Here is a 111,906-nt window from a genome sequence, read left to right as displayed (position 1 = left end):
TCTGCTCGCCGATGCCGCTGATGCCGCCGAGCTCGTCCAGCGTGGTGGGCTGGACGGTGGCGATCTGCCGCAGCGTCGAGTCGTGGAAGATGATGAACGGCGCCTTGCCCTCCTCGCGGGCGGTGGCCAGGCGCCAGGCCCGCAGCCGCTGGAAGACCGGCTCGGCCTCGGCTGGCACCTCCTGCACCTCGGCCTTGGCGGCCTTGGCCTTGGCTGGGGTCGCGACCCGCTTGGGCTCGGTGCGCAGCAGCACCTGGCGGGGGTCCTCGCGGCGGAGCACCTCGCCGCTGGACTCGGTGAGCACCAGCGTGCCGTAGTCGCCCTCGACGGAGAGCAGCCGCTGCGCCAGCAGCTGGCGGATCACCCCGCGCCACTCGTTGTCGCTCAGGTCGGCGCCGACACCGAACACGCTCAGCGAGTCGTGCCGGAACTGCTCGACCTTCGGCGTCTTCTTGCCGCGCAGGATGTCGATGACCTGCCCGGCGCCGAACCGCTGGTTGCGCTCCCGGTCGAGGCGGACCACGGTCGACAGCAGCTTCTGCGCGGCGACCGTGCCGTCCCAGGACTCCGGCGGGCTCAGGCAGGTGTCGCAGTTCTGGCAGGTCACCGGGGTGTCCTGGCCGAAGTAGGCGAGCAGCTGGGTGCGGCGGCAGCTCACCGTCTCGCACAGCGCCAGCATCGAGTCCAGGTGCCGGGACAGCGTGCGGCGGTGCGCCTCGTCGCCGTCGGAGAGGTCGATCAGCTTGCGCTGCTGCACCACGTCCTGCAGGCCGTAGGCCATCCAAGCAGTGGAGGGCAGCCCGTCGCGGCCCGCGCGGCCGGTCTCCTGGTAGTAGCCCTCGACCGACTTGGGCAGGTCCAGGTGCGCCACGAAGCGCACGTCGGGCTTGTCGATGCCCATGCCGAAGGCGATGGTGGCGACCATCACCAGGCCTTCCTCGCGCAGGAACCGGGCCTGGTGACGGGCACGGACCTCCTTGTCCAGCCCGGCGTGGTAGGGGAGCGCGTCGATGCCGTTGGCGACCAGGAACTCCGCGGTGCGCTCCACCTCGGCGCGGGAGAGCCGGTAGACGATCCCGGCGTCGCCGGGGTGCTCGGTGCGCAGGAACTGCAGCAGCTGCTTGCGCAAATCGTTCTTGGGCACGATCCGGTACTGGATGTTCGGCCGGTCGAAGTCGGACACGAAGTGCCGGGCCTCGGTCAGCTCCAGCCGGGTGGCGATCTCGCGGCGGGTGGCCGGGGTGGCGGTGGCGGTCAGCGCGATGCGCGGCACCTCGGGCCAGCGCTGGTGCAGCACCGACAGGTTCAGGTAGTCGGGCCGGAAGTCGTGGCCCCACTGCGCCACGCAGTGCGCCTCGTCGATGGCGAACAGCGAGATCTCGCCGCGGTCGAGCAGTTCCAGCGTGGAGTCCAGGTTCAACCGCTCGGGCGCCAGGTAGAGCAGGTCGAGCTCGCCGGTGACGAAGGCCTTCTCGGTGCTGCGGCGCTGCTCGTAGGTCTGGGTGGAGTTGAGGAACCCGGCGCGCACGCCGAGCTCGTTGAGCGCGTCGACCTGGTCCTGCATCAGCGCGATCAGCGGCGAGACCACGATCCCGACGCCGGGGCGCACCAGCGCGGGGATCTGGTAGCACAGCGACTTGCCCCCGCCGGTGGGCATCAGCACCAGCGCGTCGCCCCCGGCGATGACCTGCTCGACGATGTCCTGCTGCGAGCCGCGGAAGGAGTCGTAGCCGAAGACCCGCTGGAGGACTTGCTGCGCATCGCTCAGGACATCGGGGGAAGCCACGGCGCGCATCTTACGCAGCCCCCACGACCGCGCCCCGCGCCGCCGCTGCCGACGTGCCGGGGCGTGTCGGGTGGTGGCTGTGACGTGCGTCCTGCCGGGGTGGGCTGGCCCCGGGAATAGCTCTTGGGGAAGAATCGTTCCCGCAAGTAGTTGAATCTCGTACTAAATGGGCGGGATCTGGCCAGCGAGGGAGCTGACATGCAGTTCGGGATCTTCACGGTCGGCGACGTCACCGCGGACCCGACCACCGGCCGAACCCCGACCGAGGCCGAGCGGATCAAGGCGATGGTGCGGATCGCGCTGAAGGCCGAGGAGGTGGGGCTGGACGTCTTCGCCACCGGCGAGCACCACAACCCGCCCTTCGTGCCGTCCTCGCCGACCACCATGCTCGGCTACGTGGCGGCCCGCACCGAGCGGCTGGTGCTGTCCACCTCGACGACGCTGATCACCACCAACGACCCGGTCAAGATCGCCGAGGACTTCGCGATGCTGCAGCACCTCGCCGACGGCCGGGTGGACCTGATGATGGGCCGCGGCAACACCGGCCCGGTGTACCCGTGGTTCGGCCAGGACATCCGCCAGGGCATCCCGCTGGCCATCGAGAACTACCACCTGCTGCGCCGGCTGTGGCGCGAGGACGTGGTGGACTGGGAGGGCAAGTTCCGCACCCCGCTGCAGGGCTTCACCGCCACGCCGCGCCCGCTGGACGGCGTCCCGCCGTTCGTCTGGCACGGCTCCATCCGCAGCCCGGAGATCGCCGAGCAGGCCGCCTACTACGGCGACGGCTTCTTCCACAACAACATCTTCTGGCCCCAGGAGCACACCCGGCGGATGGTCGACCTGTACCGGCGCCGGTTCGAGCACTACGGGCACGGCTCGGCGGACCAGGCGATCGTCGGCCTGGGCGGCCAGGTGTTCATGCGCAAGAACTCCCAGGACGCGGTGCGCGAGTTCCGCCCGTACTTCGACCACGCCCCGGTCTACGGCGGAGGGCCGTCGCTGGAGGAGTTCAGCGCGCAGACCCCGCTGACCGTGGGCAGCCCGCAGCAGGTCATCGACCGGACGCTGGGCTTCCGCGACCACGTCGGCGACTACCAGCGCCAGCTGTTCCTGATGGACCACGCCGGTCTGCCGCTCAAGACCGTGCTGGAGCAGCTGGACATGCTCGGCGAGGAGGTCGTCCCGGTGCTGCGCGAGGAGTTCGAGTCGCGGCGGCCCAGCCACGTCCCGGAGGCGCCCACCCACGCCTCCCTGCTGGCTGCGAAGAACGCGGAGGACGCGAAGGACGAGGAGAAGGCGGAGGCGGCGCGATGAGAGAGCGGAAGCTGGTCGTGGTCTCGGCGGGGCTGAGCCAGCCGTCGTCGACCCGGCTGCTGGCCGACCGGCTGGCGGCGGCCACCGAGCGGGAGCTGGAGGTGCGCACCCGGGTGGTCGAGCTGCGCGACCACGCCAAGGACGTGGCCAACAACCTGGTCACCGGGTTCCCCGGCGCCGAGTTGCGCGAGGTGCTGGACGAGGTGGCCGTGGCGGACGGGCTGATCGCGGTGACGCCGATCTTCCAGGCCTCCTACAGCGGCTTGTTCAAGTCGTTCTTCGACGTGGTGGACAACGAGTCGCTGGTGGGCAAGCCGGTGCTGATCGGCGCCACCGGCGGGTCGCCGCGCCACTCGCTGGCGCTGGAGCACGCGATGCGCCCGATGTTCAGCTACCTGCGCGCGGTGGTCGTCCCGACCGCCGTCTACGCGGCCTCGGAGGACTGGGGCAACGGTGGCGACGGCACGGCGCTGGCCGACCGGATCGACCGCGCGGCGGCCGAGTTCGCAGCCCTGGTCGCCGCCCGCCCGGCGGCCTCCCGGCCCGACCCCTTCGACGATGTCGTGCCCTTCGAGCAGCTGATGCCCCAGCACTGACCGCTTCACCCGGATGACGCGCAGATCCGCGCGAAATCGCGTGGTGTCGGCGCTACGGTGGCTGGATGGGTGATCGGATCCCGGCGTCCGAGCCGGTCGGGTTGGCCGATGCTGTCGCGGGGTGGCGCGCCGACGGTGTGGAACTGGTCGAGTTGTCCTTTGTGGACAACGCGGGGAACGTGCGGGTCAAGGCGGTGCCGCTGGAGCGGCTGCCGGTGGCCGCGCGGTTCGGGGTGGGGGCTTCACCCTGCTTCGAGACGTTCACCTTCGACGACGTGATGGTGCCCGGGCGCCACCTGGGCGGCCCGGACGGCGACCTGCGGCTGGTGCCCGACCTGGACCGGCTGGTGCGGTTGGCGGCGATGCCGGGGTGGGCTTGGGCACCCGCCGACAAGTTCACCCAGGACGGGGAGCGGTTCGTCGGCTGCCAGCGGGCGTTCGCCGCGCGGCAGGCTCGGGCCGCCGCCGACGCCGGGCTGGCGGTCTTCGCGGCGTTCGAGCACGAGTGGGCGCTGGGGCGCGACGACACCGAGGAGTTCGTCCCGGCCTTCGACGGCCCCGGCTACGGCCAGGTGCGGCTGGAGGCCGTCGCCGACTACGCGCGCGAGCTCGTCGCCGCCCTGCGTGCCCAGGGGCTGGAGGTCCAGCAGTTCCACCCGGAGTACGCGCTCGGGCAGCTGGAGGTCTCGGTGGCGGCGGCTGACCCGGTGGCTGCTGCCGACGACGCGGTGCTCGTGCGGCACACCGTGCGGGCGGTGTCGCGGTGGCATGGTTGGCGGGCCAGCTTCGCACCCTGCCTGGTGCCGGGAGGGGCCGGGTCCGGCGGGCACCTGCACCTGTCGGTGCACGACGCCGACGGCAACCTGCTCGCCGACGGACCCGGCCCGCACGGGATGCGCGCGGCGGGTGAGTCGTTCCTGGCCGGTGTGCTGCGGGAGCTTCCCGCGTTGGTGGCCATCGGCGCGGGCAACCCGGCGAGTTTCCTGCGGTTGGAGCCGTCCCGCTGGGCAGGGGTGTGGCAGGTGTGGGGCCGTGAGGCGCGCGAGGCGGCGTTGCGCCTGGTCACCGGGACGACCGGTACCGAGCAGTGGGCGGCGAACGTCGAGGTGAAGTGCTTCGACGGCACCGCGAACCCCTACCTCGCGGTCGGCGCGGTGCTCGCGGCCGGGCTAGCCGGTGCCCGCGAGCAACTCCGGTTGCCCGCCGAGGTCACCGGCGACCCGGCCGCGCTGGGCGAGCACGACCGGTTGGCGGCCGGGATCCACCGTCTGCCCACCAGCGCCGCGGCGGCCGCCGACGCGCTGGCGGCGTCGGAGGTGCTGTCCGAGGCGATGGGGCCGGAGCTGCACGACGCGATGCTCACCGTCCGCCGCGCCGAGGCCGAGCGCTACGCCGACGCCGACCCGGCGGAGATCGCCGCCGCCACCCGCTGGCGCTGGTGAGGGTCAGCCCGCGGTGAGCTCGAACGCCCGGGCCAGCCGCAGCAGGGTCGATTCGGTGTGGTCGGCGCCGACGAGCTGCACGCCGACCGGGAGGCCGTCGCTCGTGGTCCCCGCTGGGACGGAGATCGCCGGGAGGCCGATCACGCTGACACCGAAGGTGTAGCGGACGAACGTCGGGAACGGGTCGACCTCGCGCCCGTTGTGCTCCATCAGCCGGCTCTGCGCCAACGGGATCGCCGGGGACGGCGTCGTGGGCGTGAGCAAGGCGTCCACATCGGACAGCGCGGTGAGGTGGCCGCGGCGGATCTTGGGCACCGTCTCGTGGACTGCGGCCAGGTACTCGTGCGCGGGGATGGGCGTGGCGTCGGCCCCGAGCTGGCTGAGCAGCAGGGCGGCGACGTCCGGGCCGATGCCCGCCAGCTGCTGCTCGATCGACCCGAGCCCGCGCTCGCGGAACAGCTCCGCGACCAGCACCACCGCTTCCGGGTTGGCGATCAGGAACCCGGTCTCGCTGCCGATCTCGGCGTGCTCGACGGTGACTTCGCGCAGTTCCGCGCCCGCGTCGGCGAAGCGCTGCGCGGCCTCCCGGTGCAGCCGCTCGACCTCCGGGTGGTCATCCGCCCAGTAGTCGCCGACGGGGATGCCGATGCGCACACCACGCAGCTCCGCCGGGTCGGTGGGCAGCGCGTCGGGAGCCACCGTCTCGCCGCCGGTGAGGACGTGCATCAGCAGCGCGGCGTCGGTGACGTCCCGGGTGATCGGCCCGGCGACGTCGAAGCCGGAGGACACCCGGAGCACACCCGCCAGCGGCAACCGGTCGCGGGTCGGCTTCAGCCCGACCACGCCGCAGACCGATGCCGGGATGCGCACCGAGCCGCCGGTGTCGGTGCCCATGGCGGCGGGCACGATGCGGGCGGCGACCGCCGCGCCGGAACCGCCGCTGGAGCCGCCCGCGCTGCGCGTCGGGTCGTGCGGGTTGCGCACCGGGCCGAAGTGCGGGTTGTCCGAGGTGATCCCGAAGCTGTACTCGTGCATGTTGGTCTTGCCGAGCACCACCGCGCCAGCCCTGGTCAGGCGCTGCACCACCGCGGCGTCGGTGTCCGGGGTCCAGTCCCGCAGCACGCCCATCCCGCCGGTGGTCCGCAGCCCGGCGGTCGTGAAGTTGTCCTTGACGCTGATGGGCACGCCGTGCAGCGGGCCGACGGGCCCGCGTTCGGTGAGCTCCCGGTCCAGTTCTTCGGCGCGCTCCACGGCGTCTTCGGCGAGGGTGATGTGGGTGTTCAGCTCGTCCTGCGCCGCGGCCGCCAGGCAGGCCGAAACCAGTTCGCGGCTGGCCAGCCCGCCGTCGCGGACCTGTGCCGCGAGCCCGGCCACCCCGCTGCCGACCGGGGCATGCTCTGGAACTGGCATGCGTCGTCCCCCTGATGTTCGTCCGTCCGGTGTGGATGGTGTCGCCGTCCACCGGCGTTGCCGGAGTATCGCCCGCGACCGGGCTCGGTCGGAAGGTCCACCGGCTAAGGGTTCTGCGTATTGAGCGGTGGGGCGGCGGCTGCTAGCGGGTGGTGTTGGCCATGCAGCTCTGGTCCTGGGCGCGAGCCGTGCGGAAGTATGCTCTGGATGGCTGGGAAGGGGTGGACGCGATGCCTGAGGTGACCAACCCGCCTGCGCGCAACACGCGTCCGCGCAACCGGCGCGCGCTGATCACCGCGGCGGCGGCGGACCTGTTCTACCGCCAGGGCTACGCGCGGGTGGGCATGAGCGACATCGCCGAGGCCGTCGGCGTCGGCTCCTCGGCGCTGTACCGGCACTTCGCGGGCAAGCAGCAGCTGCTGACCAGGGTGGTGCTCGACGAGCTGCGCCCGTTCAGCGAGATCACCGCCGAGGTCACCGACCTGGACCAGGTGGTGGAGCGGCTGGCCGCGGTGGCGCTGGAGCACCGGCAGCTGGGCGTGCTCTGGCAGCGCGAGGCCCGCCAGCTGCCCGAGGAGCAGCGCGACGCGCTGCGCCAGGAGCTGCGCGGGGTGGCCAGCGGGCTGGCCGAGGTCGCCCGCGCCTTCCGACCGGAGCTGACCAGCCAGGACGCCCGGTTCCGGGCCTGGTGCGTGTTCAGCGTGCTGACCAGCCCGTCCTACCACCAGGTCGACCTGCCGCGGCGGGAGTTCGAGCAGCTGCTGCGGGCCATGGTGGTGGTCATCGGCACCCAGTCCCCGCACCGCTTCGCCGAGCGCCGCGCCGACGACGAGCAGCGGTCGGCGCTGTTCGCCGGGCGCGCTTCCCGGCGGCGGCTGCTGCTGGCCGCGGCGATGCGGCTGTTCTCCGACGCGGGCTACACCAAGGTGACCACCGAGGACGTCGGCGCGGCGGCCGGGATCGCCGGGCCCAGCCTGTACAACTACTTCGCCAGCAAGCAGGAGCTGCTCGGCACCGTGATCACCCGCGGCAACGCGTGGCTGGAGGTCGAGCTCGAACGCACCCTGGCCAGCACCCCGGCCGCCGACGACGCGCTGCGCGAGCTGCTGCGCTCCTACATCAGCTTCGCCTTCGACCACGGGCGGTTCATCGACATCCTGGTCAGCGAGGTCAACCACCTGCCGGACGCGGAGCGGCACCGGGCGCGGCAGACCCAGCACGCCTACGTGGCCGAGTGGGTGGGGCTGCTCTGCGAGGCGCGGCCGGAGCTGGACCAGGTGCGTGCCCGGGTCCTGGTGCAGGCGGCGCTGACGGTGGCCAACGACATGGCGCGCACCGGGGCGGTCCGCGACGTGGACGCGCTGCTGCGGGTCGGGGCCGCGTTGATGCTGGACACCCCGGTCGACTGAGCGCAACCTGGGAGATGCCCGACTACCGGTCATTCACTTAACCGGCGAATTCGCAGCTAGTTGCGTCACAGGTTCGGCTACCGGCAGGTCACTTCCGCATTGACGGGGGAGAGGTCGTCGAACTACCCTCCGCGAGGGCCAGTGCTGCGTCCACCGAGAGGTGCGCGCGGGCGCGGATACTGGGGTCGAGCAGGTTACGAGGACGGGTTGGTTGCATGAGCAGCGCGACGGAGCCGGTCGGTCAGCCACCGGCGGACGTGCCGGACATCCACACGACCGCGGGCAAGCTGGCGGATCTGTACCGGCGGAACGACGAAGCGGTGCACGCCGGTTCGGAGCGCGCGGTCGCCAAGCAGCACGCCAAGGGCAAGTACACCGCTCGGGAGCGGATCGACCTGCTGCTGGACCCGGGGTCGTTCGTGGAGCTCGACGAGCACGCCCGGCACCGCTCGACGAACTTCGGGCTGGACGCCAACCGCCCCTACGGTGACGGCGTGGTGACCGGCTACGGCACCGTCGACGGCCGCAAGGTGTGCGTGTTCTCCCAGGACTTCACCGTCTTCGGCGGTTCGCTGGGCGAGGTCTTCGGCGAGAAGATCGTCAAGGTGATGGATCTGGCGCTCAAGACCGGCTGCCCGCTGATCGGCATCAACGACTCCGGCGGCGCCCGCATCCAGGAGGGCGTGGCGGCGCTGGGGCTCTACGCCGAGATCTTCAAGCGCAACACCCACGCCTCCGGCGTGATCCCGCAGATCTCGCTGATCATGGGGCCGTGCGCGGGCGGTGCGGTGTACTCGCCGGCGATCACCGACTTCACGGTGATGGTCGACCAGACCTCGCACATGTTCATCACCGGCCCGGACGTGATCAAGACGGTCACCGGTGAGGACGTCACCTTCGAGGATCTCGGCGGCGCCCGCACCCACAACTCCCGCTCGGGCAACGCGCACTACCTGGCCAGCGACGAGGACGACGCGATCAGCTACGTCAAGGAGCTGCTGTCGTTCCTGCCGAGCAACAACCTGGCGGAGGCGCCGGTCTTCGACGCCGAGGTCACCGAGGGGGCGATCGCGGACTCCATCGGCGACTTCGACCGCGAGCTGGACACCCTGGTCCCGGACTCGCCGAACCAGCCCTACGACATGCTCCAGGTCATCGCGCACGTCGTGGACGACGAGGACTTCCTGGAGGTCGGGGCGCTGTTCGCGCCGAACATCGTCACCGGCTTCGGGCGGGTCGAGGGCCGCCCGGTGGGCGTGGTGGCCAACCAGCCCACCCAGCTGGCCGGAACCCTGGACATCGACGCCAGCGAGAAGGCGGCGCGGTTCGTGCGGACCTGCGACGCGTTCAACATCCCGGTGCTGACCTTCGTGGACGTGCCGGGCTTCCTGCCGGGCACCGACCAGGAGTGGAACGGCATCATCCGCCGCGGCGCGAAGCTGCTCTACGCCTACGCCGAGGCGACCGTCCCACTGGTCACCGTGATCACCCGCAAGGCCTACGGCGGTGCCTACGACGTGATGGGCTCCAAGCACCTGGGCGCGGACGTCAACCTGGCCTGGCCGACCGCGCAGATCGCGGTGATGGGCGCGCAGGGCGCGGTCAACATCCTCTACCGGCGCCAGCTGGCTGAAGCGGCGGACAACGGCGAGGACGTCGAAGCGGTGCGCGCGCAGCTGCAGCAGGAGTACGAGGACACGCTGTGCAACCCCTACGTCGCCGCCGAGCGCGGCTACGTGGACTCGGTGATCCCGCCGTCGTTCACCCGCGGGTACGTGGCGCGGTCGCTGCGCATGCTGCGCGACAAGCGGGAGAGCCTGCCCGCCAAGAAGCACGGCAACATCCCGCTGTGACGGCTGCCGGAGGAGGTGCGCGATGAGCCACGACGCGGATGCGGTGCCGGAGCGGCCGGTGCTGCGCATCGTGCGCGGCGATCCCGACGAGGTCGAGTTGGCCGCGCTGACCGCCGCGCTGACCGGGCTGGCCGCGGCCCAGGCGACTGCGGCTGAACCGCAGCGCGAGTCGATGTCGCTGTGGGGCGACCCGGCCGCGGCGGTCCGCCACCCCGCGGGGCGGCGGCCGTTGCGCCCCGGCCCGCACTCCTGGCGCGCTTCGGCGCTGCCGGGCTGAGGTGTTGAAACGAGTTTTCCCAGTCGTCCGGCGTCGCGCCGGGAGTTGAGGAGTTGACCGCTGTGGACGTGACGCCGATCAGCAAGGTCCTGATCGCCAACCGCGGGGAGATCGCGGTGCGGGTGATCCGCGCCTGCAAGGACGAGGACATCGCCTCGGTCGCGGTGTACGCCGAGCCGGACGCGGACGCGCAGTTCGTGCGGATGGCCGACGAGGCCTTCGCGCTGGGCGGCTCGACGCCCGGCGAGTCGTACCTGAACATCGACAAGATCATCGACGTGGCCAAGCGCTCGGAAGCCGACGCGGTGCACCCCGGCTACGGGTTTCTGTCCGAGAACGCCGACTTCGCCCAGGCGGTGCTGGACGCGGGGCTGGTCTGGATCGGCCCGTCGCCGCAGGCGATCCGCGACCTCGGTGACAAGGTCACCGCCCGGCACATCGCCACCCGCGCGGGGGCGCCGCTGGTGCCTGGCACCAAGGACCCGGTGTCGGGGGCCGACGAGGTGGTGGCCTTCGCCGAGGAGCACGGCCTGCCGGTGGCCATCAAGGCCGCCTTCGGCGGCGGTGGGCGCGGGCTGAAGGTCGCCCGGACCATCGAGGAGATCCCCGAGCTCTACGCCTCGGCGGTGCGCGAGGCAGAGACCGCGTTCGGCCGCGGCGAGTGCTTCGTGGAGCGCTACCTGGACCGGCCGCGGCACGTGGAGGCCCAGGTGCTGGCCGACCAGCACGGCAACGTGGTCGTGGTGGGCACCCGCGACTGCTCGCTGCAGCGCCGCCACCAGAAGCTGGTCGAGGAGGCCCCGGCGCCGTTCCTCAGCGACGAGCAGCGCCGCACCATCCACGAGGCGGCCCGCGCGATCTGCGCCGAGGCCGGTTACCACGGTGCGGGCACCGTGGAGTTCCTGGTCGGGTTGGACGGGACGATCTCGTTCCTGGAGGTCAACACCCGGTTGCAGGTCGAGCACCCGGTGTCGGAGGAGACCACCGGCATCGACCTGGTCCGCGGCCAGTTCCGCATCGCGGCGGGGGAGGCGCTGGAGCTCACCGAGGACCCGCAGCCGCGCGGCCACTCGATCGAGTTCCGCATCAACGGTGAGGACGCCGGTCGCGGCTTCCTCCCGGCGCCTGGCACGGTGACCCGCTTCGTCGTGCCGCAGGGCCCGGGCGTGCGGGTGGACGCGGGCGTGGAGTCCGGCAGCGTGATCGGCGGCCAGTTCGACTCGCTGCTGGCGAAGGTGATCGTGACCGGCGCGGACCGCCAGCAGGCGCTGGAGCGGTCGCGGCGCGTCCTGGACGAGATGGTCGTCGAGGGCATGGCCACAGTCCTGCCGTTCCACCGCGTGATCGTGCGCGACCCGGCGTTCACCGGCACCGACGGCTTCACCGTGCACACCCGGTGGATCGAGACCGAGTTCGACAACACCATCGAGCCGTTCACCGGTGCTGCGGAACCGGAGGAGCCGCAGGCCCGCCAGACCATCACCGTGGAGGTCGGCGGCCGCCGCCTGGAGGTGACGCTGCCCGCGGAGTTGGCGGTGTCCGGTGCCGCCCCGGCGGCGAAGGCCAAGCCGCGCAAGCGGTCCGCGGGCAAGGCGGGCGCGGCGGTTTCCGGTGATGCGGTGACGGCCCCGATGCAGGGCACCATCGTCAAGGTCGCGGTGACCGACGGCCAGCAGGTCGAGGCGGGCGAGCAGATCGCGGTCCTGGAGGCGATGAAGATGGAGAACCCGGTGACGGCCCACAAGGCGGGCACGGTCACGGGCCTGTCGGCTCAACCGGGCGACTCGGTCTCCCAGGGAACCACTCTCTGCGAGATCAAGGACTGAGCAGCTGGAACCAGGTCGGCCCCGCCTGAACCGGGCGGGGCCGACCTGGTTCCAGCCGGTTCACTAGCTGTCGGGTAGCTGGTGGCGGTGTTCCCAGGCTGTCGTGGAGAGTCTGGCGAGGAGCCCGGCCGCGGGATCGTGGCAGTCGCCGCCGTTGGCCAGCGGGCCGGTGTAGCAGATGGCGAGCACGTAGGCCGGTGCATCCCCGGGCCGGACCAGTCCGACGCTGTGCCGCAGGCCCGGGAACCAGCCGTTCTTGAACCCGATCCAGGTCCCTGCCGGGAGCCCGGCGGCGAGGTCGACCCGGTAGGCGTTGCGGGCCAGGACCTCGAGTTCCGGGGGCTGCAGGGTGCGCAGCACGGCGGCCAGGTCGGCCGCCGTGACGGTGTTGTCGATGCCCGCCCGCTTCGCTTCGTAGTCCTCGATGAGCCGTTGCATCCCAGGGCTGCTCGGCGCCGCCGCCCGCCAGGCATCGGCGACCGCGGCCAGGCCCACGTGGTGCGCGCACAGGTTGGTGGCCAGGTTCGACGAATGGGTGATCATGCGCTCGGCGAGCCAACCCAGTGGTGCCCGCTCGCCGTGGTGGCGCCACGGCAGCGGATCGGAATCCATGGCCGGGTCGACCGCGAAGACGCGCCCGGGAACCAGCGACGGGAAGGTGTCGGTGACCACGACCGGGGTGCTCGGGTCGGTGCCGCGCAGGGCAGCGAGGACCGTGATCTTGATGGTGCTGGCGGCGTCGTGCGGAACGTGTGCGTGTGCTGAGAAGGCGGGCTCGGCACCGTCCCACCGCGCCAGGTGGACCGACAGCGTGCTCACAGCGCCTCGAGCGCGGTGGTGTTGAGCAGGTTGATGCGCACGTGGTCCGGATACCCGGTGAGTTCGAAGAAGTCCTGCCCCATGGTGAGCAGCCGCTCCCGCGGAATGCGGGGCCGACCGAACACGAAGTAGCCGGTCCGCGCCTCGAAGGTGTCCGTCAACGCGCCCTTGTCCAGCAGGTGCTGGTAGTTGTCCTGCACGTAGCGCAGCAGCTTGCCGTTGCCGCCGCCCTCGATCATCACCTCGCACGCCCGGTGGGCGAACACCCGGTCCGCGAGTGAGATCTCGCCGTGCAGGTTGAGGTGCAGGTGGGACAACTGCGTGCGCAGCTCCCGCGGCACCAGCAACCAGGCGCACCGGTACCCGTGCAGGGACAGGAACTTGGTGGGGCAGATCATCCGGATGGTGCGGTCGCGATCGAGCCGAGCGGCCGCCTCGGGGAGGGTGCCGTCCCACTGCATGTACGCGAAGGTGTTGTCCACGAACACCAGCGAACCGGTGGCCGCCTGCCAGGCGCGGATCTCGTCGAGCACCTGGATCGGAACCGTCCTGCCCGTGTACCAGATCGGATCGGTCAGCACGAGCACCGTCTTCTCGTCCGGCAGGTGGAGCCTGAAGTCCGGCTGGAACGCGTGCACGTCCGCGACGGGCTGCGGCCGGATGCCGAACTGCCGGAACAGGTAGGCGAACTTGTAGTAGACCGGCGGCACGTAGTGCACCGCCTTCACCCCGGACAACGCCAGCCAGGTGCAGAACGAGCTGATCAGCATGCTGGACCCGCCACCGGCGAGGACTTCGTCGGCATCGCGCTGCACGCCGTCGTAGTGGCCGTGGAAGTCCGCGATCCGGCTGCGCAGGGCCAGGTCCTCGTCCACTGCGGCGTATCGGGTGATGTCGCCCAGGTCGGGCAGCGCGGTCACCGCGAGATCACCCAGGTACTCGTCGACGAAGGGATGACCGCCGTGGTAGTCGGACACGAAGAGTCGATCCCCCGGGTTCCGCCGCGCCGCATCGAGCGCCTCGTACCCGGGAATGATGCTGAACAACCGGTCCTGCACTGCCCCTCCACGCCCAACGGAGAACGTCCGCGATCGTTGTAGCCCGACGGGCGTTGGCCCGCCTACCGCTCATCGGATGAGCATCGGCGTGACAGAGGGCACGCCCGCCGGGAAGCCCGTCTCCGTCCCCCTGCGCACGCTCCCGGGCACCCTCCTGTCCGAAGTGGACCTCCCGTTGCGGTCGACCGCCGTGCTGCCGTGGTCAGGTTCGCGCGGCGGCAGGTGCGTCGAGTTCGCCTACGGTCCGTGCGGGCACGCAGGCAAGGCTGAAGGACAGCGCCATCAGGATCGCGGCGGCCACCGGGAGGTAGGGGATCCCCGCCGTGTTGATCACCACTCCGCCGACCGCCCCGGCAACGCCGGTACCAAGGTAGAGCCCGGAGATGTTCAGGGCCAGGGCGGTCATCCCGGCGCCCGGACCCGCTGCCAGCAGGATGCTTCCCTGCACCGGCGGGGTCAGGCCCCAGGCGAAGAGGGCCCAGCAGCCGATCACCACCGAGAGCAGGAAGGTGCTGCCCGCGCCGCTGAAGACCAGGGCGGCGGCGAGCACCAGGGAGGCGGCGTGCCCGCCGAGCACGATGCGCAGGCTTCGGCGAGGCCCCCACGCATCGGTGATCCGGCCTGCCAGCAGCGCGCCGACGAGCCCCGCGATCCCGACCAGGAAGAGCAGGAGCGTCAGCACAGCGCTGGAGCCGTCGGCGACCTCGCGGGCGTAAGCCGCCAGGTAGGTGTAGAACATCAGTCCACCGCTGGCGGCCAGGAAGGTGACCAGGACCAGGCGCAGCACACCGAGGTCGCCCAGTGGCGCCAGCCGTTCACGCAGCGGGGCGGCTCGCCCGCCCGGGATCCTCGGCGCGGTCGTCAGCAGACCCGCCATCGCGACCAAGCCGACCCCGGCGATCAGCCAGAACGTGGCACGCCAACCCACCGCCCCGCCCAGCCAGGTTCCGAGTGGCACGCCCGTGAACAGCGCGGCGGTCATCCCGGCCGTGACCACGGCCAGGTACCGACCTTGTTCCTGTGGCGGCGCCCCGGCCCCGGCGGTGGCGAAGGCCGCAGACGCGATCACTGCCGCGGCGAGGGCGGCCGCGACGCGGGCGGCCATCAGCCACCAGTAGCCGGGCGCCACCGCGGCTGCCGCGTTCGCCAGGGCGAAGACCCCGAGCGCGCTCACCATGACCGGTCGACGTGGGAACCGCTCGCAGATCACCGCGAGTGACGGTGCCCCCACCGCGTACACGACGGCGAACACGGTGACCAGCTGCCCGGCTGCGGAGACTTCCACCCCGAGGTCGTCGGCGATGCCCGGCAGCACCCCGGCGATGATGAACTCATCGGTGGCCGTGGCGAGCAGGGCGAGGAAGAGGACGTACAACCAGCTCGGGAGAGCAGGCTTCCTTGCGGTGACAGCACTCATGGAGCCGCACGCTAAGTGCTGACACCAGTGTCAAGGTCAAGCCGCGGAGCCCGCTTCTGCTTCGCGCAGGACGTCGCCGAGGTCCTCGCCTTGTCGGCCTGCTCGCAGACCCGCGATGCGTTCGACGAGTTCGGCGCGGTACCGGGCCAGTTCGGCGGCTTTGGCCTCCACGGCCGCGAGCCGCCCCTCGTACATCGCCAGCACCTCGTCCGGGATGTCCCGGCAGGCGAGGAAGTCCGCCGTCTTCATGTCCAGGCAGGGCACCACGGTGCGGATGTCGTCCATCGTCAGCCCGGCGCCGAGCAGCTCCCGAACGTTGAGCACGCGGTGCACGGCGCGGTCGTCGTAGACTCGCCACCCCTTGCTGGTGCGGTTCGACTCCAGCAGACCGTGCTGCTCGTAGTAGCGGATCGATCGCCGACTCGCACCGGTGCGTTCGGCGAGTTCCCCGATCTGCATGACTCCTCCCTCGTGCACTCGCGGTCCCGGACGGTCCTCCGACACCGCTGACATGCACCATAGTGCGGAACTGACCCGCCCGTCCTGCTACTGCGCGCTGCTCGATCGGCAGTTCCAACCGCAACTGCGGTTCACGGATGCTTGGCCACGACCACGTCATGGGTCAGTTGCAGCACGTATCCCGTTCGCCGCGGAGGTCGGGGCCCTGGCCTGCGGTGGGGGAGTCGGCCTTGACCACGTAGACCTCCCAGGGCTCGCGGCCGGGGCCGTGCACCCAAACCTTGTCCTGGCGGGCGTAGCAACAGGTGGTGTCGTTTTCGACCTGGGTGAACAGGCCCAGTGCGGCCAGCCGCTCGGTAGCGGATGCGACCGCTGTGGTGTCGTCCACCTCGATGCCCAGGTGGTCCATGACCGTGTCCTGGTCGGGCTCGCCCTCCAGGAGGACGAGCTTGAGCGGCGGGTCGGCGATCGCGAAGTTGGCGTAGCCGGGGCGGCGCTTGGCTGGTTCTGCGCCGAGCAGCCTGCGGTAGAAGGAGATCGAACCTTCCAGGTCGCCGACCCGGAGGGCGAGTTGCACGCGGGACATCACGGCTCCTTGTCTAGATGGGTGTCGAAACAAGCTTGCGTTCTGGTTAGATGAATGTCAAATTAGAGGCATGTCGAAACAGGGAGATGAGCTGTGCTGCTCGCCGGTCATGCGGGAGCCGCTGACGGCGGAGCAGTCGGCGGACCTGGCGCGGGTGTTCAAGGCGATCGGCGAGCCGGTGCGCCTGCGGTTGCTGTCGCTGATCGCCTCGCACGCGGGCGGTGAGGCCTGCGTGTGCGATCTGACTGGGGCCTTCGACCTGTCCGGCCCGACGATCTCGCACCACCTCAAGGTGCTACGGGAGGCCGGGGTGATCGAGGGCGAGCGGCGCGGTACCTGGATCTACTACCGGGTACGTCTGGAGACGTTGCGCGCCGTGTCGAGCGTGCTCGTCCCCGCTGGCAGCGCGGAAGTGGTGTCCGCATGACCGGGGACACCGCGATGGCCCGCTTGTCGACGCTGGACCGGCTGCTGCCGGTGTGGATCGGCGCCGCGATGGCGCTGGGGTTGCTCGCCGGACGCTGGATCCCGGGTCTCGGTCCGGCACTCGATGCCGTGCAGGTCGACGGGATTTCGCTGCCGATCGCCTTGGGGTTGCTGGTGATGATGTACCCGGTGCTGGCGAAGGTCCGCTACGACCGGTTGGGCACCGTCACCGGCGACCGGCGGTTGCTGATCTCCTCGCTGCTGATCAACTGGGTCCTCGGTCCGGCGGTGATGTTCGCGCTGGCCTGGGTGTTCCTGCCCGACCTGCCGGAGTACCGCACCGGGCTGATCATCGTGGGCCTGGCGCGCTGCATCGCCATGGTGGTCATCTGGAACGACCTGGCGTGCGGCGACCGCGAGGCCGCCGCCGTGCTGGTGGCGCTGAACTCGATCTTCCAGGTGATCGCGTTCGCCGGCCTCGGCTGGTTCTATCTCTCGGTGCTTCCGGGCTGGCTCGGCCTGCCGCAGATCGGGTTGGACGTCTCGGCGTGGCAGATCGCCAAGTCAGTGCTGATCTTCCTCGGTATCCCGCTGGTGGCCGGTTACCTGACCCGCAAGCTCGGAGAGCGCGCCAGGGGGCGGGAGTGGTACGAATCCCGGTTCCTGCCCAAGGTCGGCCCGATCGCCCTCTACGGGCTGCTGTTCACCATCGTTGTCCTCTTCGCGCTGCAGGGCGACCAGATCACCAGCCGTCCAGTGGACGTCGCGCGCATCGCAGTGCCGCTGCTGGCCTACTTCGCGATCACGTGGGCGGGCTCCTTCGCGCTGGGCAAGGCCATCGGGCTGAACTACGAGCGCTCGGTGACGCTGTCGTTCACCGCGGCGGGCAACAACTTCGAGCTCGCCATCGCGGTGGCGATCGCGACCTTCGGCGTCACCAGCGGTCAAGCCCTCGCCGGTGTGGTCGGCCCGCTCATCGAAGTTCCGGTGCTGGTTGCCCTGGTCTACGTCTCCCTGGCGGCTCGCCGCTGGTTCACCGCCCCCGACGCCGAACCCGCGAAAACCGCGAGCTGACCGCGCCTTCGAAGTTTTGTCCACCATGTCGATCCCGGGCGCCATCGCCCCGGTCGCGGTTTTGATTGGACTTGTGTCCACCGGATTCTCGCCGCGCCCGGGGTCAGGTCCCCGTGGGGATGGTTGGGAGGGTGAGGTTTGAGGGGTGTTCGGGAGTGGTGTGGATGGTCAGGGGGGAGAGGGCCGCGGGGAGGTCGCGGACCGTGGGGAGCAGGTGGGGGACGTCGTAGGCCTGGATGGAGATCCGCAGCTTGTGGCCGGGTGGGATCACCGCGCCGGTGGGGAAGACCTCGACGTCGACCGGGGTGGTCTCGCCGGGTTCCAGCAGGTTCTGGGATTCCTTCGTGAACGGGTGGTGCGGCTGGATGAGCTGGCCGTCGAGGTAGCGGGAGCGGGATTGGTCCAGCGCGCGGTGGGAGAGGACCTGCCAGCCGCCGGTGAGGCGGTTGACCTCGCCGGTCGGGGACACCGAGGACACCGCGACGGAGAGCATCCCGTTTCCGGTCGGGGTGGAGACGTTCAGGTGCGCGTTGATCGGGCCCCGCATCCGCAGCGGCTCGGTCATCGGCTCGGTCTCGAAGACCGCACCGGAGAGGTCGTTCCAGCGGTTGTCCTCGCACAGCTTCCCGAGCCCGATGGCGCCGGGCAGGCCCGCCGTCCACTGGTTGGCCGAGCGGGTGCACAGCCCGGCGACCGGGACTGGTGCGACGTTGCTCTGGCCGGGCTCGACGTCGTCCGCGACGAGCCCACCCGCCGATCCGGGGAGCGAGGTGCCGGAGAGCTGGAAGGTCGTGGCCCGCTGCTCGTCGATCCAGTCCTGTGCCTGGTGCCACTGGCCGGAGCCGATCTCGTGCCAGGTCAGCGGCGGGATGTCGGCGTCCAGCGCGGGGTCGGGCAGGCCGCGCACGTGGTGGTCGAACCAGCGCAGCTGGAGTTCCTGCAGCGTGCCGTGCCCGGCGTCCTCGATCCCGGCGCCCCTGCTGGCCTGCAGGTGGTCCCACGGGCCGAAGATCATCTTGGTGGGTACGCCGCGGTCGCGGAGCCGGTCGAACAGCATCGGGGTGCCGCGCTGGAACAGGTCGTACTCGCCGCCGACGAGGAAGGTCGGCACGTCGATGCGGTCGACCACGTTGATCGGGGAGCGCTCGGCGTAGAACGGTCCGTCGAAGGCCGAGTCCAGCCCCAACGTCGCGGAGAGCAGCAGCGGCGCGGTGAACCCGGTGGCACCCTGGATGCGCGAGAGGTACATCTGCAGCGCGTTGTCGGGTTCGGTCGGGCCGTAGGCGGGAGGGATGAGCCCGGTCCCGGTGACCAGCCCCAACCACAGCGGGATGAACCCGACGTCGAGCGCGCCACCGGATGCGACCACGTCGCGGTAGGTGTCGGCGGCCGGGACCTGCGGGAAGATGGCCTTCAGCCCGGCGGGCCGGTGGGCGGCGGCGAACAGCTGGCTGATCCCCATGTAGGAGGGCCCGTGCATCCCGACCGAACCGCTGCTCCACGGCCGTTCGAGGGAGGCCGCCCACTCGACGACCTCCCCGGCGTCGGTGTTCTCGCGCTCACTGAACGCCGCCCACGACCCACCGGAGCTGCCGGTACCGCGCGCATCCACGGTGACCTGCACGTACCCGCGCTCGACGAAGTAGCTGGGATCTCCCATCACACCGGCCGCAGGCCCGTTGATCACGGACTTGTTGTAGGCGGTGATGGTCACCAGCACGGGGAACCGCCCCGCGACCGGGTTCCCGTCGGCATCGGCGGGCCGCTGCACGTCCCCGCGCAGCACGATCCCGTCCGACATGGGGATCGCCACGTCGGTCTCGGTGGCGACCCCGGGGTACTCCGCCGCGCGGGCGGTCCACCCACCCGCGGCGGAAGCCGTGGTCAACCCGGTGAGAACCATGGAAAGAGCGAGTAGCAGTGCCAACCAGCTGCGCCGCATGATGACCTCCCAGCACGTCCGGGAGATCAACGACCGGGCCGCCGCGAGGTTACGCGAACCCGCCCACGACTCCGGGCCGCAGGCGGGTCCACGGGTGATCAGCGGTCGAACCGACCTTCCTTGACGGCCTGCACGAACCGGGACACATCAGCCCGCGACGTTGGGCCGAACGGGTCCTTGGAGATGCGGATCTCGTCGAGGTCGGTGGTCAGCTCGACGCAAGTCGCCGTGCTCTGGCTGCGGGACGACTTGATCCAGGTCTTCGAGGCAGTCATTCCTCGCGCTCCATCCGGCCAACTAAGTCTGCGATGAGTCTTGCGGTGTCTTCCGGGCTCAGCGTGGCTGTTCGTACCATCTCGATCGCCTGCCTGTACATGCGAATGTCTGCTTCTTCGTGGAGGAGGCCTGATTTGCGGTTCTCGAGGTGGACCGCTACTCCAGAAGGACCTTCGATCAGGCCCATCCAGTGCGGGGTTCCAGCCGGAGTCGGACCGGATGATCCGCAGTGCGATGTTCGGGCGCCTTGCGACCTCGAGGAGGTACTTGAGCTGCCCGGTGAGGACCGCAGGAGAACCGATGACCTGTGTCAGCGCTGACTCGCCGATCATGGCATCGAACTTCGCAGGGTTGTGTCCGGTGAGCACCTCTCGACGGCCGATGCGGATCGAGACGCGGGTGGCGAGCTCTCCGACGGGCAACCCCGTTTCCCATGATGCCCCGGATGTAGTCGGTCGTCTGCACCAAGCCTGGGATGAGCAAGGGTGACAGCTCGGTGACCTTGGTGGCGCTCTGCTCCAAATCCAGCAGCGCGGAGAGCTGTTGACGGTTCTCGGGGAGGGTGGTCGCCACCCAGCTCGAATCGGTCGCGCCGTAGGCCAGGTCGATGACTTTCTCGAAGCGCTGACCGTTGACCCCCAGCGCGGTCAAGATCTGAGCGACCTGCTCAGGCTTGGGTATCCGGTCACCGGTCTCCCACCTCGACAAGACGCCAGGGTCGCGTCCTAGCTGGGTGGCAAAACCGCGCATGGTCAGGCCGCGCTCTTGGCGGGCTGCTCGAAGTGCGGTTCCCAATGTTCTTCCGCGTGGGGGACTGGCCGTGATCCGGCTCCTGTTTCGAAAGCTGATCGGCTGATGCGCGCATGGTCACGCCGTTGTTGATGGTTGCACGGTGCAACAAGATTCAGTAACTACCGCAACGGGTGGTGGACTTGAGGACGACTACGTCGGGGGTCGCGATCGTGGAACCAGAACTCAATTCAGCTATTCACCCCAGCGATCGACTTCGGTACTTCCAGTACCGTGCGGGGCGCGTTCCGGACTTGGTGCAGGTTCGCCCACATCCGTTGTGGGACAGGCGATTCGCTGGTCAGGTCCTGGTGTCGACGGTTGTTCCAGGCCGACGAAGTAGAAGCGTGCTCGCGGCCTGGTCAGGTAACACGAGGTCTCGCGCCGGGTGTGCTGGAATGCGCGGATTGCCTTGTGGCTGCAATGTTCCCGGTCCTGGCAGACCGAACCCAGCAGAACGAGATGATCCCGGCGCGGATGGACACGCCAGGCGAGATGGCATTTGCGATGCTGGTCCTGCACCAGGACCTCGCGAACGAGGAGTCCCGGATCCGAGCAGGAGATGTGGACCCCGGGACCCTAGGGCGTCTGGCTGGCGAAACCGAACGCTTCGCAGCAGCCCTGCGCCGATTCAACTGGCTGGCCGCGAGGAGGTAGCCGTGGTGAGCGAGTACGTGAAGGCTTGGATTGGCGGCGTCTCAGGCGGGAGGTCTGGCCCCGAGTTGGCCAGCACAGCAACCATACGATCCATTGTGGATTCGGGGAGGTCGGCGAGCACAACATGGAGCGTCTTGTGCGTGGCCCGGCCCCGAGTATCAGCCTGGGCAGGTCGCTCACCAAGGAGTCCGCCTCGATCCTGTCCCGCTTCGCCCACTGCCCGAAGTTGCGGAGCAGGACTCCGCCACCCCATACCGAAGTGCTCGCAATCAGCCATACCAACTCGCTGGCGAACAGAACCTCCTCGATGCTGGGCACCTGCACACTCCCAGCGCGGATGTAGCGGTGTGGGTTGGTGCGAACCAGGTTGACGGCTGACCCGACGCCGACGTTGGTGGTGGAATCGTCGATGAACTGCGCCTGGAGGTCGTCGGGCAACCCCACGTGGACCCCCACCTGTGCGCCTAGTGCCCGGGTGAAGTCCGGATCCTCCTGGACCGTGACGAGCGGCCCGTAGTAGTAGAAGTCGCCCTGGTCCTGGGCGGGCTCGTCCAGGACGTTGAGCGACGCGATGACGTTGTCCCGGTCGTTGATCGGACGCATGGAGGGGACAGGTAGCTCGAAGCCTTCCAGCAGCGCCCGCAGTTCGTCACGTTCACCACGCGTGACCGGGATTTGGTCGTGCACCAGGGCCCAGGTGAAGCTGTCCAGGGACAGCGCTTCTTCCTGGTGGTATTCGTGGATCAGCGCACCCAGGCTCCGCGGCAACCGCTTCTCGACCACCGTGATCAGAGCGCTCAGTCGATCTATGAACTCGTTCGTGTTCATAGACAGCCCTAGCAGTTTCAGGTGACTTGTGTTCTGGATGGTGGGAGGCTTTGGCGCCACGGGATCACGCAGTTGGGTATCGGAACACCGGGACGGGGGGAAGCGGTTCGGAGACACCACCCACCTGTGTTTCGAGCAGGATCGCGACCACCTGGGCTGCGGTGGGTGCTGACAAGTCAGCGAGGGCGATGTGGAAGTTGTCGTCGCCGGTCTGCTCCGCCGCGAGGATCATGGGAACCTGCTGGATGAACCGCTCAGCGTCGGTGCGGTGCTTGGTCCACCACTGCTCGAACCCACGCAGCAGGATCCCGCCACCCCAAATGGAGCCCTCGCTGATCGCCATGATCATCATGGGCACGAAGTTCGTCTCGACTTCGGTGGGCTGGTGGACCTTGCCCTGCCGCAGGTACTGGTCGGGGTTGGTGCGCGCGAGGTTGATCTCGACCCCGACCCCGACTGAGGTCGTGAAGTGGTCCAGGAACGGCTCGAACAGTTGCGGTGGCAGATCGATGTGCAGTCCGACCTGTGTGCGCAAGGTGCGGCCGAAGTCAGGGTTGTCGTAGACGGCGACCGGTGGCCCGGACCCGACCGGAGGCGCCTGCTCGGCACGCTCCGGCGCGTCATCAACGATGGTTAGCGCTGCGACGATGTTCTCCCAGTCGTTGATGAAGGCGTAAGCCGTGACGGGGAGCTGGTAGAAGCTCATCACCGCACGGAGTTCGTCGCTCTCCCGGCGTGAAACGGGGGCCCCGGTCTTCTGCAGGAAGGCCAGGATGTTGTCGAGCACCTCGTTCTGCTCGCCAGCACGCGCTGCGCTCACCAACGAGTTGTACTCGCGCGCAGGAAGCCGATCTCGAAATCCTTCAAGGATCGCATCGGTCCTGTTCATGAAATCGGCCACGTCCATGGTCACAATCCTCGCGGGTTTTCGTTGACTCCGGGTCCGCTGGCTGGGTAGGCGGTCACCACGTAGCCGTCGTCTCTGACCGCTACCTCGATGAGAACTCCGTCTCGCACACCGGAGACCCGCCATGCCCCGTTGCTCTGCTTAATGGGTGGGCTGTCCGGATGCTTGACCACGTCTAGGACGTGCCCCGAGATGTACTTCTCGTCCCACCCCTTGGGGAATTCGGTCTTTCCTGCCCGTCCGGTTCCGTACATGTGTCCGCCCCCCCGTGCTGGGTGGTGGATCACCCTCGAGGATGTGCCCCATGCGCTCTGGGGTGATGTGCACGGACTCGGGAGTAGTGGGGTTCATCCACCGCAGACCAAGCATCATATGGTGCGGAGCTGAGATGTTGTTCGAGTCCATGAGGTTGCGCCACGGGGCCAGCACCGGGTCGGCTCCGGCCATGCCGGTGGCGTTGGCGTGCAGGTTTCGGCTGATCCAGGCCATGTTGTCGGCCAACTGCTGCTGGAGCCCGTAGAACGACCTGGCCGTGCGGCGCAGTTCTTCGATCGAGACGTCGACCTCGCCAGCCGTACCGCCAGCCGACATCGCCACGGTCGCGGTCGGGTCAGCTGAGCCGGTGGCCGCGTCCGAGATGGCCAGGTTCTGGTGGTGCGCGCTCTGGTAGTTCTCGTCGATCAGGGCGAGCAGGTCCGCCATGTCGGCGAGGAACTCGGTCATCTCCGCTGCTTCTCGGGCCCACGTCGCGCGGGCGGCTTCGAAGCTCTCCGCGGCTTCGCCGGTCCAGGTAGCGCGCAGGGGGCCGAGCGAGGTGTCGAGGTCGACCAGTTTGGTGCGGATCTGGCTGGTGGCGTCGCGGACGCTTTCCCACGCTTCGCCGATCGCGGCGTAGCGGACGGTGAACCGGTCCATCCCATCCCCCTCGAACTCGTGCTCCCCGCGCAGTTCTAGGCCGGTGGCGGTTGTTGATCAAGCGGTTTGGGGGGATTGTGATGGGGACGTGCGGGGTGGGGTCGGTTCCCGGTTTTCGCTTGACGGGCGGCCGTTGGTGGCGGGAGAGTTACCCGCTGGCTTGATCACGGGGGTGTGAGCCGGATGGTTGGTGGTTTGGCGGGGCGCTCCGGTGTTGTCGAGGACCTGGTTGGTTCGTGCGTGCGGCGGGGGTCGGGGGCGGCCGAACGGGCGAACCTGCCCGTCGTCGTGCTGGTCGGGCCGCGGGGGAGCGGGAAGACCGCGGCGCTGGACGATGTCCAGGAGCGGTGCGCGGACCGCGTTCCGTGCGCGCATGCCGACCTGGAGCGGGTCGTCAAGCCGCCGCGGGCGATCGTCACCGAGCTGGCGTTCAACCTCAGCCGCAAGTTCGACGGGCAGCCTCGCATCCGGTTCCGGCAGCTGTGGTTGTGCCTGCTGGTCAAGGGCGCGCAGCTGAACCCGGAGAACCGGGAGAAGGCGCTGGCGCAGGTGCGCGAGTCGCTGGCGGCCGACGCGGAGTTCTCCGATCGCACGCACAACACCGTCAACGGGGTCGTGGAGACCATCGCGCAGGCCGGGGTGGTCCCGGCGTGGTCGCCGCTGGTCGCCAGCACGTTGCTGCGCGGCGGCGAGGCGGTGCGCTGGCGGCACCGGCTGCGCCGGGCCTCCGGGCTCCGGGACGCGACGCCGCAGCGGTCGCCGAACCTGCAGGACGTGCTGGTCGACATCGGGGTCGCCGACAGCGGGCTGATGGACGAGGTGTTCTGCGCGGCGTTCCTCGCCGACCTGCGGGAGGCCTACCGCGGCCGGGGCGGCAGCAGGCGCAAGGCGAACTGCGTCGCGTTGCTGGACAACGTCGACTCGGCCAGCGGGACGCAGCTGCTCGACCTGTTGCTGGACATCCGGCAGCGGCACCGGCAGGAGCCGGACCCGCTCGTGGTGGTGGCCACCAGCCGGCAGTGGCAGGCGCGGTGGGGGCGGCAGGACAGCGCGCGGACCCCGGAGCAGGCCCGGTTCGACGACTGGGTGGCGCACCGCGAGGCGGACCGCGGCGCGGACTCCTGGTGGTACCCGGTCGAACTGCGCGACCTGACCCCCGCCGAGGTGGTCGAAGCCGGCCGGTTCGGCGGCAGCACCGCGCCGTACGTGCACGCGCTGACCCGCGGCCACCCGTGGGGGATGCGGCAGGTCGGCGCCGCGCTCGGCGAGCAGGCGTCGGGCCTGGCGATGCGGACGTTCCTGGAGCACCGCACCACCGACGAGCCGTCCTTCGCCGAGCGGGCTCGCGAGTACCTGCTGCAGGACTTCGACCTCGTGCAGCGCGACGTCCTGGTCAGCTTGTCGGCGGCGCCGAACCTGGAACTGGCGACCCGCGCGGAGGTCCGCCTCGGCCAGGCCGACGACGCTGGGGTGCTGCACGAGATCCGCAAGCGGATGTGGGCGGGGCTGGACGGTGCGGGTCGGCTCGCGCTGCACCCCTGGCTGCGGCGCCTGCTGCTGCACGAGCTCGCCGCTCGACCCGACGACCACGAGGAGCGCTGGGTCGTCGTGCACGACCGGCACCGCCAGCACCACCGGCAGCACGGCAACACCCCGCTGGCGCTCTACCACGCGCTGGCGCTGGGCGACCTGGGCGCGGTGGTGGCGCACCTGCAGCGGCAGTTCGACCAGATCGGGACCGAGGCCGACGTGGCGCCGTGGTTGGCCAGGCTGGAGCTGATCACGGAAGCGCCCAACAGGTTGCGCACCGACCGGGAGCCCCGCGAGCAGGTCGAGGAGCTGGCGCGGGTGGTGGTGCCCGCGGAAGCGGACCTGGCGCGGCTGGTGGCGGCGAAGTGGCTGATGTCCGACCCGCTCGGCGACCCGGGGCGCACCTTGCGCGGCGTGGTGCGCAGCGAGTTCGAGCAGTTGGCGCGGCAGGCCCGCGCCGGTTTCGTGGTGTTTTTCGGCGAGAGCGAGAAGTACGCCTGACCTGGAGGCAAGCGGTGGGCATCTACCTGGACCAGACGTGGTGGCGGCGGAACCGCCGGCGGATGCTGGTGCTGTCCGCGGTCGTGCTGCTGGTGGTCGCCGGGGTGGTGACCTGGGTGTGGCGGACGAGCCGGTGCGCCGCGGGCATCGAGCGGGCGGAGACCGGGGAGTGCATCGGGCTGTCCGACGGCTCCTTCGAGTTCGTCCCCGAGCTGGCCGGGGTGCTGCGCAAGATCAAGGAGGAGAACGACCGGGTGCTGGCCGAGTCCGGGGGCAACTACGTCAGCATCGCCTACCTGGCTCCCATGACGCTGACCGGGCTGGACACCATCACCCCGGTGTCCACCCGGAACGCCCTGCGGGGCGCCTACACCGCGCAGCTGCGCGCGAACCGGGACAACGGATGGGAGGGCGACTTCCCGATGATCCGGCTGCTGCCCGCCAACCCGGGCACCCGGTTCGAGCAGTGGCAGCCGGTGGTGGAGCAGATCGCGCAGGCGCGGACCGGCCCGGACCGGGTGGTCGCGGTGGCCGGGCTGGGGCAGAGCCACGAGGGCACCAAGCTGGCCATCGACCGGCTGGCGGAGCTCGGCATCCCGATGGTCGGCGCCACCATCACCGCCGACTCCTTCACCGAGCAGGAGAAGGCCGGTCAGTTCAGCGGCCTGGTGCGGGTCGCGCCGTCCAACACCGAGCAGGTGCAGGCCGTGGTGCGGCGGTTGACGGGCAGCCAGCGGGCGATGCTGGTGCAGGACGAGAACCAGTCCGACCTGCTGGCCAGCAACCTCGCCGCGGCCTTCAACGAGGTCTACCCGGCGGCCACCGGGGGTGAGCTGCTGCGGGCCGAGACCTACGACTCCAGGCTGGGCAGCAACGCCAACGCGTTCGCGCCGATGGTCCGCAACATCTGCGTGGCCCAGCCGGACGTGCTGTTCTTCTCCGGTCGCTATCTGGACCTGAAGGGCCTGCTGGAGGCGTTGGGGCAGCGGCGGTGCCCGCAGCTGGGGATCCGGGTGCTCACCCTGGACAGCGTGGTGGACATCGCGGGTGTCGAGGAGGTCCGCGATGCCCTCTCCCCGGGCACCACCCTGGAGTACACCCACCTGTCCAGCTCGGCGGCGTGGCGGGCGAACCCGAAGGCGTTCGAGCCCACCGTCGTCGAGTACTTCCAGCAGACCTACGCCCGCGAGTTCCCGGACAACTCGGCGGGCGACGGCATGGCCGCCACCTCCTTCGACGCGGTCGGCACGGCGATCACCGCGACCCGGCGCGCGGCGGGCACCAGCCACGACGTCGCGCTGGTCACCCCGGAATCGGTCACCTCGCAGTTCCACCGGATGCACGGCGTGGAAGCGGTTCCGGGGGTCAGCGGCTGGCTGTCGTTCGACTGCGTCGGGCACCCGGAGGACAAGGCGGTCTCGGTGTTCACCCTCACCGCGGAGGACACCCGGCCGATCGCGGAGGTCCTGCCCGAGGTCGTCTCCGCCAGCGGCGAGATCCGCACCCCGGAGTCGGGTTCGGAGGCCTTCCGCCCCACCCAGCGGTGCCGGTGACCATCACCGGGTCGCGCTGGTCAGCCAGACCGTTCCGCGCACCTGCACGCCCTGCGGTGTCTCGTGCGGCCGGAAGCCGTCGGCCACCCGGTCGCGCAAAATGTCCACAGTGGACTTGTCGACGTCGCGCAGGTTGAACTGGACGGGCGCCAACGAGCAGATGAAGTCCGCGGCGTCGGCCGCGTCCACCCCCAGGTTCTCGGTGGCCTGCACCGCCTCCACCGCGATGTCCCGGAATCCGGCGCGGTCGAGCACTTCGCGGATGTGCTCGGCCGTGGGCATGGACATCATGCCGCTGGCCGCCGGTGACGGCCGGGTCAGGAACTCGGCGAGGGCGGCGGTCGCGCGGGCGTATTCGCCGCCCGGATCTGGGGTGGTCGGGCTGATGAAGGCCAGTCGGCCACCGGGGCGCAGGGCTCGGCGGATGTTGGTGAAACCGGCGACGAGGTCGTCGAAGAACATCACGCCGCCCCGGCTGATGGCCACGTCGAAACCGGCTTTCGGGAACGCGTGGACTTGGGCGTCGCCCCGCACGAACTCGATGTTGTCGATGCCGGAGGCATCGGCGCGGGCTCGGTTGACCATCGGGGTGGAGATGTCGATGCCCACCACGTACGCGGCCCGCCGGGCTGCCTCGCGGGTGGTGCTGCCCGGGCCGCAGCCGACGTCGAGGACCCGGTGCACCTCGCTGATCCCGGCAGCCGCGAACAGCGGCGCGTTGAAGTCGTCGAGCATTCCGTCGTAGCGCTCCGGGCTCGACGCCCAGAGCTGGCCTTCCCAGCCGTTCCAGGCGGCGGCCTGCTTGGCGTTGGTCACGGGAACCTCCCCGGAATCTTCACTAGAGTTGGTATCTAGTGTTCGACTCCAGTTATAGACTCCGGTCATGAGTCCGGTCAACAAGCGCGCCGAGAAGGCCAGGCAGACCCGTGCGCGGATGCTTCGCGCGGCAGCGGAGCTGTTCGTGGAGCGCGGCTACGGCGCGACGCCGCTGCAGGAGATCGCCGACCGGGCCGGGGTGGCGGTGCAGACCATCTACTTCACCTTCCGCAACAAGCGGAACCTGCTGAAGGAGGTCGTGGACACCGCGATCGCGGGTGACGACGAGCCGGTCGCGACGGTGGACCGGCAGTGGTTCCGCGACGCGCTGGCGGCGGAGACCGCGGCGGACCACCTCCGCGCCCACGTCGCGGGCACCCGCCAAGTCCTGGAGCGAGTGGCGGAGATCGTCGAGGTGCTGCGCGTGGCAGCGGCGGTGGACGCGGAGGTGGTGGAGCTGTGGCCGAAGGGCGAGGACCCGCGCTACGTGGTGCACGCGGAGGCGGCGAAGTCGTTGGTCACCAAACCAGGAGCGCGACCCGGCCTGGACGCGGACGAAGCAGCGGACATCCTGTTCGCCCTGCTGAGCCCCGAGCTCTACCTGCTGCTGGTGCGGGACCGGGGGTGGGCTCCCGAGCGCTGGGAGCGCTGGGTCTGCGGAACCCTGCGCCCCCAGCTGCTCGGGTGAACCTGGGCGGGGAACAGGTCAGCGGCGGATGAGGCGTTCGAGGGTGTCGAGGGCGATCGAGATGCTGCGCTCGTCGATGTCGAACAGCGGATTGTGGTGCGGCGCGGTGTTGCCGCCGCCGACCGTCATGTAGGTGGCGATCCCGCCGTTGCGCTGGACTTCGCGGGCGAACAGGCTCGCGTCGTCGGAGCCGCCCATCTGCTTGGCGCCGTCGGTGGTGGTGGCCCCCGGGAGCTCGGCGGCGATGGCGTCGATCGCCTCGACCAGTTCCGCGTCGCAGTCCATCGTGGCCGAACCGCCGGTCTCGACCACGTCCACCGCGACGCCGTGCACCTCGCCGGAGCCGCGCAGCGCGGTCTTGATGCGCTCGGTCAGGGAGGCGCTGACGTCGGAGTCGGTGGAGCGGGCTTCCAGGGTCATCTGCGCCCAGGACGGCACAATGTTGACGTTGTCACCTCCGTGCAGGGTGCCCACGTTGATGCGGGTGTCCGCCGTGGAGTAGCGCGGCAGCGCCATCACGTTGAGCAGTGCGCTCGCGGCCGTGACCAGCGCGTTCGCGCCCTGCTCCGGAGCTCCCGCGGCGTGCGCGGCGGTGCCGGTGAAGGTGGCGCGCATCTTGGTGGTGGCCAGCAGGCCCTCGATGCCGCCGCTGACCTTGCCCGCCGGTTCGTCCAGGCCGAGGTGCACGGCGACGAACCGGTCCACTCCGTCGACCGCGCCTGCGGCGAGCATCGACGCCGCCCCGCGACCACCCTCCTCGGCGGGCTGGAACAGGAACCGCACGGTGCCAGCGAAGTCGTCGTCCGCGACCAGTCGACTGGCCAGGCCCAGCCCGATCGCGGTGTGCCCGTCGTGCGCGCAGGCGTGCATCGCGCCGTAGTCGCAGCGGAAACCGCCCGTCGCCGGGGCGTGCTCGGGGCTGTCCGACTCGGTCAGCGGCAGGGCGTCCATGTCGAAGCGCAGACCCCAGGTGGGGCCGGGGCGGTTCCCGCGGACCTCGGCGATCACGGCGGTGCCGCACTCCGCCGCGTGCTCGACGTTCCCGGCGTCCGCGCCGGTGCGCACCGCCCGCTCGGCGAACAGCTCGCGCTGCTCGGCGGTCGGGTAGTCGACCACGGTGTCCGCACGCATGGCCGCCTGGCCGGTCAGCGGTTCCAGGCCCAGCTCCCGCAGCCGGGACACGACAATGCTGGACGTGCGGATCTCCAGGAACGCCGGTTCGGCGTACCGGTGGAAGTCGCGCCGCAGCGCTGCGAGCTCGTCGAAGTGCATCATCTCTCCTCAGTGGGTGGTTACAGCCGGATGCCCGAACCCGGCCCGACGGGCAGGTCGAAGAAGTAGAACACCGCGAGGATCAACAGCCACACCGCGAAGAACGGCAGCACGAACACGCTCAACCGTGCCAGCAGCGTGCCCAGCTGCGTCTCCGGCTGGTACTTCCGGTTCACGCTGAGCAGGATGTAGACGTAGGCGTTGAGCGGGCTGACCGCCTGCGTGGTCGAGTCGCCGATCCGGTACGCGGCCTGGATGAACGCCGGGTCGTAGCCGAGGATGCTGAACGCCGGGACCATCACCGGGGCCAGCAGCGACCACAGCGCCGAGCCGGAGGTGACGAACAGGTTCGCCACCGTCGCCAGCAGCACCATTACGATGATCGCCGGGAACCCGGTCAGGTGCGCGGCGCGCAGCCCGTCGGCCGCGCCGATGGCGATCAACGTGCCGAGGTTGGTCCAGGTGAACAGGGCGATGAACTGGGCGGCGACGAAGATGAACACGATGTAGCCCGCCATGTCCTTGACGGTCTCGGTCATCATCCGCGGCACGTCCCCGCGCTGGGTGACCGTTGCGGCCGTCAGGCCGTACGCGAGCCCGGCCAGCAGGAACGCGATGATGATCAGCGGCACGATGCTGCTCAGGAACGGCGAGGGCACCAGGGAACCGTCCTCGCCGCGCAGGAAGCTGCCCGGCACCAGCCAGGCGCCGAAGGCGATCACGGCGTAGCCGACCAGCACCGCGAACGCCCGCCACACGCCCTTGCGCTGCTGGGCGGTCAGCTCCGCGGCCTGCTCGCCCTCCGGGTCGCTCCACGGGCCCAGCCGCGGCTCCAGCACCCGGTCGATCAGGAACCCGCCGACCAGCGGCAGCAGCAGCCCGGCGGTGGCCGCGAAGAAGTAGTTCATTGCGATGTGGACGTGCACCTCGACGCCCAGCGGCGCGATCTGGACCGCCTTCTCGGTGATGCCCACCAGCAGCCCGTCCAGCGAGCCGACCAGGATGCCACCGCCGTAACCCGTCGCGCCGCAGGCGAAGGCCCCGACCAACCCGGCCACCGGGTGGCGGCCCGCGGCCTTGAACACCAGCGCGGCCAGCGGCGGGATCACGATCAGCGACGGGTCGGACATGACGTGCGCCTGGCAGGCGACGAAGGCCACCGCGTAGGGCAACAGCCAGCGCGGGGCGCGGCCGAAGACCAGGGTGACCGCGGCGGACAGGAACCCGGTCCGCTCGGCGAAGCCGACCACCAGCATCATCGCCAGCACGGTGCCCAGCGGTGGGAAGCCGATGAAGTTGTCCACGAAGTTGGTCAGGAACCAGACCAGGCCCTCGGAGCTGAGCACGGCGCGCACCGGGACCGGTTCGTCCTTGCCGGGGACGTCGACGGTGACGCCGAAGGCGGCGATCGCGGTGGAGACCACCGCCAGTGCGGCGAGCAGGTAGACGAACAGGAAGAACGGCTCGGGAAGCTTGCTGCCGACCCGCTCGATGCCGCTGAACACCCGGTCCAACCGGGTCGGCCGGGTACGCGCTGTGTCCATGTGTGCTCCGGGCGTGTTGGTCCCCGCGGGCCGGTACCCGCGGTTGGCGGAAAGGATGGACAACGCACCAGAGCCGCTGCTTGGATTGCCGGAAATCACCACGTGAAGGTTCGTGCATGCAAGATTCGTCCAGCCTCGACGAGCTCGACCTGTCGCTCGTCAACGCGGTCCAGATCGCCCCGCGCGGCTCCTGGCAGGTCATCGGCTCGGTGCTGGGCGTGGACCCGAGCACGGTCGCGCGCAGGTGGCAGCGCCTCACCGAGCAGGGGCTGGTGTGGATCACGGCCTACGCGCGGCTCACCGCACCATCGGGTTTCGTGCTCGGGTGCGTGGAGATCGACTGCCGACCCAGCGAGCGCGACCACCTGGCGGTCCTGCTGGCCCGGCTGCCGCAGGTCGTCTCGGTGCACCACGTGGGCAGCGGGCGGGACCTGCTGGTGCTGGTCAACGCCCGCAGCCTGCCCGCGCTGTCCCGGTTCGTGCTCGACGAGCTCAGCCACCAGCCGGGGGTCCGCAGGACGAGCGTGCACGCCGCGACCACGATCTTCGGGGAAGGCGTCCAGTGGCGGCTCAACGCGCTCTCGCCCGCGCAGCGCGCGCAGCTGGCCGCGCACGCGCCTCCGCGCGGGAAGCAGGGCGTGCTGACCGAGGGCGACCGGGACTTGATGGTGGCGTTGAGCACCGACGGACGCCGGACGGTGGCACACCTGGCCGAGCTGACCGGCACGAGCGTGTCCACCGCGCGCCGCCGCCTGGCCAGGCTGGTCGACCAAGGCCTGGTGTCGATCCGCTGCGAAGTCGCCCAGAGCCTCACCGGTTGGCCGGTTTCAGCGATCTTCTGGGCCAACGCCCCGGCCAGCGAGCTGTCGGAGGTGGGCCGGGCCCTGGCGAAGCTCCCGGAAATCCGGTTCTGCGCGGCCGTGACCGGGGAGCACAACCTTGTCATGATCGTGTGGCTGCGCTCCCCGGAGGACTGCCACCGTCTGGAGGAGCGCCTGGCGAGCCGCCTGCCGACGCTGTCCCTGGCCGAGCGCGCGATCACCCTCCGCCAGCTGAAGCGCCAGACCAGGATCCTCGACGACCTGGGCCGCAGCACGGAAGCGGTGCCCACCGACCCCTGGGCGGACCTGCACCTCAGCCGGTGCGGGTGATTCCACAGTGGACTGACGTCGGAACCCGCTGACCGCCTGGGTCAGGGGGCGTGCTCGGCGTGTCGACCACGGAGGGACGCCGGACTCGTTGGCGCACCGAGTGGCCTCCTGAGTGGTGTTATCGCTGGTCGAGGCGGTAGACGCGGCGGGCGTTGTCGCGGCCGACCATCCGCGCCACCCGGATCGCGTCCGAAGTGGACCAGTCGTCGGCGGCCACCCGCTCGCCCAGCGCGGTGCGCATGGCGCGCCGCCACAGCAGCGCACCGAGGTGGTGCAGCTCCGGCGGTCCGCACGCGTCGGAGGAGAACAGGACCTTCGCGAACGGCGCGAGCTCCAAGGACTCGGCCACCACCGCGGCCGAGCGCGCGCCGGTGTGGTTCACCGCCAGCCCGACGTCGAAGTGCACGTGCGGGAACGCCTGCGCCAGGTAACCGGCGTTGCGGTGGTACGGGTAGCAGTGCAGCAGTAGGAGGTCCACGCCGTGCGGTTCGACGAGCTTGATGAACCGAGTCAGCAGCAGCGGATCGCAGCGGTGCAGCTCGACGTCGGGATCGCCGTACCCGGCGTGCAACTGCAGCGGCAACCCCCGGTCGACGCCGGTCCACAGCGAGAACCGCAGCAGCACCGGGTCGTCGACCCGGCCGCCGGAGCGCAGCCACCGGTCCGCGGCGGCGACGACCTCGGTCCGGGACGGACGCCCGGGGTCGAAGTCGAAACCGAAGCGGTAGGCCACGATGCTCTTGAGACCCACCGCGTCGACCGTGCGCTGCGCCAGCACCTCCGGGAACCGCCCGGGCAGCTCGGCCGCACCCACGCCGTCGCGCGCGAGGTCCTCCAGCACGGCTTCCAGGCGCACGACCTCGTCCACCCGCGCACCGGAAGCCGGAGCCATCTCGGCGGGGGAGAGGAGCGAACCGCTCGCGTAGCCGGTCTCCACCAGGAAGTGCTCGACGCCGCTGGCCGCCAGCAGGCGCCGGGTGACCTCGTCCACGCCGAGTTCCTCGCGCCGCGCGACGTAGTCGGCGGCCCCGGCGTGCGGCGGCAGGCCGAGCACGGGAGCGCACCAGCGGCGAACGGCGAACCCCAGCGGCGAGTCGAACTGCGTCATCCACCCCGGCACCGGCCGGTCCGACTCGGTCAGGTGCTGCTCCAACCCCGCCCGGTCGACCCCGTCCCGGAGCGCGCCGTGCACGTGGTGGTCCACCAGCGGCAACTCGTCCACGGCCATCGCCAGCTCATCGATCGACATCGCGCCTCCGTCCACCCAGCCCCCCCACACCCCGCGCAGCCCCCGGTCGCAGTCTCCCCGAAACCCCAACCCCAGGCGCGCCATGCCCACCTCGAAGGCGCTCCGCCGAACTGCCCAACGACCTCGCGCGATTCCAACGGGAAGCGCATATCTGCTTTCCAGTGAGGTGCTCTCGCCGGACCCGCACAGGCGAGTCGCCGGATGATTCACAGTTTCAACTGAAACTGTAACCACCGGTGTGTCGGGCATCCGACACGCCGGTGATGCGTCGGGCTCTTGCGGAGATCACCTCAGTGGGTTCGCGTGAAGTCAGGCGCTGGGGTCCAGTGGTCGGTGGGTTGGTCGCGGGTGGTCAGGCTGGGGCGTAGTGCTTGATGCCGTCGATGGTTTCCGCGCGGAGCTTGGACTGGAGGGCAAGGACGTCCAGGTGGGCCGCTGTTTCCAGGACCGCCAGCATCTGGTTGTACGGGTCCATGTCGTCCAGCGGGTGCTCGCGGCGGGTCCAGGTCAGGCCGCGGGCCACTTCGTAGGCCGTGCTGGCACCTCGGTCCACCACCGCCGCGGTGTCCGCCAGGCGGCGGTCGTGGTGGTCCAGCAGTTCGTCGATCCGCTGGTGCGCGCTGTCGGTGACCGGGCCGTGCGCGGGCAGCAGGCGCATGTCCGGCAGTGCGCGGACCAGCCGCAACGAGGCCATGTAGTCGTGCAGCGGCAGTGCGCTGGGCGCCTGCTCGAAGCCGATCGACGGGGTGATGTGCGGCAGCACGTGGTCCCCGGCGAACAGCAGCTCGCTGGCGTCGTCGATGAACACCACGTGCCCGCGGGTGTGGCCGGGGGTGGGCAACGCGCGCAGTGGTCGGTCGGCCAGGCTGACGTCGGTGGACGCGGTGATCCACTCGTCGGGTTCCTCCCAGCCGGTCGTTGGCCGCTTCGAGCCGCGGGCGGCGATCACCGCGTCGCGCACCGGTTTCGCGCCGCACGCGGCAAGCATCTCGACCTGCTTCTCCAGCGCCACGTGGTCGGGCCGCATCAGCGTCTGGAGCGTGGGCTGCTCGCCCTCGCCCAGCAGCACCCGGGAACCGTACTCCCGGCGCAGGGCCACTGCCTGCGTGTAGTGGTCGCGGTGCGCGTGGGTGACCAGGAACCGCCGGATGTCGCCGAGCCCAGCACCGATCTGGCGCAGTCCGGCGGTGAGCTGCTCCCGTGCCTCCTCCAGCGCCCAGCCGCCGTCAACCAGGGTGAGCGCGTCACCGTCGGCGATCGCGTAGACGTTGACCGCGCGCAAGCCGTCGTTGGGAAGGGGGAGTGGGATCCGGTGCACGCCGGGCGCGACCTCGTGCGCACCGGGCCGCATCCACTCGTGCCGGGAGTCGCCCATGACCACACCTCCGAGCCCGCCCCCGTTCGGAGGCGTCCCAGTAGGCGTACCACAGACATACCGACCGGTCAGTGTGTACTGCGCCACGTCCGCGCTCACCGCACCGGGTGCACCTCGGGGTGGGCGGTCCACCAGCGGTGGAAGGTCGGGTTGTCCGCCACGTGCGCCAGGTAGGCCTGCGCGAAGTCCTGGTAGAGCAGGTCCGCCTGCGCCCTGGTCAGGCGGTCGTGCCGCCAGGCCACCACCAGCCGGGCCACCAGCGGATCGCCTGCCAGCGGCAGCACGACCGTCCCCTCCGGCGCCGCGAAGGTGGGCTCCACCAGCCGGATCCCGTAACCGCGCGCGACGAGCTCCCGCGCGCCGCCGCTGGGGGCCTCGAACCGGATGCGCGGTTCGAACCCGGCGTCCAGGCAGGCGGCGCGGAACGCCGCCAGCGAACCGTCGTCGGCGCCCGGCGGGCCGATCCACGACTCCCCACCCAGCTCGGCCAGCCGGACCTCGTCGCGGTCGGCCGCCCAGTGGTCGGCGGCCAGCGCGACGAACCACGGGTAGCGCGGGACGAGGACGCGGCTGGCCACCGACCGGGCCAGCGAGACCTCGAAACCCTCGGCGTTGGCGACCAACCCGGCGTCGTAGCGGCCGCGCGACAGCGAATCCGCCAACACGGCGGCGGACGACTCGACGTGCAGCATGACCTGGCCCAACCGGCCGTCCTGCACCCGGTCCACGACGCTCGGCACGCACGCCAGGTGCGAGCAGCCGAGGTGCAGCGGCTCGGTCGACGGCGACGGACGCCCCGCCGCGCCGAAGAGGGAATCGACCTCCGACAGCACGATCCGGGCCCGGTCCACGGTCCGGCGGCCGAAATCCGTCGGCACCACACCGGTTCTGCTGCGCACGAACAGCGAATCGCCCAACATCCGCTCGATCGCCTGCAGCTGGTTGCTCAACGCGGGTTGGGTGAGCTCCAGTCGGGCCGCGGCGCGCGTGATGCTGCCGGTTTCCGCGATCGCGCAGATCATCCGCAGCTGCCGGATCTCGATCGTCATAGCGGAACTGTATATCGCAGATTATGACGCCAGATCACTTCCAGCTGCCAGAATTCCCCACACGTGCGCACGTTCCACACCACCGCTCACCGGCGCCACGCGCCGGAATCCCCCATCAGGAGGTAGAACGTGCCGTTCAGACCACCGGGTTCGGCTGGTTGGCGGAGCGCCCTGCGCCGCGCCACCTTCCTCGGCCTGGCGCTGGCCCTGATCTCGTCCGCGTCCCCCGCACTGGCCGAAAAGCCAGCCGAGGCAAGGAAGTTCTTCCAGCAGCAGAGCACCGAACACGCCCCGCTGCCCGCCCACAACCCCAGCAAGCACTTCGGTGCGCCGCAATTCCCCCGGCCCTCCATGCAGGCGGCACCGGCCGAGGAGTGCGATCCGGCGCGCTTCACCGGGAACACCGGCGCGGCCCTGGTCGATGAGATCAAGTCCGCCGGGACCGACTGCATCAACACCCTGTTCAGCCTCTCCGGTGCGGACGCGCGCGGCGCGTTCCGGGAGGAGCAGATGATCACCGTCGCCAACGCCTACCGGGACAACGCGGTCGACTACCCCGGCGACAACAGCACGAGCACCGCGCAGCTGGTGCTCTTCCTGCGCGCCGGATACTACGTCCAGTACGGGGACCCGGGCAGCGTCGGCGAGTACGGGCCGGAGCTGGAAGCGGCGGTCCAGGGTGCGCTGGACACCTTCTTCGGCAACGCGGAGTCCGGAACGGTCAGCGACGAGAACGGTGAGGTGCTGGCCGAATCGGTCACGCTGATCGACAGCTCCGCCGAGAACGGGCGGTACCTGGACGTCGTGGAGCGGCTGCTCACCGCCTACGACTCGTCCTACGACCAGTACTGGTGGATGGTCAACGCGGTCAACAACACCTACACCGTGCTGTTTCGCGGGCACCAGTTCCCGGACTTCGTCGACGCCGTGCACGCCGACCCCGGCGTGCTGGACACCCTGCACGCCTTCGCCTCGCAGCACCTGGACCTGCTCGGCACCGACAACAGCTTCCTGACCGCCAACGCGGGGCGCGAACTCGCTCGCTTCACCCAGGACGAAGCGCTGCGCGCGAAGACGCGCCCGATGCTCACCGACCTGCTCGGCAAGAGCGACCTGACCGGGCCAACGGCGCCGCTGTGGGTCGGCATCGCCGAGGTGGCCAACACCCACGACGGCGAGAACTGCGCCGAGTACGGGACCTGCGACCTGCCGCAGCGGCTGGTCGACGCGGTACTGACCGTCGAGCACAGCTGCGGACCGAGCATCAGCATCCTCGCCCAGCAGCTCAGCGCTGACGAACTCTCGGCCACCTGCACCAGCCTCACCGGCCAGGACGCGTTCTTCCACGAGCAGGTCCAGACCGGCGGGCAGCCGGTCGCCGACGACCACAACGACACCATCGAGGTGGTGGTCTTCGACTCCAGCGACGACTACCGGACCTACGCGGGCGCGATCTACGGCATCGACACCAACAACGGTGGCATGTACCTCGAGGGCGACCCGGCCCAGCCGGACAACCAGGCGCGGTTCATCGCCCACGAGGCCGAGTGGCAGCCCAGCTTCGAGATCTGGAACCTCAACCACGAGTACACGCACTACCTCGACGGCCGCTTCACGATGCACGGTGACTTCGCGGCGGCGACCAGCACGCCGACGGTGTGGTGGATCGAGGGGATCGGCGAGCACATCTCCTACGCCTACCGGGGGCAGCCCTACCCGGAGGCGGTGGAGGAGGCGGGCAAGCAGACCTACCGGCTCAGCGAGCTGTGGGACACCACCTACGACAACGCCGACACCACCCGCACCTACCGGTGGGGCTACCTCGCCGTCCGGTACATGTTCGAACGCCACCCGGCCGAGCTCGGCACCGTGCTCGGGTACTACCGCACGGGCGACTGGGCGGGTGCCCGCGAGTTCCTCACCGGCACCATCGGCACGAGCTACGACGAGGACTGGTCGAACTGGCTCGCAGAGTGCGCCGCGGGTGCCTGCTCGACCCCGTGAGCGCCAGCCCGGCGAGCTCCGCGCTCGCCGGGCCAGGACGAGGACCGGGGCGATGACGTGCAGTAGTCAAAAGTGATCGCACTGCGTGATCAAAAATCACCCGGTCGTCGCGTGGGGCAGCGAACCCGCCCGTGCCAATCTGTATGGGCCCTTCCGGGGGCTTCAGCCGGATGGGGGGCGGGTACCTCTTTGGGGTCGAAGGGAACGTTGCTAGGAGCTCGTCATGTTGAGCAGGCACGAGCGGGACAGGCTCGCCGAGATCGAATCGGCGCTGGTGTCCGGCGATCCTCGGCTGGCGGAGAAGTTCGAGCGGTTCGACGGGCGCCGGGACTGGACCGGCATGCGCCGGTTCCTGGTGTTCCTGGTGTTCGCGCTGCTCGCCCTGCTGGCGGTGTTGTGCGTGCTGAGCGGGCTGGTGCTGAGCGCGACAACGCTGTTCATCGCCGCCGTCGCGGGTGCGGGCGCGGCCTGGTGGCGGGGCAGGCGGAAGCACCGGCCCTGACCCGCCGCTGATCACGGGTGCGGAAGGGCCTGCAGGACCGTGTCGGACTCGACGTAGGTGCCCTCGGGCAGCGTTCGCAGGCGGGCCAGGTGCGCGGCTGGGGCGCCCAGGGCCGCGCACTGCTGGCAGACCTCCTGCTTGGTCGCCGGGAACCGGACGTGGCAGAGGTACCTGAGCAGTTCGGCGTGATCGGGTGAGGACGACATCACTGGCCTCCGGGCGGCAGCGTCGACTTTCCGGCTACCCGCCCGCAGGCCAGTGGAACCCCGCTATCAGGCCTTGAGCAGCTCCCGGGCTTCGGCCGCGATGGAGGCGGCGTCGATGCCCGCCTGGCCGAGCAGCTCCGCGGGGGTCCCAGAACCAGGCATGATGCGCACGGCCAGGACGCGCACCGGTGCCCCGACACCGGCCAGCGCACTGAGCACGGACTCGCCGAGCCCACCCTCCGGCCAGTGGTCCTCGGCGGTGACCAGCCCGCGGGTCTCGGCCGCCGCCCGGCGCAGCGTCGCGGCGTCCACCGGTTTGATCGAGTACAGGTCGATCACCCGAGCCTGGATGCCCTCCGGGGCGAGGATGTCCGCCGCGTGCAGGGCCTCGTGCAAGGTGACCCCGGCGCCGACCAGCGTGACGTCGTCGCCGTCGCGGACCACCCGGGAGCCACCGACCGGGAATGCCTCCTCCGGCGAGTAGATCACCCGGCTCGCCCCGCGGCTGGTGCGCATGTAGTTGATCCCCGGCCGGTCGGCCATCGCCTCGGTCAACCGCACCGCCTGGTTCGCGTCGCACGGGTAGAGCACCGTGCTGCCGTGCACCGCGCGCAGCGAGGCCAGGTCCTCCAGCGCCATCTGCGACGGCCCGTCCTCACCGATGGCCACCCCGGCGTGCGAACCGACCAGGCACAGGTCGGCCCGGCTGACCGCGGCCATCCGGATGAAGTCGTAGGCGCGGGTCAGGAAGGCGGCGAAGGTCGAGGCGAACGGGCGCCACCCCCGCACCTGCATGCCCACCGCCGCGGCGACCATCTGCTGCTCGGCGATGAACATCTCGAAGTAGCGGTCCGGGTGGGCGTCGCGGAACATCTCGGAGAACGTCGAGTTCGACACCTCGCCGTCGAGCGCCACCACGTCGCCGCGGCGGTCGCCGAGCGCGCGCAGCGCCTCGCCGTAGGCCTTGCGGGTGGCGACCTCGGTGCCCAGCTCGAAGGCGGGCAGCCCACCGCTGCGCACCTCGAAGACGTGCGGCTCGCCCTGCGCGTCCGGCTTGGCGGGGGTGACCCGCAGGTCGCGGAGGCCGCCCAGCTCCTGGATGGCCTCGTCCTCGTGCACCAGCGGCTTGCCGTGGAACCCCAGCTGGTCCTCGACCTCGGCGATGCCCCGGCCCTTCTTGGTCGCCGCCAGCACCGCGACCGGCCGCCCGTCGCCGTCCTCGGCGTCCTTGAGCGCGGTCTCGACCTGCTCCGGGTCGTGCCCGTCGATCTCCAGCACCCGCCAGCCGGCGGCCCGCGCGCGGGCGGCGTAGGCGTCGAGGTCCCAGCCGTGCATCGTCTGCCCGGTCTGGCCCAGCCGGTTGACGTCGACCAGCGCGATCAGGTTGTCCAGCTGCTCGTGCCCGGCGTGCTCCAAGGCCTCCCAGACCGAGCCCTCGGCCATCTCGCTGTCCCCGCACAGCACCCACACGCGGTAGGGCAGCCGGTCCAGGCGCTTGCCGGCCAACGCCAGGCCGACCCCGATCGGCAGCCCCTGGCCGAGCGACCCGGTGGCCACGTCCACCCAGGGCAGCACCGGGGTGGGATGCCCCTCGACCCGGCTGCCGAACTCGCGGAAGGTCATCAGCTCGGCGTCGTCGATGGCCCCGACCGCCTTTAGGCAGGAGTACAGCAGCGGTGAGGCGTGCCCCTTGGAGAAGATGAGGTGGTCGTTGCGCGGATCGTCCGGGTGGTCGAAGTCCAGCCGCAGGTGCCCGTCCAGCAGCCCGGCCATCAGGTCGGCGGCGGACATGGAGGACGTGGGATGCCCGGACCCGGCAGCGCTGCTGCACCGCACGGAGTCCACCCGCAGCTGCTGTGCCAGTTCGTTGCGGAAGGTCAGGTGGTCCATGCCCCACCAGATGCCCACCACCGCAGCTGTCGAAACGCGGCGAGCTGGGTGGTCAGGCCCGGCGGCGCGGACCGGCGGCCGTCAGCGGAGGTCGCTGTTGCTCAGGCCGGAGAGCAGCCGCTTGACGACCTCGGGGTCGATCTCCGCGGTCTCCTCGGCCGGGTGCTCGGCCATCGGGTTGCGCCGGGTCTTGGAGCGGCGGGGGAGCGGCACCGCGTCGGCCGAGACCCCACCCGGGAGCGGCACCTCGCACCACACGACGCTGCCGCCGCCGCGCAGGGCGGTCGAGCCGCAGCGGCCACCGGCGAACCCGGAGGCCAGCGCGGGCGGGAGGGTGGCCTGCTCGTCCTCGACCTCGGCGACCAGGCTGTCGCCGCTGAGCCGCAGGCGGACGGTGATGAAGCCCGCCGAGTCCGGGCTGGCGTTGTCCACGGCCGCGGTGACCAGGGCGGTGGTGAGCTGCGTGGTCTCGTCGACCAGGTCGCGCAGGGACCACTCGGCGAGGGTGAACCGGACGAACATCTCGGCGCAGTTGACCGCGCTGGGCAGTGCGATGAGTCGCAGGTCGTCGACTTGTGCGGTTTGGGTGTTCACCTGGCTGTCGTCCTCCATCCGCGTCCGCTGCGCGTTGTCACCCGGAAGCCGTATTTTGCCAACTCGTTCGGGCGGCTCGTGCACAGGGGCGGTGGTTTTCAGTCACTGCTCGCCGGGCCGGTTCCGGGGAATGTCGTTTTCTCCGAGGCGTGCACCACGCGCTCCCCGGCCCCCGGCCGGGTGCCGCGGTCCGGGCCTCACGTAACTCGGTGCATGGCGACATCCCTCGATGGTCTGCTGTGGACGGTTGTGCGACGAATCCGTTGCTGCGGCGCGCGTTTCGGTGCCGATCCCGGTTCGTCCGGGGCGGCTGGTCGGCGGCTGCGGCAACGGTCCTGAACAGCAACGTACGTGACGGAACCGGTTTGGTACAGACCGGAACGTATCGTTTCCACAACGGGAATATTCCAGCCGGATGAGCGGGCGTCGTCCGGCCGCTGAACAGGGCGGGGTCGAAAAACCCAGGTCGGGGTGAATGCGACGATTCGCAGTCACCCCGACGAGGTCATCCGATGGTGTCAAGCCCTTCCTTGAGCGCCTTGCCGAGTAGCTCGACCTCGGACTCGGCGATGGTCAGCGGCGGCGAGACCGCCAGCGCCCTGCCCAGCGGCCGCACGATGACGCCGAGGTCCCGGACCGCCTTCTGCGCGCGGCCGACGGCACCCGGATCGGCGGCCAGCACCTCCGGTGCCAGCTCGACCGCGCCCAGCAGCCCGACGCCGCCGCGCACCTCGCCCACCGCGGGGTGGTCGGCGAGCTCGAGCAGGGTCTCGTGCAGCGGGCGCTCCAGCTCGTCGGCCCGCCGCAGCAGCTTCTCCCGCTCCAGGATGTCGAGGTTGGCCAGCGCGGCGGCGGCGACCGTGGGGTGCCCGGAGTAGGTCGCGCCGTGCCGGAACACGCGACCGGGGTGCTCCCAGAACGGCTCGGCCACCCGCTCGGCGACCACCACGCCGCCCAGCGGCAGGTACCCACTGGTCACGCCCTTGGCGAAGGTGATCATGTCCGGGCGCAGGCCCCACCGCTCGACGCCGAACCAGCTACCGACCCGGCCGAACCCGCAGATCACCGAGTCCGCCACGAACAGGACCTCGTGCTCGGCGCAGAGCTTGGCCGCGGCCTCCAGGTAGCCCGGCTGCGGCGGGTGGAGGCCGCCCGCGCCCATCACCGGTTCGGCGAAGAACGCCGCGACCCGGTCCGGGCCGACCTGCTCGATGGCCTCGCGCAGGGCCTCGACGTCGTCGTGCGCCACCTGGGTGGTGGCCGGGACCAGGTCGCCGAAGCCGCTCCGGTTGACCTCGATGCCGCCGATGCTGGTGCCCATGCCGTTGGTGCCGTGGTAGGCGTTGCCGCGGCTGATGATGTGCGTGCGCTGCGGCTGGCCGCGCTGGGTCCAGTACTGGCGGGCCAGCTTGGCGGCGGTGTCGATCGCCTCGCCGCCGCCGGTGGTGAGGAAGACCTTCGCGCCGTCCACCGGCGCGAGCTCGGCCAGCCGGTCGGCCAGCGCCTCGGCCGGCGGGTTGGTGAAGTCGTTGAACACGAAGTAGGACTCCAGCGTGCGCATCTGCGCGGCGGCGGCCTCGACGATCTCGGTGCGCCCGTGGCCGACGTTGGCGTACCACAGGCTCGCGGTGCCGTCGAGGTAGCGGCGCCCGTCCTGGTCGTAGACCCAGACCCCCTCGGCCCGGCTGACGCAGAACTGGCTGGACCGGACCTCGAACATGTCCGCGAACGGGTGCCACAGCGCGGTGCTGCGCGGTGCTGTCGACATGCATTCCTCCTTCGGTGTGGCGCCCCCAGCTTCACCGCCGGGTCCGCCGGTGCGCCAGTGCCAAAACGCCGAAGTTCGGCCCGCGGATTGGCCAGATCGCCACCCCCGGGGTCACGCTCCGTGATCAGTCCACTGTGGTCGGTCCCGGCTGCTGGGAGGCGTTGACACGTGCTCGGTGCGCCGCTGACGATGGACCCGTGGTGTTCCCAGTGCTCACCAGGAGGAGGCACGTCGACTTCCGGCGGGTCTGCACCCAGGCGTGTCGGTCCGGTACCGCGCGCACCCGCCGAGCGGACAGCGCGGATCAGTCCGCAGTGGAGGAATTCGAACCCAGGGAGCACACGTGTCCAGCGTTCTCGTGATTTCCGGCAGCCCCTCGCGCACCTCGAAGACCGAGCTGATCGGCGAGCACATCGCCCAGCGGCTGACCGCGGCCGGTCACCGCGTCGACCACCTCCGCGTCCGGTCCCTCCCGGCGGACGCCCTGCTCGGCGCCGACACCCGGGTGCCGGCCATCGCCGAGGCCATCGCGGCGGTCGCGGCGGCCGACGGCATCGTGCTGGCCAGCCCGACCTACAAGGCGAGCTACTCCGGCCTGCTCAAGGCGTTCCTGGACCTGCTGCCGCAGTTCGGGTTCGCGGGCAAGGCGGTGCTGCCGCTGGCCACCGGCGGCACCATCGCCCACGTGCTGGCCATCGACTACGCGCTGCGGCCGGTGGTGCACTCGCTCGGTGCCCGGCACGCGGTCCAGGGCTTCTTCCTGCTGGACAAGCACGTCACGGTCGTCGACGACGAGGTCAGCGTGCACCCGGACAGCGGCGGCCCGCTGGCCGACGTCATCGAGCAGTTCGACAAGGCCCTCGACGGGGTCCCGCACCGCACGGTCCTGGGCCGCTCGGCCTAGCCCGGACGACGGCGCGGGGTGCCAGTCCCGCACTGGCACCCCGCGCCGTCGCGCTGCTCAGCGCTGCTCCGGTGGGCTGATCTCGGAGCGCTCGATGGCCGAGGGCTCGATGCCCCACTTCCGCAGGATGCGCTGGTAGGTGCCGTCCTCGATCAGCTTGTTCACCGCCGCCTGCAGCGCCGGGGCCAGCGGTGACCCCTTCGCCAGCGCGAAGCCGACGTCCAGGCGGCGGAAGTCGTTGAGGAAGCGGAGGTCCGGCTGCTGCGCGGTGGCGTGGCGCAGGCCGTTGATGGTGCTCATGAGCACGTCGACCCTGCCCTGCCGCAGCGCCGAGTAGGAGGCGCTCTGCTCGGAGAACACCTGGACCTGGTACGGCGGGAGCCCGGCCTCCGCGCAGCGGTGTTGCTGGGCGTTCAGGGTCGACTCGAAGGTGGTGCCCGCGCCGGTGCCGATGATCCGCCCGCACAGCTGCACGATGTCGGTGACCGGTGCGAGGTCGCTGTCCTGGCGGACCGCGAAGCCCTGCCCGTCGTCGATGTAGGTGACGAAGTCGATGGTCCTCCGGCGCTCCTCGGTGACGCCGAAGTTGCCGGTCCCGACCTGGAACCTGCCGCTGCCCAGCGCGGGCAGGATGGCCTCGAACGCGGCCTCCTGCCGCTCGACGCGCACGCCGAGCACGCGGGCCACCGCCTCGGCGATGTCGATGTCCAGCCCGACGGCGGTGCGGTTGTCCGGCAGGTAGAACGCCGCGGGCGGACCGCCGATCGAGCTGCCGAACCTCAGCACCCCGGACTCCCGCACCTCCGGCGGTAGCAGGGCGGCGATCGCCGCGTCCTCGGCGACCGGGGACACGACGTCGGTGGTGACGTCCAGGCCCGGTGCTGCTTCGGGTGCGGGCGCGCACCCGGCGAGCAGCGCGGCGGCGGCCAGTGCGGTGGCAGTTGTTCTCACGCGCGTGAGCATCCGGTGAAAACCCTTCAGGGGAAAGGCGAACGGGTGTGGGGTGGTGGTGGCACCCGTGCGGGGGAGGACCGGCTGAGCGACCGGTGGCGCGAGGTCGGCAGCGTCAGCCGCGACACGCGGCCGACCACACCAGGGCGAGGTCGATGTGGTTGCGCTTCACCAAACGCAGTTGCCTGGGCACGATCCGAAAATCGCCCGGTGCCAACCGGGTGTCAACGACGATCAACCTGTGGGACGGCCTTGACGGTCCGGGCGCGGCGGCTAGCGTTGTGCAGCGGTGGTGGCTGGTCCTCCTGCGGCTCTTCTTCCCAATCCCCAGCGCGACTCCGGCTGGTCGTGAGTGCGTAACAGTGTTCCAACCCCGTTTCGCACTCACGACTCCTGGTGGCCGGTCGGCGCTGGCGGTTCCCGATCGCAGCTCGACAGGAAGTCCTGATGACCAGATCCTCGCACCTCCAGGCGGTTCCGCAGGCCCGGACCGCCGACCGCGCCGAGCCGCCGAGAGCGGTACCGGCCCGGCACCCCGGCCGGTGGATCGCCGCCGTCGCGGTGCTGGTGGTCCTGGCCGCGGTGCTGCAGTCCATCGCGACCAACCCGAACTTCGAGTGGCCCGTGGTCGCCGCCTACTTCACGCTGCCCGCGGTGCTCAACGGCCTCTGGCTGACGCTGTGGTTGACCGCCGTGACCATGGTGCTCGGTTTCGCGCTGGGCACCGTGCTCGCGGTGATGCGGCTGTCCGGCAATCCCGTGCTCAGCGGCGTGAGTTGGCTCTACACCTGGCTCTTCCGCTCCATCCCGCTGCTGGTCCAGCTGCTGTTCTGGTTCAACATCGGCGCGCTGTACCCGACGCTGGGCCTGGGCCCCTGGTTCGAGGTCGACACCGTCAACCTGATCGGCGGCACCGCCACCGCGGTGATCGGCTTGGTACTGCACGAGGCCGCCTACGCCGGTGAGGTGGTGCGCGCCGGGATCCTGTCCGTCGACGCCGGGCAGACCGAGGCCGCGCAGTCCCTGGGCATGTCCCGGCTGCGGGTGCTGCGGCGCATCGTGCTCCCGCAGGCGATGCGCGCGGTCATCCCGCCAGCGGGGAACATGCTGATCGGCACGCTCAAGAGCACCTCCATCGTCAGCGTCATCGCGGTGCACGACCTGCTGTACTCGGTGCAGCTGGTCTACAACCGCAACTACCAGGTGATTCCGCTGCTGTTGGTGGCCACCACCTGGTACCTCGTGGTGACTTCGGTGCTCACCGCGGGCCAGTACTACGTGGAGCGCCACTACGCGCGGGGTGCCGAGCGAGAACTGCCACCAACTCCGGTCCAACGGCTGCGCGCCGCGTTGAGGGGGAGCCGCTGATGCTGGAGATCACTGGACTGCGCAAGAGCTTCGGGTCGGCGCAGGTGCTGCGCGGGGTGGACCTCTCGGTGCGGCGGGGCGGGGTGACCTGCGTGATCGGCCCGTCCGGTTCCGGCAAGAGCACCCTGCTGCGCTGCATCAACCACCTGGAGGAGGTCGACGCCGGGCGGATCGAGGTGGACGGGGAGCTGATCGGTTACCGGGAGTCCGGCGGGCGGCTGCACGAGCTCGGTGATCGGGCGATCGCCCGGCAGCGCGCCCAGATCGGCATGGTTTTCCAGGGCTTCAACCTGTTCGGCCACCTGACGGTGCTGCAGAACCTGGTCGAGGCGCCGATCGGCGTGCTGGGCCTGTCCAGGGCCGAGGCGGTGGAGCGGGCGCGGGAGAAGCTGCGCCGGGTGGGCCTGGCGGACCGCGAGGACGCCTACCCCCGGCAGCTCTCCGGCGGCCAGCAGCAGCGGATCGCCATCGCCCGCGCGCTGGCGATGGAACCGAAGCTGCTGCTGTTCGACGAGCCCACCAGCGCCCTGGACCCGGAGCTGGTGGGGGAGGTGCTGGCGGTGCTGCGCGACCTGGCCGGGGCCGGGCACACGATGGTCGTGGTCACCCACGAGATCGGCTTCGCCCGCGAAGCCGCCGACGACGTGGTGTTCCTCGACCACGGCGAGGTCGTGGAGTCGGGCCCGCCGAGCCGCCTGCTGGACCGCCCGCGCGAGGCCCGGACAAGGGAGTTCCTCCAGCACGTGTGGTGAATCCACTGAGGATGGTCGCGCGCCACCCCGGGTGCGGCGGGGGGTTCGCGGGCTGCTGGTGTGATCTCGGTCGTACTCCTGGGGGTCGCATCGTGCGAAGGTCGGGTGATCCGAGCGGGAGGAGTGTCGATCATGACTGGCCGCAGCCCGAAGTTGCAGCGCGCGTACGACCTCAGGAGCAAGGAGGAGGCGGAAGCGGTCTACGACGACTGGGCCGCCGAGTACGACGCGGACATGGTCGGCGGCATGGCCTACGTGGCACCGACCAACGCGGCGAACCGCCTGGTCGACCTGGCCGGGAACCCGGGGCCGGTGCTGGACGCCGGGTGCGGGACCGGGCTGGTCGGCGCGGCGCTGGCGGCCCGGTCGGTCGCGGTGGTCGACGGCGTCGACCTGTCCCAGGGCATGCTCGACCAGGCCAGGGCGCGCGGCGTCTACCGCCACCTGGCCAGGGCGGACCTGGCGCAGCGCCTGGACATCCCGGACGACGCCTACGCGGCGGCGATCTGCGTCGGTACGATCACCGACGGCCACGTCGGCCCGGAGGTCTTCGACGAGCTGGTCCGGGTGGTGCGGCCCGGTGGCCTGGTGGTGGCCACGGTGGCGCACGTCTGGGAGTCCCGGAAGGTCGGCGAGCACCTCGACGGCCTGGTCGCGGCGGGCCGCGTCCACCTGCGCGAAGCCGACGAGTGGGACTCGGTCAACGGCGAGGGCGTCCGCTGCCGGATCCCCGTCCTCGAAGTCCGCTGACCCCCGGTTCCGTTCCGCGATCCCAATGGAGGTCCCCGTGGGAATCGCGGACGGACGTCACCCCGGCGGGGAAGGTGTCAGGTCGGGACCGGCGGCGTGCGAGCATGATCGGCATGACGGCGTTCGACGCGGTGCTCTGCGATCTCGACGGGGTCCTGCGCCGGTGGGACCCGGCGATCATGCGGGACGCCGAGCGCGCGGGTGGCCTTCCGTCGGGGGCGTTGGCCGAGGTGGCGTTCGCCCCGGATCGCTTGGTGCCCGCGATCACCGGGGCGCAGACCGACGAGCAGTGGCGGGAGGCCATCGCCGCGGATCTCGCCGAGGTGTGCGGGGCGGACGCCGCGCGTGCGGTCGTCGCGCGGTGGTCGCAGCCGCCCGGTGAGGTCGTCGTGGAGGTGGCCGAACTGCTGGGTGGTGTGCGGGTTCCGGTCGTCCTGGTCTCCAACGCGACCTCCAGGCTCGAAACCGACCTGGCGGAGCTGGGGGTGCTCGACCTTTTCGACGCCGTGGTGAACAGCTCCAGGGTCGGCGTCGCCAAGCCCGATCCCCGCATCTACCGGATCGCGGCCGATCGCGCGGGGACCGAGCTCGACCGCTGCCTGTTCGTCGACGACACCGAGGCCAACGTCGAAGCCGCCCGCGCGCTGGGGATGACCGGTGTGCTCTACCGGGATCCCGCCGAGCTCCAGGCCGTCCTCGGGTAGGTCAGAGGGGGTCGTCGAGCCAGCGCTGGATGAGCGGGGCAGTGATCGCGATCAGGTTCTCCTTGGGTTCCGCGCTGATCGCCTTCGTGCGCAGCACCAATCGGGAAGCGCCCAAGCCCATCAGGTGGCTGCACACCAGTTCCGCGCGCAGGCGCGCGTCGGGCCCGGTGAGCCGTTCGGCCAGCCGAGAGACCAGCTGGTGCTCGAAGTTCGCGCGGAACTGGGCGCCCGCCGGGCGCGATGAGGTGAACACCGCGCGCACCAGCGGGTCGCCCTGGGTGCGGTCGTGGTAGTCCAGCAGGGTGCGGACCAGGTGCTCGCCGAGCTGTGGGAGCTCGCAGTCCAGCAGCCGCTCGGCGTCCTGCTCGAAGCCGGAGGCCGCGGCGAACAGCTTCTCCTTGCTGCCGAAGTACTTCACCACCAGCGCGGCGCTGACCTCGGCGTCGGCCGCGATGTCGCGCAGCGTCACGTCGGCGTAGCCGCAGGACGAGAAGCGGCGCCGGGCCATCTTCAGGATGGCCTCGCGGGTCGCGCAGGCATCGCGCCGCTGGTCCTCGCCGGCTGCCGTGGCGGGTGCCGTGCTGGGCATGCCGTTCAGGCTAGCGCGGCTGGCCACCCGTGGTCGCCACCTGCGCGGTGGGAGCTCCTCACACCCGCGCGGGCACCGGCGCGCTCCGGCGCGCGGCGGGGGTGGTGGCGGCGATCAGCGCGGCCAGCAGCGCCGCCGAACCGGCGACCGCGAAGACCCAGGAGTAGGCCGTCACCGACGGGTACTCGACCCCGGCGACCTGCACCACCGAACCCGTGGTCAGCGCGACCACGATGGCGCTGCAGCTGGACGTGCCGATCGAGCGGGCGAGGGTGTTCAGGCTGTTCGCGGCGGCGGTCTCGGCCGGGGGCACGGCCCGCATGATCAGCGTCGGAAGCGCCCCGTAGGCCAGCGCGCCGCCGATCGCCACGACGGTCAGGTTGAACACCACCAGCGGCAGCGGGTCGTGCAGGAACGACCCGGCGAGGTTGCCCGCGGTCAGGACCAAGCCGCCGAGGATCAGCGTGGTGCGGGGGCCGTGCCGCCGGGAGATGCGCGCCGACAGCGGGGAGAACACGCCCATGGCGCCACCGATCGGCAGCAGCACCAGCCCGGTGAGCACCAGCGGCATCCCGAACCCGTAGCCGGTGCCGACCGGGGCCTGCATGATCTGCGCGCCGACCATGAACCCGGCGAACATGGCCAGCCCGACCAGCACCGAGGCGATGTTGGTCAGCAGCACCGCGGGCCTGGCCGAGACCCGCAGGTCGACCAGCGGCGAGGGGGTGCGCAGCTCGTAGCCGCCCCACACCGCGAACAGCGCGGCGGCCGCCACCAGCAGGCCGAGCACCACCGGGCTGGTCCAGCCCCAGTCGTTGCCCTTGGAGATGGCCAGCAGCAGGCAGGTCAGCGCCGCCGACAGCCCGAGCGCACCGACCAGGTCGAACCGCCCGCCGCTGCGCAGCGGCGACTCCGGCACCACCAGCCGCACCAGGGTGAACTCGACGACGCTGAACAGCGCCGCACCGGCGAACAGCCAGTGCCAGTCGAGGTGCTCGGCGACCAGCCCGGTCACCGGCAGCCCGACCGCGCCGCCGATGCCCAGCGTCGCGCTCATCAGCGCCACCCCGGAGGTGATCCGCTCCTCCGGCAGCTCGTCGCGCATGATGCTGATGCCCAGCGGGACCACGCCGATGGCCGCGCCCTGCAGCACCCGGCCGACCAGCACCGCCCCGAAGTCGTCGCTGACCGCGCCGATGGCGCTGCCCACCGCCATCGCCGCCAGCGAGACCAGCAGCATCCGCCGCTTGCCGTACATGTCGCCGAGGCGGCCGAGCACCGGAGCGCACACCGCGCCCGCCACCAGGGTCGCGGTGATCAGCCAGGCCGCGTTGGCCGGGGTGGTGTCCAGCAGCCGGGGGAACTCCGGCAGCAGCGGCACGACCAGGGTCTGCATCAGCGATACCGCGATCCCGCAGGAGGCGAGCACGCCGATGACGACCCCGCCGCCCCGGGAGCCGCGGTCGCGCTCGGAGGTGGTCTCCCGTTCTGAGGGCTGGGTCGCGGCACGTTCCCCCGAGGTGCGGTCGAGCGGGTCTGGCGTTGGCACAGGGTTGCCCCTCGCTGTGTGAGGTGAACTTGCGTTCACCCAGCGAGTAAACCTGTGTTCACCCCAGCTGGCAAGGGCCCCGGGGTGTGATCTCGCCTAGCGCGGGGTGTTTCGTCCACTTGTCTGTCCAATGTGTACTGACGAGTGGTGTGTGCTCGGTCGGGGAGACCGGTCCGGGCTCAGGTGAGCATGCGCTCCAGGACCATCCGGCGGCTGGAGAGCACGTGCTGCTTGGCCACCTCCGCCGCCCGGTCCGCATCCCCGGCGGTGATGGCGGCCTGGATCGCGGCGTGCTCGCGGCAGACCCGCTCGGGTTCGAGGTTCATCCGGAACAGCCAGGCCAGCCTGCCGTGCAGCGGCTCCAGCATCGAGGCCAGCAGCTCGTTGCCGGACAACTCCACGAGCTTGCCGTGGAACGCCTCGTTGGCGCTGGACATCTCCTCGACCGCACCGGCCGCGTGGGCCTTGGCCGACTGCTCGACCAGCTCGGCCAGCACCGCGACGTCACCGGGCTCGGCGCGCTCGGCCGCCAGGCGCGCGGCGTGGACCTCCAGCGCCTCGCGCACCTCGAACAGCTCCTTGGCCTGCTGGCGGTCGAGCCCGCGGACGAACACCCCGCGGCGACCGGGCGGCACGTCGACGAAGCCCTCGCTCTGCAGCATCCGGATCGCCTCCCGCACCGGCACGCGGGAGATCCCCAGCTCGACCGCGAGATCCTGCTCGAAGATCCGGTCCCCGGGCAGCAACCGGCCGTCGGCGATGCGCGCCTGCAGCTCCTGGCGCACCCGCTCGCGCAGGGGAACGCGGGGCTCCGCGGCTTGCTCTCCGGTGACCGACACGGTTCCTCCTCGTCGCTGGCTGCCGCACCACCCTAGGCCAGCGGCCGGGCGGTGCGGCAGCGTTCGCGCCTCAGACGCCGCGCTTCATTGCCCGCGTGCCCAGCAGCAGGCCGACCGCGGCGATCGCCACCGTGGCCAGGCCGCCGGCCAGCACCGACGGCTCCAGCAGCTGGCCGGAGAACAGCGCCCGCTCGGCGTCGGCGATGTGCGAGACCGGGTTGATCCGCGCCGCCACCTGCAGCCAGGCCGGGCCGGAGTCCATCGGCAGCAGCACCCCGGACAGCAGCATCAGCGGGAACAGGACCAGCTGGGTGACCGCGTAGAACAGCTCGCCGCCGGGGTGCGCGGCGATGGCCAGCACGTAGGACAGCGAGCCCAGCCCGACGCCGAACACCAACAGCAGCGCCAGCCCGGCCAGCACGCCGACCGGGTGCAGCTGGAAGCCCAGCGGCACCGACAGCCCGATGAGCAGCACGGCCTGCACCAGCAGCAGGGCGAACTCCTTGAGGGTGCGGCCGATGAGCATCGCCGAGCGGTCCAGCGGGGTGACCAGCACCCGCTCCAGCGATCCCGTGCCGAGCTCGACCAGCAGGTTGTACCCGGCCATCATCGGTCCGAACAGGCACATCATCACCAGGATGCCGGGCACGAACCACTGCCACGGCGAGGTGGTGAAGCCGGTGGTGCCGCTCAGCAGCGGGCCGAACAGGAACAGGAACAGCAGCGGTTGCGCCATGCTGAACAGGATCGTCGTGGGTTGCCGCAGGGTCGGGGTGATCTCCCGCTGGAAGACGGTCGCGGTGTCGCGGAAGAAGTGCATCGGTGGGGCCTCTCCAGGTGGGGTGGTCAGGACTCGGTCTCGCGCAGGCTCCGGCCGGTCAGCGCCAGGAACACGTCGTCCAAGGTGGGGCGCGCGGTTTCCGCCGCGACCGCCTTGACGCCGTGGTCCTCCAGCGCGCGCAGGAACTCCGGCAGCGCCGTGTCGGCGCGTGGCACGCGGACGCGGATGGTGTGGTCCTCGATGTCCACCGCGTCGGTTCCGGCCAGGCGCGCGGCTGTCCCGGCCGCCGTTGCCGCGTCCGGCGGGGCGACGGTGATCGTGATGCGGTCCCCGGCGAGGTCGGCCTTGAGCTGGCTGGGGGTGCCGTCGGCGATGACCCGGCCGTGGTCGACGACCACCACCCGTTCGGCCATGGCGTCGGCCTCGTCGAGGTAGTGGGTGGTGAACAGCAGCGTGGCGCGGTGCTCGGCGCGCAACCGCAGCACGTGCTCCCAGATGTTGGCCCGGCTGTGCGGGTCCAGCCCGGTGGACGGCTCGTCCAGGAACAGCAGCTCGGGCCGGTTGACCAGGCCCATGGCGATGTCCAGGCGGCGGCGCTGGCCGCCGGAGAGGGTGCCGGGCTTGCGGTCGGCCAGCGCGGTCAGGTCGAGCAGCTCCAGCACCTCGTCGGCCCGGCGGCGGGCGTCGCGGTGGGGCAGCCCGTAGCTGCGGCCCTGGGTGATCAGCTCGTCGCGGGCGCGGTAGTTCTCCCCGGCGCTGTTCTTCTGGCCCACGTACCCGATGCGGGCGCGGACGGCCGCGGGGTCAGTGCGGATGTCGTGCCCGGCCACGGTCGCGGTGCCGGAGGTGGGCGGCAGCAGCGTGGTGAGCATCCGCAGGCTGGTCGACTTCCCGGCTCCGTTCGGGCCGAGCAGGGCGACCAGCTGGCCGGGCTCGACGTCGAGGTCCAGGCCGCGGACGGCGTCGACGGGTTTGCGCTTGACGGTGAACCTGCGGGTCAAGCCGCGGGCGCGGATCATCGCCATCTCCTTGTCGGTAGAGCACCCGCCGGATGCGGGCATGACGAAGAAACCCCAGTTCAGGGGTGGTTTCGGGATGACCCGATCCTGCCCCGGGCGCGGGCCGCCGGTCAAACGTGAACAGTACTTTCATGTTCACTCTGACCTGCGGAAACGACAGCCTCGGGGATCGCCTTCGGGGTAGGTGGAACGGGCGATTGCACAGTTCAGTGGCGATCGGGCCGAATTCGACGCGAATTTTGTTGTGAACCTGAGGTTTACACGTGGTACTGTAAACCTCAGGTTCACAAGGAGGGTGGCAGATGGACGAGATCGGACAGTTGGTGCGGCAGGTGGCCGAGGCGTCGCCGGTCGAGGTGGCCGACCCGGGGCCCAAGGGCAGCGATGTCGGCGACGAGCAGGAGCGGCGGTCGCAGGCGCTGAGCAGGTTCCGGGCCGCGCTGGAGGCGGAGGAGCAGGTGGCGGAGGCCGCGCAGCGGCAGACCGCGCAGGCCGCGGAGGAATCGGTGTGGCTGGGAGCCAGCCTGGCCGACCTGAGCGCGGTCACCGGCCGCACCCGCCAGGCGGCGCGCAAGCGCTGGCCGGAGCTGGGCGACGTCTACCGGCGCCGCAAGTGGCTGGGCAACCACGTGGACGACATCACCTACATGGCCGGGCTCCTCGCCGCCCGCGCCGACGACCTGGTGCCCAGCTGGGGTCACGGCACGTTCATGCGGTTGATCCGCGAGCTGCGCGAGGGGATCCAGCGCTGTGAAGCGGACTTCGCCGCCGACGCCCGGGGCGGTGAGCACCCGGCGGCCCGCTGGCGGGCGCTGGACGACCTGGTCAACGTGACCCTGCGCGGGGCCATCGAAGCGGCGGGCGAACCGCAGACGCCGGAAGCGGGCTTCGCCCTCCACGGGGCCAAGGGCGTGCTCGGCTACTACGACCACGCGACCGCGTCCGAGGAGTCCTGAGCCCGACCAGGAGGCGCGTGCTCCCAGGAGGACGAGCAAGTGCGCGACCTCCCCGCTCGCGAACGCGGTGATCGCGAGCGGGGAGGTCGCGTCGAGTGGGAGCACGCACCCCGGAACCCGGGGCGCGCGGCGGGTCAGAGGTCGGCGAGGGTGGTGATCGGGTCCTCGACGCAGTCGGCGACATAGCGGAGGAAGCCGCCCGCGGTGCCGCCGTCGCAGACCCGGTGGTCGAAGGTCAGCGACAGCTGGGTGACCTTGCGCAGGGCCAGTTCTCCCTGGTGGGCCCAGGGCTTGTCGATGATGCGGCCGACGCCGAGGATCGCCGCCTCCGGGTGGTTGATGATCGGCGTCGAACCGTCCACGCCGAACACGCCGTAGTTGTTGAGGGTGAAGGTGCCTCCGGTGAGGTGCTTGGGGTCGAGCTCGCCCGCGCGGGCGAGCTCGGTGCGGTGGGAGATCGCTTCGGCCAGCTGCGCGGTGGTCATCGTGTGCGCGTCGTGGACCACCGGCACCACCAGCCCGCGCGGGGTCTGGGCGGCGAAGCCGAGGCCGATGTGGGAGTGCTGGACGATCTCGTTGCGGTCGGTGTCCACCGACGCGTTGAGCTCCGGGAAGCGGCGCAGCCCGGCCACGCAGAACCGCGCGAGCAGCGCCAGCAGGCCGATGCCCCGCGCCTTGAGCACGTCGCGGGCTTCCAGCAGGCGGGTCGCGTCGACGTCCACCCACGTGCTGGCGTCCGGGATCTCGCGGCGGCTGCGGGTGAGCTTGTCGGCCACCGCGCCGCGCAGGCCGCGCAGCGGGGTGCGGACCTCGTGCGAGGGTTCGGGCTGGCGGGCGGATTCCACGTCGCGGCGCAGGATCACCCCGCCCGGCCCTGATCCGTCCACTGCGGACAGGTCGATCCCGTGTTGCTTCGCGAGTCGGCGCACGATCGGCGAGAGCACGCGTGGAGCCCCGGAACCGTTGGTCCGCGGCACGGCGTGCACCGGCCGGACCCGGCCGCGGCGTCGACGCGTGGCGGTCCCGGTCCCGTAGCCGACGAGCACGTTGCCCGATCCCGCCCGCTCCTCGGTCCGGTGCTGCTCGTGCGGCGAATCCTCACCGGTGATCGTGGTGAGCGGGGCGCCCACGGCGATCACGTCACCGGGCTCGCCGTGCAGCGCCTCGACGGTCCCGGCGTGCGGGCAGGGCACGTCCACGACCGCCTTGGCGGTCTCCACCTCGACCACCACCTGGTCGGCCTCGACGCGGTCGCCGACCGCCACGTGCCAGCGGACGATCTCCGCCTCGGTCAGCCCCTCGCCCAGGTCCGGCAGGGTGAAGGCGGTGCCGCGGTTCGATGCGGTGCTGGTCACGCCGCTCCCTCCTGGCCGATCCACTTCGTGTCGGGCTGGTCGTCCCACTGCAACCGCGCGAGGATGTCGAGCACCCGGTCGACGTTGGGCAGGTGGGTGTGCTCCAACTTCGGCGGCGGGTACGGGATGTCGAACCCGGAGACCCGCAGCACCGGCGCGGCCAGCGAGTGGAAGCAGCGCTCCTGCACCCGCGCCGCGATCTCCGCGCCCACGCCCGCGAAACCCTGCGCTTCCTGTACGACCACGCACCGCCCGGTCTCCCGCACGGCGGCGGCCACCGCCTCGTCGTCGAAGGGAACCAGGCTGCGCACGTCGAGCACCTGGACGTCCCAGCCCTCCTCGGCGGCGGCCGCCGCGGACTCCAGCGCCAGCGGGACGCCGGGGCCGTAGGCGATCAGCGTGGCGTCACGGCCCGGGCGGCGCTCCACCGCGCGGCCGATCGGTTCGGTGCGCACCGGCAGCTCGATGTCCTCTTTGGACCAGTAGAGCTTCTTGGGCTCCAGGAACACCACCGGGTCCGGGTCCGCGATCGCCTCGCGCAGCAGCGAGTACGCGTCCGAGGGGGTGGCGGGGGAGACCACCTTCAGGCCGGGGGTGTGCGCGTAGTAGGCCTCGCTGGAGTCGCAGTGGTGCTCGACGCCGCCGATACCGCCCGCGAACGGCACCCGGATCACGATCGGCAGCGACACCGCCCCGCGGGTGCGGTTGCGCATCTTGGCCACGTGCGAGACGACCTGCTCGAAGGCGGGGAAGGCGAAGGCGTCGAACTGCATCTCCACCACCGGGCGGAACCCGGCCATGGCCATCCCGACGGCGAACCCGGCGATGCCGGACTCGGCCAGCGGGGTGTCGAAGCAGCGGTCCTCGCCGAAGGTGTCCTGCAGCCCGTCGGTGATCCGGAAGACCCCGCCGAGCTTGCCGACGTCCTCGCCGAACACCAGGACGCCGTCGTCCTCGGCGATGGCGTCGCGCAGCGCCGCGTTGAGCGCCTGCGCCATGCTGGTCGGTGCCATCACAACGCCTCCTGTTCGGCCTGGAGCTGGGCGAGCTGCTCGCGCAGCTGCGGGGTCGGTTCGGCGTAGACGTGGCGGAACAGCTCCGCCGGGTCCGCGGTCGGCTCGGCCTGCATGCGGCTGCGGACCTGCGCGGCGAACTCCTCGGCCTCCGCCGCGATCCGCTCGACGGCGGCGTCGTCGAGGTGCCCGGCCGCGCGCAGGTGGCGCTCCAGCCGGTCGACCGGGTCCCGCTGCCGCCACTGCTCGACCTCGTCGGCGGGGCGGTAGCGCCCGGCGTCGTCGGCGTTGGTGTGCGCCTCCATCCGGTAGGTGTGCGCCTCGACCAGGAACGGCCCGGCGCCGGAGCGGGCGTGTGCCACGGCGGTGTCCAGCACCGACAGCACGGCCGCCGCGTCGTTGCCGTCCACCTGCTCGCTGCGCACGCCGTAGCCGATGCCCTTGTGCGCCAGCGACGGCGCCACCGACTGCTTGGCCAGCGGCACGCTGATCGCGTAGCCGTTGTTCTGCACCAAAAAGACCACCGGGGCGCGGAAGACTGCGGCGAAGTTCAGCGCCTCGTGGAAGTCGCCCTCGCTGGTGGCGCCGTCCCCGATCAGCGCCAGCGCGACCACGCCGCTGCCCTTGCGGGCCTCGCCGTGCGCCAGGCCGACCGCGTGCAGGGTCTGGGTGGCCAGCGGGGTGCACTGCGGGGCGGTGCGGGTGCTGGGCACGTCGTAGCCGCAGTGCCAGTCACCGCGCAGCAGCGTCAGCACCTCCACCGGGTCGATGCCGCGGGTCACCAACGCCACCGAGTCCCGGTAGGTCGGGAACAGCCAGTCCTGCGCTCCGATGCTCAGCGCCGCGCCCACCTGGCAGGCCTCCTGGCCGCGCGAGGACGGGTACACCGCCAGCCGCCCCTGCTTGGTGAGGGTGGTGGCCTGCGCGTCGAACCGGCGGCCCACGACCATCGCCCGGTACGCGGTCAGCAGCCGGGCCGGTTCCGGTTCCGGGTAGTTCGCACCAGGCTGCTCCAGCAGCCCCACCGGACTGCTCGACGGAAGCTGCTCCACGGTCGGCACCTCCATTTGGACGACTGGCTTGAGATCGTCAGCCAGGGGTGCCATGTGATACAAGTCATCGGCGGGCAATCGGGACGAACGGCTTCGGGAGAGTGCGATGAACGACCAGACGTCCGGTCAGCACGGTCCACGGCGCGGGCGGGCTGGACGAACGGCCCCTGCGCTGGACGACATCGACGCGCGCATCGTCGACGAGCTGGTCCGCGACGGCCGGATGTCCATCCGCACGTTGGCCGAACGGGTCAACATCTCCCGGAGCAACGCGCACAGCCGGGTGGACCGGTTGCTCGACAGCGGGGTGATCACCGGGTTCCACGCCCGCGTCGAGCCGACCAGGGCCGGGCTCGGCACCGCGGCGCTGATCGGGTTGTCCATCGAGCAGGACAGCTGGCGCGAGGTGACCCGCCGCCTGGCCGAGGTCGACTCCGTCGAGCACGTGGCGCTGGTGGCGGGGGAGTTCGACATCGTGGTGCGGGTGCGCGCCGAGGACAACATGTCCCTGCGCAACCTGGTCTTCGACCACATCCAGTCGTTACCGGGCGTGCGCACCTGCCACACCTGGCTCATCTTCCACGAATTCGAGCCCGAGCACCGCTGACCGCGCTGGTCAGGGCAGGTCGACGTCGACGACGACCGGGGCGTGGTCGGAGGTCCCCTTGCCCTTGCGCGCGTTGCGGTCGACGTAGGCGTCGGTGACCGCGCCGCTGAACCGGTCGTCGCCGAAGACCAGGTCGATGCGCATGCCCTGGTTGTTGGGGAAGCGCAGCGCGCGGTAGTCCCAGTAGGTGTAGGCCACGTCGTACTTCAGCGGGCGCGGGTGGACCTCGGTCAGGCCGACCTCGGTGAGCGCGGTCAGCGCCTTGCGCTCCTCCTCGGTGACGTGCGTGCAACCCGCGAACTCGGCGATGTCCCACACGTCGGCGTCGGTGGGCGCGATGTTGAAGTCGCCGAGCACGGCGAACGGGAGCTCCGCCCGCTCCTCGGCGGCGGTGGTGCGCAGCGCGTCGAGCCAGCGCAGCTTGTAGGCGTAGTGCGGGTGGTCGACCGCGCGGCCGTTGGGCACGTACACCGACCACACGCGGACGCCGCCGCAGGTGGCGCCGATCGCGCGCGGCTCCTGCGCCTCGAACATCGCGCCTTCAGCCAGGAAACCGGGCTCGTCGAGCAGACCGCGCCGCACGTCGGCGAGGCCGACCCTGGACAGCACCGCGACCCCGTTCCAGCGGCCGGTGCCGTGCGCGGCGACCTCGTAGCCCAGCTCGCCGACCTCGTCGTGGGGGAAGGCGTCCTCGGCGCACTTGAGCTCCTGGAGGCACAGCACGTCCGGTTCGGCGGTGCCCAGCCAGTCGAGCAGCTTCGGCAACCGGGCCCCGACGGAGTTGACGTTCCAACTAGCGATCCGCACGTCAGAACCCTCCCACACGCCCCCGACACCCCACTCCGGCACCCGAGGAATTCGATTTCAATGGAGGAAATCAGAGGGCCATGCCACAGATCAGACGACCTCCACGCACTCCGGTGCGTCCGGAACCGACGCGCTGAGGGATCGCAGTTTCAATTGAAACTGCGGAAACCACGGGGCCCGGATGTGGTCGGTGGGGAGCCACTCGGGTGGGAGGGGTCGCGTTGTGCGCGTGGTCGCGGTCGACGATGCCCCTGGCCTAGGAGCGCTGCGGCCCCTCCGGCCTCGCCGGTGACCGCGGCGGTCACGGGATGGCCAGTTCTCCCGCGTACTGGTAGCGCCACACGCCGTCGGCGCGGCGGTCGTGCCGGTCGTAGCGCGCGCACGGGGACTCGCCATCGCGCGGGGACGGGAAGGTGAACTGACCGAGGGGTAAGTCCGCCTCCGGCGCGGGGATGATGAACGACCGGCCGTCCTCCGGGCCGCCGATCAGTTCGGCGTGCACGTGCTGCTGCATGGATGATCTCCCTGGCTGCGACATCGCCCTTCTCGCCCCATAGGAACAAATGCGCCGCCAGTTGGTTCCAGGTTTCACCCGATCGTCTCAACTTGATGTGTCAGCAGGCGGTTTTCGAATGCGGCTTGATCGCTCCCGGTTAGCCGACGACCACTCCGGGTAGGCCCGGGGCATGGCTGAGAACGAGCTCTCGACCTACCGGCGCAAGCGCGACCTGGAGCGCTCCGGGGAACCCCGCGGCGGTGCCCCCGGGGACCGGCCGAGGTTCGTGGTGCAGCGGCACGACGCCTCCAGCCTGCACCACGACTTCCGGCTCGAAGTCGACGGCGTGCTCAAGTCGTGGGCGGTGCCGAAGGGGCCGTCGCTGGACCCGCGGGAGAAGCGGCTGGCCACCCCGACCGAGGACCACCCGCTGGACTACGCCGACTTCGAAGGCGAGATCCCGGAGGGCTACGGCGCGGGCACGGTGGTGGTCTGGGACACCGGCACCTACCGCAACGACACCGAGCGCGACGGCGAACCGGTCACGATGTCCGACGGGCTCGCGGCCGGGCACGTGAAGGTGCGGCTGCACGGCGAGAAGCTGCGCGGCGACTTCGCTCTGACCCGGACCAAGATCCGCGGGCGCGAGCAGTGGCTGCTGGTCAAGGTCGACGACGAGGGGGCCGACCGGCGGCGCAACCCGGTGAGCACGCAACCGGAATCGGTGCTCTCCGGCCGGACCAACGACGAGCTGCGGTGATCGGCGTGGGCGCGCAGCTGGAGGTCCGGGGGCACCGCTTCGAGGTGTCCAACCCGGACAAGGTGCTCTACCCGGACGACGGGTACCGCAAGCAGGACGTGCTCGACTACTACCGCGCGGTCGCCGAGGTGATGGTCCCGCACACCCGGGGCAGACCGCTGACGCTGCGGCGCTTCCCGGACGGCATCGGGGCGGGCGGCTTCTTCCAGAAGGAGGCGTCGGACCACTTCCCGGACTGGGTCCGGGTGGAGTCGGTACCGCAGCGCGGGGAGCGCGGGGTGGTGCACCACGCGGTCGTCGACGACGCCGCGACGCTGCTCTACCTGGCCGGTCAGGCCTGCCTGGAGTTCCACCTCGGACTGTCCACGGTGGACGACCTGGAACGGCCGGTGCTGGTGGTGCTCGACCTGGACCCGCCGGACGGCACCGGGTTGGCCGAGCTGCGCGAGGTGACCCGCCGGATGTGCGAGCAGTTCCGCGACGCCGGGTGGGACCCGCACGTGCAGGCCACCGGCGGCCGGGGCTTCCACGTCGCCGCCCCGCTGCCCGGGGACCGCGGGTTCGACGAGGTCCGGGCCGACCTGCGCGAGCTCGTCGACCGGGCGGCGCGCGACGACCCGGAGCGGCTGACGGTCGAGCAGCGCAAGGACAAGCGCGGCGACCGGATCTTCCTGGACACCAACCGCAACGCCTACGGCCAGACCATGATCGCGCCGTACTCGCTGCGGGCCCGCCCGGGCGCCCCGGCCGCGACGCCGCTGGACCTCGGCGAGCTCGGCCGCGCGCGCCCGCAGTCCTACGGCCTGGCGAACATGGCCCGCCGGTTGGCGCAGAAGAGCGACCCGTGGGCCGACCTGACCACCGCGGAACGGAGGTGAGCGCGTTGTCCGAACAACCGGAGGAACCCGAGACCCTGCAGGGCATGGAGCGCCTGGACGAGGAGGAGCTCGGGGGCGAACCGATCGAGCGCGGGGTGCAACCGCCGGACAGCTGGACGGTGGAGACAGAGCGGCGCCCGACACCGCGCGACGAGCGCGAAGGCGAGTCCCTCGACGAGCGGCTGGCCGAGGAGCGCCCCGACGAGAACCCGTGAGTGCCGCTCCCGCGACGCGGGTACACCCGGTGGACAGGACTTGAGGGGAGGGGCATTGGACACCGAGATCACCCTCGTCGTGGACGGCGTCGAACACCGGCTCACCGTCGACACCCGCACCACGCTGCTCGACGCGCTGCGGGAACGGCTCGGCATCACCAGCCCGAAGAAGGGCTGCGACCACGGCCAGTGCGGCGCGTGCACGCTGCTGCTCGACGACCGCCGGGTCAACAGCTGCCTGATGCTGGCGGTGGCCTTCGACGGAGCGGACCTGCGCACCGCCGATGGCCTGGCCGACGGTGACCTGCACCCGGTGCAGCGCGCGTTCATCGAGCACGACGCGTTCCAGTGCGGTTACTGCACACCGGGTCAGGTGGTGTCGGCGGTGGGCGTGGTGCGCGAGTTGCACGACGGAGAGCCCAGCGTGGTCACCTCCGACGGGGCGGACCTGGCCGAGGAGGTGCGCGAGCGGATGAGCGGGAACCTGTGCCGCTGCGGCGCCTACGCCAACATGGTCCCGGCCATCGTGGAGGTCGTGCAGCGATGAGACCGTTCCGCTACCAGCACGTCCCGGACGTCAGCAGCGCGGTGAGCACGCTGACCGCCGATCCCGAGGCGGCCTACCTGGCGGGTGGCACCAACCTGGTCGACCTGATGAAGCTGGAGGTCGCGGTGCCGGACCTGCTGGTCGACGTGCGGGGGCTGACCTCCGACCAGGTCGAGCTGCACCCGGACCGCGTCCGGATCGGGGCGGCGGTCACCAACAGCGCGCTGGCCGCCGACGAGGTGGTCCGCCAGCGGTTCCCGGTGCTGTCGCAGGCCGTCCTGGCCGGTGCCTCCGGGCAGCTGCGCAACCTGGCCACGACCGGCGGGAACCTGTTGCAGCGCACCAGGTGTTCGTACTTCCAGGACGTCAGCACGCCGTGCAACAAGCGTGAACCGGGCACTGGTTGCTCGGCGCGCGAGGGCTTCCAACGAGAGCACGCCATCCTCGGTGCTTCCGAGGCGTGCATCGCCACGCACCCGTCCGACATGGCAGTGGCGCTGGCGGCGCTCGATGCCGTGGTGAACACCGAGGGCCCGAGCGGGCCGCGGTCCATCCCGCTGGTGGACCTGCACCGGTTGCCCGGCGACGACCCGCAGCGGGACACCGTCCTGGAGCACGGCGAGCTGATCACCTCGGTCGACGTCCCGCTGCTGGACTTCGCGACCCGCTCCCGGTACCGCAAGGCGCGCGACCGCGCGTCCTTCGCCTTCGCTCTGGTGTCGGTGGCCGCTGCCGTCGACGTCGCCGACGGTGTGGTGCGCGACGTGCGCCTGGCGCTGGGCGGCGTCGCGCACAAGCCGTGGCGGGCCAGCGCCGCCGAAGCCGCGCTGCGCGGCAGCGACGCGTCGGTGGAGGCGTTCCGCAGCGCCGCCGACGCTGAACTGGCCGGGGCGCGTCCGCTGCCCGGCAACGAGTTCAAGGTCGCGCTGGCGCGCAACATGGTCGTCAGCGTGCTCTCCGAGTTGGCGGGGGTGCCGCGATGACCACGACGACCAGCATCATCGGTGCCCCGGTGGATCGCATCGAAGGCGTGGAGAAGGTCCGCGGCGCGGCGCTGTACGCGGCCGAGCACCCGGTCGACCGGCCGGTGCACGCGTTCCCGCTGCAAGCCGAGATCGCCCGGGGCCGCATCACCCGCATCGACACCACCGAGGCGATGGCCGAACCCGGGGTGGTCGGGGTGCTCACCCACGACAACGCCCCCGAGCTGGCCGCCAACCAGGACGCCGAGCTGGCCGTCCTGCAGTCCCCGGAGGTCGCCTTCCGCGGCCAGCTCATCGGGGCGGTGCTGGCCGAGAGCGCCGAGGCAGCGCGGCGGGCGGCGCGGGTGGTGCACGTCGACTACGAGCAGCAGCCGCACGACGTCGACCTGCACCCGGCCCGGCCGGACCTGGTCAAACCGGAGCTGGTCAACGGCGGGGCCCGCACCGACACCGCAGAAGGCGACGTGGACGCCGCGCTGGCCAGCGCCGCGGTGGTGCTCGACGAGACCTACACCACGCCGCAGGAGCACAACAACCCGATGGAACCGCACGCGACCATCGCGAGCTGGTCCGGCGGCGACCTCACCCTCTACGACTCCACGCAGGGCGTGCACTGGGTGCGGGATGCCATCGCCGCGGTCTTCGGCCTGGACCAGCAGCGCATCCACGTGGTGTCCCCGCACGTGGGCGGCGGTTTCGGGTCGAAGGGGCTGCCGCACGCGCACGTGGTGCTGGCCGCGATGGCCGCCCAGCACGTCGAGCCGCGCCCGGTGAAGCTCGTGCTGACCAGGCAGCAGATGTTCACCGTCGTCGGCTACCGCACCGGCACCCTCCAGCGCATCCGGCTGGGCAGCGACGCCAACGGGCAGCTGACCGCGATCAGCCACGACGCGGTGTCGCAGACCTCGCGGATCAAGGAGTTCGTGGAGCAGACCGCGGTGCCCTCCCGCACCATGTACGCCGCGCCGAACCGCCGCACCACGCACCGGGTCGCCGAGCTGGACGTGCCGGTGCCGTCGTGGATGCGGGCCCCCGGCGAGTGCCCCGGCATGTTCGGCCTGGAGGTGGCGGTGGACGAGATGGCCATCGCCTGCGGGCTGGACCCGGTGGAGTTCCGCATCCGCAACGAACCGGACACCGACCCGGACACCGGCCGCGCGTTCTCCAGCCGCAACCTGGTCGCCTGCCTGCGCGAGGGCGCGCAGCGCTTCGGCTGGGCGCAGCGCGACCCGGCCCCGCGCTCCGGTCGGGACGGCCGCTGGCTGGTGGGCACCGGCGTGGCCGCCTCGACGTACCCGGTGCTGTCCATGCCCGGGTCGCGCGCCACCATCCAGGCCCGGCCGGACGGCCGCTACCGGGTGCTGATCGGCGCGGCCGACATCGGTACCGGCACGTGGACGGCGTTGACCCAGATCGCGGCGGACGCGCTGGAGGTGGACCTCTCCCGCGTCCAGCTCAGCATTGGTGACACCGACCTGCCCTACGCCTCCGGTGCCGGTGGCTCCACCGGGATCGGCTGCTGGGGCTCGGCGATCGTGGACGCGGCCCGCCGCCTGCGCGCGCAGCTGCCGCGCGGGGAACCGGTCCCCGACGAGGGCGTCGAGGTCACCGGGGCCATCCCGGACAACCCGTACGCCGGGCAGCTGGCGATGCACAGCTTCGGCGCGCAGTTCGCCGAGGTCCGGGTGCACGCCGACACCGGCGAGGTGCGGGTGCCGCGGATGCTGGGCATCTTCGCGGCGGGCCGGATCGTCAACGCCAAGACGGCGCGGTCCCAGCTGCTCGGCGGGATGACCATGGGCCTGTCCATGGCGCTGCACGAGCACAGCGCGGTCGACCCCCGCTACGGCCACGTGGTCAACCACGACCTCGCGGAGTACCACATCGCGACCAACGCCGACGTCGGCGAGATCGAGGTGGACTGGATCGACGAGCACGACCCGTACGTGAACCCGATGGGCACCAAGGGGATCGGCGAGCTGGGCATCGTGGGCACGGCGGCGGCGATCGCCAACGCCGCGCACCACGCCACCGGAGTCCGGGTCCGCGACCTGCCGATCACGCTGGACAAGTTCCTGGGCTAGGCCGATCGCGTCAGCTCGGCGTGGCGCCCTTGCCGGGCCAGAAGGGCCACTCCTCGAAGGCCCGGCACCTGCCGTCCGGGGCGAAGCCGATGACCCACAGGTCGCGGTACTCCTGCCCTCCCGGGCCGCCGTAGTGGACCTCCACCCGGACGACCGCGGTGTCACCTTCGAGCGCGACCGGGCTGCTGGACATCTGGAACTGCTCGTCGGGGCCGGTGCGCTCGGCCTGCCACATCCGCTCGATGGCCGGCAGGCCGACGACCGGTGCCAGGTAGGGGGCCTGCTGGTAGGTGGCGTCCGGGGTGAACAGCTCCGCGAGGACCTCGACACCCGGCGTCCGCCACGCCCGCTCGTACCCGGCGACCCACGCGAGCGCTCGTTCCCAGTCCATGGTCCGGGGAGTGTGGCACAGGCGCGCGGTTCACGCCTGCTGCTCTCCTGCGGCCAGGGCGCGAGCGGCGACGGTCCTGAGCGACAGGCCGAGGGCGTCCGCGGCCGCCGCGACGTCGTCGTGCTCCGGTTTGGTGTGCCAGGGTCCGTGCTTCAGCCGGATCCGGTGGCCGTCCACGGTGACCGCCGTGGTGCGGCGGGGGAGGGCCCGGCGGTAGACCGGGTGGCTGCGGACGCCGAGGCTGCCGGTCTCGGCCAGGACCAGCTCGGTCAGCTCGGGTTCCCGGTCCGGGTGGCACAGGACGTGCAGCACGTGGGCGGGGCGGGACTTCTTCGTCGTCGACGGGGTGGTCCACGCGTCGGCCGCACCAGCCCGCAGCGCGCGACCGATGACGTGGCCCAGCAGTTCGCCGGTGACATCGTCCACATTGCACGCCACGATGACCATCGGTTCGACGGGCTCGGCGGTCAGCGGCGTGCCGAGCGTCGCCGGGAGCACGTTGGGGCGCTGGGCGAAGCGCTTGGTCCCGGCCCCGTAGGCGGTTTCCCGCACGGTCATCGCGGGAGGCGGGACGAACCTGGTCCCGGCGGCCTGGAGCAGCGCGGCGCCGGTCGGGGTCACCGTCTCGCCGGGCAGGTCGGTGCCGACGACCGCTGCGCCGCGGAGCAGCTGCATGGTCGCCGGCGCGGGGGCGGGGAGGATGCCGTGGGCGCACCGGACCGTGCCGCTGCCCAGCGCCAAGGGAGCGGAATTCACTGCTGTGACGCCCAGAGCGTGCAGTGCGGCGGCCACGCCCACGGTGTCGACGACGGTGTCCAGACCGCCGATCTCGTGCAGGTGCACCTCGTCGGGGTGCCGTCCGTGCAACGCGCCTTCCACCTCGGCGATCGCGCGCACCGCCGCCGCGGCCAGCTCGGCGACGGGCTCGGGGCGGGCCTGTCGCACCCGCGCGAGCAGTTCCGAGGCGTGCCGCTCGGTGCTGGTGTCCTCGACCTCCACCACCGCCCGGGTCGCCGCGATGCCGTCGACCTGCACCTGCTCGGCGCGCAACCGCCAGCCCGCCAGCCCGGTCGACTCGACGGCCGCCCGCACCGCCTCCAGCGGCGCCCCGAGCCCGAGCAGCGCGCCCAGCAGCATGTCCCCGGAAGCACCCGTGACCGGGTTGAGCCAGAGGATCACCGGCGCCCCACCGCGGTGTGGGCCAGCCGGTGCGCGGCCATCGCCGCCCCGAACCCGGAGTCGATGTTGACCACGGTCAACCCGGCCGCGCACGAGGTCAGCATGGCCAGCAGTGCGGTCACCCCGTCCAGCGCCGCGCCGTAGCCGGTGGACGTGGGCACCGCGACGACCGGGCACGCCACCAGACCACCGACGGCGCTGGCCAGCGCCCCCTCCATCCCGGCCACCACGATCACCGCGTCGGCCCGCGCCAGCTCCTCGCGGACCGCCAGCAGCCGGTGCAGACCGGCCACCCCGACATCGCGCACGACGTGGGTGGTCAACCCGATCGCGCCGCACACCGCCTCGGCTTCGGCGGCGACCGGCCAGTCCGCGGTGCCCGCGGTCGCGACGCACACCCGGAACGGGCGCGGCGGAGCCGGTCGCCACACCATCAGCCGGGCGGTCTCGTGGTAGCTGCCACCGGGAACCTCGACCTGCCCGGCGGTGCCGGGGTCCAGCCGGGTGACCAGCACCGGACCGGTGCCGCTGGCGAGCAGCTCGGTGACGATGCCGGTGATCTCGGCGGGCTGCTTGCCGGGTGCGTAGACCACCTCCGGCAGCCCCTGCCGGGCTTCCCGGTCGACGTCCACCCGCGCGTAGCCGAGATCGGCGAACCCGGTCACGACGCGCTCCGCACTGGCAGCAGCGGCAGCAGGGCGTTCATCCGCCCGCTGCGGAACCCGCCCAGGTCGACGGCGCAGAACTGGAACCCCGCCTCGCGCACGACCCGGTCCAGCTCGGTGCGCTGCTCGGTCGCGCGAGCGATGTCGTCCTCCGGGACCTCCAGCCGCGCAACGGTGCCCTGCCCGTGCGCGCGCACCCGGCACACCTCGAAGCCCAGTGCGTGCACGGCGGATTCAGCGCGCTCGATGCGCCCGAGCACCTCCGGGGTCACCGGATCGCCGTAGGCTACGCGCGAGGCCAGGCACGCGGCGGCGGGCTTGTCCGCGGTGACGAGCCCGAGCTCCCGGCTCACCCGGCGCACAGCCTGCTTGGTCAGCCCGGCGTCCACCATCGGAGCGATGGCGCCGCGCTGCGCGGCAGCCAGCTGACCCGGGCGGTGGTCGCCCAGGTCGTCGAGGTTGGTGCCCAGCGCGATGCGGCCGCCCAACGCGGTGGCCAGTGGCTCGATCGCGTCGAACAGCGCTGATTTGCAGTGGTAGCAGCGGTTCCCGTCGTTGGCCGCGTACTCGGGCCGCTCCGCTTCGTCGGTGCAGACCTCGACGTGCGGGATGCCGCGGGTGTGGGCGAACTCCTTGGCCTGCCGCCGTTCCACGGCGGCCAGGCTGGGCGACACGGCGGTGGCGGCCAGCGCCCGCGGCCCCAGCACCTGGTGCGCCACTGCCGCCAGCAGGGCCGAGTCCACGCCCCCGGAGAACGCCACCACCAGGGCGTCCTCCGCGCTGATCCGCTGCCGCAGCCGGTCGAGTTCGGACTCGCTCACGGGCTTGCTCCTTCCACGGTCCCGGCGAGCTGAGGACCCGGCCGCCGGGCGAGCCGAGTTCTCAGATGGCGGTCATGCCCCCGTCCAGGACGAAGGCGCTGCCGTTGGCGAAGCGCGCCTCGGCCAGGAAGACGATGCCCGCGGCGACCTCCTCGGGGGTGCCCATCCGGCCGTCCAGCTGCCGCTGCTCCATGGCCTCGCGGGCGGCGTCGGGGTCCGGGGCGTCGGCCAGGATCTTGCCGATCCACTCGCTGGCCACCGTGCCGGGGCAGATCGCGTTCGCCCGGATGCCGCGGTCGGCGTAGTCGACGGCGATGGAGCGGGTGAGCCCGAGGACCCCGGCCTTGGACGCGCAGTAGGCGGCCCGGTTGCGCACGCCGACCACCCCGGCCACCGAGGAGACGTTGACGATGCTGCCGCCCCCGGCCGCCACCATCCGGGGCAGCACGATCCGGCAGGTCTCGAACAGCGCGGTCAGGTTCACCCCGAGCACGGCGTCCCAGTCCTCCCGGCTGGTCCCGGTCACGGTTGCGGCGACCCCGATACCGGCGATGTTGGCCAGCAGCCGCGGGGTGCCACCGAAGTGCTGCTCGGCGCGGTCCACGGCCGCTTCGAACGCCTCGGCGTCGCGCACGTCCAGCACGACTGGCAGCGCTTCCGAACCCGCCGCGGCGACGGCTTCCGCGGTCCGCTCGGTCCCGGCGAGGTCGACGGCCACGACCCGGTACCCCTCGGTGGCCAGCGCGACGGCGGTGGCGTGGCCGATGCCGGACCCCGCGCCCGTGACGATGGCCGTGCGAACGTCGTCCAACGGACTCCTCCTGGTGCTCCACAGTGGACCGAAGGGGGCGAGGTCTGATCATCCGACCACTGCACTCTAGGCGTGGAACAGCCCGCGCTGTCAAGGGAGGATCCCGGCTCGCGGCGCCGGTTGACGGCCGCTGTGCGGAGCGGTAGGCGGCCTCCGGACTCGCCGGCGCATCGCTCGTCCGGGTGGCTCACCGGGGCCGCGGCCAGGCGCGGACCTATGTTCGAAACCGGACGGACCGGCGGGCGGGAGGACGTGATGGCGGACAACGCGGCGCGGCAGATCGCTTCGGGCTACGCGACCGGAGGCGCTGCCGTCGAGCTCGGGGCGGTGGTGGTGGACGGCGCGGTCGACGCCGGGGCGGCCGTGCGCGTCCCGCTGGCCACCCTCAACCGGCACGGCCTGGTGGCCGGGGCGACCGGCACCGGCAAGACCAAGACGCTGCAGCTGCTGGCCGAGCAGCTCTCCGACGCCGGGGTGCCGGTGCTGCTCGCCGACGTCAAGGGGGACCTGTCCGGGCTGGCGCAGGCCGGGGAGGGCGGGGCCAAGGTGACCGAGCGCTCGGCCGAGGTCGGCGACGACTGGCGGGCCACCGACTACCCGGTGCAGTTCTGGTCGCTGGGCACCCGCGGCCGCGGGGTGCCGATCCGCGCGACCGTGACCGGCTTCGGCCCGCTGCTGCTGGCCAAGGTGCTGGGGCTGAACGCCACGCAGGAGTCGACGCTGGGCCTGATCTTCCACTGGGCCGACGAGCGCGGCCTGGCGCTGCTGGACCTCAAGGACCTGCGCGCGGTCATCCAGTACCTGACCAGCGACGAGGGCAAGGCGGAGCTGAAGGGCATCGGTGGGGTCTCGGTGGCCACCGCGGGCGTCATCCTGCGCGCGCTGTCCAACCTGGAGGCCCGCGGTGGCGCGGAGTTCTTCGGCGAACCCGAGCTTGCGGTCGCCGACCTGCTCCGGCAGGTCGACGGCAAGGGCGTGGTGAACCTGCTGGAGCTGGACGACGTGCAGTCCGACCCGGTGCTGTTCTCCACCTTCCTGATGTGGCTGCTCGCCGAGCTGTTCGAGGAGCTGCCCGAGGCCGGTGACCTCGACCGCCCGAAGCTGGTGTTCTTCTTCGACGAGGCACACCTGCTGTTCGCCGAGGCGTCCAAGGCGTTCCTGGAGCGCATCGAGCAGACGGTGAAGCTGATCCGCTCCAAGGCCGTCGGCGTCTTCTTCTGCACGCAGCTGCCCACCGACCTGCCCAACGCGGTGCTCTCGCAGCTGGGCGCCCGCGTCCAGCACGCGATCCGCGCGTTCACCCCGGAGGACCAGAAGGCGCTGAGCCGCACCGTCAAGACCTACCCGACCACCGAGCACTACCAGCTGGACCAGGCGCTGACCTCGCTGGGCATCGGCGAGGCGGTGGTGACGGTGCTCTCCGAGACCGGCGCGCCGACCCCGGTGGCCTGGACCCGGTTGCGGGCCCCGCGGTCGTTGATGGGGACGATCGAGGAGGAGGCGGTGCGCTCCCACGCGGCCGGATCACCGCTGTGGGAGCGGTACCAGGAGACCATCGACCGCGAATCGGCCTACGAACGCCTGGCGAACAAGGTCGCGCCCGCACCGGAGGAACCAGCCCAGGCCGCGCCGAGCGGGCGGGACGAGCCCGCGGCGGACAAGCCGGGCGTCTTCCAGCAGGCGATGGACAGCCCGGCGGTCCGGTCGTTCTTCCGCTCCGCGGCCAGCGCCCTCGGCCGCGAGATCACCCGGGGCCTGTTCGGCAACCGCCGTCGGTGACCGCCACCCGGGGCGGCGGTCACCGACCGGTCAGTGGTCGCGGTGGGTCATCAGGTGGGCCAGTGCGGTGAGCTGCTCGGCCGGGCGGGTCTCCAGGTCGGCGCGGCGGAGGTCGGCCAGCGCCGAGCTCAGCAGCTCGTCGCTCTGGTGCTGGCTCCAGCTCCGCCCACCGGCCAGCGCGATCAGCTCGGCGGACTGGGCCAGGTCGCTGCCGGACAACGGCTGGTCGTGGAGGTAGACGGCGGCCAACCGCTGCCCGGCGGGCGTGCCGGAGGTCAACGCGAAGACCACCGGCAGGGTCTTCTTGCGGGTGCGCAGGTCGGAGAACACCGGCTTGCCGGTGATGGCCGGATCACCCCAGATCCCCAGCAGGTCGTCGACGTGCTGGAACGCCAGCCCGAGCCGTTCACCGAAGCTGCGCAGCCGGGCGACCTGCTCGGTCCCGCCGCCGCCGAACATCGCCCCGAGCGTGCACGCGCAGCCCAGCAGCGCACCGGTCTTGTCGCGGGCCATCCGCTGGCACTCGGTCAGGTCCACGCTGCGGCGGTCCTCGAAGGCCAGGTCGGCGACCTGCCCGTTGATCAGGTTCAGCACGGTGGTGCTCAACGTCCGCACGGCGTTGGCCGACTCGGGGTGGGGGCACGCCGCGAGCACGTCGGAGGCCAGCGACAGCAGCGCGTCCCCGGCCAGGATCGCCGGGCCGCTGCCGAACACCGTCCACGCCGTGGGCCGGTGCCGCCGGGTGACGTCGCCGTCCATCACGTCATCGTGCAGCAGCGAGAAGTTGTGCACCAGCTCCACGGCGACCGCGGCCGGGACCGCCACCGCCGGGTCGCCGCCGACCGCGCTGGCGGTGAGCAGCACCAGCGCCGGGCGCAGGGCCTTGCCGCGGTCGGCGCGCACCGGGTTGCCGTGCTCGTCCCACCACCCGAAGTGGTACCCGGCGACCTGCTGCATCCGGGTGGGCAACCGGTCGACCGCGGCCCGCAGCGCGGGCTCGACCATGGTGCGGCTGCGGGTCAGGGCCTCGTAAGCAGCGCCCGCCCGGCGGGCCTCCTGCTGCATGGTGGTCATCGGACTTCCCTTTCGACGCGGTGGCGGGAACCCTGCGGCGGGTGCGGAGCGCGCAGCGGTGCTCGCGCCGCTGCGCGCCCCGCGCGGAACCGCTGGATCAGCGGTTGGTCTCGACGTGCTCGAGGACGCCGAGCGCGTCCGGGACCAGCACCGCCGCCGAGAAGTAGGTGCTGACCAGGTAGGAGATCACCGCTCGGTCGTCGATCCCCATGAACCGCGCGGAGACCCCGGGCTGCTGCTCGTCGGGGATGCCGGTCTGCTGCAGGCCGACCACCCCGCTGTCCTCCTCACCGGTGCGCAGGCACAGGATCGAGCTGGTGCCGCGCTCGCTGATCGGGATCTTGTCGCTGGGCAGGATCGGCACGCCCCGCCAAGCCTGCACCTGGCGGCCCTGCACCTCGGTGGTCTGCGGGTAGATCCCGCGCCGGGTGCACTCCCGGCCGAACGCGGCGATGGTGCGCGGGTGGGCCAGGAAGAACCGCGACCCGCGCCGCCGGGAGAGCAGCTCGTCCAGGTCGTCGGGGGTGGGTGGGCCGGTGCGGGTGTGGATGCGCTGCCGGAGGTCGGCGTTGTGCAGCAGCCCGAAGTCGCGGTTGTTGACCAGCTCGTGCTCCTGGCGCTCCCGCAGCGCTTCGATGGTGAGGCGGAGTTGTTGCTCGGTCTGGTTCATCGGCTGGTTGTAGAGGTCGGCGACCCGGCTGTGCACCCGCAGCACGGTCTGGGCCACGCTGAGCTCGTACTCGCGGGGTTCGAGCTCGTAGTCCACGTAGGTCGCGGGCAGCGTCGGCTCACCGGAGTGCCCGGAGGCCAGCGCGATCTCGGCTTCGCCGTGCTTGTTCTGCTTCGGGACCGGTCGCCCGCGGGTGGCCGCGATGTGCGCCCGCAGCTGGTCGAACCGGAGGTTGACCGCCTGCAGCGCCCGCCGGGTCAGGACGAGCGCGGTGCACGGCGTGACTGCCTTGTAGGTGTGCTGCCAGGTTCCCTCCTCGGCGAGCACGTCGGCGCCGAAGAACTCGCCGTCGGCCAGCACGGTCAGCGCGGCCTCCTCGCCGTACTCGGCGGTGCCGAGCTTGGTGACCTTGCCGTGGGCGATCAGCACGACCTGCTCGGCGGGTTGCCCGGCCCGGGCGAGGACCTGGCCGGGCTCGAACTCCTGCTGGATGAACCGGTCGGCCAGCGCGCCCAGCGCGGTGTCGTCGTCGAACCCGCGCAGCAGCGGGAGCTCGCGCAGTTCCTGGGGGATCACGCGCACGTCCGCGCCGGTGTTGGTGAAGGTGATCCGGCCGTCGCCGACCGCGTAGGTCAGCCGCCGGTTGACCCGGTAGGTGCCGGCCCCGACGTCGACCCACGGCAGCATCCGCACCAGCCACCGCGAGGTGGTGCCCTGCATCTGCGGGACGGTCTTGGTCGTCGTCGACAGCTTGCGCGCTGCCGCGGTGCTCAGGCTCAGCGGCGACGCCTCGCCCGGTTCGGTCCTGGTCACGGTGTCCACTGCTCCTAGAGGTGGTTCGACGTCGCTCACGCGCGGCCGAGCTCGACGTGCTCGAGCACACCGATCGCGTCGGGCACCAGCACGGCCGCCGAGTAGTAGGCGCTGACGAGGTAGGAGATGACGGCCTGGTCGTTGATCCCCATGAACCGCACGGACAGCCCGGGCCGGTATTCGTCGGGGATGCCGGTCTGGTGCAGCCCGACCACGCCCTGGTTCTCCTCACCGGCGCGCACCAGCAGCACCGAGCTGGTGCGGGTGTCGCTGACGCGCAGCTTGTTGCACGGCAGGATCGGCACCCCGCGCCAGGACGGCACCTGGTGGCCGTGCAGGTCGGTGCTGTGCGGGTAGATTCCGCGCTTGCTGCACTCCTGCCCGAACGCGGCGATGGTGCGCGGGTGGGCCAGGAAGAAGCTGGGTTCCTTCCACACCAGCGTCAGCAGGTCGTCGAAGTCGTCGGGGGTGGGTGGGCCGGTGCGGGTGTGGATGCGCTGGCGGAGGTCGGCGTTGTGCAGCAGCCCGAAGTCGCGGTTGTTGACCAGCTCGTGCTCCTGGCGCTCGCGCAGCGCTTCGATGGTGAGGCGGAGTTGTTGCTCGGTCTGGTTCATCGGCTGGTTGTAGAGGTCGGCGACCCGGCTGTGCACGCGCAGCACGGTCTGGGCCACGCTGAGCTCGTACTCGCGGGGTTCGAGCTCGTAGTCCACGTAGGTCCCGGACAGCTGCGGTTCGCCCGCGTGACCGGAGGCGATCTCGATGTCGGCCTCGCCGTGCGGGTTGTGGCGGCGCCTCGGCTGGGACAGGGCTCGCTGGACGTGCTCGCGCAGCACCTCGGAGTGGCCGTTCATCTCCTGGAAGGCCTGGCTCCGCAGGGTGAGCACGGTGCAGGGGGTGACCGCCTGGTAGGTGGAGCTCCAGGTGGCCGAGTCCCCGCCGAGCACCTGCGTGCCGAAGAACTCGCCGTCGGCCAGCACGCCGAGCACGGTCTGGTCGCCGTACTCGCCGGTGCCGATCTGGTTGACCTTGCCGTGGGCGATGAGCACGACCTGCTCGGCGGGCTGGCCAGCGGTGGCGATCACCTGGCCGGGCTCGAACTCCTGCTGCACGAACCGGTCGGCCAGCGCCCCGAGCACGGCGTCGTCGTCGAGCCCGCGCAGCAGCGGGATCTCGCGCAGCTCCTGCGGGATCACCCGCACCTCCGCGCCGGTGTTGGTGAAGGTGACGCGCCCGTCGCCGAGGGTGTAGCTCAGGCGCCGGTTGACCCGGTACACCCCGCCCGCGGCCTGCACCCAGGGCAGCATCTTCAGCAGCCAGCGCGAGGTGATGCCCTGCATCTGCGGGACGGACTTGGTCGTGGTCGCCAGGTTTCGGGCCGCCGCCGTGCTCAGGCTCAACTGCGAGGCTCCGGTCTCGCCGTGGTTGAGCGGTTCGGTCCCAGTCACGCCAATACCACCAATCATCTCGATCGCTGAGTTCGGGCAGCTGAATTGCGCTGAGGATTGTTTTCGCTGGAATGCGGAATGGTTCGAATGAAATGGCTCGCCCGTTGCCGGGTTGCCGTCTTCCTCGCTGCCGACGGCGACGTTAGCACTGTCGATCTCGGCCGTACAGTCACCCGAAAGTGCTGCTCATATCGGTAAAGTTCGTGGTAGTCGACGTGTTCTGGCTCACCTGGACCACGGCTCGCGCTGAACCCTGAGTAATCGTCCCGGGCAATGGTGTCCGACAATTCGGCGGCGGTGCACCTGCTTGCGCTAGGCCGTTCCAGTGATCTTGGAATATTCCCCGAGGATATTGCTCCAAGTGGGCGAACTGCTCCGCGCCCGCAGATTCCACGAATCGGACTATCTGTGCTCCGTCCAATTCGGAGTACTGTTCGGCCGCGGAGGAACCGCGTTCTTCGCGGTGTTTCCCTCGAAAATTCTGAAATCGTGTCGAGCGGGCCGCAGCGCCCGTTCTCGTGCATCAGGAGGCGGGCGAGCGTGTGCGCAAGCGCCATCCGGTCCGGGCGGATCGAGTGGGAGGCGATGTCGTCGTGAAGTGGAACCTGCGGTTGGTCGCGGCCCAGCGCGGAATCTGGAAGGCCGCCGAGCTGCAACGGCTGCTCGGCGAGCACGGCCTGGTGGTCTCGGCCGGGAAGATGTCCGGGCTGTGGTCCAAGACCCCGGCCAGCCTGAAGCTGTCCGACCTGGACATCATCTGCAGCGCGCTGGGCTGCCAGGTCGGCGAGCTGCTGGTGCCCGAGCCGGTGGTGGTGCGCGGTGAAGCGCTCCGGAGCGCGGAATGAGCACCTACCTGCAGGGCCTGGTCTGGGTCCTGAGCGCGTCGGTGGCCGCGGCCCTGGTCGGCTACCTGGTGCGCAGGCTCGGGCAGGACGAGGGGAGGCCGAGCAACAACGACGCGGCGGGTCAGGTGTTCACCATCGTCAGCGGCCTCCAGGCGGTGGTGCTCGCCTTCGTCCTGGTCACCCTGTTCGACACCGTGACCGACGCCCGGGAAGGGGCTTACCGGGAAGCGCAGAGCCTGGTCTCGGTGGCCTGGGCGGTGGACGCGCTGCCCGAGCAGTCCGGTGCCCAGGTCCGCGACCTCGGTGCCAGCTACCTGCGCACGGTCGTGGAGCAGGAGTGGCCGGTCATGCAGCGCGGCGGCGAGGTGCCCGGGCCGGGGTGGGCCCAGCTGGACCAGATCCGCGAGGTGGTGCTGAACGCCCCGGCCGACGGCGAGTTCGAGGAGGACCGCAAGACCGAGGCGACCACCCAGCTCGGCCAGGTCTACGAGGAGCGGCACGAACGCCTGACCCGGGCGTTCGACCGCGGCGTGGTCGCGGTGGTGTGGTTCGTGCTGATCGTGGGCAGCGTCGTCTGCGTGCTGCTGCCGAACCTCTTCGGTGGCACCAGGTTGTTCCCGCACATCGTGCTGGTGTCCACATTGGCCGGTGCGCTGGCGCTGCTGCTGTTCGCGATCTTCCAGCTGCAGAACCCGTTCAGCGGCGGCTCGCGGATCGGTCCGGAGGCCTTCAGCTGGGCGCTCGAACGGCTCGGCCGAAGTTGAGGCGGGGTGCAGCGGCAGCGGCGGCGGCCCTGGTGCTGCTGGCGTCGGTCACCTGGGTGGCCAGTGCGGCGGAGGCCCCGGGGTGCTCGGTGCTCCAGGTCCGCAACCGCGGTGGTCTGTCCACTCTGCACCGGGTGGACTTCCCCGCCGCGGACAGCACCAGGTTGGGCGCCCCGGGTTACCGGCTGAACGCGCTTGGGTACTCGGCGGCTCAGCACTTGGTGTACGGGATGGCCTCGCGCGGTCCCTCGGGACCGTTCCCGGACGGCGGGCACGCGGTGGTGGTGACGCCTGACGGGAGCATCCGCGACCTGGGGCCCGTCCGGGCCGGTGCGCTGCGCGCGCCGTCGGCCGGGGCGGTGTCCGGGAACCGCTGGTACCTCGCGGAGGACGGCTACCTGCACGTGGTGGACGTCGAGCCCGGGAGCCGGACGTACCTGGCGGTGCTCTCGACGGTGCGCATCGAGGGGCTGGGCTGGCCGGTGTCGCTCGACGACTTCGACGTGGACCCGGTCGACGGCCAGCTCTACGGCATCTCCGCCACCAGGTCCGGGGGAGCGGCCCTGGTCCGGCTGGGCCACGACGGCCGGGTGGCGGAGGTGACCGGCGTGCCGGGGCTGCCGCCGCTCAGCTACGGGTCGGTGGTGATCGCTCCCGACCGCGCGCTCCACGTCACGGCCAACGAGTCGGGCGTGGTGCACCGGATCGGTCGGGGCGGGTCGGTGAGGTGGCTGGCCACGGTGCTCCCGATGTCGAGCTCGGACGCGGCGGGCTGCCTGGTGGCGGCCCCACCGCCGCCCTCGGTGACGGCACCGCCCCCGTTTACTTCGCCGCCGAGCAGGCAGCCGGTCCCGCCGCCGAGCACCTCGGTCCCGGTGCCCACCCCGACTCCGGAACCCAGCCCCACCCCGGAACCCGCTCCGCCACCGGAGCCCAGCCCGACGGCGGAACCCCCACCTCTCGGCCCGCCGCCTCCGGGCAACTACGCCGTGCCCACGGCGGAACCCGAGGTGGAGGTCTCCGGGCACACCACCGAGGAGAAGCGGCGCTGGGCACTGGCCGCGCTGGTGCTGCTGATCGGCGGCAGTGCCGCGGTGCGCCGGTTGGCGCGCTGAGCGGGCCGGAGCTGGCGGCACAAGTTACCGATGAGTAGCATCGGTGCCCATGACGACCGAGACCGCTGCTGCGGACCCCCACGACGTCGGCGCCATGCTGTCCCAGGCGGTGCCGATGGTGCGCACGCTGAACCTGGAGTACGTCGAGACCACACCGGAGCGGGCCGTGCTCCGGCTGCCCGACCAGGCGGAGTTCCACAACCACGTGGGCGGCCCGCACGCCGGTGCGATGTTCACCCTCGCCGAGTCGGCCAGCGGTGCCATCGTGATCGCGGCGTTCGGCGACCAGCTGCACCGCGCGGTGCCGCTGGCCGTCCGCTCCGAGATCGACTTCCGGAAGCTGGCCATGGGCGAGGTGACCGCCACCGCGGTGCTCGGTCGCCCGATCGCCGACGTGGTGGCTGAGCTGGATGCCGGCGAGCGCCCCGAGTTCCCGGTCCGGGTCAGCATCCAGCGCGCCGACGGCGCGGTCACCGGCGAGATGTCGATCACCTGGACGCTGCGCCCCCACGACTGATCCGGTCCCCGTGGCGGTTCCTCTGTGGACCGCCGCGGGCCCCGAGGCTGCGACTTCCCCGTACTCGTGGCGTCCGCTTCGCCCAGGAGCCGGTCGAGATGGGCGAAGGGACCACTGCGGTCTTCGACGACACCTGCGAGAACCTGATCCAGCCGGAGGGGCGCCCCTCCGCTCATCCGAGGACCAATGGCCCTTCTCTGGGCCCAGGTGCGGAGGCATCCTCGGGGCTGTTGTGCAGTGGCACGGCGGAGCTCCGCGACCACGCGGCAGCTCGGTCGGTTGAGCGCGGCTTGCTGGCGAGCGCGGCCGGGCCGCGTCACCGTCGACGGCACCGCCCCGGTCGCAGGGAGGCCCGATGCCCCGCTTCATCCGAGATCGCGCGGTAGCGCCGCGAAGCATCGGACTGGTCGGCAGCGCCCTGGTCGTGGCAGCCGCGTGCGTGCCCGGCGGTGAGGAACCAGCCGGCCGCGGAGTCGGCACACCCCCGCCGCCGGACACCGCGCCCCCGGTCACCGGAGGGGCGGTCGTGGTCCGCACCGAGCAGGTACCCGGCCTGGGCCCGGTGCTCACCGGCCCGGACGGCCGCGCGGTGTACCTGTTCGACGAGGACGGGGAGTCCAAGCCCACCTGCCTCGACGGCTGCGCCCGGGACTGGCCCCCGCTGACCGCCACGGCCCCACCGCAGGCTGGCCCGGACGTCAAGCCCGAGCTGCTCACCACGACCCGGCGCCCGGACGGCGCGACCCAGGTCGTCTACAACGGACACCCGCTGTACTACTACATCGGCGACGACGTCCCGGGCCAGGCCAACGGCCACGGGGTGCTCTCCGCCGGAGGCTACTGGTACGCCCTCTCGCCCGAGGGCAACAGGATCTGAGCGGTCCCCGCGGCCACGCCAGCGGCGCCGATGCTTCGTCCCCTGGGACGGGAACCGGAGCTCCACCGCGGTTCCGGGGCCTCCCCGGAGCCGCGGTGGGTGCCGGTCAGATCCGCTCGAAGACGGCGGCGAGGCCCTGGCCACCGCCGATGCACATCGTCTCCAGACCGTAGCGGGCTTCGCGGCGGTGCATCTCGCGGGAGAGCGTGGCCAGGATGCGGGCGCCGGTCGCGCCGATCGGGTGGCCGAGGGAGATGCCGGAGCCGTTGACGTTGAGCCGCTCGAAGTCGGCGGGCTTGAACTCCCACTCCCGCGTGCAGGCCAGAACCTGCGCCGCGAACGCCTCGTTGAGCTCGATCAGGTCCACGTCGGCGAGGGTGATCCCGGCGCGCTGCAACGCCTTCGCCGTCGCGGGGACCGGGCCGATGCCCATCGTGCGCGGCGGCACGCCCGCCCGCGCCCACGACACCAGGCGGACCAGCGGTCGCAGGCCCAGCTCGGCGGCGCGCTCCGGGGTGGTCACCACGCAGATCGCCGCCGCGTCGTTCTGCCCGCTGGCGTTGCCCGCGGTGACCGTCGCATCCGGGTCCGACTTGCCCAGCACGGGTTTCAACGCCGCCAGGGTGTCCATCGTGGTCTCCGGGCGGGGGTGCTCGTCGACCTCGACCACGGTGTCGCCCTTGCGGGAGCGCACCGTCACCGGAACGATCTCGTCGGCGAACAGCCCGGCGCCCTGCGCGGCTCCGGCGCGCTGCTGCGAGCGCACCGCCAGCTCGTCCTGCTCGGTGCGGGAGATCTCGTACTCGCGGCGCAGGTTCTCCGCAGTCTCCAGCATGCCGCCGGGGACCGGGTAGTTCGCGCCGCCCGCGGTGACCCGGCCGCGGGCCAGCGAGTCGTGCAGCTGCAGCCCGCTGCCGCGGATGCCCCACCGGGCCTCGGTGGTGTAGAAGGACGCGTTGCTCATACTCTCCGCGCCACCGGCCAGCACCACGTCGCTGACCCCGGTCTGGACCTGCATCGCGGCGTCGAGGACTGCCTGCAACCCGGACCCGCAGCGGCGGTCCACCTGGCTGCCGCCGACCTCGATGGGCAGGCCCGCGTCCAGCGCCGCCACCCGGCCGATCGCCGGGGCGTCGGAGGTGGGGTAGCCGTGGCCGAGGATCACCTCGTCGACCGCTGCGCCGTCCAGCCCGGTGCGCGCCAGCAGCGCCCTGATCACCGTCGAGGCCAGGTCGACCGCCGGAACGGTCTTGAACACCCCGCCGAACCGGCCGATCGGGGTCCGCAGCGGTTCGCAGATCACCGCTTCGCGCATCGCTTGCTCCTTCGGTTCCACCGCGGTGGCCGTTCCGCCGCCGCCATCCGTTCGTAGCACAGCGCCGTTGCGCTCCGGAACACGCGACGATTATGTTCGCGGGCGTATCACTGATAGGCCAATTCAGTATTGGACGCTCTTGGCGTGCCGTGCGAAGGTGCGTCGAAGGCAACCGGGGCGGGAGGTCGACCATGCAGTGGGCGGAGCAGGTCAACGCGGTGCGGGTGATCGGCACCGGGGTGATGGGGCGCGGGATCGCGCAGATCGCCGCGGCGGCGGGCCTGGCCGTGGAGCTCGCCGATGCGCGCACTGAGGCCGTGACCAGCGCGGTCGACCAGATCGGGCAGATGTTCGACAAGCTGGCCAGCAAGGGCCGGATGACCGCCGAGCAGGCGGCGGCCGCGCGGGGAAGGCTGCGCCCGGTGGACAGCCCGCTGGCCCCGACCGAGTGCGACCTGGTGGTCGAGGCGGTCCGCGAGGACCTGGCCACCAAGCGCGAGCTGTTCGCCGAGCTGGAGAAGATCTGCCCGGCGACGACCGTCTTCGCCACCAACACCAGCTCGCTGCAGGTCACCTCCATCGCCACCGCGCTGGCGGACCCGAGCCGACTCGCCGGGCTGCACTTCTTCAACCCGGTGCCGCTGATGCGCCTGGTCGAGGTGATCCCCGGCGCCCGGACCGCGGCGTGGCTCCCCGACGCGCTGGTGGACCTGGTGCGGCGGCTCGGCCACACCCCGGTGCGCGCCACCGACACCCCCGGCTTCCTGGTCAACCACGCCGGGCGCGGGCTGGTCACCGAGGCGCTGCAGGTCCTCGCCGAGGGGGTGGCCAGCACCTCGGACGTCGACCGGATCTGCCGCGACGTGCTGGGCCTGCGGATGGGCCCGTTCGAGCTGATGGACCTGACCGGGCTGGACGTCACCCACCCGGCGATGGAGAGCATCTGGACCGGCTACTACGGCGACCCGCGCCTGCGCCCGTCGCCGATCACCCGCACCCGCCTGGAAGCCGGGCTGCTCGGCCGGAAGACGGGGGAGGGCTTCTACACCTACGTCGACGGGGTCAAGCAGGAGGACCCCGAGCCGCAGCCGCCGGAGGCGGTGGCGCGCCCGGTCTGGTCCGACAGCGCGGACCTGCTCGACGCGCTGGCGGGCGCGGGTGTTGAGGTGGAGCGCGGGCCGGAACCCTCCGCTGGAGCAGTCGTGCTGGTCACCCCGCACGGCCACAGCGCGGCGACCGCGGCGCGCTCCGCCGACCTGCCCGTCACGCGGGTGTGCGGCGTCGACCCGCTGAGCACCGAAGCCCGCTGCGTGCTGTCCGTGCACCCGGCCTGCGACCCGGAGTTCGCCCGGTCGGCCTGGGCGGCGCTGGCCGCGACCGGCCGCGCGGTGACGGTGGTGCGCGACAACCCGGGCATGGTGGCGCAGCGGATCCTCGCTGCGATCGTCAACACCAGCTGCTTCATCGCCGAGCAGCGGCTGGCGAGCCCGGCCGACATCGACACCGCGGTGCGGATCGCGCTGGGCTACCCGCGCGGTCCCCTGGAGTGGGGCCAGCAGGTCGGCCCGCGGCGGGTGCTGTCCATCCTGCGCGCCCTGCACTCGGCGACCGGTGACCCGCGCTACCGCCCGAGCCGCTGGCTGGTCGAGCGCGCCGAACTCGGCTTGGACCTCACCGAAACCGGCACCACCCCGCACGACCTGCTCACCTGACGGAGGGCGAGTACCCCCGCGACGCCCTGCCCTGACCGGAGCTGTGCGATTCCACTGAGGTGATCCCAGTGAAACTGCACCGACTCACCCCCGCGTGTCGGGCGCCCGACACGCGGGAGGCCCGCAGTTTCAATTGAAACTGCGGGCCTCCCTCACTCATGTTCGAGGTTTCAATTGAAACTGCGAGCTCGTCACCCGTGGCTACAGTTTCAGTTGAAACTGTAGGTCTCGCGTGGCCAGGGGCGGGGTAGGTGGTGGGTTGGGGTGTGGTTGTTCCTCGGAGGGGGATGCGGAGTTGTGTGATTTCCAGGGAAATCGGACGTCTGGCCTCCGGTGAGGTCGTGCGCGGACGGGGGTGGTTTGCGATGTGCTGCGTGCCGCCGGACTCCGTTCTGGCAGGGCGGTGAGGGGTGCAAGTCCCTGTTCGGGGGCGTTGACGGTTTTTCGCGGTGATCGCTATGGTGACCAGCAAACGGGAACTGGGTTTCCTGTTCTTCCGCCGCCAGAATCGCCCTCGACCGAGGAGACGCCGATGAGGTGGCAGAACTGTGTCCGCGCGGCGGCCGTCGCCGCGACCCTGCTCATGACCGGCACCGCGGCCCAAGCCGCCGCGCCGGTGGAGCCGGATCCGAATCCCGTTGCGGAGAACGGGGTCCTGTCCGTGTGCGGCAGGACGCTGTGCAACGCCAGCGGCGCACCCGTGCAGCTGCGCGGGATGAGCACGCACGGCCTGCAGTGGTACAGCCAGTGCGTCAACGACGAGTCGCTGGACGCCCTCGCCCAGGACTGGCAGGCCGACGTGCTGCGGATCTCCATGTACATCCAGGAAGGCGGCTACGAGGAGGACCCGGCGAAGTTCACCGCGATGGTGAACGACTACGTCGAGGAGGCCACCGAGCGCGGCATGTACGCGATCATCGACTGGCACATGCTCGACCCGGGCGACCCGGACTACAACCTGGAGCGGGCCAAGACCTTCTTCGCCGAGGTGGCCCAGCGGCACGCGGACAAGCCGAACGTGCTCTACGAGATCGCCAACGAGCCCAGCGGGGTGGAGTGGGACCAGATCAAGAGCTACGCCGAGGAGCTGATCCCGGTGATCCGGGAGCAGGACCCGGACTCGGTGGTGCTGGTGGGCACCCGGGCCTGGTCGTCGCTGGGCGTGTCGGAGGGCGCCGACGAGTCGGAGGTCGTCGACAACCCGGTCAACGCCGACAACATCATGTACACCTTCCACTTCTACGCGGCCTCGCACGGCGAGGAGTACCTGGATGTGCTCTCGCGCGCGGCGGACCAGCTGCCCCTGTTCGTCACCGAGTTCGGCACCCAGGAGGCCAGCGGGGACGGCGGCAACGACTTCGACATGGCGCAGCGCTACCTGGACCTGATGGCGGAGAAGGGCATCAGCTGGACCAACTGGAACTACTCCGACGACTCCCGCTCCGGCGCGGTGTTCGAGGAGGGCACCTGCGACTCCGGTCCGTACCCCGGCACCGAGCAGCTCAAGCCGGCTGGCGTGTGGGTGCGCGAACGGGTCAGGTGATCGCCGCGGCGACCACGTCGCGCCTCAGCCAGGCTCGCCCAGCGGGAGGGTGGTGAACGTGGCTCCCAGGTAGTCCTGCTCGGGGCCGGGCCGGTTCGGCACCACCTCCGCGGCGTGGTCCGCCGCATCGTCCTGGGGGTGGTAGCCGAGCTGCTCGGCCCCGGCCGGGGACAGCAGCCGCCGGGTGTTGCGGGAGGCTCCCCACACCACCCGGAAGCCGGGGGCGGGGGTGGTCAGGCAGGCTTCGAACAGCCGACCGGCGTCGTCCGGGGACAGCCAGATCGACAGGTCCCGCTCGTCGTTCGGGCGGGGCGCGCAGGCCCCGATGCGCAGGCAGATCACGTCGATGCCGAACCGCGAGTGGTAGAGGCTGCCCAACGCCTCCACCGCCGCCTTGCTGAAGCCGTAGTAGGTGTCGGGCCGGGGCGGGGCCTCGTCGGGGAAGCCCTCGGGGCCAGCGTCGGCGACCGGGAGGAAGCCGACGGCGTGGTTGCTGGAGGCGAGGACCACCCGTGGCACACCGGATTTCCGCGCCGCCTCCAGCAGGTTGTGGGTGCCGTCCACATTGGTGGACAGGATCTCCTCCCAGCTGTTCTCCCTGCTGTGCCCGGCCAGGTGGATGATGGCGTCGACGTCCTGGCAGGCCTGCTGCACCGCCTCGGGATCGGTGATCGCCGCGGTGCGCAGCTCGACCTGCTCGCCGGGTTCGGCGGCGGCGGGCGGCTGGATGTCGAGCAGGCGCAGGACGCGGTCCGGCCTGGCCAGCCGGGTGCGCAGCATCCTGCCGATCTGCCCGGCGGCTCCGGTGACCAGGATTCGTTGCGGCGGCATCGGTTCCTCCGTGGGGGTGGGTCCTCCCACCGTAGACCGCGGCGGGGCCGGGTGGGGGCCCGCTCCCGCCGCCAGACCTGAGCGAACCCCCGGTCGGTGGACGCGGGTGCCGCGTCGCGCTCCCGGACTTCCCGTCCGAAGCTAGGGCAGGCCGGAAACACTGTCAAGCGCGTGATCGGCGGCCGTGAACGTGAATTGTGGGAAAAACACCGGCAGTTCGGGTGCCAACTACGTCCACATAGGACTGGATGCGCGGCGCTGGCCGGGCTTCCCGAGGTCGTCCGCCAGGCCGCCAGCGGTCCCGGCGTCGCCCTTCGGGCAGGTGTGGGGGTTAGCTGGTGGGGCGGTGGTGACGAGCCGGGGGTCAGCTGTTGGCTTCGCGGAGGGTTCGCATGGCTTCGGCGAGCGCGGCCGCGTCCGCCTCGCCGAGGTGGCCCAGAACGTGCTTGCGCAGGATCTCGGCGGCGACTGCCCGGGAGCGCTGGGCGATGTCCAGGCCATGGTCGGTGAGCACCGCGTAGGTGACCCGGCGGTCGGTCTCGCACGGTTCGCGGCGGATCAGCCCGGCCCTGGCCATGCGGTCGGCGACCTTGGTGAAGCCGCCGCTGCTGAGCGCGGCCTCGTGCGCGAGCTTGGTCATCGGCATCCGGTGCTCGGGCGAGCGCACCAGGCGGAGCAGGATGTCGAAGGAGGCGGGAGCGAGGCCGAACCGCTCGGCGATGGCGGCGGTCAGCTTGCCCTGGGTGACGTGGTAGCCCTCGATGACCAGGCCCCACCAGGTGATGATCTCGTCGTCGTCGGTGCGCGGGTCGGGGCGGGTGCTGCTCACTGCTGCTCCTCGGGGACGGGTGTTGCTGCGAACAGTCTACCCCGGAACTGTTCGACAGGAAGCCTCTTGCTCAAAAGAATGAAAGTATCTAAAATCTTCCGAGAAAGAGAATATTCAGAGGGCGATAGCGGTGATGATCAAGCCATCGTCGACCAGCCACCGCCCGGTGAACCCCGTCAGGGGAGCGCCGGTGCGGTCCGCGCCCGTCTTGCGGAGCTGGGCGGTGAAGGTGCCCTCCGGGTGGAGGTGCAGCTGGGCGTCCTCGAAGCCCAGCCACTCGTGGGTGAGCGGGAACCAGGTCTTGTAGACGGACTCCTTTCCGCAGAACAGGATCCGGTCCCAGTGTGTGCCCGGGTGCGAAGTGGACAGCTCGGCCAGGTGGGTGCGCTCGGCGGGAAGCGACACCACGTCGAGCACACCGTCGGGCAGCGGTTCGTGCGGTTCGGCGTCGATGCCGAGCGACTGCACCTTCTCCTGGTGGGCGACGACCGCCGCCCGGTACCCGGCGCAGTGCGTGATGCTGCCGACGATCCCCGACGGCCACAGCGGCGCCCCGCGCTCCCCGGTCAGCAGTGGCGCTGGTTCGACACCGATGCGGCTCAGCGCCTGGCGCGCGCACCAGCGGGCCGTGGTGAACTCCTGGCGGCGCTTGCCCACCGCGCGCGCGATGATCGCCTCCTCCTCCGGGAAGAGGCCCACCCGGGGTGGGTCGGTGACCGTCTCGACGCAGCTGACCTCGGCCGGTAGCAGTTGCTCGATCACCCGCGGTCACCTGCCGCGATCGCGCGACCGCCGAGGTCGGCGGCTCCGGAGCGCCCGTGCCACATCGCTGGTCCCCATCCGTGCTGCCGGTTCGCCCGCCTGCGATCCGGACTCGACGACACGAGATTACGTGGGTTGCCCGCGCGCGTCCTCGACCCGCTGGCGGAACCCGCGTTGCTCAGGGCGAACCCGGGTCCCGCCGCCCGCGGGCGGGCAAGATCACCTCCAGTGGGGTTGTGCGCGCCGCGGGTGGTGGGGTTACCTCGGGGTCCGGCCTCGGTCGGGTGCGCGAGGGAGGACGCAGATGACCCAGCACGACGCTTTCCATCCGGACCTGTCCACGGCGGTGCCCGATGCGCAGCGCGCCTCGCTGCGCACCCGGCTGCACCACGTCCGGGCCGCTGACCTGGACAGGAACACCGCGCAGACCGAGGGCATGCGGCGGCTGGCCGCGATCAGCGGGGAACTGGTCGGCTCGGAGCGGATCTGGATGGGCGAGACCCACGTTGCCCCGTCGACGGCCTCGGACAACCACCACCACGGCGAGTCGGAGACGGCGATCCACGTGGTCAGCGGCAACCCGGAGTTCGTCTTCCACGACGGCACCGAGGAGGTCCGCCTCAAGGCCGAGCCGGGTGACTACATCTTCGTCCCGCCCTACGTCCCGCACCGGGAGGAGAACCCGGACCCGGACCACCCGGCGGTGGTGGTGATCGCCCGCAGCACCCAGGAGGCGATCGTGGTCAACCTCCCCGAGCTCTACCACCTCGACGGCTGAGGCCGCACCTTCAGTACGCGAGTTCCCCGATGCCGCCGTCGACGCGCAGCACGGTGCCGACGGTGTAGGCGGACTCGTCCGAGGCCAGGTAGACGGCTGCCTTCGCCATCTCGGTGGCGCTGCCCATGCGGTGCAGGGGAACGGTCCGCCGGAACTCCTCGTGGAGCTCGGCTTCGCGCTGGGCACCAAGCGGCTTGAGCGCGCCGGTCACGGTCGGCCCCGGGCTCAGTCCGTTGACCCGGATGCCGCGGCCCTTCAGCTCGTAGGTCAGCCCGCGGGCGTAGGACAGCAGGCCCGCCTTGGCAGCGCCGTAGACAGTCGCGCCCTCGTGCCCGACGAAGGCGGAGACCGATCCGACGAGGATCACCGAGGACTGCTGCGAGAACAGCGGCAGCAGGGATTTGACCAGGAAGAACGGCGCCTTGAGGTTGGTGGCGACGAGCCTGTCGAAGGCCTCCTCGGTCCACGCCTCGATCGGCAGGTGGGTGACGTCGGCGGCGTTGCTCATCACGATGTCGAGCTTCGGCCACTCCTGCTGTAGCCGTGCGGCGAGCGCGGCTTGGCCGGGCACGTCACCGGCGTCGCTGACGATGGGCAGCACTGGCCCGCCCAGTTTGCGCGCGGCCTCCGTCAGTCGCTCCTGCGAGCGACCGGTGATCGCGACGGTCGCTCCCTCGGCGAGGAACTCCCGTGCCGTTTCGAGGCCGATGCCGCTCGTGCCGCCGGTGATCAGCGCGTGCTTTCCCGCTAGGCGATCCATGGTTCTGCTTCTCCTCACTGGGCGCCGAGGCGCGTGGTGCGACGGCGTGGGGCTTGGGCTGCACGGGTCGACTGCGGACGACTTCTGTGCAGGCGTTCAAGAAGTGACGCGGCCGAAGCTACCGACTTCTTGAACGCGCTGTCAAGAAGTCGGTAGTGTCGGGCTCGTGGTACGGACCGGACGCCCCCGCGAATTCGACAAGGATCAGGCGCTGGCGCGCGCCCTCGAGCTGTTCTGGTCCCGGGGCTACGGGGCGACGTCGATCCAGGAGCTGGTCGACGCGCTGGGCGTCGAACGCGGCAGCCTCTACGGGACGTTCGGCGACAAGCGCCGCTTCTACCTCGACGCCGTCCGGCTCTACTGGGACGTCTACGAGCGGCACCTGGTCGCCGCGCTGGACACCACCCCGCTGCTGCCCGCGCTCCGCGAGGTCCTCACCCACCCCGCACGCCTGGACGAGCTGGTCTCCGACGTGGGCGTGCCGCAGGGCTGCCTGGTCGGCAACACCACCGCCGAGCTCGTCCCGCACGACAGCGAGGCCACCGAAGTCGTCTCCCGCTCCTACCGCCGGTTCACCGAGGTCCTCACCGACGCGCTGCGCCGTGGGCAGGCCGCTGGGGAGGTCACCGGCAACGCCCGTCCGGAGGACCAAGCCCAGCTGCTGCTCTACGTCGTCCAAGGGCTCTCGCTCGTGTCGAGGGCCGGGCTCGACCGCACCGCGGCGCTGGCCGCGATCGACACCGCGATCGAGGCGTTGCGGGCCTGACCCGCTCCCCGGAGGCCCTCCGGGGAGCGGTCGCCGACTACTCCGCGCTGATCACGGCGATGAGGTCGCCTTCGGAGACCGCGTCGCCCTCGGCCACCGCGAGCCGGGTGACCACGCCGCCGGTCCCGCTCACGACCGGGATCTCCATCTTCATCGACTCCAGGACCGCCAGCTCGTCGTCGGCTTCCACCGCGGCGCCCTCGGCGACCAGGACCTTCCAGACGTTGGCCACCATCTCGGCTCTGATCTCCATCAGTTCTCCTTCCGTCGTGCGATGATCCGGTCCACCACGCCGGTGTCGTAGGCCCCGCTGGTGAACTCCGGGGAGTCCAGCAGCTCGGCGAGGAACGGCAGGTTGCACTGCGGGCCGCGCACGACGAACTGCCTGACCGCCCGGCGCGCGCGGGCAAGCGCGTCCGCGCGGTCGGCGCCGTGCGCCACGACCTTGGCCAGCAGCGGGTCGAAGTGCGGGCTCACCTGCGTGCCCGCCGCGTACCCGGCGTCCACCCGGACCCCACCCGGCTCGACCCAGTCGGTGATCCGGCCCGGCCGGGGCAGGAAGCGGACCGGGTCCTCGGCGTAGACCCGCAGCTCGACCGCGTGCCCCCGCGGTGCCGGGAAGGTCGCGGGCACGTCGTCGCCCGCGGCGATGCGCAGCTGGAGCTCCACCAGGTCGATGCCGTGCACCTGCTCGGTGACCGGGTGCTCGACCTGCAACCGGGTGTTGACCTCCAGGAAGTGGAACTCCCCGCTGGCCGGGTCGAGCAGGAACTCCACCGTCCCGGCGTTGCGGTACCCGACGCTCTCGGCGGCCCGCACCGCCGCCGCGCACAGCCGGTCGCGCAGCCCCGGGTCCACGGCGGGGGAGGGGCACTCCTCGACGACCTTCTGGTGGCGGCGCTGCACCGAGCAGTCCCGCTCGCCGAAGGCCCGCACCGAACCATCAGGCATCCCCACGATCTGCACCTCAACGTGCCGGGCGCGTGGCACGTAGCGCTCCAGCAAGATGCGCGCGTCGCCGAAGGCGCCGCCACCGCGGGAAAGAGCCGTCCGCGCGGCGCGCCGCAACGACTCGGGGTCGTGGGCGGTGCCCATCCCGATGCCGCCACCGCCGGAAACCGCCTTGACCATCAGCGGGAACCCCAAGACCGCTCCGGCGGCCACCGCCTCCTCCGCGGACGCCAACCCGGACGTGCCGGGCAGCACCGGGACCCCGGCCGCGGCCATGTGCTCCCGCGCCGCCGCCTTGTCGGCGAGCAGTTCCATCGCCTCCGGCGACGGCCCCACCCACACCAGGCCCTCCTCCGCGCAGCGCCGCGCGAAGTCGGCGTTCTCGGAGAGGAAGCCGTAACCGGGGTGCACCGCGGTGGCACCGGTACCGCGCGCGGCGGCGAGGACGGCGTCGATCGAGAGGAAGTCGCGCGGCGAGCTCAACGCGACCGCCACGTCCGCCTCCGCGACGTGCGGCAGGTCGGTGTCCACTTCGGAGTGCAGCGCGGTGGTGCGCACCCCGAGCCGCCGCGCGGTCCGGATGATGCGGCGGGCGATCTCACCCCGGTTGGCGACCAGCAGGCTGGGGATCACGATGCGCCTCCGGTGGCGCGGCGCAACGCCTCGATCCGCTCCGACGAGTAGCCGAGCTGCCGCAGCACCTCGTCGGTGTGCTCGCCGAGCTGCGGCGGTTGCTGCGGCTCCCGCGCCGGGGTGCCGGTCAGCCGGAGCGCCGGGCCGGGCACCGTCGCCTGCTTGCCGTCGCGCAGCGGCAGGCGCACCGCGATGCCCCGCTCCCGGACCTGCGGGTCCGACACCAGGTCCGCCACCGACTGCACCGGCCCGCACACCACGCCGTCGGCCTGCAGCACCGCCACCACCTCGGCCTTGCCGCGCGCCTTGGTCCACGCGACGACCTCGGCGTCGACCTGCTCGCGCTCGCGCACCCGCCAGCCCGCTTCGGCCCGCTCCCGCTCGGCCCACTCCGGGTGGCCGAGCCGGGCGCTGAAGGACTCCCACATCTTCAGCGTGATCGGCGCGAGGTAGACCCAGCCGTCCGCGGCCGGGTACAGGCCGGAGTAGTTCGTCGGCAGCGCCGAACCCCACCGCCGAGGCTGGTCGACCCCGGCCGCCGCGACCGAGAGGTGGTGCGCCAGCAGCGGGACCAGCGAGTCCAGCATGGCCACGTCGACCAGCTGGCCTCGGCCGGTGCGCTCCCGCGCCAGCAGGCCCAGCAGCGCCGCCATCGCCGCCTGCATACCGGTGACGTTGTCGGCGACGAACGGTCCGGCGATGGTCGGTGCGCCGTCCGGCTCGCCGGTCATGTCGGCCAGCCCGCTCATCGCCTGGATGATCCCGTCGTAGGCCACCCACGACGAGTACGGCCCGGTGCGGCCGAACCCGGTCACGTGCACCACCACGGTCCGCGGGTTGATCCGGTGCACCTCGTCGAAACCGAACCCGAGCTTGTCCGGCACGCCGTTGGCGTAGTTGGTGACCAGGACGTCGGCCCAGCCGACCAGGTCGTGCAGCACCGCCCTCCCGGCCTCGCCGCGCAGGTCGAGCGCGATGCTGCGCTTGCTGCGGTTGTTGGCCGCGAAGTAGAGGCTCTCGCCGTCGTGGACCGGCTGGGCCCGGCGGCCCATCTCGCCGTCCGGCGGCTCGACCTTGATCACCTCGGCGCCGTGGTCGGCCAGGATCTGGCAGCACTGCGGTCCGGCGATGTAGTGCGCGATCTCCAGCACGCGCACCCCGCTCAGGGCGCTGGTCATCGGCGCTCACCCCCGGAAGTGCCAGCTCGTCGGGCCCGCGGTGCGCAGCGGCGCGGCGAGCTCGGCGAACTCGCACAGCAGCGGTCGGGTGTCGCGGGGGTCGATGATCTCCTCGATGCCGAACGCCTCGGCGGTGCGGAACGGGGAGCGGATCGCGTTCATCTTCCCGGTGATCTCGGCCAGCAACGCGTCCCGGTCCTCGGCGGCGTCCAGGTCGGCCCGGTAGGCGGCCTCGACGCCCCCCTCGATGGGCAGCGACCCCCAGTCCGCCGACGGCCAGGCGTAGCGGTAGCGCACCCGCGCGGCGTTGGTGTGCGCGGCACCCGCGACGCCGAAGACCTTGCGCAGGATCACCGACGCCCACGGCACCTTCGCCTGGTAGACCGCGTTGAGCGCCCGCACGCCGAAGCGCATCGTGGCGGCCTTCTCGGCCTCCACGCCGATGACGAACCCGGGTTGGTCCACCAGGTGCACCACCGGCAGGTGGAAGGTCTCGGCGAGGTCCACCAGCCATTCGACCTTGCGGCTGGAGTCGGCGGTCATGCCGCCGCCGTAGACCATCGGATCGCTGGCCAGCACCGCCACCGGCCAGCCGCCCAACCGCGCCAGACCGGTCACCGCCGAGCGCCCGAACCCCCGGCCCAGTTCCAGGAACGACCCCTGGTCCACCACGGCCTGGATGATCGGCCGGATCCGGTACGGGCGGCGCCGGTCGCGGGGGATCGCGCCGATCAACCAGTCCTCGCGGCGCTCGGCGTCATCGGAGGTCTCGACGTGCGGTGGCACCTGGTGCACCGAGGGAGGCAGGTAGGACAGGAACCGGCGGGTGCGGTCGAAGGCCGCCGCCTCCGAGTCGACCACGTCGTGCACCACGCCGTTGCGGCCGTGGATGCCGCTGCCGCCCAGCTCCTCCTTGGTGACCTCCTGACCCAGCCGCGCGACCAGCGGCGGCCCGGCGGCGAAGACCTGCGAGATGCCGCGCACCATCACCGAGTAGTGCGCGGCGGCAACCCGCGCGGCACCGAGCCCGGCCACCGAGCCGAGCGCGAGCGCCACCACCGGGATGGTGCCCAGGTTCGCCGCCACCCACTCCCAGCCGGGGTTGGCCGGGACGTAGGTGCGCCCGATGGCCTCCAGCGAGCGGATCGACCCGCCGCCCCCGGTGCCGTCGACCAGTCGGACCAGCGGGATCCGCAGCTCGTGGGCCAGCTGCTCGGCCATGATCTGCTTCTCCCGGATCGAGGCGTCCGACGCGCCGCCGCGCACCGTGAAGTCGTCGCCGCCGACGACCACCGGCCGGTCGTCCAGCCGACCGCGGCCGAGCACGAAGTTGGCCGGCTGGAAGGCGCCGTCGGGCTGAAACTTCCCGGCGATCGCGCCGATCTCGTGGAAGCTGCCGGGGTCCAGCAACTGGTCGATGCGTTCCCGGACGGTCAGCTTGCCGTGGTCGTGCTGCCGCTTGACCTTCTCCGGCCCGCCCATGCGCCGCGCGAGCTCCTCGCGCCGCCGGAGTTCGTCGACTTCCGGTTTCCAGGACAATGTCCCTCCCATGTGGTCGCAGGACTGGTGCGGTGGGCTCCTAGGGGTGGCGGCGGGGGTCGAGCGCCCGCTGGGCGACGTCGCCCAGCACGTTGAAGGCCAGCGCGGTCGCGGCGATCGCCAGACCGGGCACCAGCACCTGCAGCGGTGCTTGGTGCAGGAAGGTGTAGGCGCGGGCCAGCATCGCGCCCCAGCTCGGATCCGGTGGCTGCACGCCCAGCCCGAGGAAGCTCAGGCTGGCCTCGGCGATCAGCGCGTGCGCCAGCAGCAGGCCGGACTGCACCAGCACCGGTTGCACGGAGTTGGGCACCAGGTGCCGCAGCACGAGGTGGCGACCACGGCTGCCGAAGCTGCGCGCCGCCTCGACGTAGGTCTCCTCCCGCACCGCGAGCACCTGCGCGCGCATCAGGCGGGCGACCGAGGGCGCGAACACGATGCCCACCGAGATCATCGAGTTGACCAGGCTTGGTCGCAGGGCCGCGGTGATCGCGATGGCCAGGATGATCGCCGGGAACGACAGCAGCGTGTCCACCACCCGCATCACGGCGCTGTCCACGATCCGGCCGAGGCATCCGGCGGCCAACCCGAGGGGCACCCCGACCAGCAGCGCGACGCCCACGGCGAGGAAGCTGGCCAGCATCGACGCCCGGGCGCCGTGGACCAGCCTGCTGAGGACGTCGCGCCCGAGGTCGTCGGCGCCCAGCAGGTAGCCGGGTGTGCCCGCCGGGGCGAGGACGGCGTCGAAGTTCTGCGCGTTGGGTTCGTGCGCGGTCACCAGCGGTGCCAGCAGCGCGAGCCCCGCCACCAGCACGAGGTAGCCGAGCGCGGCCACGCCGCGCCAGTCCCGCACGACCAGCCGCAGCCGGTTCTCCCGGCGAGGTGGGGAAAGCGCCGTCATGACTCCACTCCCTCGTTCACCGGGTGATCCGCGGGTCGATGAATCGGTAGGCCAGGTCGACCACCAGGTTCGTGAGCAGCACCAGCAGCGCGGTCACCAGCACCACGCCCTGGATCACCGGGTAGTCGCGCTGGGTGGTGGCCTCGACGACGAGCGTGCCGAGCCCGGGCAGGGCGAACAGCGTCTCCACCACGACGCTGGCCCCGAGCACCCGGCTGACCAGCAACCCGATGATGGTCGCCAGCGGCAGCCCGGCGTTCTTCAGCGCGTGCTGCCAGACGATCGTCCGGTGCGCCAAGCCCTTCGCCCGGTGGGTGCGCATGAAGTCCGACCGCAGCACCTCGATCAGCGCGGAGCGCAGCTGCCGGCACACCTCGGCGGCGCCGACCACGCCGAGCGCGATGGCGGGCAGGACCAGGTGCTGCACCGCCTGCGCGGGGTCCTCGGTGAGCCCGACGAAACCCGTGGCGGGCAACCACTGCAGCTGGACGGCGAACACGAGCACCAGCACCATGCCGATCCAGAAGTTGGGCACCGCGATGCCCAGCGTGGCCGCGGTGGTGATGGCGGTGTCGGCCGGTCGCCCCTGCCGCAGTGCCGCCGCGACACCCAGCGGGACGCCGATGCCCACGGCGACCAGCAGCGCGGCGGCCCCGAGCGCCAGGGTGGTGGGAAGTCGTTGCCCGAGCAGGGTTGCCACGCTCTCCCCGGTGCTCAGCGAGGCGCCGAGGTCGCCGGTGGCCGCGTGCCGCAGCCAGTCCAGGTACTGGACCGGCAGCGGTTCGTCGAGCCCGAGCTGGGCGCGGATCTCGGCTAACCGCTCCGGGGTGGCGTGCTCACCGGCGATGGCCTGCGCGGGGTCGCCGGGGATCAGGTGCAGCAGGCCGAACACCACGAACGTCGCGAGCACCAGCGTCGGCACCGCGACCAGCACCCGCCAACCGGCGGTGCGCAGCAGGCCCGCGCCCCGGCTCTGCCCCGCGGCCGTCACCGCTGCACCTGCACGGCGGTGAACTTGGGCTTGCCCAGCAGGTTCGGTTCGAAGCCGCGCACGTGCTCGCGGTAGGCGGCCACCGCGGGCGGGAAGATCAGCGGCACGAACAGCGACCGGTCGGCCACGACCTCGGCCGCCTCGCCGAGCGCGGCCGCTCGCTGCGGCAGGTCGGAGGTGCTGTTGGCGGCGTTGAGCGCCTCGTCGATGCCGGGGGTCGCGACGTGCCCGGCGTTGTAGTAGCCGCGTTCGGTGAACATCAGCTTGTAGGTGAGGCTCGGGTCGGGGCGCCCGGTCCAGGCCGACAGCATCGCCGGGTACTTGCGCTCGTTGAAGAACTCGCTGCTGGCCTGGGTGAGCTCGGTCGGGACCAGGTCGATCTGCACGCCGACCTGGCCGAGCTGGTGCTTGAGCACCTCGGCCAGCCGCACGGTGACCGGGTCCGGGTAGGTCAGCAGCGGGAAGCGCAGCCCCGCGCCGTGACCGGCCTCGGCCAGTAGCTGGCGGGCCCGCTGCGGGTCGTGCGGGTAGGTGGGCGCCACGGCCGCCGGGAACGCCCAGTGCTCCGAGGGCAGCGGTGTCCAGCCGACCTCGCCCTGCCCGAACTGCGTGACCCGCCGGATCTGCTCGCGGTCGAGCGCCAGGTTCAGCGCCCGCCGCACTCGTTCGTCGTGGAACACCGGGGCGCTCAGATCCAGGTAGATGATCAGCTGGTACAGCTGCGGGCTGGAGGAGACCTCGGTGCCCTTGGCGGCGGCGAGCAGTCCGACGTCCTGCGGGGGCGGGTTGAACACCATGTCCTGCTGACCCGAGCGCAGCGCGTTCACCGCAGTCGAGCCGTCCTTCATGATGGTGAAGGTGATGCTGTCCAGGTGCGGCAGGCCGCGCTGCCAGTAGTCGGCGAAGCGCTGCACTCGCACCGACTGCCCGTAGCGCCACTCGACGAACTGCCACGGCCCGGCGCCGACGGGGTGGCGCTCGAAGGATTCACCGGCGAGTTCGGCCGCGGTGGGGGAGACGAGCATCCCGGCGCGGTCGGCCAGGGTCAGCAGCAGCGAGCTGTCCGGGCGGGACAGGTTGAGCCGCGCGGTCCGCGGGTCGAGCACGTCGACGCTGGTCACGCTGGCCACATCGGACTTGATGTTGGATTCCGGGCCCTTGGCCCGCTCGATGTTGTACTTGACGGCCTGGGCGTCGACCGGTGTGCCGTCGTGGAACCGCGCGTCCGGTCGCAGGTGCAGCACCAGCGCTCGCGGGTCGCGCTGGTCCCATGACTCGGCGAGGCCGGGCGCGGGTTCCAGCGTCCTCGGGTCGAACGACACCAGCGTGTCGTAGAGGGTGTAGAGGATGGCGTGGTCGGAGCCGGAGTTGCCGCGTTGCGGGTCCAATGAGGACGGGTTGGACCGCCAGGCCACCCGCAGGTGCTGGCCGACCTCCGCCGCTCCGCTGCTGCACGCGGTCAACGCGAGCACCAGCGCCAACCCCGCGGCCGCGACGCGCTTCACCGCCGACCTCCTTCGACGCCGCGCAGCGGCAGGGCGGTGGCGAAGTGGCACGCCGACCAGCGGCCGGGCTCGACCTCCCGCCAGCTCGGGACCTCCTCGGCGCACCGGCGCTCGGCGTACCGGCAGCGGGTGCGGAACCGGCAGCCCGACGGCGGGTGCACCGGGCTCGGGATGTCGCCGTCGAGGACGATCCGGTCCCGCTGCTGCTCCTCGATCCGGGGCTGTGCCGAGACCAGCGCCTCGGTGTAGGGGTGCCGCGGCCGCTCGACCAGGTCGTCGACGGGCCCGAGCTCCACCAGCCGCCCCAGGTACATCACCGCGACGCGGTCGGCGATGGTGGACACCACGGCCAGGTCGTGGGTGATGAACAGGTAGGCCAGTCCCAGCTCGGCCTGCAACCCGCGCAGCAGGTCCAGGATCTCGGCCTGCAGCGCCACGTCCAGCGCCGACACCGGCTCGTCGCACACCACCAGCGCCGGGTCCAGCACCAGCGCGCGGGCGATGTTCACCCGCTGCTTCTGGCCGCCGGAGAGCTCGTGCGGGTAGCGTTCGCCGTGCGCGGCGGACAAGCCGACCGCTTCCAGCATCGCGAGCGCGCGGACGCGGCGCTCAGCGCTGCTGCCCCTGCGCTGCACCACGAGCGGTTCCTCGACGCTGGCGGCGATGCGCATCCGGGGGTCCAGTGACGCGTTCGGGTCCTGGAACACCATCTGCACCCTGGTCAGCGCGTCGCGCTTGGCGCGGCCCCGCAGCTCCGCGAGGTTCGCCCCGGCGAGGTGCACTTCGCCGTGGGAGGGCTGCACGAGCTGCAGCAGCGCCCGGCTCAGCGTGGACTTGCCCGAGCCCGATTCGCCGATCAACCCCATTGTTTCGCCTTCGAGCAGCGCGAAGGACACCCCGTCGACCGCGCGGACCAGTTCACCCCTGCGCTTGGTGGGGAACGCGACCGCCAGGTCCTCGACCTGCAGCAGCGGGCTCATCGGGCCACCCCCGGCAGGGTCAGCTCCGCAGCGCGGGCGCAGCGCACCGAACGCGCGTCGGCGAGCGGGAGCAGGTCGGGGTGGTCCGCCCGGCAGGCGTCGGTGGCGTGGTCGCAGCGCGGGTGGAACGCGCAGCCCGGCGGCTGGGCGCCCGGTGGTGGGACCCGGCCGGGTATCGACTTGAGCTCGGCGTGCCGGGCCTCGATCCGCGGGATCGCTTGCAGGAGGCGGGAAGTGTAGGGGTGCCGGGGTGCGCGCAGCACGTCGGCCACCGGACCGCTCTCGACGGTTTCGCCCGCGTACAGCGCGACCACCCGGTCGCAGAGCTCGGCGACGACACCGAGGTCGTGGGTGATGAGCAGGACCGCGGTGCCGTGCTGGCGGGTCAGGTCGCGCAGCAGTTCCAGGACCTGCGCCTGGATGGTGACGTCCACCGCGGTGGTGGGTTCGTCGGCGATGAGCAGGCGGGGGCGGCAGATCAGCGCGATCGCGATCATCACGCGTTGCCGCATCCCGCCGGAGAGCTGGTGCGGGTACTCGCCGAAGCGCTGCTGCGGCAGCGGGATCCCGACCGCGTCGAGCATCTCGACCGCGGCGGCGCGCGCTGCCCGCCTGCTGGTGCTGCGGTGTGCGAGCAGGCACTCCACCAGTTGGCGCCCGATGGTGAACACCGGGTCCAGCGCGCTCATCGGTTCCTGGAACACCATGCCGAGCTCGTCGCCGCGCAGGGCCTGCCGCGCGCGTTCCGGCAGCCGCAGCAGGTCGGTGCCGTCGAACCGGACCTGCCCGGTGATCCGCGCTGGCGGCGTGGGCAGCAGCCCCATGACCGCCAACGCGGTGAGCGACTTGCCGCTGCCGCTCTCCCCGGCCATGCCCAGGACCTCGCCGGGGGACACCGCGAAGGACACGTCGCGCACGGCGGTGGTGCGGGACCTGGCGGTGGGGAAGGAGATGGTGAGCTGCTCGACTTCCAGGACTGGGTTCGCGGAGCTGCGGGGGAGTGTCACGCCGGCCTCCCGAGGGGGTGTGATGGCGGGCACTCTAAGCAGCCTGTAAAACTGACGTCAATATCAGTTTTCCGGAATGCGCTAGGTTGGCGCATCTCTGCATCGAGTCACCAGGAGGACGCGGTGGCCGTTGAGCGGCTGCAACCGGTAGCCAGCCCGAAGACGCCGAAGGGCCGGGGGTCGAAGGAGGCGCTGCTGCGCGCGGCGCGCGCGGTCTTCGGCAGATCCGGCTTCGCCGCCTCGCGGGTGGCCGACATCGCGGCCGAGGCGGGCATGTCCAGCGGCGCGTTCTACCGGTACTACACCGACAAGCGCGAGGCGCTGGTCGAGCTGATGACCGAACTGCTGCAGGGCCTGTTCGAGCAGTCCCGGTCGAAGTGGAACCCGGGCGACGCGGTGGAGTCGGTGGTGATCACCACCGAGCGCTACTTCCGCTACTACGCCGACAACGCGGACCTGTTCCGGGTGCTGCACGAGGCGGCCCAGACCGACCCGGAGGTCGAGGGGATGCAGGCCGAGAGCCGCCGCACCTTCCACGACCGGATCACCCGGATGGCCCGCAAGGGCGTCGAGCGCGGCCTGATCCGGCCGGACCTGGACCCGGAGCTCAGCGCGGCGTTCCTGGGCGGCATGACCGAGCACTACGCCTACACCCGCTTCGTCCTGCACCGCTACCCGGACCGCGACATCGGCGAGGTGAGCCGGGAACTGGCCGCCTTCTGGGCCCACGGCGCCCTGGCCTGACCAGCTCCGGGAGGCCCTGCCACCCGGAGCTGGTCGCAAGCTCAGCCAGCGGCGGTGAACATCCGATCGAAGGCGGCGGAGTAGGCCTCGACCACAGCGGGCTGGTGCAGCGTCAGGGTGGCCTCGTCGTTGCGGCGCAGCGAGGTGTTGTTCCAGTTCTGGCTGCCGGTGGTCACCCAGCCGCCAGTGCCGTGGTCGACCAGGGCGAACTTGGAGTGCACGGTGCCGGGCAGCTCCGCGTTCTCCAGCGTCCGGGCCTGGATGGCGGGGGTGGACTCGATCAGCTCCTGCCCCTCGGGCTCGATGCTGCCGTGCACCACGCGGACCGCGCAGCCGTCGTCGGAGAGCCGGACGAGCTGCTCCAGCACGGCCAGCCGGGTGTCGTCGATCTCCGACATCCCCACCTCGACCCGGGTGGTCGGGGTGCAGCGCACCTCCGCCAGCTGGTCGACGACGGGGTCGCCCTCCGGCACCGGCGAGAAGTACACCTCGACCGGGCCGCCGGGCATGTCGGTGTGGAAGATGCCCTCGGTGGCCGAGGTGCGCTCCTCCGCGGCGAGTTCGGAGAAGTACCGGTCGTAGACCGCGTGCAGCTCCGGGTTGTCCAGCAGGACCACGGCGTTGTTCCAGTAGGTCCGGGAGTTGACGTCGGTGAGGTTGGCCGAGGACTGCATGACGACGTCGTGCTGCCCGGCGGTCTCGGAGAACAGCGCGATCTTGTTGTGGTTTCCCTTGGTGCCCAGGCAGGACGAGGTGTTGCCCTCCGGCGAGGTGTTGCTGCACACGTGCAGCCAGGACGGCTGCGCCTCGTCGGTGCCGAGCTCGTCCCGGATGGCCTGCGCCGCGGGGGTGTCGTCCTGCCACCCGTCGAGCACCACCTGGACCGCCACGCCGCGGCGGTGCGCCTCGGTGAGCACCTCGGCGAAGTCGGCCCCGGCGTCGCCGCTGACCACGAAGTGGGCGATCCGGATCTGGGACCCGGCGGGCGCCTGCTTGATGAGCGAGCAGAGCTGGCCCATGATCGCCGCTGGGTCCCCGCCCACGGGTTCGTTGAATACCGCCCGGGTCTGCACGGGTGCTTCGGCGGCGTTCGAGCACGCCTTGAGCGGGTCGTCCACAGTGGTCGCGGGCGTGGCGGAGGCCAGCCCCCCGCTGGCGGCGGCCACGGCCAACCCGGTGGACAAGCAGAGCATCTTGATGCGCAACACGGTCTCCTTCGTGAGCGGGTGGTGCCTTTCGGGGTCAACGGGTGGCGGTCACCGCGGTGCGCTGCTCGCGCAGGTGCTCCGGCTCCGGGATCAGCAGCGCGCCCAGCGCGGAGAGCAGGCACAGCGCGGCGCAGACGACGACGATGCTCCAGTAACCGGCGGTCCACTCGCTCAGCTGCGCCGCGACGAACGGCAGGCAGCCGCCGACCAGCGCGCCGACAATCTCCCGGCTGAAGGTGACCCCGGTGTAGCGGTGTCGCACGTCGAACAGCTCGGACAGCATCGTCGCCTGGGACGCCAGGGTGAGGTCGTTGCACAACGTGAACACGAGGACGAAGGCCGCCCACACCAGCACCGGGGTGCCGGTGTCGAGCATGACGAAGAACGGGTAGAACATCACCGCGGCGGCGACCGACCCGGTGATCATCACCGGGCGCCGCCCGAACCGGTCGCACAACCAGCCCGCGGTGGGCACGCTCACCAGCTTGACCAGGTTGGCGATCACCACACCGGTGAGCCCGACCCACGCCGGGGCACCGACGTTCTCGGCCAGGTAGGTCAGTGCGTAGACCGAGGGCACGTAGCTGATGACGTTCGGGGCGACGCTGATGAGCATGCCCGCGAACACCTTGCCGCGGGAGGACCCGAGCAGCTCGCGCAGCGGTGACCGGGAGACGCCGTCGTCGGCCTTCGCCTCGTGGAACTCCGGGCTGTCGGAGATCCTGAGCCGGATGACCAGCCCGGCGACCCCGATGAAGCAGCTGATCAGGAACGGGATCCGCCAGCCGAAGGCGAGGAACTGCTCCTCGGACATGACCGCCGCGGTCAGCCCGAAGACACCGGTGGCGATCAGCGCCCCGACCGCGTTGCCGAGCGTCGGCGTGCTGGCGTTGAGGCCGCGGGACCGGCGGTCGGCGTGCTCGGCCGACATCAACATCGCACCGGCGTACTCGCCACCCGCGCCGATGCCCTGCAGCACGCGGAGGGCGACCAGCAGCGCGGGCGCGGCCACGCCGATGGTCGCGTAGCCGGGCAGCAGGCCGATCAGCGTCGAGGAGATCGCCATCAGCACCAGCGTCAGGAACAGCATCGTCCGGCGGCCGACGCGGTCGCCCATGATGCCGATGAGCACGCCACCGACCGGGCGGGCGAGGAAGCCGACCGCGAAGGTCGCCAGCGAGGACAGCGTGGCGGCGAAGCCGTCACCTGCCGGGAAGAACACGGCCGGGAAGACCAGCGCGGCAGCCGTCCCGTAGAGGGAGAAGTCGTACCACTCCAGAGCTGTGCCGATCGTCGACGCGACCGTGGCTCGGCTGATTCTGCGTGCCATCAAGACCTCACGTGGGGGAGCAACATTGCCCTAAACGTTCATGTTGGTCGATGAGAGTACGGCTGGACAATGTTCAGAGCAAGGTATTAGCCTTCCGTCCGTCGACATGAACGTTAATGTTCATCGGCGCGAAATCGGATGAGATGGAGATCAGATGACCACCGCCCCAGTCCGGCGGGAGGGCGCCCGGCGCCCCAGTCCCCCTGGGTACGACGTGGAGCTGTCCAAGTTCAACCCCCTGCCGCGCGTCCTGTGCCACGACACCTTCGACACGAGCACGCACGGGTGGACCGAGCTGCTGGGCAACTACGACGGCACCGGCGACCTCGACACGGTCGACGACCACATGTGGGACTTCCGGCCGCCGCAGCTGTCCACGTGCTCGTTCTTCGACGTGGGCACCCACGGCACGCTCAGCGGGGACTACGCGCTCAAGCTCGCCACCCGCCCGCACAAGGGGCACACCGCGGTGGCCATCCGCCGGTTGACGATGGCCGGGCGCGGGCTGGTCCAGATCGAGACCCACTTCGCGTTCAAGGCCGAGGCGAACGTGGGTCCGCCGCGGCAGTCGGCGCGGGCCGTGAGCTGGGACGGCAACAACCACCCCTCGGAGGCGGAGTTCGGCGCGTTCACCGTGGCCACCGACATCTGCGCCGACAACGGGGTGCGCTACCACAACGTCGCGCGCTACCAGAACACCAACCTGGACAACGAGATGACGCGGCAGTGGATGTACCCGACGGTGCCCGAGCCCACCCCGCGGGACCACTTCGAGGGCAAGTTCTCGCTGCCCTACGCCAGCGACTTCACCGCGCCGAACCCGGCGGACTGGCGCACCTTCGGCGAACCCGCCGAGCTGTGCGTCAACGAGGTCCCCACCAAGATCAACTGGCACTACCTGCGCTGGCAGATCGACACCGAGGCCCGCAGGAACGTCGAGCTGCAGGTCAACGACACGGTCATGGACATGCGCGACGTGCCGGTCCCGGTCTACCCGGACCGCTACCAGACGCTGGACAACCTGCTGAACTTCTACTTCTCCGTGCGAACCCACGCCGACGTCCGGAACTTCCTGTTCCTGGACTCGGTCCTCATCTCGGTGGACTGGTGACATGCTTGTGATGCGATCGACGACGACGGCGGTCCTGGAGCGCAAGGCCAAGGTCCGCGAGTCGTTCACCACGGAGCCCTACGAGCTGCCGTGGGCCAGCGAAGCCCGCTTCTTCGTCCACGCGCTGGACCTGGAACCCGGCACGAGGCTGGAGTTCACCACCCAGATCTCGGCGGACGGCCTGCACTGGTGCGACCTCGACGGCGTCGCGCACCCGGTGGTCGCGGCCGGTGTCACCAGCTGGCTGGCCACCGGGTTCGGGCAGTGGCTGCGGCTAAGCTGTCGGGTGGTCGGCCAGGAGCCGTCCGCGACGGTGCGGATCTACCTGGTCGGCAAGAGCTGATCAGCGGACACCGCGAGGCGTTGGGGAGCACATGGTTCGGTCACGTCGCGTGACGCTTCAGGACGTTGCCGACGCGGTCGGCCTGTCGGTCAACACGGTCTCGCGCGCCCTCGCCGGCAAGAGCCAGGTGAGCGAGCGGACCCGCGACACCATCCGGGCCGAGGCCGCCCGGCTCGGCTACGTCCCCAACAGCCACGCCCGTTCCCTCGTGTCCGGCCGCACGATGGTCATCGGCCTGGTCATCACCAACCCCTCCAACCCGTTCTACGCCGCGCTGATCTCGGCCGTGGAGCAGCGCTGCCGCCGGTCCGGCTACTCGGTGCTGCTGCTGGTCACCGAGGAGTCGGAGGCCAACGAGGGGGAGGCCGTCCAGCAGCTGCTGACCTACGGCGTCGACGGTGTCATCGCAATCCCGGTGCAGCACAACGGGGACAGCTGGTCCCGGCTGGTGGCCGCGAAGATCCCGGTGGTCTTCGTCAGCCGGGACCTCCCCGACTTCGGCTTCGACTTCGTGGGCATCGACGCCGAGGCCGGGGTCGCCGAGGCGGTCGAGCGCGTCGCCGCGGGCATCGACCGCGCCTGGCTGTTCGAGGAGGACCTGCGGATCAGCACCACGGAGGCGCGCATCGCCGGGTTCCGGCGCGCGCTGGACTCCAGCGGGATCGACCAGCAGCGGTCCCTGGTGATCAAGGTGCAGACCCGGCGCGCGGCGGGCGCGAGCCAGCCGTGGCGACCCGACGACGCCCACCAGATGGCGGCGAACCTGATCACCGCGCAGAACCACCCGGACCTCATCGTCGCGGGCAACGACTACTTCGCGCTCGGCATCCTCAAGGCGCTGCGGGAGTGCGGTCTGTCGGTGCCCGGCGACGTGCTGCTGGTCGGCTACGGTGATCACCCGTTCGCGGCCTACCTGGACCCGGCGCTGACCACGCTGCGGCTGCCCGCCGAGGAAGTGGGCACCACCGCCGTGGACTACCTGCTGGAGCGCGTCGCCGACCCGTCCAGTCCACGTCGGACGCAGTTGCTCCGCCCCGAGCTGGTGGAGCGCGGATCCTCCCGCCGATCCGCGTAGCCGGTCGCCCGATCAGGGGGAGCTCCGGCGGTCCGGGAATGGTGCCGGCCCGGCGCGTGTTGCGGGTGGACATGTCGGACCAGAGCGTTGAGTTCAGCCCCACGAGCTGGGTGCAGGAGCAGACCAGGAAGATCCTCGAGACCGGGACCACCGAGGGCATCGAGATCAACGGATCACCCGTCGTGCTGATGACGTTGCGCGGTGCCAGGAGCGGCAAGCTGCGCTACACCCCGGTGATGCGGGTGGAGCACGGTGGCCGCTACGCGGTCGTGGCCTCCAAGGGCGGCGCGCCGGAGCACCCGAACTGGTACCACAACATCAAGGCGCACCCCGAGTTCCGCCTGCAGGACGGGACGGTGACCAAGGACGTCGTCGCGCGCGAGGTCGACGGCGCGGAACGCGCCGAGTGGTGGGAGCGGGCGGTCGCGGCCTTCCCGGCCTACGCCGAGTACCAGCGGAGCACCGACCGGCAGATCCCGGTCTTCGTCCTCGAACCCAGGTGATCCCCAGCGGCCGCGGTCGCCGTCACGCCCTCGCGCGGGACGGGGCCGTGGCCGCCAGCAGTTCGTAGGCCGCGTGCTCGGTGTCGAGGACTTCCCGGGTGCGGGGGTTGCGGTGCCAGGGCTCGCCGTCGGCGACGGCGTGGGCGTTGCGGAGGGCAAGGACCGCGCGGGTCAGGCGCGCCCGGGCCACAGTGGACTCCTCCGCCGCGCGGAGCTGCTGCTGCGCCGCCTGGCACTCGGCCAGGGCCGCGTGCAGGCGGCGGGCGGACTGCCGGTTGATCAGGACCAGGCTCACCGCCGCGGCGACCAGGGCGCCCAGGACGGTCGTGGTGATGCGCTCGACGATCAGCTCGTCGTGCGCCGCCGGGTTGCTCAGCGAGGCCAGCCCCAGGGCCAGCGGGGTGACGAACAGCAGCCCCAGCGCGTAGTTGGCCTGCACGAACACCTCGGCGACCAGCTGGCAGACCACCACCAGAGCCAGGACCACCAGCGGGCTCGGGTGCAGGCCGAACATCGCGACCGCCAGGACGGCGCCGCCCAGCGTGCCCGCCAGGCGCTGCACCGTGCGCAGCCAGGTGGCCGTGGCGTGCGTCGACTGCAGCACCGCGCTGGCCGACACCACCGCCCAGTAGGCGTGGCCCAGCCCCACCGGGATGGTGATCAGCCCGGCGAGCAGGCAGGCCAGCAGCATGCGCCCGGCGTTGGGCAGGAACGGCGTGATCGCGCTGGCGCGCAGACCCCGTGAGGCGCGCGGCGTCCCGGCCGGGGACGACGGTGGGGTGGAGGCGGGCTGGGGGATCCGGCCGCGGTGGACCTTGCGGGCGAGGTCGCGCAGGTGCCCCGCGTCGGCGGGGTGGTGGAGCAGGTGCTCGGCGTCCGCCAGGTGGGCGCGCAGGGTGCTGGCGGTGCGCCCGGGGCCGCGCAGTGCCGCTGAGGCCCGGTGCACCGCGAGGTGCGCGCGGTGGCGGGTGGCCGGGCTGGGGCTGTCGAGGTGGTCGGCGACGGCCACCAGCGCGCGAGCTGCGGCGACGCGGTGCGGGCCGGTCGGGTGCAGGAGGTTGCCGAGCAGGCTCAGCGCGACCGACAGCGCGGCGGAGGCGGCGGTGACCTCGATGTGCAGGCCTGTGCTCGACCAGTCCTGCGTGGCGTAGGCGGCGGCCCCGGCCGCGAAGACGAACATCAGGCCGCCGGGCGGGCCGAACTCCAGCACGTCGGCGGCCAGCTTGCCGAGCGTCGCGATCGCGGTGAGCACCAGGACCCCGATGAGGGCGTCGTCGGTGGTGGCGGCGATCATCGTTGCCGTGGCCACGCTCGCGACCAGTCCCAGCGCGATCAGCGGGAGTAGGCGCGCTCGGTGGGACCAGGTGTCGACCCGGCAGTACAGCGAGGTGAACGCGCCGAAGGCGGCGAAGGGCACCAGGTCCACCCGGCCGAGTGCCGCCAGCGCGGCGATCGGGACGCCGAAGGACACCCCGATCCGCAGCGCGGGAACCGCGACCCCACCGACCGTGCGCGTGTACCTCAGCGCGTCGCGGACGCGCAGCGTCCGGCGCAGGCGGGTTAGGGCGGAGTCGGGCGCGGCGCGGTCGGAAACGTTCACTAGTAAAATATTACCAGATGATTTACCCGTGAAGGAGTGACGGTGGACGACGCGGTCGGACGGATCTGCGCGCAGTGGCGCGAGCAGCGACCGGACCTCGACGTGTCCCCGATCGACGTGATCGGTCGGGTGCGGCGGCTCAACGCGCTGACCAACCAGCTCGACGACGCCGCGTTCGCCGAGATCGGGCTGTCCCGGATGGAGTTCGAGGTGCTCAGCGCCCTGCGGCGGGCCGGGGGAGGGCTGCGGCCCAGCCAGCTCACCCGGGAGACGCTGTCCTCCGGGGCGGCCACCACCAAGCGGCTCGCCCGGTTGGAGGGCGAGGGCCTGATCAGCCGCACCGCGTCCCAGCGCGACCGCCGGGAGGTCGACGTGCAGCTCACCGAGCGCGGGAGCGAGCTGATCGACCGGCTGTTCCCGGCGCAGCTGGAGCGCGAGCGTCGGCTGCTTGAACCGCTGCGGGCTGACGAGCGCGAGCAGCTGGGCTCGCTGCTGGCCAAGCTGCTGGGGTCGCTCGACGGAGCCGTCCGATGACCGAGGGTTCCCGGCGAGCCGTGCGCTGGGGCGAGGGCTCGGTGCGTTAAAGTTTTCCGGTTCTTCAAGGGGTATTCCCGCGACCCAGGCGAACGCGGCGTGATCAGCCGATCACGCACCGGTGATCGACGTCGGTCGCCCGATCGAGAGGACCCGGTGTGGCCACGGTGCAGTTCAAATCCGGCCATCCTGTGCTTGACCTCGGTGAACTCCCGGCCCGGCTGCGCGAGTTCGTGGTGCGGCGCTCACGCGGCATCATCGTGGCGTCGGTGCCGCTGCTGGTCATCTCCTCCGTGCTGCTGCTCGTGATGCGGCGGGCCGGCCTGGACCACGGCTCGGCCATCGACTACCAGGTCTACCGCTGGGCGGTGCACACCTGGCTGGCCGGGGGCGACATCATGAACACCGCCCCGACGGTCAGCATCGGGCGCGTCCTGCCCTGGGTGTACCCGCCGTTCGCGCTGCTGCCGCTGATGCCGTTCGCGCTGCTGCCGTTCGTGGTCGGGCTGGTCGCGCTGTACCTGGTCGACCTGCTGGCCATCGGCGCGGCGCTGTACCTGGTCACCCGGCACATGTGGGCCGCCGTCGGGCGGCGCGGTGCGTTCGCGGTGGCGATGGCGCTGCTGCCCTGGACGTTGTTCCTGGAGCCGGTCTACGCCTCGTTCGGGCTCGGGCAGATCAACATCGCGCTGATGGGGTTGGTCGTCGTCGACTGCCTGGCGATCAACCCGCGCTGGCCGCGCGGACTGCTGATCGGCGTCGCCGCGGCGATCAAGCTCACCCCGGCCGCCTTCCTGCTGTTCCTGGTGTTCCGCAAGGAGTTCCGCGCGGCGGTGACCGCGGTGGCCACGGCCGTGCTGGCCACCGCGGTGGGCTTCGCGCTGAACTACCAGGCCGCGGTGGAGTACTGGTTCGGGAAGGGACCGGCGCACGGCGTGAGCGGTTCGGCCTTCCACACCAACCAGTCGATCATGGGCGGGCTGGCCCGCCTGGAGCTGCCGTCGTCGGTGCAGAACGGCCTGTGGCTGCTGCTCTCCCTGGCCTGCGCGGCGGTGGTGGCCCACGCCGTGCGCCGCACCGAGCCGTCCCTCGCGGTGGTGGCCAACGGCCTGCTGGCGCTGCTGGTCTCGCCGACGTCGTGGTCGGACCACTGGGTGTGGTGCGCACCGGCGCTGCTGGTGATGCTCGGTTACGCCGTTCGGCTGCGCAGCCCGTGGTGGTTGGCCGTCGCCGCGCTCACCCTGGTGACCGTGCTGGCCGCCGTGTTCAAGTCGTTGCCGACCGGTCCTCCGTGGACCCCGGTGGAGCACTTCTTCGGCAACCCGTACCTGCTGCTGGGCTTGCTGCTGTTGGCGCTGCTCGGTCTTTTCGTCCGGAATCGCACGATCGCGAGTACTCCGGCGGATCCCTCAGTACTGGTGGACGAGCGGCTCCGCCCGGAACCGCGCTGAGACCTCGCCTCTGGGAGCGGCTGCTCCCGGAGGTCGGAACTCGTTGGCGATCAGGTGGGTCTTGCCTGGTCGGGCGCGAAAAGCCTGGTGCTGGACCGCTTCCGAAGCCGCCCCGCGGGACTTCGCCGCCGCCGCAAGGAGATCGTGAACAACGCCACTCGTCGCGCCGGGTAGTCGCGTATGGACAGTGTCGTGGTGCAGAATTCCCCGAGCTCGCAGGGAGTGCGACAGCGCTGTCCCAACACCTGGGAGCCGAGTAACATTCGCTTGATTCGGTGTTACTTGACGGTAGCTTTCCGGGCGCTCGATATGTAGAGTGCCTCAAACTGACCAAGAGTGCAACGGCGCATCCTTTTGTCAGTGCCCCCAAAGGTTCTTGCGGCTCCGCCGCGGGTGAGTCATGCCCTGCTGCGGACCGCGGCCTGACGACGGGAGGTACGATGCCCCTTTCCCACCATGCAAGAAGCGTGGCGCAACGCAGCGCCGCGGCCGGTGGTCTGTACGACCCGGCCCACGAACACGACGCCTGCGGTGTCGCCTTCGTCGCCGACCTGCAGGGTCGGCAGAGCCACGAGCTGGTCGAGAAGGCCCTGACCGCACTGCGCAACCTGGAGCACCGCGGTGCCAAGGGAGCCGACCCCGAAACCGGTGACGGGGTGGGCCTGCTGACCCAGGTGCCGGACGCGTTCTTCCGCGCTGAAGTGCCCTTCGCACTGCCCGAACGCGGTGCCTACGCGGTCGGCACGGCGTTCCTGCCCGCCGACCCCGACGACGCAGCGCGCGCGGCGGGGACCATCGAGCGGATCGTGGCCGAGGAGGGCCTGCGACTGCTCGGGTGGCGCGACCTGCCAGTCGCCCCCGACTGCGCGGGCACCTCGGCGCGCGAGACGATGCCGAGCTTCCGCCAGCTCTTCCTCGGGCACGACGCCGAGGAGACGCCGCTGCAGCTGGAGCGACGCGCCTTCTGCGTCCGCAAGCGCGCCGAGCACGAAGCCGACGTGTACTTTCCGAGCCTGTCCGCGCGCACCATCGTGTACAAGGGCATGCTCACCGAGGCCCAGCTCGGCGCGTTCTACCCGGACCTCGGCGACGAGCGGTTCGCCAGCGCCATCGGGCTGGTGCACAGCCGGTTCTCCACCAACACGTTCCCGTCGTGGCCGCTGGCGCACCCGTACCGCTACATCGCGCACAACGGCGAGATCAACACAGTCCAGGGCAACCGCAACTGGATGCGGACCCGCGAGAGCATGCTGGCCACCGACCTGATCCCCGGTGACCTGCAGCGGCTGTTCCCCATCGCCAGCCCGGGCGCCAGCGACTCGGCGACCTTCGACGAGGTGCTGGAACTGCTGCACCTGGGCGGCCGGTCGCTGCCGCACGCGGTGCTGATGATGATCCCGGAGGCGTGGGAGAACCACGCCGAGATGGACCCGGCTCGCCGCGCGTTCTACGAGTTCCACAACTACCTGGTGGAACCCTGGGACGGCCCGGCCCTGGTCGCCTTCACCGACGGCACGCAGATCGGTGCGGTCCTGGACCGCAACGGCCTCCGCCCCGGCCGGTACTGGGTGACCGAGGACGGGCTGGTGGTGCTGGCCAGCGAGGTCGGCGTGCTGGAGTTCGAGCCGCACGAGGTCGTCCGCAAGGGCCGCCTGCAGCCGGGCCGGATGTTCCTGGTCGACACCGCGGCCGGGCGCATCATCGACGACGACGAGATCAAGGGCGAACTCGCCACCGAACACCCGTACCAGGAGTGGCTGGACGCGGGCGTGGTGCGGCTGGCCGACCTGCCCGACCGCGAGCGGGAGCTGCCCTCGCACGACTCGCTGGTGCACCGGCAGCAGGTCTTCGGCTACACGCAGGAAGAACTCGGCGTGCTGCTCAAGCCGATGGCCACCACCGGCGCCGAACCCATCGGCTCGATGGGCAACGACGTGCCCTTCGCCGCGTTCTCCGAGCGGCCGCGCCAGCTGTTCGACTACTTCACCCAGCTGTTCGCGCAGGTCACCAACCCGCCGCTGGACGCGATCCGGGAGGAGCTGGTCACCTCGCTGGGCACCCACGTCGGGCCGGAGCACAACCTGCTCGACCACCACCCGGCGGCCTGCCGCAACCTGGCGCTGCCGTTCCCGGTGCTGGACAACGACCAGCTCGCCAAGATCGTGCACCTCAACGACGACGGCGACCGCCCGGGCCTCAAGCCCGCCGTGGTGTCGATGACCTACCACGTCGCGGGCGGCGGGGAAGCGCTGCGCACCCGGCTCGACGAGATCTGCGAGGAGGTCTCCGCCGCGGTCGCCGACGGCGCGCACGTGCTGGTGCTCTCCGACCGCACCGCCGACGCCGAGCACGCGCCGATCCCGTCGCTGCTGGCCACCGGTGCGGTGCACCACCACCTGGTGCGCGAGAAGAAGCGCACCCAGGTGGGGCTGATCGTCGAGGCCGGCGACGTCCGGGAAGTGCACCATGTCGCCCTGCTCATCGGTTACGGCGCCGCCGCCGTTAACCCGTATGTGGCGATGGCCACCGTCGAGGACATGGTGCGCTCCGGCGCGATCCGCGGCGTGGACGCCAAGCAGGCCACCGACAACCTCATCAAGGCGCTGGGCAAGGGCGTCCGCAAGACCATGTCCAAGATGGGCGTGTCCACTGTGGCCTCCTACACCGGCGCGCAGATCTTCGAGGCGATCGGGCTCGGCGAGGAGGTCGTGCGACAGTGCTTCACCGGCACGACCTCGCGCCTCGGCGGGGTCGGGTTCGACGTGCTGGCGCAGGAAGTCGCCGAGCGGCACCGCCGCGCCTACCCGTCCGACGGGGTGCAGGCCCCGCACCGCACGCTGCAGGTCGGCGGCGAGTACCAGTGGCGGCGCGAGGGAGAGCCGCACCTGTTCAACCCGCAGACTGTGTTCAAGCTCCAGCACTCCACCCGCAGCGGTCGCTACGAGGTGTTCAAGGAGTACACCAAGGCCGTCGACGACCAGTCCCGCGAGCTGATGACCCTGCGCGGGTTGTTCAAGTTCCGCGAGGGCGAGCGCAAACCGGTGCCGATCGAGCAGGTCGAGCCGGTGTCGTCGATCGTCCGGCGGTTCGCCACCGGCGCCATCTCCTACGGCTCGATCTCGCAGGAGATGCACGAGGTGCTGGCGATCGCGATGAACCGGTTGGGCGGCAAGTCCAACACCGGTGAGGGCGGCGAGGACGCCGAGCGGTTCACCCCGGACCCCGGCGGCGACTCGCGGCGTTCGGCGATCAAGCAGGTCGCCTCCGGCCGGTTCGGCGTGACCAGCGAGTACCTGGTCAACTCCGACGACATCCAGATCAAGATGGCGCAGGGCGCCAAGCCCGGTGAGGGCGGCCAGCTGCCCGGGCACAAGGTGTACCCGTGGGTGGCCAAGACTCGGCACTCCACGCCGGGCGTCGGGTTGATCTCGCCGCCGCCGCACCACGACATCTACTCGATCGAGGACCTGGCGCAGCTGATCCACGACCTGAAGAACGCCAACCCCCGGGCGCGGATCCACGTCAAGCTGGTGTCCGAAGTGGGCG

At 71.3% G+C, this 111,906-nt stretch carries 104 protein-coding genes and 2 pseudogenes (1 of these 106 only partly in view); 47 read left to right on the top strand and 59 right to left on the bottom strand.

Going from position 1 to position 111,906, the window contains the following annotated elements; all coding sequences use genetic code 11:
- Positions 1–1,795, bottom strand: the 5' portion of a protein-coding gene (gene recQ / locus ABT324_RS13875) for a DNA helicase RecQ (RefSeq protein ID WP_351176047.1). 53 nt of this gene lie to the left of the window's left edge; only the first 1,795 of its 1,848 coding nucleotides appear in the window; it begins with the start codon at positions 1,793–1,795; its stop codon lies off the left edge, out of view.
- Positions 1,796–1,984: 189 nt separating this feature from the next.
- Here recQ and ABT324_RS13870 point away from each other — a divergent pair, with 189 nt between their 5' ends.
- The 3 genes from ABT324_RS13870 to ABT324_RS13860 all read left to right on the top strand — a co-directional run bounded on the left by ABT324_RS13870 (position 1,985) and on the right by ABT324_RS13860 (position 5,138).
- Positions 1,985–3,100 (top strand): LLM class flavin-dependent oxidoreductase, encoded by a 1,116-nt coding sequence (locus tag ABT324_RS13870; RefSeq protein ID WP_351176045.1) that lies wholly within the window; start codon positions 1,985–1,987, stop codon positions 3,098–3,100.
- Positions 3,097–3,696: an FMN reductase gene (locus ABT324_RS13865; protein WP_351176043.1), complete on the top strand. Its 600-nt coding sequence runs from the start codon at positions 3,097–3,099 to the stop codon at positions 3,694–3,696. Before ABT324_RS13870 ends, ABT324_RS13865 begins: the two co-directional genes overlap by 4 nt.
- A 65-nt stretch (positions 3,697–3,761) precedes the next feature.
- Complete coding sequence (locus tag ABT324_RS13860) at positions 3,762–5,138, top strand: glutamine synthetase (protein ID WP_351176041.1); 1,377 nt, start codon at positions 3,762–3,764, stop codon at positions 5,136–5,138.
- A 3-nt stretch (positions 5,139–5,141) separates the two neighbouring features.
- Here ABT324_RS13860 and ABT324_RS13855 read toward each other — a convergent pair whose 3' ends face one another.
- Positions 5,142–6,548 (bottom strand): amidase, encoded by a 1,407-nt coding sequence (locus tag ABT324_RS13855; protein ID WP_351176039.1) that lies wholly within the window; start codon positions 6,546–6,548, stop codon positions 5,142–5,144.
- 230 nt (positions 6,549–6,778) lie between these two features.
- Between ABT324_RS13855 and ABT324_RS13850 the strand changes: the two genes are divergently transcribed.
- The 4 genes from ABT324_RS13850 (at position 6,779) to ABT324_RS13835 (ending at position 11,913) form a co-directional block, all read left to right on the top strand.
- Positions 6,779–7,957: a TetR/AcrR family transcriptional regulator gene (locus ABT324_RS13850; protein ID WP_351176037.1), complete on the top strand. Its 1,179-nt coding sequence runs from the start codon at positions 6,779–6,781 to the stop codon at positions 7,955–7,957.
- 215 nt (positions 7,958–8,172) lie between these two features.
- Positions 8,173–9,810, top strand: coding sequence for an acyl-CoA carboxylase subunit beta (locus tag ABT324_RS13845; RefSeq protein WP_351176035.1), 1,638 nt, complete (start codon positions 8,173–8,175; stop codon positions 9,808–9,810).
- 22 nt (positions 9,811–9,832) lie between these two features.
- Positions 9,833–10,087 carry an acyl-CoA carboxylase epsilon subunit gene (locus ABT324_RS13840; protein WP_351176033.1) on the top strand — a complete coding sequence of 85 codons (255 nt, stop codon included), beginning with the start codon at positions 9,833–9,835 and terminating at the stop codon, positions 10,085–10,087.
- A gap of 62 nt (positions 10,088–10,149) precedes the next feature.
- Positions 10,150–11,913 (top strand): acetyl/propionyl/methylcrotonyl-CoA carboxylase subunit alpha, encoded by a 1,764-nt coding sequence (locus ABT324_RS13835; protein WP_351176064.1) that lies wholly within the window; start codon positions 10,150–10,152, stop codon positions 11,911–11,913.
- 63 nt (positions 11,914–11,976) lie between these two features.
- On the opposite strand, the gene ABT324_RS13830 is transcribed toward ABT324_RS13835, so the two are convergent.
- The 5 genes from ABT324_RS13830 to ABT324_RS13810 form a co-directional block, all read right to left on the bottom strand.
- Entirely contained in the window at positions 11,977–12,732 is a 756-nt protein-coding gene (locus tag ABT324_RS13830) for a serine hydrolase (protein WP_351176031.1), read from the bottom strand.
- Positions 12,729–13,790, bottom strand: coding sequence for a pyridoxal phosphate-dependent aminotransferase (locus tag ABT324_RS13825; RefSeq protein ID WP_351176029.1), 1,062 nt, complete (start codon positions 13,788–13,790; stop codon positions 12,729–12,731). The genes ABT324_RS13830 and ABT324_RS13825 overlap by 4 nt, the downstream gene beginning before the upstream one ends.
- A gap of 202 nt (positions 13,791–13,992) precedes the next feature.
- Positions 13,993–15,207, bottom strand: a complete 1,215-nt coding sequence (locus tag ABT324_RS13820) for an MFS transporter (RefSeq protein ID WP_351176027.1) — start codon at positions 15,205–15,207, stop codon at positions 13,993–13,995.
- 36 nt (positions 15,208–15,243) lie between these two features.
- Positions 15,244–15,666, bottom strand: a complete 423-nt coding sequence (locus ABT324_RS13815) for a MerR family transcriptional regulator (RefSeq protein WP_351176025.1) — start codon at positions 15,664–15,666, stop codon at positions 15,244–15,246.
- Positions 15,667–15,829: 163 nt separating this feature from the next.
- Positions 15,830–16,252 (bottom strand): ArsI/CadI family heavy metal resistance metalloenzyme, encoded by a 423-nt coding sequence (locus ABT324_RS13810; protein ID WP_351176023.1) that lies wholly within the window; start codon positions 16,250–16,252, stop codon positions 15,830–15,832.
- A gap of 70 nt (positions 16,253–16,322) precedes the next feature.
- Between ABT324_RS13810 and ABT324_RS13805 the strand changes: the two genes are divergently transcribed.
- Both ABT324_RS13805 and arsB read left to right on the top strand, forming a co-directional pair.
- A complete protein-coding gene (locus ABT324_RS13805) occupies positions 16,323–16,679 on the top strand; it encodes an ArsR/SmtB family transcription factor (protein ID WP_351176021.1) in 357 nt (118 codons plus the stop codon).
- Positions 16,676–17,752, top strand: coding sequence for an ACR3 family arsenite efflux transporter (arsB, locus tag ABT324_RS13800; protein WP_351176019.1), 1,077 nt, complete (start codon positions 16,676–16,678; stop codon positions 17,750–17,752). The genes ABT324_RS13805 and arsB overlap by 4 nt, the downstream gene beginning before the upstream one ends.
- A gap of 103 nt (positions 17,753–17,855) precedes the next feature.
- Here the strand turns inward: arsB and ABT324_RS13795 are convergent, their stop codons facing one another.
- The 6 genes and pseudogenes from ABT324_RS13795 to ABT324_RS13765 all read right to left on the bottom strand — a co-directional run bounded on the left by ABT324_RS13795 (position 17,856) and on the right by ABT324_RS13765 (position 24,066).
- Positions 17,856–19,694, bottom strand: a complete 1,839-nt coding sequence (locus ABT324_RS13795; protein WP_351176017.1) for a CocE/NonD family hydrolase — start codon at positions 19,692–19,694, stop codon at positions 17,856–17,858.
- A gap of 101 nt (positions 19,695–19,795) precedes the next feature.
- Positions 19,796–20,710, bottom strand: a pseudogene (locus ABT324_RS33420) (helix-turn-helix domain-containing protein); the annotation flags it as partial.
- 628 nt (positions 20,711–21,338) lie between these two features.
- Positions 21,339–22,244 (bottom strand): hypothetical protein, encoded by a 906-nt coding sequence (locus tag ABT324_RS13780; protein WP_351176015.1) that lies wholly within the window; start codon positions 22,242–22,244, stop codon positions 21,339–21,341.
- Between the two features lie 64 nt (positions 22,245–22,308).
- Positions 22,309–23,151, bottom strand: coding sequence for a hypothetical protein (locus ABT324_RS13775; protein WP_351176013.1), 843 nt, complete (start codon positions 23,149–23,151; stop codon positions 22,309–22,311).
- Positions 23,152–23,153: 2 nt separating this feature from the next.
- Positions 23,154–23,405: an EndoU domain-containing protein gene (locus ABT324_RS13770; RefSeq protein ID WP_351176011.1), complete on the bottom strand. Its 252-nt coding sequence runs from the start codon at positions 23,403–23,405 to the stop codon at positions 23,154–23,156.
- Positions 23,293–24,066: a WXG100 family type VII secretion target gene (locus tag ABT324_RS13765; RefSeq protein WP_351176009.1), complete on the bottom strand. Its 774-nt coding sequence runs from the start codon at positions 24,064–24,066 to the stop codon at positions 23,293–23,295. Before ABT324_RS13765 ends, ABT324_RS13770 begins: the two co-directional genes overlap by 113 nt.
- A 183-nt stretch (positions 24,067–24,249) precedes the next feature.
- On the opposite strand from ABT324_RS13765, the gene ABT324_RS13760 reads away from it, so the two are divergent.
- Positions 24,250–26,097 carry a hypothetical protein gene (locus ABT324_RS13760; protein ID WP_351176007.1) on the top strand — a complete coding sequence of 616 codons (1,848 nt, stop codon included), beginning with the start codon at positions 24,250–24,252 and terminating at the stop codon, positions 26,095–26,097.
- A gap of 14 nt (positions 26,098–26,111) precedes the next feature.
- Positions 26,112–27,650: a type 1 periplasmic-binding domain-containing protein gene (locus ABT324_RS13755; RefSeq protein ID WP_351176005.1), complete on the top strand. Its 1,539-nt coding sequence runs from the start codon at positions 26,112–26,114 to the stop codon at positions 27,648–27,650.
- Positions 27,651–27,653: 3 nt separating this feature from the next.
- Here ABT324_RS13755 and ABT324_RS13750 read toward each other — a convergent pair whose 3' ends face one another.
- Complete coding sequence (locus tag ABT324_RS13750; protein ID WP_351176003.1) at positions 27,654–28,466, bottom strand: class I SAM-dependent methyltransferase; 813 nt, start codon at positions 28,464–28,466, stop codon at positions 27,654–27,656.
- Between the two features lie 67 nt (positions 28,467–28,533).
- Between ABT324_RS13750 and ABT324_RS13745 the strand changes: the two genes are divergently transcribed.
- On the top strand, positions 28,534–29,154 hold the full coding sequence (locus ABT324_RS13745; RefSeq protein WP_351176001.1) for a TetR/AcrR family transcriptional regulator: 621 nt from the start codon (positions 28,534–28,536) through the stop codon (positions 29,152–29,154).
- 18 nt (positions 29,155–29,172) lie between these two features.
- Here the strand turns inward: ABT324_RS13745 and ABT324_RS13740 are convergent, their stop codons facing one another.
- Together ABT324_RS13740 and ABT324_RS13735 are read right to left on the bottom strand one after the other, a co-directional pair.
- Positions 29,173–30,429, bottom strand: a complete 1,257-nt coding sequence (locus ABT324_RS13740; RefSeq protein WP_351175999.1) for an amidohydrolase — start codon at positions 30,427–30,429, stop codon at positions 29,173–29,175.
- 17 nt (positions 30,430–30,446) lie between these two features.
- Complete coding sequence (locus tag ABT324_RS13735; RefSeq protein ID WP_351175997.1) at positions 30,447–31,970, bottom strand: AbgT family transporter; 1,524 nt, start codon at positions 31,968–31,970, stop codon at positions 30,447–30,449.
- A 116-nt stretch (positions 31,971–32,086) separates the two neighbouring features.
- Here ABT324_RS13735 and ABT324_RS13730 point away from each other — a divergent pair, with 116 nt between their 5' ends.
- Complete coding sequence (locus ABT324_RS13730) at positions 32,087–33,121, top strand: Lrp/AsnC family transcriptional regulator (protein ID WP_351175995.1); 1,035 nt, start codon at positions 32,087–32,089, stop codon at positions 33,119–33,121.
- 118 nt (positions 33,122–33,239) lie between these two features.
- Here ABT324_RS13730 and ABT324_RS13725 read toward each other — a convergent pair whose 3' ends face one another.
- The 3 genes from ABT324_RS13725 to ABT324_RS13715 all read right to left on the bottom strand — a co-directional run bounded on the left by ABT324_RS13725 (position 33,240) and on the right by ABT324_RS13715 (position 36,794).
- On the bottom strand, positions 33,240–34,370 hold the full coding sequence (locus ABT324_RS13725) for an amidohydrolase family protein (protein WP_351175993.1): 1,131 nt from the start codon (positions 34,368–34,370) through the stop codon (positions 33,240–33,242).
- 352 nt (positions 34,371–34,722) lie between these two features.
- The gene (locus ABT324_RS13720) at positions 34,723–35,745 is read right to left on the bottom strand and encodes an MBL fold metallo-hydrolase (RefSeq protein WP_351175991.1); all 1,023 of its coding nucleotides are present in this window, start codon (positions 35,743–35,745) and stop codon (positions 34,723–34,725) included.
- 95 nt (positions 35,746–35,840) lie between these two features.
- The gene (locus ABT324_RS13715) at positions 35,841–36,794 is read right to left on the bottom strand and encodes a LysR family transcriptional regulator (protein WP_351175989.1); all 954 of its coding nucleotides are present in this window, start codon (positions 36,792–36,794) and stop codon (positions 35,841–35,843) included.
- A gap of 129 nt (positions 36,795–36,923) precedes the next feature.
- Between ABT324_RS13715 and ABT324_RS13710 the strand changes: the two genes are divergently transcribed.
- Positions 36,924–38,798, top strand: coding sequence for a collagenase (locus tag ABT324_RS13710; protein WP_351175987.1), 1,875 nt, complete (start codon positions 36,924–36,926; stop codon positions 38,796–38,798).
- A 223-nt stretch (positions 38,799–39,021) separates the two neighbouring features.
- Complete coding sequence (locus ABT324_RS13705) at positions 39,022–39,300, top strand: DUF3040 domain-containing protein (protein WP_351175985.1); 279 nt, start codon at positions 39,022–39,024, stop codon at positions 39,298–39,300.
- Between the two features lie 11 nt (positions 39,301–39,311).
- On the opposite strand, the gene ABT324_RS13700 is transcribed toward ABT324_RS13705, so the two are convergent.
- From ABT324_RS13700 to ABT324_RS13685, 4 genes are all read right to left on the bottom strand, one after another.
- Positions 39,312–39,506 (bottom strand): DUF2795 domain-containing protein, encoded by a 195-nt coding sequence (locus ABT324_RS13700; protein WP_351175983.1) that lies wholly within the window; start codon positions 39,504–39,506, stop codon positions 39,312–39,314.
- 66 nt (positions 39,507–39,572) lie between these two features.
- Positions 39,573–41,396 carry a transketolase gene (locus tag ABT324_RS13695; protein ID WP_351176060.1) on the bottom strand — a complete coding sequence of 608 codons (1,824 nt, stop codon included), beginning with the start codon at positions 41,394–41,396 and terminating at the stop codon, positions 39,573–39,575.
- Positions 41,397–41,477: 81 nt separating this feature from the next.
- Positions 41,478–41,990, bottom strand: a complete 513-nt coding sequence (locus ABT324_RS13690) for an ATP-binding protein (RefSeq protein WP_351175981.1) — start codon at positions 41,988–41,990, stop codon at positions 41,478–41,480.
- A gap of 505 nt (positions 41,991–42,495) precedes the next feature.
- A complete protein-coding gene (locus ABT324_RS13685; RefSeq protein ID WP_351175979.1) occupies positions 42,496–43,758 on the bottom strand; it encodes an aminotransferase family protein in 1,263 nt (420 codons plus the stop codon).
- A 343-nt stretch (positions 43,759–44,101) separates the two neighbouring features.
- On the opposite strand from ABT324_RS13685, the gene ssuE reads away from it, so the two are divergent.
- Positions 44,102–44,662: an NADPH-dependent FMN reductase gene (gene ssuE, locus ABT324_RS13680; protein WP_351175977.1), complete on the top strand. Its 561-nt coding sequence runs from the start codon at positions 44,102–44,104 to the stop codon at positions 44,660–44,662.
- A 57-nt stretch (positions 44,663–44,719) separates the two neighbouring features.
- Here ssuE and ABT324_RS13675 read toward each other — a convergent pair whose 3' ends face one another.
- Positions 44,720–45,613 carry an ABC transporter substrate-binding protein gene (locus ABT324_RS13675; RefSeq protein ID WP_351175975.1) on the bottom strand — a complete coding sequence of 298 codons (894 nt, stop codon included), beginning with the start codon at positions 45,611–45,613 and terminating at the stop codon, positions 44,720–44,722.
- 447 nt (positions 45,614–46,060) lie between these two features.
- On the opposite strand from ABT324_RS13675, the gene ABT324_RS13670 reads away from it, so the two are divergent.
- The 4 genes from ABT324_RS13670 to ABT324_RS13655 all read left to right on the top strand — a co-directional run bounded on the left by ABT324_RS13670 (position 46,061) and on the right by ABT324_RS13655 (position 49,187).
- Positions 46,061–46,981 carry an amino acid ABC transporter permease gene (locus ABT324_RS13670; RefSeq protein WP_351175973.1) on the top strand — a complete coding sequence of 307 codons (921 nt, stop codon included), beginning with the start codon at positions 46,061–46,063 and terminating at the stop codon, positions 46,979–46,981.
- Positions 46,981–47,733, top strand: coding sequence for an amino acid ABC transporter ATP-binding protein (locus tag ABT324_RS13665; RefSeq protein ID WP_351175971.1), 753 nt, complete (start codon positions 46,981–46,983; stop codon positions 47,731–47,733). The genes ABT324_RS13670 and ABT324_RS13665 overlap by 1 nt, the downstream gene beginning before the upstream one ends.
- A 132-nt stretch (positions 47,734–47,865) precedes the next feature.
- The gene (locus ABT324_RS13660) at positions 47,866–48,483 is read left to right on the top strand and encodes a class I SAM-dependent DNA methyltransferase (RefSeq protein ID WP_351175969.1); all 618 of its coding nucleotides are present in this window, start codon (positions 47,866–47,868) and stop codon (positions 48,481–48,483) included.
- Positions 48,484–48,596: 113 nt separating this feature from the next.
- A complete protein-coding gene (locus ABT324_RS13655) occupies positions 48,597–49,187 on the top strand; it encodes an HAD-IA family hydrolase (RefSeq protein WP_351175967.1) in 591 nt (196 codons plus the stop codon).
- 1 nt (position 49,188) lies between these two features.
- On the opposite strand, the gene ABT324_RS13650 is transcribed toward ABT324_RS13655, so the two are convergent.
- From ABT324_RS13650 to ABT324_RS13630, 5 genes are all read right to left on the bottom strand, one after another.
- Positions 49,189–49,776 (bottom strand): TetR/AcrR family transcriptional regulator, encoded by a 588-nt coding sequence (locus ABT324_RS13650; RefSeq protein WP_351175965.1) that lies wholly within the window; start codon positions 49,774–49,776, stop codon positions 49,189–49,191.
- Between the two features lie 58 nt (positions 49,777–49,834).
- Positions 49,835–51,205 carry an MFS transporter gene (locus ABT324_RS13645; RefSeq protein ID WP_502949738.1) on the bottom strand — a complete coding sequence of 457 codons (1,371 nt, stop codon included), beginning with the start codon at positions 51,203–51,205 and terminating at the stop codon, positions 49,835–49,837.
- A gap of 299 nt (positions 51,206–51,504) precedes the next feature.
- Entirely contained in the window at positions 51,505–52,164 is a 660-nt protein-coding gene (locus ABT324_RS13640; RefSeq protein ID WP_351175961.1) for a GntR family transcriptional regulator, read from the bottom strand.
- A gap of 70 nt (positions 52,165–52,234) precedes the next feature.
- Positions 52,235–52,984, bottom strand: coding sequence for an ABC transporter permease (locus ABT324_RS13635; RefSeq protein WP_351175959.1), 750 nt, complete (start codon positions 52,982–52,984; stop codon positions 52,235–52,237).
- A 26-nt stretch (positions 52,985–53,010) separates the two neighbouring features.
- Entirely contained in the window at positions 53,011–53,964 is a 954-nt protein-coding gene (locus tag ABT324_RS13630) for an ABC transporter ATP-binding protein (RefSeq protein ID WP_351175957.1), read from the bottom strand.
- Positions 53,965–54,266: 302 nt separating this feature from the next.
- Between ABT324_RS13630 and ABT324_RS13625 the strand changes: the two genes are divergently transcribed.
- A complete protein-coding gene (locus ABT324_RS13625; protein WP_351175955.1) occupies positions 54,267–54,920 on the top strand; it encodes a hypothetical protein in 654 nt (217 codons plus the stop codon).
- A 134-nt stretch (positions 54,921–55,054) separates the two neighbouring features.
- Here the strand turns inward: ABT324_RS13625 and ABT324_RS13620 are convergent, their stop codons facing one another.
- Genes ABT324_RS13620 through pdhA form a run of 3 tightly spaced genes read right to left on the bottom strand, consistent with a single transcriptional unit; the run spans position 55,055 to position 58,355 of the window.
- Entirely contained in the window at positions 55,055–56,275 is a 1,221-nt protein-coding gene (locus ABT324_RS13620) for a dihydrolipoamide acetyltransferase family protein (RefSeq protein ID WP_351175952.1), read from the bottom strand.
- On the bottom strand, positions 56,272–57,288 hold the full coding sequence (locus tag ABT324_RS13615) for an alpha-ketoacid dehydrogenase subunit beta (RefSeq protein WP_351175950.1): 1,017 nt from the start codon (positions 57,286–57,288) through the stop codon (positions 56,272–56,274). The genes ABT324_RS13620 and ABT324_RS13615 overlap by 4 nt, the downstream gene beginning before the upstream one ends.
- A complete protein-coding gene (gene pdhA, locus ABT324_RS13610) occupies positions 57,288–58,355 on the bottom strand; it encodes a pyruvate dehydrogenase (acetyl-transferring) E1 component subunit alpha (protein ID WP_351175948.1) in 1,068 nt (355 codons plus the stop codon). Before pdhA ends, ABT324_RS13615 begins: the two co-directional genes overlap by 1 nt.
- Positions 58,356–58,446: 91 nt before the next feature.
- Here pdhA and ABT324_RS13605 point away from each other — a divergent pair, with 91 nt between their 5' ends.
- A complete protein-coding gene (locus tag ABT324_RS13605) occupies positions 58,447–58,947 on the top strand; it encodes an Lrp/AsnC family transcriptional regulator (protein ID WP_351175946.1) in 501 nt (166 codons plus the stop codon).
- 9 nt (positions 58,948–58,956) lie between these two features.
- Here ABT324_RS13605 and ABT324_RS13600 read toward each other — a convergent pair whose 3' ends face one another.
- Together ABT324_RS13600 and ABT324_RS13595 are read right to left on the bottom strand one after the other, a co-directional pair.
- Complete coding sequence (locus ABT324_RS13600) at positions 58,957–59,754, bottom strand: exodeoxyribonuclease III (protein ID WP_351175944.1); 798 nt, start codon at positions 59,752–59,754, stop codon at positions 58,957–58,959.
- A gap of 301 nt (positions 59,755–60,055) precedes the next feature.
- Positions 60,056–60,268 carry a DUF8847 domain-containing protein gene (locus ABT324_RS13595; RefSeq protein ID WP_351175942.1) on the bottom strand — a complete coding sequence of 71 codons (213 nt, stop codon included), beginning with the start codon at positions 60,266–60,268 and terminating at the stop codon, positions 60,056–60,058.
- 172 nt (positions 60,269–60,440) lie between these two features.
- Between ABT324_RS13595 and ABT324_RS13590 the strand changes: the two genes are divergently transcribed.
- The 6 genes from ABT324_RS13590 to ABT324_RS13565 are packed head-to-tail and all read left to right on the top strand — an operon-like array spanning position 60,441 to position 65,717.
- On the top strand, positions 60,441–61,010 hold the full coding sequence (locus ABT324_RS13590; protein ID WP_351175940.1) for a DNA polymerase ligase N-terminal domain-containing protein: 570 nt from the start codon (positions 60,441–60,443) through the stop codon (positions 61,008–61,010).
- Positions 61,007–61,888 carry a non-homologous end-joining DNA ligase gene (ligD, locus tag ABT324_RS13585; RefSeq protein ID WP_351175938.1) on the top strand — a complete coding sequence of 294 codons (882 nt, stop codon included), beginning with the start codon at positions 61,007–61,009 and terminating at the stop codon, positions 61,886–61,888. The genes ABT324_RS13590 and ligD overlap by 4 nt, the downstream gene beginning before the upstream one ends.
- A gap of 5 nt (positions 61,889–61,893) precedes the next feature.
- Complete coding sequence (locus tag ABT324_RS13580; protein WP_351175936.1) at positions 61,894–62,103, top strand: hypothetical protein; 210 nt, start codon at positions 61,894–61,896, stop codon at positions 62,101–62,103.
- A 55-nt stretch (positions 62,104–62,158) separates the two neighbouring features.
- Positions 62,159–62,650 carry a (2Fe-2S)-binding protein gene (locus tag ABT324_RS13575; protein ID WP_351175934.1) on the top strand — a complete coding sequence of 164 codons (492 nt, stop codon included), beginning with the start codon at positions 62,159–62,161 and terminating at the stop codon, positions 62,648–62,650.
- A complete protein-coding gene (locus ABT324_RS13570) occupies positions 62,647–63,633 on the top strand; it encodes an FAD binding domain-containing protein (RefSeq protein WP_351175932.1) in 987 nt (328 codons plus the stop codon). Before ABT324_RS13575 ends, ABT324_RS13570 begins: the two co-directional genes overlap by 4 nt.
- Positions 63,630–65,717 (top strand): xanthine dehydrogenase family protein molybdopterin-binding subunit, encoded by a 2,088-nt coding sequence (locus ABT324_RS13565; protein ID WP_351175930.1) that lies wholly within the window; start codon positions 63,630–63,632, stop codon positions 65,715–65,717. Before ABT324_RS13570 ends, ABT324_RS13565 begins: the two co-directional genes overlap by 4 nt.
- Before the next feature lie 10 nt (positions 65,718–65,727).
- On the opposite strand, the gene ABT324_RS13560 is transcribed toward ABT324_RS13565, so the two are convergent.
- From ABT324_RS13560 to ABT324_RS13540, 5 genes are all read right to left on the bottom strand, one after another.
- Complete coding sequence (locus tag ABT324_RS13560) at positions 65,728–66,108, bottom strand: nuclear transport factor 2 family protein (RefSeq protein WP_351175928.1); 381 nt, start codon at positions 66,106–66,108, stop codon at positions 65,728–65,730.
- 30 nt (positions 66,109–66,138) lie between these two features.
- Positions 66,139–67,287 (bottom strand): nickel pincer cofactor biosynthesis protein LarC, encoded by a 1,149-nt coding sequence (gene larC / locus ABT324_RS13555; RefSeq protein WP_351175926.1) that lies wholly within the window; start codon positions 67,285–67,287, stop codon positions 66,139–66,141.
- The gene (gene larB / locus ABT324_RS13550; protein ID WP_351175924.1) at positions 67,284–67,952 is read right to left on the bottom strand and encodes a nickel pincer cofactor biosynthesis protein LarB; all 669 of its coding nucleotides are present in this window, start codon (positions 67,950–67,952) and stop codon (positions 67,284–67,286) included. The genes larC and larB overlap by 4 nt, the downstream gene beginning before the upstream one ends.
- The gene (larE, locus tag ABT324_RS13545; RefSeq protein ID WP_351175922.1) at positions 67,949–68,773 is read right to left on the bottom strand and encodes an ATP-dependent sacrificial sulfur transferase LarE; all 825 of its coding nucleotides are present in this window, start codon (positions 68,771–68,773) and stop codon (positions 67,949–67,951) included. Before larE ends, larB begins: the two co-directional genes overlap by 4 nt.
- Positions 68,774–68,834: 61 nt before the next feature.
- The gene (locus tag ABT324_RS13540; protein WP_351175920.1) at positions 68,835–69,584 is read right to left on the bottom strand and encodes an SDR family NAD(P)-dependent oxidoreductase; all 750 of its coding nucleotides are present in this window, start codon (positions 69,582–69,584) and stop codon (positions 68,835–68,837) included.
- A gap of 216 nt (positions 69,585–69,800) precedes the next feature.
- On the opposite strand from ABT324_RS13540, the gene ABT324_RS13535 reads away from it, so the two are divergent.
- Positions 69,801–71,363, top strand: coding sequence for a helicase HerA-like domain-containing protein (locus ABT324_RS13535; RefSeq protein ID WP_502949737.1), 1,563 nt, complete (start codon positions 69,801–69,803; stop codon positions 71,361–71,363).
- Between the two features lie 30 nt (positions 71,364–71,393).
- On the opposite strand, the gene ABT324_RS13530 is transcribed toward ABT324_RS13535, so the two are convergent.
- The 3 genes from ABT324_RS13530 to ABT324_RS13520 all read right to left on the bottom strand — a co-directional run bounded on the left by ABT324_RS13530 (position 71,394) and on the right by ABT324_RS13520 (position 75,365).
- Positions 71,394–72,437 carry a family 2 encapsulin nanocompartment cargo protein polyprenyl transferase gene (locus ABT324_RS13530; protein WP_351175918.1) on the bottom strand — a complete coding sequence of 348 codons (1,044 nt, stop codon included), beginning with the start codon at positions 72,435–72,437 and terminating at the stop codon, positions 71,394–71,396.
- 97 nt (positions 72,438–72,534) lie between these two features.
- Positions 72,535–73,920, bottom strand: a complete 1,386-nt coding sequence (locus ABT324_RS13525) for a family 2B encapsulin nanocompartment shell protein (protein WP_351175916.1) — start codon at positions 73,918–73,920, stop codon at positions 72,535–72,537.
- 35 nt (positions 73,921–73,955) lie between these two features.
- Positions 73,956–75,365, bottom strand: coding sequence for a family 2B encapsulin nanocompartment shell protein (locus tag ABT324_RS13520; RefSeq protein WP_351175913.1), 1,410 nt, complete (start codon positions 75,363–75,365; stop codon positions 73,956–73,958).
- Between the two features lie 593 nt (positions 75,366–75,958).
- Between ABT324_RS13520 and ABT324_RS13515 the strand changes: the two genes are divergently transcribed.
- From ABT324_RS13515 to ABT324_RS13490, 6 genes and pseudogenes are all read left to right on the top strand, one after another.
- A complete protein-coding gene (locus tag ABT324_RS13515; RefSeq protein ID WP_351175911.1) occupies positions 75,959–76,210 on the top strand; it encodes a helix-turn-helix domain-containing protein in 252 nt (83 codons plus the stop codon).
- Positions 76,207–76,974, top strand: coding sequence for a bestrophin-like domain (locus ABT324_RS13510; protein WP_351175909.1), 768 nt, complete (start codon positions 76,207–76,209; stop codon positions 76,972–76,974). Before ABT324_RS13515 ends, ABT324_RS13510 begins: the two co-directional genes overlap by 4 nt.
- Positions 76,971–78,089 (top strand): hypothetical protein, encoded by a 1,119-nt coding sequence (locus ABT324_RS13505; RefSeq protein WP_351175907.1) that lies wholly within the window; start codon positions 76,971–76,973, stop codon positions 78,087–78,089. The genes ABT324_RS13510 and ABT324_RS13505 overlap by 4 nt, the downstream gene beginning before the upstream one ends.
- Positions 78,090–78,138: 49 nt before the next feature.
- Entirely contained in the window at positions 78,139–78,606 is a 468-nt protein-coding gene (locus ABT324_RS13500) for a DUF4442 domain-containing protein (protein WP_351175905.1), read from the top strand.
- A gap of 68 nt (positions 78,607–78,674) precedes the next feature.
- Positions 78,675–78,758, top strand: a pseudogene (locus ABT324_RS13495) (VOC family protein); the annotation flags it as partial.
- Between the two features lie 203 nt (positions 78,759–78,961).
- Positions 78,962–79,483, top strand: a complete 522-nt coding sequence (locus ABT324_RS13490; RefSeq protein ID WP_351175903.1) for a COG4315 family predicted lipoprotein — start codon at positions 78,962–78,964, stop codon at positions 79,481–79,483.
- A gap of 106 nt (positions 79,484–79,589) precedes the next feature.
- Here the strand turns inward: ABT324_RS13490 and ABT324_RS13485 are convergent, their stop codons facing one another.
- On the bottom strand, positions 79,590–80,798 hold the full coding sequence (locus ABT324_RS13485) for an acetyl-CoA C-acetyltransferase (protein ID WP_351175901.1): 1,209 nt from the start codon (positions 80,796–80,798) through the stop codon (positions 79,590–79,592).
- A 191-nt stretch (positions 80,799–80,989) separates the two neighbouring features.
- Here ABT324_RS13485 and ABT324_RS13480 point away from each other — a divergent pair, with 191 nt between their 5' ends.
- Together ABT324_RS13480 and ABT324_RS13475 are read left to right on the top strand one after the other, a co-directional pair.
- Positions 80,990–82,510, top strand: a complete 1,521-nt coding sequence (locus ABT324_RS13480) for a 3-hydroxyacyl-CoA dehydrogenase (RefSeq protein ID WP_351175899.1) — start codon at positions 80,990–80,992, stop codon at positions 82,508–82,510.
- 532 nt (positions 82,511–83,042) lie between these two features.
- Positions 83,043–84,053, top strand: coding sequence for a glycoside hydrolase family 5 protein (locus ABT324_RS13475; protein ID WP_351175897.1), 1,011 nt, complete (start codon positions 83,043–83,045; stop codon positions 84,051–84,053).
- Between the two features lie 24 nt (positions 84,054–84,077).
- Here ABT324_RS13475 and ABT324_RS13470 read toward each other — a convergent pair whose 3' ends face one another.
- The 3 genes from ABT324_RS13470 to ABT324_RS13460 all read right to left on the bottom strand — a co-directional run bounded on the left by ABT324_RS13470 (position 84,078) and on the right by ABT324_RS13460 (position 86,475).
- Entirely contained in the window at positions 84,078–84,884 is an 807-nt protein-coding gene (locus ABT324_RS13470) for an NAD-dependent epimerase/dehydratase family protein (protein WP_351175895.1), read from the bottom strand.
- Between the two features lie 364 nt (positions 84,885–85,248).
- Complete coding sequence (locus ABT324_RS13465) at positions 85,249–85,713, bottom strand: MarR family winged helix-turn-helix transcriptional regulator (RefSeq protein ID WP_351175893.1); 465 nt, start codon at positions 85,711–85,713, stop codon at positions 85,249–85,251.
- 114 nt (positions 85,714–85,827) lie between these two features.
- Positions 85,828–86,475: a 4'-phosphopantetheinyl transferase family protein gene (locus ABT324_RS13460; protein WP_351175891.1), complete on the bottom strand. Its 648-nt coding sequence runs from the start codon at positions 86,473–86,475 to the stop codon at positions 85,828–85,830.
- 304 nt (positions 86,476–86,779) lie between these two features.
- On the opposite strand from ABT324_RS13460, the gene ABT324_RS13455 reads away from it, so the two are divergent.
- Positions 86,780–87,253: a cupin domain-containing protein gene (locus ABT324_RS13455; RefSeq protein ID WP_351175889.1), complete on the top strand. Its 474-nt coding sequence runs from the start codon at positions 86,780–86,782 to the stop codon at positions 87,251–87,253.
- A gap of 10 nt (positions 87,254–87,263) precedes the next feature.
- Here the strand turns inward: ABT324_RS13455 and ABT324_RS13450 are convergent, their stop codons facing one another.
- Positions 87,264–88,013 (bottom strand): SDR family oxidoreductase, encoded by a 750-nt coding sequence (locus ABT324_RS13450; RefSeq protein ID WP_351175887.1) that lies wholly within the window; start codon positions 88,011–88,013, stop codon positions 87,264–87,266.
- Positions 88,014–88,179: 166 nt separating this feature from the next.
- Here ABT324_RS13450 and ABT324_RS13445 point away from each other — a divergent pair, with 166 nt between their 5' ends.
- Entirely contained in the window at positions 88,180–88,779 is a 600-nt protein-coding gene (locus ABT324_RS13445) for a TetR/AcrR family transcriptional regulator (protein ID WP_351175885.1), read from the top strand.
- 37 nt (positions 88,780–88,816) lie between these two features.
- Here the strand turns inward: ABT324_RS13445 and ABT324_RS13440 are convergent, their stop codons facing one another.
- The 9 genes from ABT324_RS13440 to ABT324_RS13400 are packed head-to-tail and all read right to left on the bottom strand — an operon-like array spanning position 88,817 to position 98,461.
- On the bottom strand, positions 88,817–89,032 hold the full coding sequence (locus ABT324_RS13440) for a biotin/lipoyl-binding carrier protein (protein ID WP_351175883.1): 216 nt from the start codon (positions 89,030–89,032) through the stop codon (positions 88,817–88,819).
- The gene (locus ABT324_RS13435) at positions 89,032–90,363 is read right to left on the bottom strand and encodes an ATP-binding protein (RefSeq protein ID WP_351175881.1); all 1,332 of its coding nucleotides are present in this window, start codon (positions 90,361–90,363) and stop codon (positions 89,032–89,034) included. The genes ABT324_RS13440 and ABT324_RS13435 overlap by 1 nt, the downstream gene beginning before the upstream one ends.
- Positions 90,360–91,541 (bottom strand): CaiB/BaiF CoA transferase family protein, encoded by a 1,182-nt coding sequence (locus ABT324_RS13430; protein WP_351175879.1) that lies wholly within the window; start codon positions 91,539–91,541, stop codon positions 90,360–90,362. The genes ABT324_RS13435 and ABT324_RS13430 overlap by 4 nt, the downstream gene beginning before the upstream one ends.
- Positions 91,542–91,547: 6 nt before the next feature.
- Complete coding sequence (locus ABT324_RS13425; RefSeq protein ID WP_351175877.1) at positions 91,548–93,080, bottom strand: acyl-CoA carboxylase subunit beta; 1,533 nt, start codon at positions 93,078–93,080, stop codon at positions 91,548–91,550.
- Between the two features lie 40 nt (positions 93,081–93,120).
- Entirely contained in the window at positions 93,121–93,978 is an 858-nt protein-coding gene (locus tag ABT324_RS13420) for an ABC transporter permease (protein ID WP_351175875.1), read from the bottom strand.
- A 16-nt stretch (positions 93,979–93,994) separates the two neighbouring features.
- Positions 93,995–94,969, bottom strand: a complete 975-nt coding sequence (locus ABT324_RS13415; RefSeq protein WP_351175873.1) for an ABC transporter permease — start codon at positions 94,967–94,969, stop codon at positions 93,995–93,997.
- Positions 94,966–96,474, bottom strand: coding sequence for an ABC transporter substrate-binding protein (locus tag ABT324_RS13410; protein ID WP_351175871.1), 1,509 nt, complete (start codon positions 96,472–96,474; stop codon positions 94,966–94,968). Before ABT324_RS13410 ends, ABT324_RS13415 begins: the two co-directional genes overlap by 4 nt.
- Entirely contained in the window at positions 96,471–97,454 is a 984-nt protein-coding gene (locus ABT324_RS13405) for an ABC transporter ATP-binding protein (RefSeq protein ID WP_351175869.1), read from the bottom strand. Before ABT324_RS13405 ends, ABT324_RS13410 begins: the two co-directional genes overlap by 4 nt.
- The gene (locus ABT324_RS13400; RefSeq protein WP_351175867.1) at positions 97,451–98,461 is read right to left on the bottom strand and encodes an ABC transporter ATP-binding protein; all 1,011 of its coding nucleotides are present in this window, start codon (positions 98,459–98,461) and stop codon (positions 97,451–97,453) included. Before ABT324_RS13400 ends, ABT324_RS13405 begins: the two co-directional genes overlap by 4 nt.
- Positions 98,462–98,584: 123 nt before the next feature.
- On the opposite strand from ABT324_RS13400, the gene ABT324_RS13395 reads away from it, so the two are divergent.
- Positions 98,585–99,205: a TetR/AcrR family transcriptional regulator gene (locus ABT324_RS13395; protein ID WP_351175865.1), complete on the top strand. Its 621-nt coding sequence runs from the start codon at positions 98,585–98,587 to the stop codon at positions 99,203–99,205.
- Positions 99,206–99,246: 41 nt separating this feature from the next.
- On the opposite strand, the gene ABT324_RS13390 is transcribed toward ABT324_RS13395, so the two are convergent.
- Both ABT324_RS13390 and ABT324_RS13385 read right to left on the bottom strand, forming a co-directional pair.
- A complete protein-coding gene (locus ABT324_RS13390) occupies positions 99,247–100,413 on the bottom strand; it encodes a phospholipase D-like domain-containing protein (protein WP_502949736.1) in 1,167 nt (388 codons plus the stop codon).
- Between the two features lie 34 nt (positions 100,414–100,447).
- Positions 100,448–101,743, bottom strand: coding sequence for an MFS transporter (locus tag ABT324_RS13385; protein ID WP_351175861.1), 1,296 nt, complete (start codon positions 101,741–101,743; stop codon positions 100,448–100,450).
- A gap of 154 nt (positions 101,744–101,897) precedes the next feature.
- Here ABT324_RS13385 and ABT324_RS13380 point away from each other — a divergent pair, with 154 nt between their 5' ends.
- From ABT324_RS13380 to ABT324_RS13365, 4 genes are all read left to right on the top strand, one after another.
- Positions 101,898–102,854 carry a DUF6772 family protein gene (locus ABT324_RS13380; protein WP_351175859.1) on the top strand — a complete coding sequence of 319 codons (957 nt, stop codon included), beginning with the start codon at positions 101,898–101,900 and terminating at the stop codon, positions 102,852–102,854.
- Between the two features lie 10 nt (positions 102,855–102,864).
- Positions 102,865–103,197, top strand: a complete 333-nt coding sequence (locus tag ABT324_RS13375) for a hypothetical protein (RefSeq protein ID WP_351175857.1) — start codon at positions 102,865–102,867, stop codon at positions 103,195–103,197.
- A gap of 49 nt (positions 103,198–103,246) precedes the next feature.
- Entirely contained in the window at positions 103,247–104,272 is a 1,026-nt protein-coding gene (locus ABT324_RS13370; RefSeq protein WP_351175855.1) for a LacI family DNA-binding transcriptional regulator, read from the top strand.
- A 71-nt stretch (positions 104,273–104,343) separates the two neighbouring features.
- Complete coding sequence (locus ABT324_RS13365) at positions 104,344–104,775, top strand: nitroreductase family deazaflavin-dependent oxidoreductase (protein WP_351175853.1); 432 nt, start codon at positions 104,344–104,346, stop codon at positions 104,773–104,775.
- A gap of 22 nt (positions 104,776–104,797) precedes the next feature.
- Here the strand turns inward: ABT324_RS13365 and ABT324_RS13360 are convergent, their stop codons facing one another.
- Positions 104,798–106,375, bottom strand: coding sequence for an FUSC family protein (locus tag ABT324_RS13360; RefSeq protein WP_351175851.1), 1,578 nt, complete (start codon positions 106,373–106,375; stop codon positions 104,798–104,800).
- A gap of 42 nt (positions 106,376–106,417) precedes the next feature.
- On the opposite strand from ABT324_RS13360, the gene ABT324_RS13355 reads away from it, so the two are divergent.
- From ABT324_RS13355 to gltB, 3 genes are all read left to right on the top strand, one after another.
- Positions 106,418–106,909 carry a MarR family winged helix-turn-helix transcriptional regulator gene (locus tag ABT324_RS13355; RefSeq protein ID WP_351175849.1) on the top strand — a complete coding sequence of 164 codons (492 nt, stop codon included), beginning with the start codon at positions 106,418–106,420 and terminating at the stop codon, positions 106,907–106,909.
- A 167-nt stretch (positions 106,910–107,076) separates the two neighbouring features.
- On the top strand, positions 107,077–108,360 hold the full coding sequence (locus ABT324_RS13350) for a glycosyltransferase family 87 protein (RefSeq protein WP_351175847.1): 1,284 nt from the start codon (positions 107,077–107,079) through the stop codon (positions 108,358–108,360).
- 440 nt (positions 108,361–108,800) lie between these two features.
- A partial coding sequence (gltB, locus tag ABT324_RS13345; protein ID WP_351175845.1) for a glutamate synthase large subunit occupies positions 108,801–111,906 on the top strand: 3,106 nt, incomplete at its 3' end.

This window comes from Saccharopolyspora sp. NPDC000359 (assembly GCF_040300525.1).
Taxonomy (GTDB): Bacteria; Actinomycetota; Actinomycetes; order Mycobacteriales; family Pseudonocardiaceae; genus Saccharopolyspora.
The sequence above is the reverse complement of the archived record's forward strand: the minus strand, read 5'-3'. Positions and strand labels throughout refer to the sequence as shown.

What these genes read in the sequence shown, in the direction of transcription:
- ABT324_RS13870 (WP_351176045.1), top strand. Translation starts at nt 1,985, where the DNA reads ATGCAGTTCGGGATCTTCACGGTCGGCGACGTCACCGCGGACCCGACC.
- ABT324_RS13865 (WP_351176043.1), top strand. Translation starts at nt 3,097, where the DNA reads ATGAGAGAGCGGAAGCTGGTCGTGGTCTCGGCGGGGCTGAGCCAGCCG.
- ABT324_RS13860 (WP_351176041.1), top strand. Translation starts at nt 3,762, where the DNA reads ATGGGTGATCGGATCCCGGCGTCCGAGCCGGTCGGGTTGGCCGATGCT.
- ABT324_RS13855 (WP_351176039.1), bottom strand. Translation starts at nt 6,548, where the DNA reads ATGCCAGTTCCAGAGCATGCCCCGGTCGGCAGCGGGGTGGCCGGGCTC.
- ABT324_RS13850 (WP_351176037.1), top strand. Translation starts at nt 6,779, where the DNA reads ATGCCTGAGGTGACCAACCCGCCTGCGCGCAACACGCGTCCGCGCAAC.
- ABT324_RS13845 (WP_351176035.1), top strand. Translation starts at nt 8,173, where the DNA reads ATGAGCAGCGCGACGGAGCCGGTCGGTCAGCCACCGGCGGACGTGCCG.
- ABT324_RS13840 (WP_351176033.1), top strand. Translation starts at nt 9,833, where the DNA reads ATGAGCCACGACGCGGATGCGGTGCCGGAGCGGCCGGTGCTGCGCATC.
- ABT324_RS13820 (WP_351176027.1), bottom strand. Translation starts at nt 15,207, where the DNA reads ATGAGTGCTGTCACCGCAAGGAAGCCTGCTCTCCCGAGCTGGTTGTAC.
- ABT324_RS13815 (WP_351176025.1), bottom strand. Translation starts at nt 15,666, where the DNA reads ATGCAGATCGGGGAACTCGCCGAACGCACCGGTGCGAGTCGGCGATCG.
- ABT324_RS13810 (WP_351176023.1), bottom strand. Translation starts at nt 16,252, where the DNA reads ATGTCCCGCGTGCAACTCGCCCTCCGGGTCGGCGACCTGGAAGGTTCG.
- ABT324_RS13805 (WP_351176021.1), top strand. Translation starts at nt 16,323, where the DNA reads ATGTCGAAACAGGGAGATGAGCTGTGCTGCTCGCCGGTCATGCGGGAG.
- arsB (WP_351176019.1), top strand. Translation starts at nt 16,676, where the DNA reads ATGACCGGGGACACCGCGATGGCCCGCTTGTCGACGCTGGACCGGCTG.
- ABT324_RS13795 (WP_351176017.1), bottom strand. Translation starts at nt 19,694, where the DNA reads ATGCGGCGCAGCTGGTTGGCACTGCTACTCGCTCTTTCCATGGTTCTC.
- ABT324_RS13780 (WP_351176015.1), bottom strand. Translation starts at nt 22,244, where the DNA reads ATGAACACGAACGAGTTCATAGATCGACTGAGCGCTCTGATCACGGTG.
- ABT324_RS13775 (WP_351176013.1), bottom strand. Translation starts at nt 23,151, where the DNA reads ATGGACGTGGCCGATTTCATGAACAGGACCGATGCGATCCTTGAAGGA.
- ABT324_RS13770 (WP_351176011.1), bottom strand. Translation starts at nt 23,405, where the DNA reads ATGTACGGAACCGGACGGGCAGGAAAGACCGAATTCCCCAAGGGGTGG.
- ABT324_RS13765 (WP_351176009.1), bottom strand. Translation starts at nt 24,066, where the DNA reads ATGGACCGGTTCACCGTCCGCTACGCCGCGATCGGCGAAGCGTGGGAA.
- ABT324_RS13760 (WP_351176007.1), top strand. Translation starts at nt 24,250, where the DNA reads ATGGTTGGTGGTTTGGCGGGGCGCTCCGGTGTTGTCGAGGACCTGGTT.
- ABT324_RS13745 (WP_351176001.1), top strand. Translation starts at nt 28,534, where the DNA reads ATGAGTCCGGTCAACAAGCGCGCCGAGAAGGCCAGGCAGACCCGTGCG.
- ABT324_RS13740 (WP_351175999.1), bottom strand. Translation starts at nt 30,429, where the DNA reads ATGATGCACTTCGACGAGCTCGCAGCGCTGCGGCGCGACTTCCACCGG.
- ABT324_RS13735 (WP_351175997.1), bottom strand. Translation starts at nt 31,970, where the DNA reads ATGGACACAGCGCGTACCCGGCCGACCCGGTTGGACCGGGTGTTCAGC.
- ABT324_RS13730 (WP_351175995.1), top strand. Translation starts at nt 32,087, where the DNA reads ATGCAAGATTCGTCCAGCCTCGACGAGCTCGACCTGTCGCTCGTCAAC.
- ABT324_RS13725 (WP_351175993.1), bottom strand. Translation starts at nt 34,370, where the DNA reads ATGTCGATCGATGAGCTGGCGATGGCCGTGGACGAGTTGCCGCTGGTG.
- ABT324_RS13720 (WP_351175991.1), bottom strand. Translation starts at nt 35,745, where the DNA reads ATGGGCGACTCCCGGCACGAGTGGATGCGGCCCGGTGCGCACGAGGTC.
- ABT324_RS13715 (WP_351175989.1), bottom strand. Translation starts at nt 36,794, where the DNA reads ATGACGATCGAGATCCGGCAGCTGCGGATGATCTGCGCGATCGCGGAA.
- ABT324_RS13705 (WP_351175985.1), top strand. Translation starts at nt 39,022, where the DNA reads ATGTTGAGCAGGCACGAGCGGGACAGGCTCGCCGAGATCGAATCGGCG.
- ABT324_RS13700 (WP_351175983.1), bottom strand. Translation starts at nt 39,506, where the DNA reads ATGTCGTCCTCACCCGATCACGCCGAACTGCTCAGGTACCTCTGCCAC.
- ABT324_RS13695 (WP_351176060.1), bottom strand. Translation starts at nt 41,396, where the DNA reads ATGGACCACCTGACCTTCCGCAACGAACTGGCACAGCAGCTGCGGGTG.
- ABT324_RS13685 (WP_351175979.1), bottom strand. Translation starts at nt 43,758, where the DNA reads ATGTCGACAGCACCGCGCAGCACCGCGCTGTGGCACCCGTTCGCGGAC.
- ABT324_RS13670 (WP_351175973.1), top strand. Translation starts at nt 46,061, where the DNA reads ATGACCAGATCCTCGCACCTCCAGGCGGTTCCGCAGGCCCGGACCGCC.
- ABT324_RS13665 (WP_351175971.1), top strand. Translation starts at nt 46,981, where the DNA reads ATGCTGGAGATCACTGGACTGCGCAAGAGCTTCGGGTCGGCGCAGGTG.
- ABT324_RS13660 (WP_351175969.1), top strand. Translation starts at nt 47,866, where the DNA reads ATGACTGGCCGCAGCCCGAAGTTGCAGCGCGCGTACGACCTCAGGAGC.
- ABT324_RS13655 (WP_351175967.1), top strand. Translation starts at nt 48,597, where the DNA reads ATGACGGCGTTCGACGCGGTGCTCTGCGATCTCGACGGGGTCCTGCGC.
- ABT324_RS13650 (WP_351175965.1), bottom strand. Translation starts at nt 49,776, where the DNA reads ATGCCCAGCACGGCACCCGCCACGGCAGCCGGCGAGGACCAGCGGCGC.
- ABT324_RS13635 (WP_351175959.1), bottom strand. Translation starts at nt 52,984, where the DNA reads ATGCACTTCTTCCGCGACACCGCGACCGTCTTCCAGCGGGAGATCACC.
- ABT324_RS13630 (WP_351175957.1), bottom strand. Translation starts at nt 53,964, where the DNA reads ATGATCCGCGCCCGCGGCTTGACCCGCAGGTTCACCGTCAAGCGCAAA.
- ABT324_RS13625 (WP_351175955.1), top strand. Translation starts at nt 54,267, where the DNA reads ATGGACGAGATCGGACAGTTGGTGCGGCAGGTGGCCGAGGCGTCGCCG.
- ABT324_RS13615 (WP_351175950.1), bottom strand. Translation starts at nt 57,288, where the DNA reads ATGGCACCGACCAGCATGGCGCAGGCGCTCAACGCGGCGCTGCGCGAC.
- pdhA (WP_351175948.1), bottom strand. Translation starts at nt 58,355, where the DNA reads ATGGAGGTGCCGACCGTGGAGCAGCTTCCGTCGAGCAGTCCGGTGGGG.
- ABT324_RS13605 (WP_351175946.1), top strand. Translation starts at nt 58,447, where the DNA reads ATGAACGACCAGACGTCCGGTCAGCACGGTCCACGGCGCGGGCGGGCT.
- ABT324_RS13595 (WP_351175942.1), bottom strand. Translation starts at nt 60,268, where the DNA reads ATGCAGCAGCACGTGCACGCCGAACTGATCGGCGGCCCGGAGGACGGC.
- ABT324_RS13590 (WP_351175940.1), top strand. Translation starts at nt 60,441, where the DNA reads ATGGCTGAGAACGAGCTCTCGACCTACCGGCGCAAGCGCGACCTGGAG.
- ABT324_RS13570 (WP_351175932.1), top strand. Translation starts at nt 62,647, where the DNA reads ATGAGACCGTTCCGCTACCAGCACGTCCCGGACGTCAGCAGCGCGGTG.
- ABT324_RS13565 (WP_351175930.1), top strand. Translation starts at nt 63,630, where the DNA reads ATGACCACGACGACCAGCATCATCGGTGCCCCGGTGGATCGCATCGAA.
- ABT324_RS13560 (WP_351175928.1), bottom strand. Translation starts at nt 66,108, where the DNA reads ATGGACTGGGAACGAGCGCTCGCGTGGGTCGCCGGGTACGAGCGGGCG.
- ABT324_RS13535 (WP_502949737.1), top strand. Translation starts at nt 69,801, where the DNA reads ATGTTCGAAACCGGACGGACCGGCGGGCGGGAGGACGTGATGGCGGAC.
- ABT324_RS13530 (WP_351175918.1), bottom strand. Translation starts at nt 72,437, where the DNA reads ATGACCACCATGCAGCAGGAGGCCCGCCGGGCGGGCGCTGCTTACGAG.
- ABT324_RS13510 (WP_351175909.1), top strand. Translation starts at nt 76,207, where the DNA reads ATGAGCACCTACCTGCAGGGCCTGGTCTGGGTCCTGAGCGCGTCGGTG.
- ABT324_RS13500 (WP_351175905.1), top strand. Translation starts at nt 78,139, where the DNA reads ATGACGACCGAGACCGCTGCTGCGGACCCCCACGACGTCGGCGCCATG.
- ABT324_RS13490 (WP_351175903.1), top strand. Translation starts at nt 78,962, where the DNA reads ATGCCCCGCTTCATCCGAGATCGCGCGGTAGCGCCGCGAAGCATCGGA.
- ABT324_RS13485 (WP_351175901.1), bottom strand. Translation starts at nt 80,798, where the DNA reads ATGCGCGAAGCGGTGATCTGCGAACCGCTGCGGACCCCGATCGGCCGG.
- ABT324_RS13480 (WP_351175899.1), top strand. Translation starts at nt 80,990, where the DNA reads ATGCAGTGGGCGGAGCAGGTCAACGCGGTGCGGGTGATCGGCACCGGG.
- ABT324_RS13475 (WP_351175897.1), top strand. Translation starts at nt 83,043, where the DNA reads ATGAGGTGGCAGAACTGTGTCCGCGCGGCGGCCGTCGCCGCGACCCTG.
- ABT324_RS13470 (WP_351175895.1), bottom strand. Translation starts at nt 84,884, where the DNA reads ATGCCGCCGCAACGAATCCTGGTCACCGGAGCCGCCGGGCAGATCGGC.
- ABT324_RS13455 (WP_351175889.1), top strand. Translation starts at nt 86,780, where the DNA reads ATGACCCAGCACGACGCTTTCCATCCGGACCTGTCCACGGCGGTGCCC.
- ABT324_RS13450 (WP_351175887.1), bottom strand. Translation starts at nt 88,013, where the DNA reads ATGGATCGCCTAGCGGGAAAGCACGCGCTGATCACCGGCGGCACGAGC.
- ABT324_RS13440 (WP_351175883.1), bottom strand. Translation starts at nt 89,032, where the DNA reads ATGGAGATCAGAGCCGAGATGGTGGCCAACGTCTGGAAGGTCCTGGTC.
- ABT324_RS13430 (WP_351175879.1), bottom strand. Translation starts at nt 91,541, where the DNA reads ATGACCAGCGCCCTGAGCGGGGTGCGCGTGCTGGAGATCGCGCACTAC.
- ABT324_RS13420 (WP_351175875.1), bottom strand. Translation starts at nt 93,978, where the DNA reads ATGACGGCGCTTTCCCCACCTCGCCGGGAGAACCGGCTGCGGCTGGTC.
- ABT324_RS13405 (WP_351175869.1), bottom strand. Translation starts at nt 97,454, where the DNA reads ATGAGCCCGCTGCTGCAGGTCGAGGACCTGGCGGTCGCGTTCCCCACC.
- ABT324_RS13385 (WP_351175861.1), bottom strand. Translation starts at nt 101,743, where the DNA reads ATGGCACGCAGAATCAGCCGAGCCACGGTCGCGTCGACGATCGGCACA.
- ABT324_RS13380 (WP_351175859.1), top strand. Translation starts at nt 101,898, where the DNA reads ATGACCACCGCCCCAGTCCGGCGGGAGGGCGCCCGGCGCCCCAGTCCC.
- ABT324_RS13375 (WP_351175857.1), top strand. Translation starts at nt 102,865, where the DNA reads ATGCGATCGACGACGACGGCGGTCCTGGAGCGCAAGGCCAAGGTCCGC.
- ABT324_RS13365 (WP_351175853.1), top strand. Translation starts at nt 104,344, where the DNA reads ATGTCGGACCAGAGCGTTGAGTTCAGCCCCACGAGCTGGGTGCAGGAG.